Source organism: Jejuia pallidilutea, from assembly GCF_002973595.1.
In the GTDB taxonomy this organism is placed as follows: Bacteria; Bacteroidota; Bacteroidia; order Flavobacteriales; family Flavobacteriaceae; genus Jejuia; species Jejuia pallidilutea.
Window position 1 is genome coordinate 57672 of sequence record NZ_PVEO01000006.1, and the last position, 115343, is coordinate 173014.

111 protein-coding genes (2 of these 111 cut by a window edge) are annotated in these 115343 nt (G+C 33.6%); 69 read left to right on the top strand and 42 right to left on the bottom strand.

All coding sequences use genetic code 11. The annotated features are described in order from the left end of the window. The 11 genes from CLV33_RS10960 to hisIE all read left to right on the top strand — a co-directional run. Nucleotides 1–335 carry the 3' portion of a hypothetical protein gene (locus CLV33_RS10960; protein ID WP_105473948.1) on the top strand. It extends 1696 nt beyond the left edge of the window, so 335 of the gene's 2031 nt are visible here — the last part of the coding sequence; the start codon falls outside the window, past its left edge; the stop codon is at nucleotides 333–335. A 10-nt stretch (nucleotides 336–345) separates the two neighbouring features. Further along, on the top strand, nucleotides 346–1161 hold the full coding sequence (locus CLV33_RS10965; protein ID WP_042243494.1) for a prohibitin family protein: 816 nt from the start codon (nucleotides 346–348) through the stop codon (nucleotides 1159–1161). A gap of 357 nt (nucleotides 1162–1518) precedes the next feature. Beyond that, complete coding sequence (gene hisG / locus CLV33_RS10970; RefSeq protein ID WP_045372556.1) at nucleotides 1519–2376, top strand: ATP phosphoribosyltransferase; 858 nt, start codon at nucleotides 1519–1521, stop codon at nucleotides 2374–2376. Between the two features lie 62 nt (nucleotides 2377–2438). Next, on the top strand, nucleotides 2439–3722 hold the full coding sequence (hisD, locus tag CLV33_RS10975; RefSeq protein ID WP_105473949.1) for a histidinol dehydrogenase: 1284 nt from the start codon (nucleotides 2439–2441) through the stop codon (nucleotides 3720–3722). Between the two features lie 54 nt (nucleotides 3723–3776). Continuing rightward, entirely contained in the window at nucleotides 3777–4811 is a 1035-nt protein-coding gene (gene hisC / locus CLV33_RS10980; protein ID WP_105473950.1) for a histidinol-phosphate transaminase, read from the top strand. Further along, entirely contained in the window at nucleotides 4811–5950 is a 1140-nt protein-coding gene (gene hisB, locus CLV33_RS10985; RefSeq protein WP_105473951.1) for a bifunctional histidinol-phosphatase/imidazoleglycerol-phosphate dehydratase HisB, read from the top strand. The genes hisC and hisB overlap by 1 nt, the downstream gene beginning before the upstream one ends. Next, nucleotides 5950–6531 (top strand): imidazole glycerol phosphate synthase subunit HisH, encoded by a 582-nt coding sequence (gene hisH, locus CLV33_RS10990; protein ID WP_105473952.1) that lies wholly within the window; start codon nucleotides 5950–5952, stop codon nucleotides 6529–6531. Before hisB ends, hisH begins: the two co-directional genes overlap by 1 nt. Before the next feature lie 88 nt (nucleotides 6532–6619). Then, nucleotides 6620–6853 carry a GIY-YIG nuclease family protein gene (locus tag CLV33_RS10995; protein WP_244906428.1) on the top strand — a complete coding sequence of 78 codons (234 nt, stop codon included), beginning with the start codon at nucleotides 6620–6622 and terminating at the stop codon, nucleotides 6851–6853. Nucleotides 6854–6894: 41 nt separating this feature from the next. After that, on the top strand, nucleotides 6895–7629 hold the full coding sequence (gene hisA / locus CLV33_RS11000; RefSeq protein ID WP_105473954.1) for a 1-(5-phosphoribosyl)-5-[(5-phosphoribosylamino)methylideneamino]imidazole-4-carboxamide isomerase: 735 nt from the start codon (nucleotides 6895–6897) through the stop codon (nucleotides 7627–7629). Continuing rightward, nucleotides 7629–8384, top strand: a complete 756-nt coding sequence (hisF, locus tag CLV33_RS11005) for an imidazole glycerol phosphate synthase subunit HisF (RefSeq protein WP_105473955.1) — start codon at nucleotides 7629–7631, stop codon at nucleotides 8382–8384. Before hisA ends, hisF begins: the two co-directional genes overlap by 1 nt. A gap of 66 nt (nucleotides 8385–8450) precedes the next feature. Further along, complete coding sequence (gene hisIE, locus CLV33_RS11010; protein ID WP_105473956.1) at nucleotides 8451–9044, top strand: bifunctional phosphoribosyl-AMP cyclohydrolase/phosphoribosyl-ATP diphosphatase HisIE; 594 nt, start codon at nucleotides 8451–8453, stop codon at nucleotides 9042–9044. An 83-nt stretch (nucleotides 9045–9127) separates the two neighbouring features. Here hisIE and CLV33_RS11015 read toward each other — a convergent pair whose 3' ends face one another. Continuing rightward, nucleotides 9128–9547, bottom strand: coding sequence for a hypothetical protein (locus CLV33_RS11015; protein WP_105473957.1), 420 nt, complete (start codon nucleotides 9545–9547; stop codon nucleotides 9128–9130). A 98-nt stretch (nucleotides 9548–9645) separates the two neighbouring features. Here CLV33_RS11015 and CLV33_RS11020 point away from each other — a divergent pair, with 98 nt between their 5' ends. The 5 genes from CLV33_RS11020 (at nucleotide 9646) to CLV33_RS11040 (ending at nucleotide 13637) form a co-directional block, all read left to right on the top strand. Further along, nucleotides 9646–10425, top strand: a complete 780-nt coding sequence (locus CLV33_RS11020) for a tRNA pseudouridine synthase A (protein WP_105473958.1) — start codon at nucleotides 9646–9648, stop codon at nucleotides 10423–10425. Between the two features lie 157 nt (nucleotides 10426–10582). Further along, a complete protein-coding gene (locus CLV33_RS11025; protein WP_042243521.1) occupies nucleotides 10583–11089 on the top strand; it encodes a Dps family protein in 507 nt (168 codons plus the stop codon). 53 nt (nucleotides 11090–11142) lie between these two features. Next, complete coding sequence (locus tag CLV33_RS11030; protein ID WP_105473959.1) at nucleotides 11143–12045, top strand: mechanosensitive ion channel family protein; 903 nt, start codon at nucleotides 11143–11145, stop codon at nucleotides 12043–12045. A gap of 259 nt (nucleotides 12046–12304) precedes the next feature. Continuing rightward, nucleotides 12305–12865 carry a hypothetical protein gene (locus CLV33_RS11035; protein ID WP_105473960.1) on the top strand — a complete coding sequence of 187 codons (561 nt, stop codon included), beginning with the start codon at nucleotides 12305–12307 and terminating at the stop codon, nucleotides 12863–12865. Between the two features lie 88 nt (nucleotides 12866–12953). Continuing rightward, a complete protein-coding gene (locus CLV33_RS11040; RefSeq protein WP_105473961.1) occupies nucleotides 12954–13637 on the top strand; it encodes a DUF2461 domain-containing protein in 684 nt (227 codons plus the stop codon). Here the strand turns inward: CLV33_RS11040 and CLV33_RS11045 are convergent. Further along, nucleotides 13634–14050 (bottom strand): glyoxalase, encoded by a 417-nt coding sequence (locus tag CLV33_RS11045; protein WP_105473962.1) that lies wholly within the window; start codon nucleotides 14048–14050, stop codon nucleotides 13634–13636. The two genes, CLV33_RS11040 and CLV33_RS11045, sit on opposite strands and share 4 nt — an antisense overlap. 116 nt (nucleotides 14051–14166) lie before the next feature. Here CLV33_RS11045 and CLV33_RS11050 point away from each other — a divergent pair, with 116 nt between their 5' ends. From CLV33_RS11050 to leuB, 6 genes are all read left to right on the top strand, one after another. Beyond that, the gene (locus tag CLV33_RS11050; RefSeq protein WP_105473963.1) at nucleotides 14167–15063 is read left to right on the top strand and encodes a DUF72 domain-containing protein; all 897 of its coding nucleotides are present in this window, start codon (nucleotides 14167–14169) and stop codon (nucleotides 15061–15063) included. 16 nt (nucleotides 15064–15079) lie between these two features. Continuing rightward, a complete protein-coding gene (locus CLV33_RS11055; RefSeq protein WP_042243546.1) occupies nucleotides 15080–15463 on the top strand; it encodes an acyl-CoA thioesterase in 384 nt (127 codons plus the stop codon). A 179-nt stretch (nucleotides 15464–15642) separates the two neighbouring features. Further along, the gene (gene leuC, locus CLV33_RS11060; RefSeq protein WP_042243549.1) at nucleotides 15643–17049 is read left to right on the top strand and encodes a 3-isopropylmalate dehydratase large subunit; all 1407 of its coding nucleotides are present in this window, start codon (nucleotides 15643–15645) and stop codon (nucleotides 17047–17049) included. A gap of 89 nt (nucleotides 17050–17138) precedes the next feature. Beyond that, the gene (gene leuD, locus CLV33_RS11065; protein ID WP_105473964.1) at nucleotides 17139–17738 is read left to right on the top strand and encodes a 3-isopropylmalate dehydratase small subunit; all 600 of its coding nucleotides are present in this window, start codon (nucleotides 17139–17141) and stop codon (nucleotides 17736–17738) included. Between the two features lie 92 nt (nucleotides 17739–17830). Next, on the top strand, nucleotides 17831–19351 hold the full coding sequence (locus CLV33_RS11070) for an alpha-isopropylmalate synthase regulatory domain-containing protein (RefSeq protein ID WP_105473965.1): 1521 nt from the start codon (nucleotides 17831–17833) through the stop codon (nucleotides 19349–19351). Nucleotides 19352–19368: 17 nt separating this feature from the next. Then, a complete protein-coding gene (gene leuB, locus CLV33_RS11075) occupies nucleotides 19369–20424 on the top strand; it encodes a 3-isopropylmalate dehydrogenase (protein ID WP_045372569.1) in 1056 nt (351 codons plus the stop codon). A gap of 59 nt (nucleotides 20425–20483) precedes the next feature. Here leuB and CLV33_RS11080 read toward each other — a convergent pair whose 3' ends face one another. The 8 genes from CLV33_RS11080 to thrA form a co-directional block, all read right to left on the bottom strand. After that, nucleotides 20484–21770 carry a mechanosensitive ion channel family protein gene (locus CLV33_RS11080; RefSeq protein WP_042243557.1) on the bottom strand — a complete coding sequence of 429 codons (1287 nt, stop codon included), beginning with the start codon at nucleotides 21768–21770 and terminating at the stop codon, nucleotides 20484–20486. Further along, a complete protein-coding gene (locus CLV33_RS11085) occupies nucleotides 21767–22057 on the bottom strand; it encodes a DUF3817 domain-containing protein (protein ID WP_105473966.1) in 291 nt (96 codons plus the stop codon). Before CLV33_RS11085 ends, CLV33_RS11080 begins: the two co-directional genes overlap by 4 nt. Before the next feature lie 63 nt (nucleotides 22058–22120). Next, nucleotides 22121–22738 (bottom strand): YqaA family protein, encoded by a 618-nt coding sequence (locus tag CLV33_RS11090; RefSeq protein ID WP_105473967.1) that lies wholly within the window; start codon nucleotides 22736–22738, stop codon nucleotides 22121–22123. A 115-nt stretch (nucleotides 22739–22853) separates the two neighbouring features. Further along, nucleotides 22854–23828 carry a hypothetical protein gene (locus CLV33_RS11095; RefSeq protein ID WP_105473968.1) on the bottom strand — a complete coding sequence of 325 codons (975 nt, stop codon included), beginning with the start codon at nucleotides 23826–23828 and terminating at the stop codon, nucleotides 22854–22856. A 203-nt stretch (nucleotides 23829–24031) separates the two neighbouring features. Further along, nucleotides 24032–24883, bottom strand: coding sequence for a glycerophosphodiester phosphodiesterase (locus tag CLV33_RS11100; RefSeq protein WP_105473969.1), 852 nt, complete (start codon nucleotides 24881–24883; stop codon nucleotides 24032–24034). Between the two features lie 60 nt (nucleotides 24884–24943). Beyond that, complete coding sequence (gene thrC, locus CLV33_RS11105; protein WP_045372571.1) at nucleotides 24944–26236, bottom strand: threonine synthase; 1293 nt, start codon at nucleotides 26234–26236, stop codon at nucleotides 24944–24946. Nucleotides 26237–26280: 44 nt separating this feature from the next. Further along, a complete protein-coding gene (locus CLV33_RS11110; protein ID WP_105474089.1) occupies nucleotides 26281–27204 on the bottom strand; it encodes a homoserine kinase in 924 nt (307 codons plus the stop codon). A 66-nt stretch (nucleotides 27205–27270) separates the two neighbouring features. Further along, nucleotides 27271–29715 (bottom strand): bifunctional aspartate kinase/homoserine dehydrogenase I, encoded by a 2445-nt coding sequence (thrA, locus tag CLV33_RS11115; RefSeq protein WP_105473970.1) that lies wholly within the window; start codon nucleotides 29713–29715, stop codon nucleotides 27271–27273. 342 nt (nucleotides 29716–30057) lie between these two features. Here thrA and CLV33_RS11120 point away from each other — a divergent pair, with 342 nt between their 5' ends. Then, the gene (locus tag CLV33_RS11120) at nucleotides 30058–31617 is read left to right on the top strand and encodes an NAD(P)H-hydrate dehydratase (RefSeq protein WP_105473971.1); all 1560 of its coding nucleotides are present in this window, start codon (nucleotides 30058–30060) and stop codon (nucleotides 31615–31617) included. 183 nt (nucleotides 31618–31800) lie between these two features. Here CLV33_RS11120 and CLV33_RS11125 read toward each other — a convergent pair whose 3' ends face one another. The 6 genes from CLV33_RS11125 to CLV33_RS11150 form a co-directional block, all read right to left on the bottom strand. Beyond that, a complete protein-coding gene (locus CLV33_RS11125) occupies nucleotides 31801–33177 on the bottom strand; it encodes a TlpA family protein disulfide reductase (RefSeq protein ID WP_105473972.1) in 1377 nt (458 codons plus the stop codon). Between the two features lie 85 nt (nucleotides 33178–33262). Then, nucleotides 33263–34120, bottom strand: coding sequence for a substrate-binding domain-containing protein (locus tag CLV33_RS11130; RefSeq protein WP_105473973.1), 858 nt, complete (start codon nucleotides 34118–34120; stop codon nucleotides 33263–33265). Then, a complete protein-coding gene (locus CLV33_RS11135; protein WP_105473974.1) occupies nucleotides 34121–34984 on the bottom strand; it encodes a nucleoside phosphorylase in 864 nt (287 codons plus the stop codon). Next, nucleotides 34974–35918: a DUF1835 domain-containing protein gene (locus CLV33_RS11140; protein ID WP_105473975.1), complete on the bottom strand. Its 945-nt coding sequence runs from the start codon at nucleotides 35916–35918 to the stop codon at nucleotides 34974–34976. Before CLV33_RS11140 ends, CLV33_RS11135 begins: the two co-directional genes overlap by 11 nt. 3 nt (nucleotides 35919–35921) lie before the next feature. Beyond that, nucleotides 35922–36251 (bottom strand): translation initiation factor, encoded by a 330-nt coding sequence (locus CLV33_RS11145; RefSeq protein ID WP_105473976.1) that lies wholly within the window; start codon nucleotides 36249–36251, stop codon nucleotides 35922–35924. Between the two features lie 68 nt (nucleotides 36252–36319). Further along, the gene (locus CLV33_RS11150) at nucleotides 36320–37270 is read right to left on the bottom strand and encodes an isopenicillin N synthase family dioxygenase (RefSeq protein WP_105473977.1); all 951 of its coding nucleotides are present in this window, start codon (nucleotides 37268–37270) and stop codon (nucleotides 36320–36322) included. A 144-nt stretch (nucleotides 37271–37414) separates the two neighbouring features. Here CLV33_RS11150 and CLV33_RS11155 point away from each other — a divergent pair, with 144 nt between their 5' ends. Together CLV33_RS11155 and CLV33_RS11160 are read left to right on the top strand one after the other, a co-directional pair. Then, on the top strand, nucleotides 37415–39403 hold the full coding sequence (locus tag CLV33_RS11155) for an alpha-ketoacid dehydrogenase subunit alpha/beta (protein ID WP_105474090.1): 1989 nt from the start codon (nucleotides 37415–37417) through the stop codon (nucleotides 39401–39403). A 37-nt stretch (nucleotides 39404–39440) separates the two neighbouring features. Next, nucleotides 39441–39845: a 3D domain-containing protein gene (locus CLV33_RS11160; RefSeq protein ID WP_170064010.1), complete on the top strand. Its 405-nt coding sequence runs from the start codon at nucleotides 39441–39443 to the stop codon at nucleotides 39843–39845. Here CLV33_RS11160 and CLV33_RS11165 read toward each other — a convergent pair whose 3' ends face one another. Both CLV33_RS11165 and CLV33_RS17785 read right to left on the bottom strand, forming a co-directional pair. Continuing rightward, nucleotides 39846–40403: an ExbD/TolR family protein gene (locus tag CLV33_RS11165; protein ID WP_105473978.1), complete on the bottom strand. Its 558-nt coding sequence runs from the start codon at nucleotides 40401–40403 to the stop codon at nucleotides 39846–39848. 75 nt (nucleotides 40404–40478) lie between these two features. Further along, nucleotides 40479–40610, bottom strand: coding sequence for a hypothetical protein (locus tag CLV33_RS17785; RefSeq protein ID WP_262489617.1), 132 nt, complete (start codon nucleotides 40608–40610; stop codon nucleotides 40479–40481). A gap of 527 nt (nucleotides 40611–41137) precedes the next feature. On the opposite strand from CLV33_RS17785, the gene CLV33_RS11170 reads away from it, so the two are divergent. Then, complete coding sequence (locus CLV33_RS11170) at nucleotides 41138–41812, top strand: hypothetical protein (protein ID WP_045372578.1); 675 nt, start codon at nucleotides 41138–41140, stop codon at nucleotides 41810–41812. A 1-nt stretch (nucleotide 41813) separates the two neighbouring features. Here the strand turns inward: CLV33_RS11170 and mgrA are convergent, their stop codons facing one another. Both mgrA and CLV33_RS11180 read right to left on the bottom strand, forming a co-directional pair. Further along, nucleotides 41814–42827 (bottom strand): L-glyceraldehyde 3-phosphate reductase, encoded by a 1014-nt coding sequence (gene mgrA, locus CLV33_RS11175; RefSeq protein WP_105473979.1) that lies wholly within the window; start codon nucleotides 42825–42827, stop codon nucleotides 41814–41816. A gap of 97 nt (nucleotides 42828–42924) precedes the next feature. Continuing rightward, nucleotides 42925–45231 carry a S9 family peptidase gene (locus CLV33_RS11180; protein ID WP_105473980.1) on the bottom strand — a complete coding sequence of 769 codons (2307 nt, stop codon included), beginning with the start codon at nucleotides 45229–45231 and terminating at the stop codon, nucleotides 42925–42927. 219 nt (nucleotides 45232–45450) lie between these two features. Between CLV33_RS11180 and CLV33_RS11185 the strand changes: the two genes are divergently transcribed. The 6 genes from CLV33_RS11185 (at nucleotide 45451) to CLV33_RS11210 (ending at nucleotide 55274) form a co-directional block, all read left to right on the top strand. Beyond that, the gene (locus CLV33_RS11185; protein ID WP_211297560.1) at nucleotides 45451–47004 is read left to right on the top strand and encodes a DEAD/DEAH box helicase; all 1554 of its coding nucleotides are present in this window, start codon (nucleotides 45451–45453) and stop codon (nucleotides 47002–47004) included. Nucleotides 47005–47042: 38 nt separating this feature from the next. Next, on the top strand, nucleotides 47043–47879 hold the full coding sequence (locus CLV33_RS11190) for a DMT family transporter (protein WP_262489590.1): 837 nt from the start codon (nucleotides 47043–47045) through the stop codon (nucleotides 47877–47879). A 28-nt stretch (nucleotides 47880–47907) separates the two neighbouring features. Further along, nucleotides 47908–48960, top strand: coding sequence for a glycosyltransferase family 9 protein (locus CLV33_RS11195; RefSeq protein WP_105473981.1), 1053 nt, complete (start codon nucleotides 47908–47910; stop codon nucleotides 48958–48960). 14 nt (nucleotides 48961–48974) lie between these two features. After that, a complete protein-coding gene (locus CLV33_RS11200) occupies nucleotides 48975–50276 on the top strand; it encodes an MFS transporter (RefSeq protein ID WP_105473982.1) in 1302 nt (433 codons plus the stop codon). Nucleotides 50277–50416: 140 nt separating this feature from the next. After that, nucleotides 50417–54616: a T9SS type B sorting domain-containing protein gene (locus tag CLV33_RS11205; RefSeq protein WP_105473983.1), complete on the top strand. Its 4200-nt coding sequence runs from the start codon at nucleotides 50417–50419 to the stop codon at nucleotides 54614–54616. 97 nt (nucleotides 54617–54713) lie between these two features. After that, nucleotides 54714–55274 carry a DUF4251 domain-containing protein gene (locus CLV33_RS11210; RefSeq protein ID WP_105473984.1) on the top strand — a complete coding sequence of 187 codons (561 nt, stop codon included), beginning with the start codon at nucleotides 54714–54716 and terminating at the stop codon, nucleotides 55272–55274. Here CLV33_RS11210 and CLV33_RS11215 read toward each other — a convergent pair. Genes CLV33_RS11215 through CLV33_RS11225 form a run of 3 tightly spaced genes read right to left on the bottom strand, consistent with a single transcriptional unit; the run spans nucleotide 55271 to nucleotide 56910 of the window. After that, complete coding sequence (locus CLV33_RS11215) at nucleotides 55271–55642, bottom strand: hypothetical protein (RefSeq protein WP_146109735.1); 372 nt, start codon at nucleotides 55640–55642, stop codon at nucleotides 55271–55273. The two genes, CLV33_RS11210 and CLV33_RS11215, sit on opposite strands and share 4 nt — an antisense overlap. Before the next feature lie 7 nt (nucleotides 55643–55649). Next, on the bottom strand, nucleotides 55650–55952 hold the full coding sequence (gene trxA, locus CLV33_RS11220; RefSeq protein WP_105473986.1) for a thioredoxin: 303 nt from the start codon (nucleotides 55950–55952) through the stop codon (nucleotides 55650–55652). A gap of 37 nt (nucleotides 55953–55989) precedes the next feature. Continuing rightward, a complete protein-coding gene (locus CLV33_RS11225; RefSeq protein WP_105473987.1) occupies nucleotides 55990–56910 on the bottom strand; it encodes a DnaJ C-terminal domain-containing protein in 921 nt (306 codons plus the stop codon). 323 nt (nucleotides 56911–57233) lie between these two features. On the opposite strand from CLV33_RS11225, the gene CLV33_RS11230 reads away from it, so the two are divergent. After that, nucleotides 57234–57710, top strand: a complete 477-nt coding sequence (locus CLV33_RS11230) for an Hsp20/alpha crystallin family protein (protein ID WP_042247152.1) — start codon at nucleotides 57234–57236, stop codon at nucleotides 57708–57710. Nucleotides 57711–57774: 64 nt separating this feature from the next. On the opposite strand, the gene CLV33_RS11235 is transcribed toward CLV33_RS11230, so the two are convergent. Next, entirely contained in the window at nucleotides 57775–58062 is a 288-nt protein-coding gene (locus CLV33_RS11235) for a hypothetical protein (RefSeq protein WP_105473988.1), read from the bottom strand. Nucleotides 58063–58072: 10 nt separating this feature from the next. Continuing rightward, nucleotides 58073–58225 carry a YqaE/Pmp3 family membrane protein gene (locus tag CLV33_RS11240; RefSeq protein ID WP_042247149.1) on the bottom strand — a complete coding sequence of 51 codons (153 nt, stop codon included), beginning with the start codon at nucleotides 58223–58225 and terminating at the stop codon, nucleotides 58073–58075. Nucleotides 58226–58404: 179 nt separating this feature from the next. On the opposite strand from CLV33_RS11240, the gene CLV33_RS11245 reads away from it, so the two are divergent. The 7 genes from CLV33_RS11245 (at nucleotide 58405) to CLV33_RS11275 (ending at nucleotide 67106) form a co-directional block, all read left to right on the top strand. Then, nucleotides 58405–59421 (top strand): ligase-associated DNA damage response exonuclease, encoded by a 1017-nt coding sequence (locus tag CLV33_RS11245; protein WP_105473989.1) that lies wholly within the window; start codon nucleotides 58405–58407, stop codon nucleotides 59419–59421. Further along, the gene (locus CLV33_RS11250) at nucleotides 59418–61007 is read left to right on the top strand and encodes an ATP-dependent DNA ligase (protein WP_105473990.1); all 1590 of its coding nucleotides are present in this window, start codon (nucleotides 59418–59420) and stop codon (nucleotides 61005–61007) included. The genes CLV33_RS11245 and CLV33_RS11250 overlap by 4 nt, the downstream gene beginning before the upstream one ends. Then, nucleotides 61007–63460 (top strand): ligase-associated DNA damage response DEXH box helicase, encoded by a 2454-nt coding sequence (locus tag CLV33_RS11255; RefSeq protein ID WP_105473991.1) that lies wholly within the window; start codon nucleotides 61007–61009, stop codon nucleotides 63458–63460. Before CLV33_RS11250 ends, CLV33_RS11255 begins: the two co-directional genes overlap by 1 nt. After that, entirely contained in the window at nucleotides 63460–64110 is a 651-nt protein-coding gene (gene pdeM, locus CLV33_RS11260; protein WP_105473992.1) for a ligase-associated DNA damage response endonuclease PdeM, read from the top strand. The genes CLV33_RS11255 and pdeM overlap by 1 nt, the downstream gene beginning before the upstream one ends. Before the next feature lie 92 nt (nucleotides 64111–64202). After that, nucleotides 64203–64568, top strand: coding sequence for a hypothetical protein (locus CLV33_RS11265; protein ID WP_105473993.1), 366 nt, complete (start codon nucleotides 64203–64205; stop codon nucleotides 64566–64568). Nucleotides 64569–64733: 165 nt separating this feature from the next. Further along, a complete protein-coding gene (locus tag CLV33_RS11270; RefSeq protein WP_105473994.1) occupies nucleotides 64734–65339 on the top strand; it encodes a dioxygenase family protein in 606 nt (201 codons plus the stop codon). 312 nt (nucleotides 65340–65651) lie between these two features. Next, nucleotides 65652–67106, top strand: coding sequence for a DUF3360 family protein (locus CLV33_RS11275; protein WP_105473995.1), 1455 nt, complete (start codon nucleotides 65652–65654; stop codon nucleotides 67104–67106). A 147-nt stretch (nucleotides 67107–67253) separates the two neighbouring features. Here CLV33_RS11275 and CLV33_RS11280 read toward each other — a convergent pair whose 3' ends face one another. The 4 genes from CLV33_RS11280 to CLV33_RS11295 form a co-directional block, all read right to left on the bottom strand. Next, nucleotides 67254–68654 (bottom strand): NAD-dependent succinate-semialdehyde dehydrogenase, encoded by a 1401-nt coding sequence (locus CLV33_RS11280; protein ID WP_105473996.1) that lies wholly within the window; start codon nucleotides 68652–68654, stop codon nucleotides 67254–67256. Between the two features lie 48 nt (nucleotides 68655–68702). After that, a complete protein-coding gene (locus tag CLV33_RS11285) occupies nucleotides 68703–69443 on the bottom strand; it encodes an SDR family oxidoreductase (protein ID WP_105473997.1) in 741 nt (246 codons plus the stop codon). A 427-nt stretch (nucleotides 69444–69870) separates the two neighbouring features. After that, nucleotides 69871–70542, bottom strand: coding sequence for a LytR/AlgR family response regulator transcription factor (locus CLV33_RS11290; RefSeq protein WP_105473998.1), 672 nt, complete (start codon nucleotides 70540–70542; stop codon nucleotides 69871–69873). Then, the gene (locus CLV33_RS11295) at nucleotides 70539–71573 is read right to left on the bottom strand and encodes a sensor histidine kinase (protein ID WP_105473999.1); all 1035 of its coding nucleotides are present in this window, start codon (nucleotides 71571–71573) and stop codon (nucleotides 70539–70541) included. The genes CLV33_RS11290 and CLV33_RS11295 overlap by 4 nt, the downstream gene beginning before the upstream one ends. Before the next feature lie 190 nt (nucleotides 71574–71763). On the opposite strand from CLV33_RS11295, the gene CLV33_RS11300 reads away from it, so the two are divergent. From CLV33_RS11300 to CLV33_RS11325, 6 genes are all read left to right on the top strand, one after another. Then, entirely contained in the window at nucleotides 71764–72048 is a 285-nt protein-coding gene (locus CLV33_RS11300) for an EF-hand domain-containing protein (protein ID WP_105474000.1), read from the top strand. A gap of 210 nt (nucleotides 72049–72258) precedes the next feature. Beyond that, on the top strand, nucleotides 72259–72474 hold the full coding sequence (locus CLV33_RS11305; protein WP_105474001.1) for a 4Fe-4S dicluster domain-containing protein: 216 nt from the start codon (nucleotides 72259–72261) through the stop codon (nucleotides 72472–72474). Nucleotides 72475–72488: 14 nt separating this feature from the next. Then, nucleotides 72489–73130 (top strand): ferric reductase-like transmembrane domain-containing protein, encoded by a 642-nt coding sequence (locus CLV33_RS11310; protein WP_105474002.1) that lies wholly within the window; start codon nucleotides 72489–72491, stop codon nucleotides 73128–73130. Beyond that, nucleotides 73114–74922 (top strand): FAD-dependent oxidoreductase, encoded by a 1809-nt coding sequence (locus CLV33_RS11315; RefSeq protein WP_105474003.1) that lies wholly within the window; start codon nucleotides 73114–73116, stop codon nucleotides 74920–74922. The genes CLV33_RS11310 and CLV33_RS11315 overlap by 17 nt, the downstream gene beginning before the upstream one ends. Nucleotides 74923–75020: 98 nt before the next feature. Further along, entirely contained in the window at nucleotides 75021–75335 is a 315-nt protein-coding gene (locus CLV33_RS11320; RefSeq protein WP_105474004.1) for an EF-hand domain-containing protein, read from the top strand. Between the two features lie 30 nt (nucleotides 75336–75365). Beyond that, entirely contained in the window at nucleotides 75366–76811 is a 1446-nt protein-coding gene (locus tag CLV33_RS11325; protein WP_105474005.1) for a CotH kinase family protein, read from the top strand. A gap of 119 nt (nucleotides 76812–76930) precedes the next feature. Here the strand turns inward: CLV33_RS11325 and CLV33_RS11330 are convergent, their stop codons facing one another. Further along, on the bottom strand, nucleotides 76931–77674 hold the full coding sequence (locus tag CLV33_RS11330) for an arylesterase (RefSeq protein ID WP_105474006.1): 744 nt from the start codon (nucleotides 77672–77674) through the stop codon (nucleotides 76931–76933). Nucleotides 77675–77700: 26 nt separating this feature from the next. On the opposite strand from CLV33_RS11330, the gene CLV33_RS11335 reads away from it, so the two are divergent. The 4 genes from CLV33_RS11335 to CLV33_RS11350 all read left to right on the top strand — a co-directional run bounded on the left by CLV33_RS11335 (nucleotide 77701) and on the right by CLV33_RS11350 (nucleotide 82868). After that, nucleotides 77701–78387, top strand: coding sequence for an ABC transporter ATP-binding protein (locus CLV33_RS11335; protein ID WP_105474007.1), 687 nt, complete (start codon nucleotides 77701–77703; stop codon nucleotides 78385–78387). 50 nt (nucleotides 78388–78437) lie between these two features. Further along, a complete protein-coding gene (locus tag CLV33_RS11340; RefSeq protein ID WP_105474008.1) occupies nucleotides 78438–80936 on the top strand; it encodes an ABC transporter permease in 2499 nt (832 codons plus the stop codon). A 51-nt stretch (nucleotides 80937–80987) separates the two neighbouring features. Next, the gene (locus tag CLV33_RS11345) at nucleotides 80988–81146 is read left to right on the top strand and encodes an adenylosuccinate synthetase (protein WP_105474009.1); all 159 of its coding nucleotides are present in this window, start codon (nucleotides 80988–80990) and stop codon (nucleotides 81144–81146) included. 435 nt (nucleotides 81147–81581) lie between these two features. Next, the gene (locus tag CLV33_RS11350) at nucleotides 81582–82868 is read left to right on the top strand and encodes a sensor histidine kinase (RefSeq protein WP_105474010.1); all 1287 of its coding nucleotides are present in this window, start codon (nucleotides 81582–81584) and stop codon (nucleotides 82866–82868) included. A 189-nt stretch (nucleotides 82869–83057) separates the two neighbouring features. On the opposite strand, the gene CLV33_RS11355 is transcribed toward CLV33_RS11350, so the two are convergent. Then, entirely contained in the window at nucleotides 83058–83630 is a 573-nt protein-coding gene (locus CLV33_RS11355; RefSeq protein WP_105474011.1) for an outer membrane beta-barrel protein, read from the bottom strand. 635 nt (nucleotides 83631–84265) lie between these two features. Here CLV33_RS11355 and CLV33_RS11360 point away from each other — a divergent pair. The 13 genes from CLV33_RS11360 to CLV33_RS11420 all read left to right on the top strand — a co-directional run bounded on the left by CLV33_RS11360 (nucleotide 84266) and on the right by CLV33_RS11420 (nucleotide 97937). Then, entirely contained in the window at nucleotides 84266–85597 is a 1332-nt protein-coding gene (locus tag CLV33_RS11360; RefSeq protein WP_105474012.1) for a TolC family protein, read from the top strand. Between the two features lie 11 nt (nucleotides 85598–85608). After that, nucleotides 85609–86817 carry an efflux RND transporter periplasmic adaptor subunit gene (locus CLV33_RS11365; protein WP_105474013.1) on the top strand — a complete coding sequence of 403 codons (1209 nt, stop codon included), beginning with the start codon at nucleotides 85609–85611 and terminating at the stop codon, nucleotides 86815–86817. A gap of 6 nt (nucleotides 86818–86823) precedes the next feature. Beyond that, nucleotides 86824–87567 carry an ABC transporter ATP-binding protein gene (locus CLV33_RS11370; protein ID WP_105474014.1) on the top strand — a complete coding sequence of 248 codons (744 nt, stop codon included), beginning with the start codon at nucleotides 86824–86826 and terminating at the stop codon, nucleotides 87565–87567. Nucleotides 87568–87569: 2 nt separating this feature from the next. Next, nucleotides 87570–88790, top strand: a complete 1221-nt coding sequence (locus tag CLV33_RS11375) for an ABC transporter permease (RefSeq protein ID WP_105474015.1) — start codon at nucleotides 87570–87572, stop codon at nucleotides 88788–88790. A 6-nt stretch (nucleotides 88791–88796) separates the two neighbouring features. After that, nucleotides 88797–89831: a sensor histidine kinase gene (locus CLV33_RS11380; protein WP_105474016.1), complete on the top strand. Its 1035-nt coding sequence runs from the start codon at nucleotides 88797–88799 to the stop codon at nucleotides 89829–89831. Nucleotides 89832–89834: 3 nt separating this feature from the next. Further along, complete coding sequence (locus CLV33_RS11385; RefSeq protein WP_211297561.1) at nucleotides 89835–90563, top strand: LytR/AlgR family response regulator transcription factor; 729 nt, start codon at nucleotides 89835–89837, stop codon at nucleotides 90561–90563. 167 nt (nucleotides 90564–90730) lie between these two features. Continuing rightward, nucleotides 90731–91336, top strand: coding sequence for a DUF6515 family protein (locus tag CLV33_RS11390; RefSeq protein ID WP_105474017.1), 606 nt, complete (start codon nucleotides 90731–90733; stop codon nucleotides 91334–91336). 468 nt (nucleotides 91337–91804) lie between these two features. Continuing rightward, nucleotides 91805–93253 (top strand): hypothetical protein, encoded by a 1449-nt coding sequence (locus tag CLV33_RS11395; RefSeq protein ID WP_105474018.1) that lies wholly within the window; start codon nucleotides 91805–91807, stop codon nucleotides 93251–93253. 1006 nt (nucleotides 93254–94259) lie between these two features. Then, nucleotides 94260–94616 (top strand): DUF2237 family protein, encoded by a 357-nt coding sequence (locus tag CLV33_RS11400; RefSeq protein ID WP_105474019.1) that lies wholly within the window; start codon nucleotides 94260–94262, stop codon nucleotides 94614–94616. A gap of 100 nt (nucleotides 94617–94716) precedes the next feature. Then, the gene (gcvT, locus tag CLV33_RS11405; RefSeq protein WP_105474020.1) at nucleotides 94717–95799 is read left to right on the top strand and encodes a glycine cleavage system aminomethyltransferase GcvT; all 1083 of its coding nucleotides are present in this window, start codon (nucleotides 94717–94719) and stop codon (nucleotides 95797–95799) included. Between the two features lie 22 nt (nucleotides 95800–95821). After that, nucleotides 95822–96652, top strand: coding sequence for a sugar nucleotide-binding protein (locus tag CLV33_RS11410; RefSeq protein ID WP_105474021.1), 831 nt, complete (start codon nucleotides 95822–95824; stop codon nucleotides 96650–96652). A gap of 116 nt (nucleotides 96653–96768) precedes the next feature. After that, nucleotides 96769–97059, top strand: coding sequence for a 4a-hydroxytetrahydrobiopterin dehydratase (locus CLV33_RS11415; RefSeq protein ID WP_105474022.1), 291 nt, complete (start codon nucleotides 96769–96771; stop codon nucleotides 97057–97059). A 131-nt stretch (nucleotides 97060–97190) separates the two neighbouring features. Next, entirely contained in the window at nucleotides 97191–97937 is a 747-nt protein-coding gene (locus tag CLV33_RS11420) for a YebC/PmpR family DNA-binding transcriptional regulator (protein WP_105474023.1), read from the top strand. 62 nt (nucleotides 97938–97999) lie between these two features. On the opposite strand, the gene CLV33_RS11425 is transcribed toward CLV33_RS11420, so the two are convergent. The 10 genes from CLV33_RS11425 to holA all read right to left on the bottom strand — a co-directional run bounded on the left by CLV33_RS11425 (nucleotide 98000) and on the right by holA (nucleotide 107557). Continuing rightward, a complete protein-coding gene (locus CLV33_RS11425) occupies nucleotides 98000–99073 on the bottom strand; it encodes an AMP-binding protein (protein WP_105474024.1) in 1074 nt (357 codons plus the stop codon). 9 nt (nucleotides 99074–99082) lie between these two features. After that, the gene (locus CLV33_RS11430) at nucleotides 99083–100018 is read right to left on the bottom strand and encodes a CPBP family intramembrane glutamic endopeptidase (RefSeq protein WP_105474025.1); all 936 of its coding nucleotides are present in this window, start codon (nucleotides 100016–100018) and stop codon (nucleotides 99083–99085) included. Further along, nucleotides 100018–101052, bottom strand: coding sequence for an o-succinylbenzoate synthase (locus CLV33_RS11435; RefSeq protein ID WP_211297562.1), 1035 nt, complete (start codon nucleotides 101050–101052; stop codon nucleotides 100018–100020). The genes CLV33_RS11430 and CLV33_RS11435 overlap by 1 nt, the downstream gene beginning before the upstream one ends. 93 nt (nucleotides 101053–101145) lie before the next feature. Beyond that, nucleotides 101146–101907 carry a carbonic anhydrase family protein gene (locus CLV33_RS11440; RefSeq protein ID WP_105474026.1) on the bottom strand — a complete coding sequence of 254 codons (762 nt, stop codon included), beginning with the start codon at nucleotides 101905–101907 and terminating at the stop codon, nucleotides 101146–101148. A 25-nt stretch (nucleotides 101908–101932) separates the two neighbouring features. After that, nucleotides 101933–102622, bottom strand: coding sequence for a DUF2490 domain-containing protein (locus CLV33_RS11445; RefSeq protein WP_244906424.1), 690 nt, complete (start codon nucleotides 102620–102622; stop codon nucleotides 101933–101935). A gap of 336 nt (nucleotides 102623–102958) precedes the next feature. Continuing rightward, the gene (locus CLV33_RS11450) at nucleotides 102959–103636 is read right to left on the bottom strand and encodes a metal-dependent hydrolase (RefSeq protein WP_105474027.1); all 678 of its coding nucleotides are present in this window, start codon (nucleotides 103634–103636) and stop codon (nucleotides 102959–102961) included. A gap of 65 nt (nucleotides 103637–103701) precedes the next feature. Then, complete coding sequence (menA, locus tag CLV33_RS11455) at nucleotides 103702–104616, bottom strand: 1,4-dihydroxy-2-naphthoate octaprenyltransferase (protein WP_244906425.1); 915 nt, start codon at nucleotides 104614–104616, stop codon at nucleotides 103702–103704. Beyond that, complete coding sequence (locus CLV33_RS11460; protein WP_042246320.1) at nucleotides 104604–105443, bottom strand: 1,4-dihydroxy-2-naphthoyl-CoA synthase; 840 nt, start codon at nucleotides 105441–105443, stop codon at nucleotides 104604–104606. Before CLV33_RS11460 ends, menA begins: the two co-directional genes overlap by 13 nt. Before the next feature lie 444 nt (nucleotides 105444–105887). Continuing rightward, nucleotides 105888–106553, bottom strand: coding sequence for a uracil-DNA glycosylase (locus CLV33_RS11465; protein ID WP_105474029.1), 666 nt, complete (start codon nucleotides 106551–106553; stop codon nucleotides 105888–105890). Further along, nucleotides 106553–107557: a DNA polymerase III subunit delta gene (gene holA, locus CLV33_RS11470; protein WP_105474030.1), complete on the bottom strand. Its 1005-nt coding sequence runs from the start codon at nucleotides 107555–107557 to the stop codon at nucleotides 106553–106555. Before holA ends, CLV33_RS11465 begins: the two co-directional genes overlap by 1 nt. Before the next feature lie 92 nt (nucleotides 107558–107649). On the opposite strand from holA, the gene CLV33_RS11475 reads away from it, so the two are divergent. The 5 genes from CLV33_RS11475 to CLV33_RS11495 all read left to right on the top strand — a co-directional run bounded on the left by CLV33_RS11475 (nucleotide 107650) and on the right by CLV33_RS11495 (nucleotide 113869). Next, the gene (locus tag CLV33_RS11475) at nucleotides 107650–108096 is read left to right on the top strand and encodes a type I restriction enzyme HsdR N-terminal domain-containing protein (protein WP_105474096.1); all 447 of its coding nucleotides are present in this window, start codon (nucleotides 107650–107652) and stop codon (nucleotides 108094–108096) included. After that, on the top strand, nucleotides 108093–109082 hold the full coding sequence (locus CLV33_RS11480) for a glycosyltransferase family 2 protein (RefSeq protein WP_105474031.1): 990 nt from the start codon (nucleotides 108093–108095) through the stop codon (nucleotides 109080–109082). The genes CLV33_RS11475 and CLV33_RS11480 overlap by 4 nt, the downstream gene beginning before the upstream one ends. A 109-nt stretch (nucleotides 109083–109191) precedes the next feature. Then, nucleotides 109192–110031: an OmpA/MotB family protein gene (locus CLV33_RS11485; protein WP_105474032.1), complete on the top strand. Its 840-nt coding sequence runs from the start codon at nucleotides 109192–109194 to the stop codon at nucleotides 110029–110031. Nucleotides 110032–110702: 671 nt separating this feature from the next. Then, complete coding sequence (locus tag CLV33_RS11490) at nucleotides 110703–111737, top strand: right-handed parallel beta-helix repeat-containing protein (protein WP_105474033.1); 1035 nt, start codon at nucleotides 110703–110705, stop codon at nucleotides 111735–111737. A 2-nt stretch (nucleotides 111738–111739) separates the two neighbouring features. Continuing rightward, the gene (locus CLV33_RS11495) at nucleotides 111740–113869 is read left to right on the top strand and encodes a PKD domain-containing protein (protein ID WP_105474034.1); all 2130 of its coding nucleotides are present in this window, start codon (nucleotides 111740–111742) and stop codon (nucleotides 113867–113869) included. Between the two features lie 355 nt (nucleotides 113870–114224). On the opposite strand, the gene CLV33_RS11500 is transcribed toward CLV33_RS11495, so the two are convergent. Further along, nucleotides 114225–114845, bottom strand: coding sequence for an L-threonylcarbamoyladenylate synthase (locus CLV33_RS11500; RefSeq protein ID WP_105474035.1), 621 nt, complete (start codon nucleotides 114843–114845; stop codon nucleotides 114225–114227). A 202-nt stretch (nucleotides 114846–115047) separates the two neighbouring features. Between CLV33_RS11500 and CLV33_RS11505 the strand changes: the two genes are divergently transcribed. Further along, on the top strand, nucleotides 115048–115343 hold the start of the coding sequence (locus tag CLV33_RS11505) for an alpha/beta hydrolase (protein WP_244906426.1). Its footprint extends 586 nt past the window's final position; only the first 296 of its 882 coding nucleotides appear in the window; the start codon lies at nucleotides 115048–115050; its stop codon lies beyond the right edge, outside the window.

The window sequence follows — 115343 nt, forward strand, 5'->3', positions numbered from 1 at the left end:
ATGCATCAAAGTATAGTTTTACGGTACGTTCAAAAGGTGAGAACTTATCAAAGTCTGGCAGTTTTGAAGTTTTGGAGTATAACATTGAAGAACAATTTTTAAATGCCGATGTAGCAAAACTAAAACAGTTGGCGGCCAATACTAGCGGCAAAAGCTATTTTGTAAATAATGTTGATGAACTAATTTCTGAATTAGTGAATAACGAACATTACAAACCCATACAAAAAAGCAATAAAAATACCGTACCTTTGATAGACTGGAAATACCTATTGGTATTTTTAATTTTAACCTTATCTGCCGAATGGTTTTTAAGGAAATATAACGGATTAATTTAAAAAAAGAAACATGGAAAGATTACCAAAAATAGCATTCCCAATAATAGTGGTTGTTATTATTTTATTTGTATTACTAGCAAAATCTGCAATAACCATAGGCTCTGGTGAGGCAGGTGTACTGTATAAAACTTTTGATGGAGGTGTAGTTACAGATGAACCGCCATTAGGGGAAGGCTTTCATATTATTGCACCTTGGAACAAAGTGTATATTTACGAAGTGCGTCAACAAGAATTGTTCGAGAAAATGCGAGTATTATCATCAAATGGTTTAGAAATTCAAATAGACGGTTCGGCTTGGTATCAACCTGTATATGACGATTTAGGGAAACTACATCAAACCCTAGGCGAAAATTATTTGCAACGTGTAATACAACCGGCTATTCGTAGTGCCGCAAGAAGCGTTGTGGGGCGCTATACGCCAGAACAATTGTACTCTACCAAACGAGATGCTATTCAAGATGAGATTTTTGTTGAAACTAAAAAGATTTTAGAAAAGCAATTTGTACAGCTAAATGAAGTTTTAGTGCGAGATGTTACATTGCCACCAACCATTAAGGAAGCTATTGAGCGCAAGTTAAAGCAAGAACAAGAGTCTTTGGAATACGAGTTTAGGTTAGTTACCGCTACTAAAGAAGCAGAAAAAGTTAGGATTGAGGCACAAGGAAAAGCAGATGCCAACAGAATTTTAAGTGCATCATTAACCGATAAAATTTTGCAGGATAAAGGTATTGATGCTACTATGAAATTATCCGAATCGCCTAACAGTAAAGTTATAGTTATTGGCTCAGGCGATAGTGGGCTGCCCATTATACTAGGCAATCAATAAGTTGTATTTTTCAACTTTATATCTTGTATGGTGAATTTTAAATAAAAAATTATAGCCTTATTTAAGGAATAATTAATTGTTCTAAAATTTATTAAGATAATTTGGTGTTTTAACTATAAATTCTTGATATTTGTATCAAATTAAGAAAATGACTTTTACTCAAACACATCATCATTTTTACATTTGCTCTCAAGCGAAGTAAAAATGTATTGAGTAAAATCAACATATATTTAAACCCGTTTGAGACTAATCAAGCGGGTTTTTCATTTCAAATTGTAGTGATTACAATTTGGAATAGTCCCCACGAAGGTGGGGATCTCATCATAAAAGCTAAAACTTAATAGTAAACTATTAAAAATGAGTAAATTAAGAATTGCAGTGCAAAAATCGGGGCGTCTAAACGAAGACTCCATGAAAATTTTAAAGGATATTGGGATTTCTATAGATAATGGCAAAGACCAATTGAAAGCTTCAGCAAAAGGATTTCCTGTAGAAGTTTTCTATTTACGAAATGGCGATATACCTCAATATTTAAAAGATGGTGTAGTAGATGCGGCCATTATTGGCGAGAATGTATTAATAGAAAAAGGAGAAGGCATTGATGTGGTAGAAAAATTAGGTTTTTCTACATGTCGCGTATGTATCGCAGTCCCTAAAACAGATAGTTATAAAAGTATTAAAGATTTAGAAGGTAAGCGTATTGCAACATCGTATCCTAATACTGTTAAAATGTATTTAGATAAAAATGGTGTAAACGCAAACCTTCATATTATTAATGGCTCGGTTGAAATTGCACCAAATATTGGGTTGGCAGACGCTATTTGCGATATCGTTTCCAGCGGAAGTACGTTATTTAAAAATAATTTAAAAGAGGTAGATACTATTTTAAAATCAGAAGCGGTTTTAGCTGTATCACCTAAATTAAACGCTGAAAAACAAGCTATATTAGAAACTATTCAGTTTAGAATCAAGTCGGTTTTAAAAGGAAGAAGTTCTAGATATGTATTGCTTAATGCACCTAACGATAAAGTACAAGATATTATAAATGTATTACCTGGAATGAAGAGTCCAACGGTATTGCCACTAGCACAAGAAGGTTGGAGTTCAGTACATTCTGTGATTAGTAAAAATGAATTTTGGGATGTTATAGACGATTTAAAAGCTAAAGGCGCACAAGGCATATTAGTATGCCCAATTGAGAAAATGGTGCTTTAGACCAATTTTTAGCATTCTGCAATGGTTGGAATTGCACTAATTTTGATAAATAAAAATTACAAATGAAAATTATAGTTAATCCAAATAGAAGTGAGTGGCGCAATATATTAAAACGTCCTACACAAACTGTTGGAGATATAGAGGCTACCGTTAATAAAATTTTTGAGGAAGTAGCTCAAAATGGTGATATAGCTATAAAAAACTACACCCAAAAGTTTGATGGAGTAGTTTTAGAGTCTAACCTTGTAACACGAGATGAAATAGAGCATGCTGTAAAGCAAGTGCCAGAAAATCTTAAAAACGCCATAAAGCAAGCTAAGACGAATATAGAGACGTTTCACAATGTACAAAAAACATTAAAAATTGAAATAGAAACTACCAAAGGTGTACACTGTTGGCAAGAAAAACGGCCAATTCAAAAAGTAGGGTTGTACATTCCAGGTGGTACAGCACCTTTGTTTTCTACCGTATTAATGTTAGCAATACCAGCACAAATTGCAGGCTGTAAAGAGATTGTATTATGTTCGCCACCAAATAAAAAAGGCGAATTAGCTCCAGAAATTTTGTTTGCTGCACATTTGTGTGGCGTCACCAAAATTATTAAAGCAGGTGGAATTCAGGCCATAGCGGGTTTAACATTTGGTACAGAAACCATACCGCAAGTTTATAAAATTTTTGGCCCAGGCAACCAGTTTGTAACGGTTGCAAAACAAATTGCTACAAAACATGGTGTTGCCATAGATATGCCTGCAGGCCCTAGTGAGTTATTGGTAGTTGCAGACAAAACAGCGAATGCGGCTTATGTAGCTTCCGATTTGTTAAGTCAAGCCGAACATGGTGTTGATAGCCAAGTAATTCTGGTATCAACCTCAATGGATGTAATACATTCGGTTTCAGATGAAGTTCAACAGCAATTAGAAGTACTGCCAAGAAAAGCAATTGCACAAAAAGCCATAGCAAATTCTAAACTTATTTTTGTTGAAACCGACGATTTGGCTTTAGAATTAATTGATGAATACGGACCGGAACATTACATTATTTGTTGTGAGAATGAAGATTTGTACGTAAATAATATTAATAACGCAGGTTCTGTTTTTATTGGCGATTATACACCAGAAAGCGCCGGAGATTATGCATCAGGCACTAATCATACCTTACCAACAAACGGATTTAGTAAAGCCTATTCGGGAGTAAATTTAGATAGCTTTATGAAGAGTATGACGTTTCAAAAAATATCAAAAGAAGGTATTTTAAACATAGGTGAGACCATTGAATTAATGGCAGAAGCTGAAGGCTTACAGGCACATAAAAATGCTGTAAGTATTAGGTTAAAAGATTTAAAATAATAGAATTAGAGAACTTTAAAGGTTTTATAAAACCTTTGGGGTTTAGGTAAAAAAATGAATATTAAAGATTTAATACGATCTAACGTAAAAGCATTAAAACCTTATTCGTCAGCAAGAGATGAATTTCAGGGTGATACTAATAATATGGTGTTTTTAGACGCCAATGAAAATCCGTTTGAGAATGGTGTAAACCGTTATCCAGATCCGAAACAGCGTAGTGTTAAGGCATTACTTTCTCTAAAAAAGGGTATTCCAGAAGATAATATCCTTCTTGGCAATGGCAGTGACGAAGTTTTAGATTTAATATTTAGAGTGTTTTGCGAACCCAATATTGATAACATTATTACACTACCTCCAACCTATGGTATGTATGGTGTGTTGGCAAATATTAATGCTATTGAAAACAGAAAAATACCATTAACTAAAGCATTTCAACCCAATATTGAAGCCATTACAAGAGCGAAATGTTACAGAACAAAGATTATTTTTATTTGTTCACCAAATAATCCAACAGGTAATAGCTTTGCTAAAGGTAAAATAGAATATTTATTGAAAAATTTTGATGGTATTGTAGTGGTTGATGAAGCTTACATCGATTTTTCAAAATCAGAAAGTTGGACTAGCAGGTTATCTGAGTTTCCAAATTTAATCGTAACCCAAACCCTATCTAAAGCCTACGGAATGGCTGGGATTCGTCTAGGGATTTGTTATGCTTCCAAGCAAATAATTTCAGTTTTAAATCGTATAAAACCACCGTATAATGTTAATGCGTTAACGCAGCAAAAAGCGATTTCGCAACTAGAACAAGACGATGTTATACAAAAACAAGTAGAGCAAATTTTAAAGCAACGAGATATTCTAATTGAGAAATTATCTGAAATTGATTATGTCTCAAAAATATACCCATCCGATGCAAATTTTGTGTTAGCAGAAGTAGATGATGCTACAAAACGTTACAATCAGCTCATAGAAAAAGGCATTGTAATACGTAATAGAACCACACAGCCTGGTTGTGAAAATTGTTTGCGCTTAACGATTGGGACACCAGATGAAAATGAAATTTTAATACATACTTTAAAATCAATCTAATGAAAAAAGTATTATTCATAGATAGAGACGGCACTTTGGTTTTAGAACCGCCAGTAGATTATCAATTAGATAGTTTAGAAAAGTTGGAGTTCTATCCAAAAGTATTTCAATATATGGCTAAAATTGCCAGTGAATTAGATTATGAACTGGTTATGGTAACTAACCAAGACGGTTTGGGTACAGATGCGTTTCCAGAAGACAGCTTTTGGCCAGCACAAAACAAAATTATTGATGCGTTTAAAAAAGAAGGTGTAGCGTTTGCCGCAGTTCATATCGATAAAACCTTTCCTCATGAAAATGCACCTACGCGGAAACCAAGAACAGGATTATTAACCCAATATTTTGATACAAATAAGTACGATTTACAACATTCTTTTGTATTAGGAGACAGAATTACCGATATGGAATTAGCCAAAAACTTGGGCGCAAAAGGTATTTATTTAGCTGAAAATCCCGAGTTAGGAGCAGATGAAATTGAAACATCTAAACAGGAAATTTTAGACTGTATTGCCTTGACAAGTACCGACTGGAAAGAAATTTACGAGTTTTTAAAGCTTAAAGATCGCGTTGAAGAAATAACACGTAATACTAATGAAACTCAGATATATATAAAATTAAACCTTGACGGGTCTGGTAAGAATGATATTGATACTGGCTTGTCGTTTTTCGATCATATGTTAGACCAAATTGGTCGCCACGGTGCGATGGATTTAACCATTAAAGTAAATGGCGATTTAGAAGTTGATGAACACCACACCATTGAAGATACCATGATTGCTTTAGGTGAATTATTCAATAAAGCCTTAGGAAATAAATTAGGTATAGAACGCTATGGTTTCTGTTTACCCATGGACGATTGTTTAGCGCAAGTTGCAGTAGATTTTGGCGGAAGAAATTGGTTAGAATGGGACGCGGAATTTAAGCGCGAAAAAATAGGTGATATGCCAACCGAAATGTTTTACCACCTGTTTAAATCGTTTACAGACGGCGCTAAATGTAATTTAAACATAAAAGCAGAGGGTGTCAACGAGCATCATAAAATAGAAGGAATTTTTAAAGCCTTTGCTAAAGCTATGAAAATGGCTGTAAAACGAGATGCAAATAAAATGTTTTTACCAAGCACAAAAGGAATGCTATAATGAAACTAGTAATAATAGATTACGGCGCTGGAAATATAAAAAGTATTCAGTTTGCGTTTAACCGATTAGGATACGAGGCTGTATTGTCTAAAAATCCTGAAGAGATAGAAGCTGCCGATAAGGTTATTTTCCCGGGTGTGGGAGAAGCAAGTTCAGCAATGAAAATGCTAAAAGAAAGTGGTTTAGACGAATTGATACCTAAGCTTAAGCAGCCGGTTTTAGGTATTTGCTTGGGCATGCAGTTAATGTGTTTGCACACTGAAGAAGGTAATACTAAAGGATTGGGTATTTTTCAAACCAAAGTAAAACGCTTTTCTAATAACGTAAAAGTACCACAAATGGGTTGGAACGTGATTAAAGATTTGAAGTCCGATTTATTTAAAGGCATCAAAGAAAACGAATACATGTATTTGGTACACAGTTACTATTCAGAGCATTGTAATGAAACCATAGCAGCTACGGATTATGAAATTAATTACGCCTCGGCATTGCAACATGAAAACTTTTATGGCACGCAGTTTCACCCAGAAAAAAGTGGTGCTAAAGGTTCAAAAATTCTAGAGAATTTTTTGAACCTTTAGCATTCTGAACTTGTTTCAGAAACTGTTTGTTTAAATCTAATTTTAATTGAATTATTACTGTTACATATTATCAAATAAAAACCGAACAGTGTTGTACATAGGTTTTACAAGTAATATAAAAGAAAGAATTAAAGCCCATCAATCGGGAAGGGGTGCCTTTTTTACAAAAAAATATAATGTTTTTGATTTGATATATTATGAAATTTATGATGATAGTAAATTAGCAAGAAAACGAGAAAGGCAATTAAAAAATTGGAATAAAGAATGGAAATGGAATTTGATAAAGACATCGAATCCTGATTTAATAAAATTAGAAATATAAAGACCCTGAAATAAATTCAGGGTTTATTAACAAGTTAATAAATGAGAATAATACCAGCCATAGACATTATAGAAGGCAAGTGCGTTCGCTTAACCAAAGGCGATTATGGCACTAAAAAAGTATACAGCGAAAGTCCGTTAGAAATAGCAAAAACTTTTGAAGGTTCAGGCATTGAATATTTGCATTTAGTAGATTTAGACGGTGCCAAAGCCCAACATATTGTAAATTATAAAGTGCTAGAGCAAATTGCTTCTAAAACAAAGTTGAAAATTGATTTTGGTGGTGGTTTAAAAACCAATGAAGATTTACACATTGCTTTTAATTCTGGTGCACGACAAATTACCGGAGGAAGCATTGCTGTAAAAGATCCTAAAACCTTTGAAGGTTGGGTGTCTAAATATGGTGGTAACAAAATTATTTTGGGTGCCGATAGCGATGATGGAAAAGTATCTATTAGCGGTTGGATGGAGCAAAGTGAAGAAGATGTTATTCCATTTATTAAGGCTTATCAAAAAAAAGGCATTCAGTATGTAATTTGTACCGACATATCTAAAGATGGCATGCTAGAAGGCCCTTCGTTCGATTTATATAAAAAAATTATTGCAAGTTGCACTAATAGTAGCAGCGACCAATCTATAAAATTAATAGCATCTGGTGGTATTTCGCATATAGATGAGTTGCCTAAATTAATAGAAATTGGTTGCGAAGGTGTTATTATTGGTAAGGCCATTTACGAAGATAGAATTACATTAAAGCAATTAGAAAAATTTGTATAATGCTTACAAAACGAATCATTCCCTGTTTAGATATTAAAAATGGACGTACCGTAAAAGGTGTAAATTTTGTGGATTTACGAGATGCGGGCGATCCTGTAGAATTAGCTAAACAATATGCCGATTATGGTGCAGACGAACTGGTGTTTTTAGATATTTCGGCGACTTTAGAAGCGCGAGCAACAACCTTAGAAATGGTGTTACACGTTGCCGAACAGGTTAATATTCCGTTTACAGTAGGAGGAGGTATTTCATCAGTAGAACATGTAGATACCTTACTAAAAAACGGCGCCGATAAAGTGTCTATTAATTCGTCGGCGGTTAAACGGCCTGAGTTAGTGAACGAATTAGCCGAAAAATTCGGAAGTCAGTGTGTGGTTGTCGCCATTGATGCTAAAGAGGTTGATGGTAATTGGAAAGTACATTTAGCAGGAGGCACCATTCCAACCGAAATCGATTTGTTTGAATGGGCAAAAGAAGTGGAAGAACGTGGTGCTGGTGAAATATTATTTACTTCCATGAATCATGATGGCACCAAAAACGGGTTTGCAAACAAAGCCTTAGCACAATTATCTGATATGTTAAATATTCCTATTATTGCTTCGGGAGGTGCTGGTAACGTACAACATTTTATCGATACCTTTACTATAGGGAAATCAGACGCAGCCTTAGCGGCAAGTGTATTTCACTTTAATGAAATACCAATTCCAGAATTAAAAAAAGTGTTAAAAGAACATCATATTGAAGTACGACTTTAATCAATTTACTAAAATGTTCAGACAGAATTCAGTCGAAGTTCCATTTTAGTTTATAACAAGTAGATCATGATAATAAAATACGATTCAAACGGTTTAGTACCTGCCATCATTCAAGACGCTACCACTAAAACAGTGCTGATGTTGGGATATATGAATGAGGAAGCTTATAAAAAAACCTTAGAAACCAAACTGGTTACTTTTTTCAGCAGAAGTAAACAACGCTTATGGACTAAAGGTGAAGAAAGTGGTAATTATTTAAATTTAGTTAATATTAAAAACGACTGCGATAATGATACTTTATTGATTAAAGTAAATCCTGTTGGCCCCACATGCCATAAAGGAACTGACAACTGTTGGGGAGAAGACAATACTTCATCTTACGGATTCTTTTCAACGTTAGAAGATGTTATTGCAGAACGTGTAGCCAATAAAGACACTGCCAAATCTTATGTTGCGAGTTTGTTTTCAAAAGGCATAAATAAAGTAGCGCAAAAAGTAGGAGAGGAAGCTGTTGAAACTGTTATTGAAGCTATGGATAATAACGATGAGTTATTTTTGTATGAATCGGCAGATTTATTGTTTCACTACCTCATGTTGTTACAGGCCAAAGGCTTTACGTTAAAAGATATAGAAAACGAATTGAAAGGAAGACATAAATAAATCCTTGCAATGGCAATAAATAACTCGTTTAGGAGGCTTTCATTTGTTTAAGAGATTCCTAAACGAGTTTAATTTTTATACTATTAGGATAACCAGCCGTTTGCTTCAGATTTTCTTGCAAACCACACAAAGAAAAATGCAAACACAATTATCATTATGGTCATTCCCACACTTGAAGCATACCCATTTATAAGAATATAACCCATTTGTACAATTACAGCAATTAAAGACAACATCCATAATTTTACAGACCAAGATTTTCTAAGTAACAATCCAAGAGATGCTAAAGCTCCAGCAAAAACAGCAATTGCAAATGCTGCTGTGACCCAAGAAGGCATGTTAGCAGCAATTTCTAGTTGTTCTTCGCTATACATAGCTCTGTAACTTTCGGTATCATATGCTTGCTGTAAATAAGCATTTACGCCCATGCCATTCCAAATTAAGGCAATAATACTTACAATCCAAAACCAAATTGGGGGCTTAATAGTTGAAGAATTCGACATAATTTCTAGTTGTTATAGTTAGTAAAACATAATACAATGTATAAATTTTTTGTCACAATTTGTAAATAAACTAATTTCCACCGCGGAATAAAATCCTTATGAAAAAGTATTTCTACGTTATAAACATTCAGTATTTAGGCTATCGTTTTCATGGTTGGCAAAAGCAACCCGATGTAAAAACATTGCATTTAATGGTAGATAGAACCTTAAACTTTATCTTAGAAGGTAAGTATTTTAAAAGCTTAATTTCTGGAAGAACAGATGCGATGGTTTCAGCGGAAAACACAGCCTTCGAGTTGTTTTTAAAAGAACCTTTAGAAGATAATAACGTATTTCTAGAGCTGTTTAATTATAATTTACCTCAAGATATCAGAGCCTTAAGTTTGCGGGAGGTAGATAAGGATTTTAATATTATAAATCATTCTAAGGTAAAAGAATATTTATATCTGTTTACATATGGTGAAAAATGTCATCCCTTTTGTGCTCCAATAATGACAACGATTTTAGATGACTTAGATATAGACCTTATGAAACAAGGTGCTAAACTGTTTGAAGGCGAAAACTATCTATGGTCGTATTGCTATAAACCAACTGAAAACGGGGTTTATACCAGAGAAATTTTAACCTGCGAATTGGTGGAAAACACCTTATATTCTGCTAATTATTTCCCAGAACAATCCTATATACTTCGCGTAAAAGGCAAAGGTTTTATGCGTAACCAAATTCGTTTAATGATGGGAACATTAATCGATTTGGGAAAAGGCAACTTAACGCTTCAAGACATTAAAAATAGCCTTGTTCCAAACAGTAAAATTAAAATGAATTACATAGCTCCAGCATCTGGTTTAATTCTTAAAAACATCGATTTTATTGATTAGATCTCTGTTTTATTCTCTAAATTTTTTTAACACTTTCCGCTTTTTTTAACATAATTTAAGTTAAATAAATCTTAATGCAGTTAAACCTTGTTAAATGGCTTGACATTTTCTGTTATACCTATAGTTTATATAGTGTAATCTTAAAAAAACACAAATTATGAGCTATTTAAATATGAATGACGAAGAATTAATACCTGTGGTAGTGGAATTAAATATTTTACTAGCCGATTATCATGTGTATTATCAGAAATTAAGAAGTAAACATTGGAATATTATCGGAAAAAATTTCTTTGACCTACACGAAAAGTTTGAAGAATTATACAACGATGCCAAATTAAAAATAGATGAAATTGCAGAACGTATTTTAACACTGCGGTATCATCCGATGAGTAAGTTGGAAGACTATTTAAAAACGGCTTCAATAACCGAAGAGGCACCATTACAAACTGATAGTGATATGGTTGAAGATACCCTGAACGATCATAAAATAATGTTAGCCCAAATGACAAAAATTATTGAAAAAGCCGAAGAAGTATCTGATGAAGGCACTATAGACTTAATTGGAGCTTACATTAGAGAGCTAGAAAAATTTAGCTGGATGCTAAATGCATGGGGCAAGAAAACTACAGAAAATTTAAAAGAAGATGTTGTTGATGCGAACTAGTTGATAATCAATTTTTACAAAAAAATTAAGTATTAATCTTAAAAACTAAAAAAATGGAAAGTACCATCACAACAGCATTTAACGATCTTATTGATAAATTACAAGGTTGGTTAAGTGCCATAATACAAAACATACCAAATTTAATTCTGGCCATAATAGTAATGGCAGCTGCCTTCTTTATGGCGAGATATATTAGAAAATTTGTTTTAAAATTGGTTAAAAAACGTGTGCCACAAGAATCTGTTGCCAACATTATAGCTAAAATATCTGCAGTAGTAATAGTAGTGGCAGGATTGTTTTTAGCGTTAGGCATTTTAAATTTAAGTAAAATGTTAACATCGTTACTTGCAGGAGCCGGAGTTGCTGGTTTAGCAATTGGTTTAGCGCTACAAGGCACATTGTCTAACACATTTGCAGGAATTGTAATTTCATTTAGAAAACGTATACAAATAGGCAATTGGGTAGAAACCAATGGCTATTCAGGTGAAGTTATAGATGTAAACCTTAAAGAATTTGTTTTAAAGGAAGCAGATAATAACATTGTAGTAATACCTAATAAAATGATTCTAGAAAATCCTTTAAAAAATTACTCGTTAACAACTAGAATGCGTGTATTTTTAGAATGCGGCGTAGGGTATGAGTCTGATTTAGAGGAAGTAGAAAAACTCACAAAAGAAGTAATAGCAAAAACCTTCGATCAAGTAGAACGTCCTGATGATGTAGAGTTCTATTTTACCGAGTTTGGTGATAGTTCAATTAATTACTTATGTAGATTTTGGATTGATGCAGAAAGTATGTTAGAAAAATTAAAATCTAAAACCAAGGCAATTATTGAAATTAAAAAAGCCTATGATAAGGCAGGAATCAATATTCCATTCCCTATTAGAACGCTTCAGTTCGATAACGAACTTAATTTTGACGAATCTGTTCTAAGTAATGGTTACTCAAATAACTAGGTGTAATCTATAATTTTCATAACAACACACATTAATTGTATATGCACTAATGGCATATACAATTATGTATTATATTATTGTGAGTAACTAAAATTTAACAACTTAAATATTGAGGATATTAAGAGAGAAGCAAATGAAAATTCAGAAACGCTATAAGACGATGTAAAAGATGAGATTATAAAGAAGTAAAAGAAGAAGCGAAAACAAACAAATACATGTTGTAAAGAAGCTTTAAGTATAACACTAAAAAAACAATACTATGAAACATACAATATATGCATTGGTATTACTAATTTTTGGTACTACCTATGCCCAAAAAAAACCTACAGAAGTAAAAAAAGAAACAGAAGTTAAAACCGTTACGTATAAAAATGGAAAAGATACAAAGGAAGGCAAAGTTAAGGTAATATCTAAGGAAACAGCTAATGTAAGGTTAGATGCTAACGATGCCAATAAAGTTAACCAAGACAGGATGCCTGCAACCAAAAAGGTAGAAACCACTGTTATGGTTGACAAAGACTCTGATAAAGCATACGATATTATAACTAAGGATAGTTATTTTGTTAATATGAGCAACAATTATAAATTCAGCCCAAACAATTCAGGGTTCGACATTACGCACATAAGTGAGAATCATGAATTTGTATCGGTTGGAAAAGCTTGGAATTCTTATAACCCAGGCACTTATATTATAAGCGGTAAAGAATATGATGGCATTGGATACTTTGATAAAGACGGCAATTTTATTATTGAATATTACGATGAAAGTTCAAACAGCATTAAATCTGTTACCTTCAACGAAAAGATTGAAAGAATGTAAAAAACTCTTAATCTTAGATTAATAGCAAATGTCCCGATTCAATTCGGGACTTTTTGTATTTTAGAACTCCATTAATTAGAAATAAACTATGAGCGTAACCATACCAAAATCAGCCTTTACATTTTTTAAAAAATTAGAAAAAAACAACAATCGCGATTGGTTTAACGAAAACAAACCAGAATTTAAAGCCATTGAAGGCGAGGTGAAATTGTTTTACAATGCGCTTTTTCAAAGTTTAAATAAACATGACGATATAGATAAACTTAAAATTTTTAGAATATACCGCGATGTAAGATTTTCTAAAAATAAGCTGCCCTATAAACCCCATTTTGGCGGGTCTTTTCACAGGGCAAAACCAAGACTAAGAGGTGGTTACTATGTGCATATACAACCTAATAACGAAAGTTTTATAGCAACTGGATTTTGGGAGCCTGCCAAAGAAGATTTGCTAAGAATTAGAAAAGAATTTGAAATGGATGATTCTGAAATAAGGGATATTCTAGCAAACAAAGCATTCAATTCCGTTTGGGGCGACACCTTTGTAGGCGACGAAGTTAAAACCGCTCCAAAAGGTTTTAATAAGGAGCATAAGGCCATAGACCTTATTAAGAAAAAGCAGTATATATTCATAAAGAAATATACCGATACCGAAGTACTAGCCGATAATTTTTTACAAGAAGTAGATAATGCCTTTAAAACAGTACGCCCGTTTTTTGATTATATGAGCGATGTGTTAACAACAGATTTGAATGGTGTGTCTTTAGTAGATTAAACCGCTGCTAAAAACTCAGGTTTTTCAAACAATTGTATATTACTTATTAAGCGTTGTTTTACTATATTCATCATACGCTTGTTTAAAGCCGAAGAGTTTTTAATATAAATTTCATATTCCTCAACAGTAAAAAGCCCAATAACCATACCTTTCATGGAGTTTCGCAACTTCATATCTTTTTGAATGGCATTTTCAATGTAATCTATTCGCTTGTCTATCGATAAATCGTAAAACACAGATTTATGTTTTTTTATATAGTTTTTAAAAACGGCAATAAGTAAATTATTTTGAAACTTGATAATTGGGCGCAACACTAAATTCTGAAAACGTTCATCTGCACTCATGTTATCATGAACTATACTGTTTGGAATTTCGGGGCGAATGTTTTTAATACTAAATTGTCTAGAGTCCATTTTCGTAGATTTTTAATAAAAATATATAAATATGTAGGCTTATTATGTTTAGCTAGTTTATAATTGTTAACGGGTTTATTAACATTGAAGTTTTTATCTTTATAAAAAATTAAATAATGAAATTTGGAAGCGTTGATACACCAGAATTAATAGATTTTACTTTACCTAAAGATCACCCAGACACAAAACGAGTACTTAAAAGTGCAAAAAAAGACTCCAAAATTTCTAAACCAGATATTTATGTAGGCTGTGCGAAATGGAATAGAGCAGACTTAAAAGGGTTTTATCCACGAGGTACCAAAGACGAATTAGCATATTATTCCTCTCAATTTAACTCCATTGAGCTAAATGCAACGTTCTACAGAATTTTTCCTGCTGAACAATTTGCAACATGGTACAATAAAACACCTAAAGGCTTTAAATTCTTTCCTAAGTTAAATCAAGAAATTAGTCATTGGAAACGGCTAAACGGCACTAACGAAGTTGTAGAAAATTATCTTTATAATGCTTCTAATTTAAAAGAAAAATTGGGCACAATATTTTTGCAAATGCACAATAATTTTACTCCTAAAGATTTTAATAGGGTTGTGGAGTTTGTAGAGCATTGGCCAAAGCACATGCCGCTAGCTGTAGAGTTTAGACATACCGATTGGTATAACGATAAGGCCATTGCAGAAAATTTATACCAACTTTTAGAAGCCAATAACATATCTAATGTTATTGTAGACACAGCAGGACGACGCGATTTAATGCATATGCGGTTAACCAATGCCACTGCATTTATACGTTACGTTGGTGCTAATCACCAATCTGACTATACACGTTTAGACGATTGGGTAGAGCGTTTAAAACACTGGAAAGATATGGGGATTAAAGAAATAGATTTTTTCATTCATCAAAATATTGAAAAAGAATCACCTTTACTATCAGCATATTTTATAGAAAAAATAAACAGTGTGTTAGGATGTAACTTAACCATACCAAACGAGGCACAACAAAACACATTATTTTAAACATATATTATAAATTATGAGATTTCACACAAGAAAATGGATTAAACCCGAAGACTTAAATGCTAATGGCACTTTATTTGGCGGTAGGCTCTTAGAATGGATTGATGAAGAGGCAGCCTTGTACAGCGTTGTGCAATTAGAAAACCAAAAAGTAGTTACAAAATATATTAGTGAAATAGATTTTAAATCTTCTGCGAAACAAGGCGATGTTATAGAAATTGGTATAGATGCGATAAAATTTGGTAAAGCTTCGCTAACCTTGTGCTGCGAGGTTAGAAATATGCGAACTAGGGAAACCATTATTACTATTTCTAACATTGTTATGGTAAATATAGGGCCCGATGGTAAAGTTCTACCCCATGGAAAAACTAAAGTGGAATATGTAAAAGATAGATTATAAGGATTAAGTCTCAAGTGTCTTTAAAAATTATAATCAATTTTTTGATTTCATTGCATAAAATGCAATTAATACTGTGTCCATTGTGTTTTTTATAAAAATAAAATAACAAAGTGCTATAAAGTTTCGATTAACTGTAATAAAATTTAACTTTGTAACCCTTTATTAAATTTGAATTATTTATGAGCAAGACATTGTTTGACAAAGTATGGGATTCGCATGTAGTGCGTAAAATTAAAGACGGACCAGATGTATTCTTTATCGATCGTCATTTTATACATGAAGTTACTAGTCCAGTAGCATTCGTTGGGTTAAAACAACGAGGTATTGGCGTAATGTATCCAGAGCGTACATTTGCTACCGCAGACCACAATACACCAACTTGGAACCAGCATTTACCAGTTGCAGATCCATTATCTGCAAACCAACTAGAGGCTTTAGCTAATAATGCTGCCGAATATGGTATTTCGCATTGGGGCTTGGGCCACAGAAACAATGGTATTGTTCATATTGTTGGACCAGAAAACGGAATTACATTACCAGGATCTACTATTGTTTGTGGCGATTCGCATACCTCTACACATGGTGCATTTGGTGCTATAGCTTTTGGTATCGGTACTTCTGAAGTAGAAATGGTATTGTCTACGCAATGTATTATGCAACCTAAGCCTAAGAAAATGCGTATAAACGTAAATGGAGAATTAGGCTTTGGTGTTACACCTAAAGATGTAGCACTATATATTATTTCACAACAAACTACGTCTGGTGCCACAGGTTATTTTGTAGAGTATGCTGGCGATGTATTCGAGAATATGTCTATGGAAGGCCGTATGACTGTTTGTAATCTATCTATAGAGATGGGTGCTCGTGGTGGTATGATTGCTCCAGATGAAAAAACTTTTGAATATATAAAAGGTAGAAAGCATACACCTAAAGGTGCAGATTGGGATAAGGCCATGGTATATTGGCAAACCCTAAAAACCGATGACGATGCAGAGTTTGATGTAGAGTTTAATTACAATGCTGCAGATATTGAGCCAATGATAACTTATGGTACCAATCCAGGAATGGGAATGGGAGTAACGAAATCTATCCCCTTGGCTGAAGATGTTCAAGGTGGCGTGGCTACATACAAAAAATCATTGGGCTACATGAAGTTTAATGAAGGCGATAACATGATAGGTAAGCAGGTGGATTATGTATTCCTTGGATCGTGCACTAACGGACGTATAGAAGATTTTAGAGCATTTTGCTCTATAGTTGAAGGCCGTAAAAAAGCAGATAACATTACCGCTTGGTTAGTGCCTGGGTCTCATAAAGTTGTAGATCAAATTAAAGAAGAAGGATTAGACAAAATACTAGAAGCTGCTGGATTTGTATTAAGAGAACCTGGTTGTTCTGCATGTTTGGCTATGAATGATGATAAAGTGCCTGCCGGAAAATTAGCCGTATCTACATCTAACCGTAATTTTGAAGGACGCCAAGGCCCAGGGTCTAGAACATTACTCGCTTCTCCTTTAGTTGCTGCTGCAACTGCAGTTACGGGCGTAGTAACCGATCCTAGAACAATTATGGAAGTAACAGTGTAAATAGCTATTGGCTTTTGGCCATTAAAAAAAATATAAATAATATAAAGTCTGCCAAAAGCAAAATGCTAAAGGCAAAAAGAAAATAAAATATGGCTTACGATAAATTTGAAGTATTAACAAGTACCGCATATCCTTTACCAATAGAGAATGTGGATACAGACCAAATTATACCTGCACGTTTCTTAAAAGCTACAAAGCGTGAAGGATTTGGAGATAATTTTTTCCGTGATTGGAGATATGATTCTGAAGGAAATCCTATTGCAGATTTTCCTTTAAACGATTCAAAATACGAAGGTTCTAAAATTTTAGTAGGAGGCAAGAATTTTGGTTCTGGTTCTTCTAGAGAGCATGCTGCATGGGCGGTTTACGATTTTGGATTACGCTGTGTAATATCTTCCTTTTTTGCAGATATATTTAGAAATAACTGTTTAAATATTGGTGTATTGCCTGTACAAGTTTCAGCAGAATTTGCTCAAAAATTATTTGATGCTATAGAAGCAGATCCTAAAACAGAAATTAAGGTAGATTTACCCAACCAAACCGTAACATTAATGGCTACCGGAGAATCTGAAACCTTTGATATTAACGACTACAAAAAGGGCAATATGCTAAATGGTTTTGATGATATTGATTATCTTCAAAACATGAAAGAAGAAGTGAGAGCATTTGCAGAAACACGACCTTTCTAGAAGTATAGTGGTGAAACAAAAAAATTAAATCAACATCTAAAAAGCATTTCATTTAATTATGAAATGCTTTTTGTGAATTTATTAAACTCTCGATGCCTAAAAGAAGAATAGAAATAATGGATACAACGTTACGCGATGGAGAACAAACCTCTACCGTATCGTTTTCTGCTTCAGAAAAATTAACTATTGCGAAACTTTTACTAGAAGAATTAAAAGTAGACCGCATAGAGGTTGCATCGGCTAGAGTATCTGAAGGGGAGTTTCAAGCAGTAAAAGATATTACAGATTGGGCTGCTGAAAATGGGTATTTAGAACAAGTAGAAGTCTTAACCTTTGTAGACAATGGAGTTTCATTACAATGGATGGAAGAAGCAGGAGCAAAGGTTCAAAACCTACTAACTAAAGGTTCATTAAACCATTTAACTCATCAGCTTAAAAAAACACCTAATCAACATTTTAGCGAAGTAAAAGAAGTAGTTGATTTGGCCTCAGAAAAAGGAATTGTAACCAATGTTTATTTAGAAGATTGGAGCAATGGCATGCGTAATTCTAAAGCTTATGTTTTTGAATTTTTAGAGTTTTTAAAATCTCAAAATATTGCTAGAATTATGTTGCCCGATACTTTGGGGGTATTAACTCCGCAAGAATCCTTCAATTTTATAAAAGAAATAAAAGACAAATATCCAGACTTACATTTCGATTTTCATGCCCATAACGATTACGATTTAGGCGTATCAAACGCTATGGAAAGCCTAAAAGCTGGAGCCGATGGTTTACACTTAACCGTAAATGGCATGGGAGAACGTGCTGGAAACGCTCCAATGAGCAGTACCATTGCGGTTATTAACGATTTTATGCCCGACATAAAAATGGGCGTAAACGAAAAAGTACTGTATACGGTAAGCAAGTTGGTTGAAAATTTCTCTGGTGTAATGATTCCTGCCAATAAACCTATTGTAGGTGCCAATGTGTTTACCCAAACTGCTGGTATTCACGCAGATGGAGACAACAAGAAAAATCTCTATTTTAGCGATTTAATGCCAGAGCGCTTTGGAAGAACACGCCAATATGCATTGGGAAAAGCTTCTGGAAAAGCAAACATTCAAAAGAATTTACAACAATTAGGGCTACAGCTTAACGACGAGGATTTAAAGAAGGTTACGCAACGTATCATAGAGTTAGGCGATAAAAAGCAAGTAGTAACTAAAGAGGATTTACCTTATATTATTTCAGATGTTTTAGACAGAACTTACGAAGAAAAAGTAACGGTTAACTCCTATGTTTTAACACATTCAAAAGGTTTAAAACCTTCTACAACTGTATCTATAACCATAGAAGGTGAAACGTTTGAAGCTAATTCTCAAGGAGATGGACAGTTTGATGCATTTATGAATGCAACAAGAAACGTATTTAAAAAGAAGAAAATTGTACTACCTCAATTAATAGATTACGCTGTTAGAATCCCTCCAGGAAGTAACTCTGACGCGTTGTGTGAAACTATAATTACGTGGAAAAACGAAAGTAAAGAGTTTAAAACACGTGGCCTAGACTCAGACCAAACGGTGTCTGCTATTAAAGCCACAGAAAAAATGTTAAATATTATTATTAATTAAGCATATAAACCAAACAAATGAAATTAAACATAGCGCTTTTAGCGGGAGATGGTATTGGACCAGAAGTTATAGAGCAAGCAGTAAAAGTTAGTGATGCGGTTGCTAAAAAATTTGGACATGAGATTAATTGGAAACCAGCCTTAACGGGTGCTGCGGCAATTGACGCTGTTGGGGAACCTTATCCAGACGAAACACACGAAATTTGTAAAAATTCTGATGCGGTATTATTTGGCGCCATTGGTCACCCAAAGTTTGATAATGATCCATCTGCCAAAGTTCGTCCAGAACAAGGTTTGTTAAAAATGCGTAAGGCTTTAGGTTTATTTGCCAATGTACGACCAACGTTTACATTTCCCTCGTTATTAGATAAATCACCATTAAAAAAAGAGCGTATAGAAGGTACAGATTTGGTATTTTTAAGAGAGCTTACAGGCGGTATTTACTTTGGTGAAAAAGGGAGAAGAGATGAAGGTGAAACTGCTTATGATAATTGTGTGTACACAAGGGCAGAAGTACAGCGTTTGGCTAAAAAAGGTTTTGAACTAGCAATGACACGTTCTAAAAAACTATGTTGTGTGGATAAAGCTAACGTTTTAGAAACTTCTAGACTGTGGCGTGAAACCGTACAAGCTATGGAAAAAGATTATCCAGAGGTTGAAGTTAGTTACGAATTTGTTGATGCTGTAGCAATGCGTTTGGTACAATGGCCAAATAGCTATGATGTATTAATTACCGAAAACCTTTTTGGAGATATTTTAACAGATGAAGCTTCTGTAATTTCAGGGTCTATGGGATTAATGCCTTCTGCGTCTTTGGGGTCGGATATTGGTTTGTTTGAGCCAATACACGGGTCTTACCCACAAGCTACTGGTAAAAACATCGCAAACCCTATGGCAACAGTATTATCTGCGGCCATGATGTTTGAAAACTTTGGTTTACAGGAAGAAGGAAAAGCTATCAGATCGGTTGTAAACGAAGCTTTAAACAAAGGTGTTGTTACCGAAGATTTAGCAGATGGCGGAAAAGCCTATGGCACTAAAGAAGTTGGTGACTGGTTAGCCGCTAATATTTAGAACATTAAACTATTTTTTAATAGAAGGCCTCACAGGTATAAAAACCTGTGGGGCTTTTTTTAATTTTTAAGATTGAGTGATGAAGGTAACTCAAAAATTTCTAAGCCAAAATAAGGAACAGCAGCCAGAACATGGTCAAAAATATCAGCCATTATATATTCGTAATTTACCCAGCGTTTGTCGCTGCTAAATGCATAAATTTCTATAGGCAAACCCTGAGCAGTTGGTGCAAGTTGTCGTACCATTATGGTCATATCTTTATTTATGGCAGAATGGTTTTCAATGTATGTTTGAATATATTTTCTAAATACCCCAATATTAGTAAGGTTTCTACCGTTTAAAAGCAGCTCTTTATTAATATTGTTGTTTTTATTATAGGCTTCAACATCTTTTTGTTTGTCTTCTAAATAAGGCTTTATAAGTTGTATATGTTTAAGTTTCTCTATATCGGAAGCGGTTAAACATTTTATACTATCTTGTTTAATATTTACCGCACGTTTAATGCGTCTTCCACCAGAATTTGTCATGCCTCTCCAGTTCTTAAATGAATCTGAAATTAAGGCATATGTTGGTATAGTGGTTATGGTTTTATCAAAGTTTTGAACCTTTACCGTGGCAAGGTTAATTTCTATCACGTCACCATCGGCACCATATTTTTCAAATGTAATCCAGTCGCCTATGCGTACCATATCGTTTATAGATACTTGAATACTGGCTACAAAACCTAAAATAGTATCTTTAAACACTAATATGATAACTGCAGAAATAGCCCCCATTCCAGTTAAAAACTTTAAGAAGGGTATGTCTGTAATAATAGCAATGGCGGACATTATACCTGCTAACCACGCAAAAATCATAAAAACCTGTATGTAGCTATCAATAGGTTTATCCTTTAGTCTTGGTAAGGTTTTTAAGAAATCTTTGATTGTATGCAGTACGCTTCTAACTATCCAAAGAGTTAGTATTATGGCAAATACTTTTAAGCCTTTTTCAATGATGATTTCAAAATTATAAAAATCGGCAAAAACATCAGGAACAAACTCTAACGCTATTAGGAGCGGAATAATATGCGCTATATTTCTAGGAACTTTATTGGAAATTAAAAGATCATCAAAATTAGTTTTGGAGCGCTTTGCAAATTGTGAAAACGCACCAATAAGTATTTTTCTAATAACAATATCAACTATAAATATTATAAGTAGTAAACCAATTAATAGTATTAACATGTTTAGGTATTCCGCAGCTTGTTCAGAAAGTCCATAATCTGTTAATTTATTAAACACCCAATGTTTAAGCGTTACAGCTTTTTCAGTAGTGGTGTTATTAATATTTTCGGTTTGAATCATTTAACTGTTTTTAAATATTTTTTATCGATATAAAATGTTCCGAATGGTACAATTGCAGCTATAAGTACTATTGCAAATTCTTTATTTGTCCAGTTAAGGTCGTTTTTTATTAAAAAAGCAATTGCTACATAAGCTACAAATAACAAACCATGTGGCATGCCTAAAAGTTTTACGTATTGTGGGTCGTTTGCTAAATATTTAATAGGTGTAGCTATAAATAGCAAAAGTATATATGATACGCCTTCTAGTAAGGCTACAACTCTAAAGGTATTTAAAAAAGAAAACATAGGCTTGTATTTTCTGCAAAAGTAGAACAGAACAACTACAAAATACTACGATTTAAGATTTTTTTATAAGGTGTTAAAGATGATAAGTCCGTAAATTACAAAACGAACTAAACGAAGTAGACCAAATAAGGCAACAATTTTAAAAGGAAACTTAATTATACCAGCTGCTATACAAGAAATTGAAAACGGCAGCGGTAATAATGCACCAACAACTATTAAAAACCCTCCCCATTTTCTAGAGTTTTTTAATTGTTTTTGCATTTTTACTTCTAGATAATTATGAACTGAAGGTATTTTAGTAATCATTTGCCCCATAACATAAGCTAGCAAACCGCCTGCATATGATAATACGGCTAGAATACTTAAATATCCCCAAGGATTAGGCATTTTTCCAGACCAAGCAATAAAAATTTCTGGTGGAATTAAGCCTAAAAGAGTTTCTGAAACAAAAAAGAAACTAAGCACACCATAAGAGGGTAGTAGTTCTGTAAGTTTTATTAACGCAGCATTAATATCAAAAAAATGATTTATGGTATAAATTGCAATTATAGCACCAATAATGTAGGGTAGCGCATTTTTTACGGCTTGCCATACAAAACTATAAAAGCCTGTATAGCTATAATATTGATGAAGTAATTTTAAGCGAGATTTACTGCTTTTTGTTTTAGATTTCGGTTTCATGTTAATAACTCAAGGCGTGCAAATATAGCAGTGAATAGTAAAATCAAAAAATAAATAATGTTAATTAGTGATTTTTTAACTAAAATTATAACACCTTATTTCGCAGTGAGATATTCTACTTTTTATATGAACCATTAGCAAATTGCGCAACCAACTTTCTGTCTGCAGTTCTACAAGTTGATGGAAAATCATGAAAATAGAGACATTCTGGTAATCCTTCAACAAAAGTTATTCTTACTGTACCAGTACTTTCGCCACTCCAGCCAGTGTAGCGGTATCTTGCGGTCATTTCCATTGGTCTGTTTTGTTCGTCTTTTTTAGTTATGGTAGCATTGGTAATACTTCCACGTCTATATTGGTTCATAGCCCATTTTTTTGAATGCTCATAAACCAAATCTTCTGCTAATTTCGAAAAATTTTGGTTGTTAATAGAAATAGATACTTTTCTTGCTTCCTCACCATTTACTAATATGGGCTGTTTATTGGTGGCAAACCTGCGTAAATTTTCTTCAAAGCGCATTAAGCCATCACTTTTACAACCATTTAATTTTATTAACGTAGCCATATCAGATTTTATGGCTTTTGCTTTGTCTACCAAACTTAATGCTTCTCCAACAGGATTTTTTTGAGACATCATTTTATACATATTACGAAACGCATCAACAGATTGTGATTTTTCAATAACTTCTTGTGCATTACGCATTTCGGGTTTAGCATAAAGCCCTCTGCCAACGTCTACCCATTCTACACAGGTTCTACTAATTTCCCAACCATAACCATCTTTAGTAACTCTTTCTCTTACACATTCTGCTCGCATAAGCTCTACTTTGTTTGCAGGCAAGCTATTAGCACAATTTATGGCATATGCATCAATATATTCGTTAAGAAGTAAAACAAATGTAGTTTCATCCCTATCAAAAGGAATATTGATAAAATCGCCTTTAAAAATTTTTGTAACTAGTGTTTCATAATACAATCCTTTAGCTGAAAATACAGGGGTATTTTGGCTAGCTACCGATAATGTAGCCCAACAGTAAATAAAGAAACTTAGAAGAAGGCTTTGTTTTTTGCTATGCGTGAGGGATGCCATAAAAAAAATATTTTATTTTCTGTAGAAAAAGTCTATCAAATAAATATACAATAAACTAATTTATAGACCATTACTTTTTTTAGGTAATTTTTAAATTACCACGTTATTTATCGTATTAAATTTTTTTAAATAGATGGATAAAGGTACTATTATGTTATGTTAAAATAGTTTTTGTGGAAATTATAGAGTGTATCAGTATAAAGTTATTTATGTAATAATTCTGGGTTGTTTGTAATAATGCCATCTACACCAAGGCCAATAAGTGCCTCAGCTGTTTTTGGGTTGTTAACCGTCCAAACATTTACTTTTTTTCCGTGAGATTTTAAATGTTTTATTACAGCTTTGTTTGCAAACGCATAATTAATACTGTACTCTTTAATGTAATTATACTTCTCTAAATCCAACCTGTCAATTGTGTTAGAAACTATAAAAGGAGTGAATTTTAATTTACCGACAAACAATTTATGAATTGCTATATTAGGGTTTAGCTCGTGTATTGTCATTAAAACGTTATCATCAAAAGAATGAATAAATATCCAATCTTCAGCATTATACTTTTTTATAAGTTTTAGTATATGCTTTTCTATATTCGGGTAAAAATCATGTCCTTTTTTAATTTCAATTATAAGTTCGCATTTACCGTTAATTAATTGAATAATGGTTTCTAATTTCGGAATTTCTTCACCTGTAAACGCTTTTGAGAACCAACTGCCTGCATCTAGTTTAGAAAGTTCTCTATAAGTTTTTTCCTTTATTAATCCCTCACCATCAGTAGTTCTATTTAGCGTAATATCATGCATTAAAACAACCGTACTATCTTTAGTTTGCTGTACATCTACTTCTATACGATGGGGTTTAAGTTTTAAAGCTTTAACTATGGCTGCCTTGGTATTTTCTGGCGCTAAACTAGAAGCGCCTCTGTGCGCTATTATTTTGTATTCAGGATTAGGGTTTGTATTAGGAATGTTCTTAAAAAAAATTGGAGAAAGTGATAAAGCAATATAGATGATACAGGTGGATGCTATGATAATTATTATGTAACATATTTTTTTCACTTAATTCCTAGCTTTAAAATGAAAAGTAAATTTAGCATAAAATCCTACAATACAGATAATCTACTCTAACAAAAACGCTTTTAAATCTTCATAAGTTGAAATAACAGTTGATTTCTTTTCTTTCCCCATAACAGATTGTATTTGTTTTGGTAAAGGTTGTTTTTTATCTATAACGTCTTCTACTACATCTAAAAATTTAGTAGGATGTGCTGTTTCTAAAAAAACACAATGTGCATTCGGGTTTTCCTTTAAATAAGATTTACAACCTAAGTATCCCACAGCACCATGAGGATCTGCAACATAGTTATATTGATTGTAGATTTCTAACATAGCTTCTTTCGTTTCTTCGTCTGTAAAACTATAAGAAGATAAATTTTCTTTTAAAACTTCAAATTGATTTTTATAAATCTCTTGTATGCGAATAAAATTACTCGGTGCACCAACATCCATGGCATTACTTATGGTTTGTATGGATGGTTTTGGCTCGTATAATTGTGAAATTAAATAGCGTGTTACTACGTTATTTACATTGTTTGATGCAATAAAATGGTGTATTGGTAAACCTAATTGTTGTGCCATCATACCTGCGCAAACGTTACCAAAATTACCACTAGGTACAGAAAAAACAATGTTATTATATGTTTTATGTAATTGCTTGTATGCAAACATAAAATAGAATAACTGTGGCAACCAACGTGCTACATTTATGGAGTTTGCAGACGTTAACTGCATTTGGCTTGTAAGTGCGTTATCTAAAAATGCCGTTTTTACCATGGCTTGACAATCGTCAAAAGTACCATTAACTTCAAGCGCCTTAATGTTTTGTCCTAGGGTTGTTAATTGTTTTTCTTGAATATCGCTTACTTTTCCGCTAGGGTATAGGATTACAACATTAACACCTTTTACACCCAAAAAACCGTTAGCCACAGCGCCACCCGTATCTCCTGAAGTTGCTACTAATACGGTAACCTCTTTGTTATTATCTTGGTTAAAATACCCTAAACAACGTGCCATAAACCGTGCGCCTACATCTTTAAAAGCCATAGTAGGCCCATGGAATAATTCTAACGTAGATATATTTTCGTTTAGTTTAACAACGGGAAATTCAAAAGATAATGTTTCCTCAACAATGGTTTTTAAAACCTCTTCAGGAATTTCTGGTAAAATAAATTGTTTTATGGCCTCGTATGCTATTTCAGAATACGATTTATCATCAATAGTATCAAAAAAAACTTTTGGTAGTGGTGATATGCTTTCAGGAAAATATAAACCTTTATCGGGTGCCAAACCTTTTATAACAGCATTTTTAAATGTTGATTTAGGTGCTTGTTTGTTGAGTGAGTAGTAGTTCATTGTCCAGTAATACCTGAGCCTACAGATATTTATTTTTTAATTTGTTAAGAGATAATTTTAACCCCTTCAGTATTTATTTTACTAACATGAATATCATAATCAATTACTAAATCCATGTATACATTTTCTAAACTTGCTTTTACATTATTAGCTACATCCAACCCTTTACTTAATGAAAAAATAGAGGGACCAGAACCTGAAATACCACAGCCTAAAGCACCAGCATCTAAAGCAGCGCTTTTTGCTTCTGTAAATAGTGGTATTAATTTGCTTCTGTATGGTTCTACTATAACATCTTTTAATGCGCTTTGTATTAAAGCGTAATCGCTAGTATGCAAAGCGTGTACAAAACTCCCAAGGTTGGCCCATTGCGTAATAGCATCACTTAAGTCAATTTGCTTAGGTAATAATCCTCTAGATTCAGAGGTTTTTATTTCAATTTGTGGATGAATAATGGTAGCATACAAATCCTTTGGTGTAGGTAGTTCTAGAACTTTTAGTGGCGACACACTTTTTACAAGTGTAAAACCACCAAAAAGGGCAGGTGCTAGGTTATCGGCATGTTCACACTTACTTGCTAAGGCTTCTCCTTTAATAGCAAATTCGGTTAACTGTGTTTTATTGTATGGTCTTCCTATTAACTCATTCATACCAAACACGCTGCCTACAGCACTTGCGGCGCTACTACCTATACCGCTTCCAGGTTTTATATTTTTATAAATTTCTATTTCAAAACCATAATCAACATTAATGGCATCGTACATAGCTAATGCCGAAACTCCGGCTACATTTGCCTTGGTCTCCAAAGGCAAGTCGAAACCTTCAATTTTAGTTATAAATATTCCTTTTTTATCTATTTTACGAATTACCATTTCGTCTCCAACGGTATCCAAACAAAAGCCCATAACATCAAAACCACAAGATACGTTGGCTACGGTTGCTGGTGAAAATATTCTAATTTCGTTCATTTTTTCTATTAAATAATGTTCTGCGGCACTAGTACAGGATATAGAACTTTCTTTGTATAATTCCATTTAATTATTGCCTAGTCTTATAATATCTGCAAACAAGCCAGAGGCTGTAACATCGGCACCAGCACCAGCGCCTTTAATAATCATAGGTTGTTGCGAATAACGTTCTGTATAAAACATAACAATATTATCGCTACCTTCTAAATTATAAAAAGGATGCCCTTTTGGGATTTCCTGTAAGCTTACACTAGCTTTTCCGTTATCAAATTTAGCAACATATTTTAATTGACAATCTTTAGCTTTCGCAGAAGCAAATAAACTTTGGTAATGCGCTTCATCGTCTATTAATGTTTGGTAAAAGTCGTCTACAGAATTACTTTCCAAACCGGCTTTTGATAAAAATGGTATATTTTCTATATCTTCTAAATCCATAGTTACGCCACTTTCTCTTGCCAAAATTAAAATTTTACGTGCCACATCAACACCACTTAAATCTATTCTTGGGTCTGGTTCTGTGTAACCTTCTGCTGCAGCTTGTTTAACTACATCGTAAAATTTTGTGGTGTCGTTAAAATTATTGAATACAAAATTTAAACTTCCAGATAATACGGCCTGTATAGAGGTTACCTTATCTCCAGAGGCTATTAAATTGCTCAAGGTATCAATAATTGGTAAACCCGCGCCAACATTAGTTTCAAACAAAAAAGGTGCATTGTATTTAAGCGACAAACGTTTTAATTCTTTGTAATTACTAAAAGTACTAGAACAGGCAATTTTATTACATGCTACAACAGCAATACTTTCGCGTAAATATTTTTCATACAACCCAGCTACGTCCTTATTGGCTGTAACATCTACAAAAATACTGTTACGTAAATTTAGTGATTTAGCGTTTTCAAAAAAGCCCTCTAAAGATGCTTTTTCACCGTTAGACAAGTCTTCTTTCCAGTTTTTTAAGCTAATACCACCGCCATTAAACATCATGGTTCTGGAATTAGATAATCCTACAACACGTAAATTTATTTTAAGATTATCTTTAAGGTATTTTTTTTGTTGCTTAATTTGTTCAACCAAACGTTCCCCAACATTACCAACGCCTGTAATAAAAACATTTAATTGTTTAGTAATACTTTCAAAAAATACTTCGTGCAATGTATTTAAGGCCTTTTTAACATCGGTTTCCTCAATAACAATAGAAATATTTTTCTCTGAAGCACCTTGCGCAATCGCTCTTATATTAATATTATTTTTACCTAGGGAAGAGAACATTTTACCACTTATTCCTTGGTGGTTTTTCATGTTGTCTCCAACTAAGGCTACGATTGATAAATTTGTTTCAACCTGTATAGGATCTATTTTATGAAGTGCAATTTCGTTTTCAAAAGTAATATCTATAGCGGTTTTAGCAATTTCGACATCTTTTGCTTCAATACCTAAACAAATAGAATGTTCAGATGATGCTTGGGTAATTAAAATTACATTAATTTTTTCGTTAGAAAGCGTTTCGAATAAACGTTTAGAAAACCCGGGAATACCAACCATTCCACTACCTTGTAAGGTTAGCAGCGCAATGTTTGAAATATTACTAATACCCTTTACAGGATTATTTGAGGCTACAAACTCATTAGAAATAATGGTGCCAACAGCCTCTGGTTCCATGGTGTTTTTAATATGTATGGGGATGTTTAAATCTAAAACGGGCTGCACTGTTGGCGGATACAATACTTTTGCGCCAAAGTGCGATAATTCCATTGCTTCTTGATAAGATATGGTTTCTATAGGGCGTGCTTGTTTTACCAGTTTAGGGTTTGTGGTAAACATGCCACTAACGTCTGTCCAAATTTCTAACTGCTCTACATGTAATGCCGCAGCAACAATTGCCGCTGTAAAATCTGAACCACCACGACCTAAAGTAGTTTGTTCTCCAAATGTAGATCGCGCAATAAAACCAGGAAGAATGGTAATGTTTTCTTTAGCAGAACTAAAATAATCTTTAATATTAGCATTGGTAACACTATAATCAACCTCTGCTTTTGTAAAGTTGGCATTAGTAACCACTAATTCCTGAGCGTTTTTTCTATAAGCAGACAAACCTCTATTTTTCATTGTCTCAGCAATAATAAACGACGAAAGCAACTCACCAAAAGTCACTAATTTGTCAGAGGTTTTTGGAGATATTTCATTAATTAAAAATATACCGTTTAATAAACTCTCAAGTTCATTAAGCTTTTCTTCAGCATAATTTAAAATTGAAGAACTATTGTCTGGATTTAATTCTTTAATAATGCTAAAGTGCACATCTTTAATAATCTGGAACGTAGCTTTAAAAGCGTTATCCTTACTTTGTGCCTGCATACCCGCTAGCAGTAATTTATCGGTAATTCCTCCAACTGCAGAAACCACACAAACTACTTTACTCTCTTTTGCATAAGCATCTAATATGCTAATGACTTTATTTATATTTTTTGATGAACCAACCGAAGTGCCACCGAATTTTAAAACCTTCATTATATAATGAATTGAAATTTAAACTTAAAACTTGAAAAAATGTAATTATAAAAATTACACGAAACCTTTGAATAATATATAACTAGTAACCCCAAGGGGTTGTTGTATTTGTAGTTGTAGCTAAAATAGAAGTTGTGTTTGAAGAATTAAAAAACACTGTAAGATGTATATTTTGGCTTAAATGAATCATTTCTCGTTATATAAAACATTTCAAAAGTATTACTTTTAACCTAATAAAAAAACAAAACCTATTTTTTTACAATATTCTTACAATCGATAAATTTTCGTTTAAAAAAAACGACTATTCTCGATGAGAATTGAAAAATCAATAATCTAGATTTTATGAAGATATTTTCTAAAGCACAAATATACTTAGGCGATAAACTTACTGCAGAACGACAAAATATTACATCAACAGAATTAATGGAACGCGCAGGCACCCAAATTTTTAACTGGATGCATGCCCGTATGCAAGGTGCACAGGTACCTGTGCATGTATTTTGCGGCATTGGAAATAACGGTGGCGATGGCTTAGTTTTAGCAAGACATTTAGTAACCCATGGCTATAATGTAAACACTTATGTAGTTAACTGTAGCGATAAACGTTCCAAGGATTTTTTAGTGAACTACGATAGAATTAAAAACGTAACTAAAAAATGGCCTACTTTATTAAAATGTGCTGATGATTTTCCTGAAATTAACGCTAATGATATTATTGTAGATGCTGTTTTTGGTATAGGTTTAAATAGACCTATTGAGGATTGGGTAAAACAACTATTCCTACATTTTAGAGCAACCAAGGCATTTACCTTATCGATTGATATTCCTTCTGGTTTGTATCCAGATAAGGCAGTTGAAGACAAGGAAGCTGTAGTTTATGCAGGTTTTACTTTAAGTTTTGCATCCCCTAAACTCGTTTTCTTTTTGCCCGAAACTGCAAAATATACAGTACAATGGGAAGTTTTAGATATTGGTTTAGATCCTGAATATCTCTATACCACCGAAACCGAAGCGCAACTTATTGGAAAACATGAGGTTTTGCCCAATTACATAGCAAGAGATAAGTTTTCGCACAAAGGGGAATTTGGTCATGCACTGGTTATTGGCGGTAGCTATGGCAAAATTGGCGCCGTAACTTTGGCAAGTAGGGCATCCTTATCGGCAGGTGCAGGTTTAGTCTCTGCTTATGTGCCAAAATGTGGTTATATGCCTTTACAGGCGTCATTCCCTGAGGCAATGGTTATTACAGATAAAGATGAAGCAATACTAACGGCTATAGATTTTGAAATAGAACCAACCGTTATAGGATTTGGGGTAGGAGTAGGCACCAATATAAAAACCATAGCCGCTTTTGAAGCCTTTTTAAAAACCAACAAGCAACCGTTAGTAATTGATGCCGATGGTTTAAATATACTTTCTAAAAAGAAATCATTATTAAAGCTACTGCCAGAACATTGCATTTTAACACCTCACCCTAAAGAGTTAGAGCGATTAATAGGCGCGTGGACAGACGATTTTGACAAACTAAATAAAGCAAAAGCTTTATCTAAAAAGTACAAGCTTATTTTAGTTTTAAAAGGCGCTAATACCATTACTATATTTAATGAAAAACTTTTTATAAACACCACTGGCAACCCTGGTTTGGCAACTGCCGGTACAGGCGATGTGCTTACAGGAATTATTACTGGTTTAGTGGCCCAAGGTTATCATCCATCAGTAGCTGCTATTTTTGGTGTGTATTTACATGGAAAGTCTGCTGATATTGCTGTTGAAGATTTTGGATACCAAAGTTTACTTGCTAGTCATATAATAGACTATTTAGGTGAAGCCTTTATAGATTTGTTTAAGCAACCTGAGCAAACGCCTCAGCCACAAGAAGCAAAAGAAGAAACGAAAAAATAGTTGAATAAAGTTTTTTTAGATTACTTGATTTGTTGCGTTCTCGTAATGCTATTATGGATTTTTCATTCAGAAATTTAATAAAAACAACTACAATAATAAAACGTCATTGTTCTCCCGAAGTATCGGATTTTGCAATGACGTTTTTGGTCTTACTTTTTTTAATACTGTTGTTACACGAAAGAATTAGATATTTAATTCTTCAAATAAATCTCTTAAAGCTGGATCTGAAGGCCTTGGTGCATTAGAACTTACAATATTGCCATTAGGATCTATTAAAATAAATCTTGGAATACCTTGTATTTCGTAATCTTTTACAAACTTAGAGTTCCAATCGTTATCAGCAAATAGTTGAACACCTCCAAGTTCTTTTTCGTTTACCATAGTTTTCCAAGTTTCAAAGTCTTTTTCCTTGTCAATAGAAACACTAACAAATTGAATGTTTTTATTATGGTAATCTGCTTCAACCTTTTTTAAGGCAGGAATTTCCCTAATACACGGCCCGCACCAAGTAGCCCATACATCAATATAAGTATATTTACCTTTTAAATCGTCTAAGGATGTTGTGCCGCCAGCATGATTTCTGTAGTCTACAAATTTGGGTGATGGTTTCCCTTTGGATAATCCGGTAAGCTTATCGTATTTTTCTTTTACTATTGCGTTGTTTTTGTCATTATTCGAGTTATCTGAGTACAACTTATAAAATGCCTCTACATCTTTAGAATAACTCATGCTAGTGTTAGCAAATACAAACAATACATCATTCTTTATTTTCTCGTTTTCAATATTGCTAATGGTTTTAATAAAGGCAATATCGTTAGCTATACCTTCTTTTTTTGCCAATGCTTCTGCCTGTTTTCTGTAATGGCTGGTAAGAAGTAGTTTGTAGTTTTCCGAGAAAAAATAATCTTTTTCATTTTGATAATCAATGCCATCCAATTCTTTTAAAAAACTATCAGACACTTTAAAATCATCATTTTTGGTTACATATTTATGATAAGGTTCATATTCATTTAACCTAGCAAGATAGTTGTAATTTAAGTCTCGTTTTTCTAAAACCTTAAAGTCCTCTGGAATGTCTTTAAAGGTTTCTAGTAAACTGTCGCTAGAAGCTTTAATGGCTTTGTATTTTGCTTTAAAGTCGGCTTCATTTAATTTATAAACCTCAAAACGATTACCTATTAATGCCTTTTCATTTTTGTTCTTTTCTAATAGGTAGGTATTAACTTGGGCGCCTTCACCAGAAAAGGTTATTGTGTTTTCAAAGTCTTTAACATCATAAGTTACATTTAAATTATAACCTGGTTCTAAATAAATAAATACAGGATTTTTGCCATCAAAAATTACATAAGAACTTTTATCTGTGCTTAAGGTATCTGTAAAACTACCATCGGCAGACACTTTTAGGGGTTCACTAAAGGTCCTATCAAAACTATTAATGGTAACTACACCATTTTTGTTTGTAATTTTTCCTGAAACAATTGCATAATCTAAAGGTTTTCCTTCGTTTTTACCACAAGCTAAAAGAGTTAGAAAGATTAAGGGGGTAAGAATTTTTTTCATTGGTTTATTTTAAGTTTTTACGAAAATAAATATTTGTTGCTGTTCTAAGAAATTAATTAACACTAGTTTAAAGCATTGAGGTCATTTATTGTACATCATGAACTAAATCGCGGTAATTAACAATTTTAGGAATAATATCTAAGGCTTTTAATTCCTTTTGAACACTCATAATGGTTTGTTCGTCTATATTGCTTTGAGACCATTCTGTTATGGCTAGCCATTCTTGAACATCCTCTATTTGTTGCTCATAACGATTGGCTATCATTCTATCAATACTTGGAATATTTTTAAACTCTTGAGTGGTAGTATTTATAATGTTTAAAATTGTTTTAAGCTCCTCTGTATTATTTTCAATAAACTCATTGCGCACAGCAATTACAAAACATGGCCAAGGTGATGGGCAATCATCAATACGTCTAAATATACCATTGTCTACCAATGGTTTCGTTGTGTATTTTTCCCAAAGAAAATAATCGGCATTCCCATTAGTTAATCCTTCTACAGCGCCATTTAAATTTTGTATCACTTCAAAATCTAAATCTTTTTCTAAATTCCAATTATTATTTTGAGCGTTAATATATGCCATTAAATGAGAGCCAGAGCCATATCTACTTATAGCTGCCTTAGTACCTTTTAAATCTTCTATGGTTTTGTAATTAGAATTATGCGCTACATGAATTCCCCAAATAAGTGGTGTTTGCACGTAAGTTTGCACAATTTTACTGGAATTTCCAGCAATAATATCTTTAATAATACCTTCGGTTAAAATAACAGCAATATCTATGTCGCCATTGCGAAGTGCCTTATTCATTGCGCCAGTGCCACCATAGTAATCGTGCCATCTAAGATTAATATTTTGGTCTTTATATTCGCCGTTTTTAAGTGTTAAATACCAAGCCAGATTAAAGTGTTCTGGTACACCGCCAATATTTACTTTTTTCATTTAAATTCTATCTAAAGTATATGTAATCAAATCTTCTACTGCTTTACGTGGGTTTTTGCTAAACGTACCATTAGCCCTGTTTGCTATAATGGCATTTAGCGATATTGCATTATGGCCTAACAGATGCGATAAACCATAAATTGCAGAAGTTTCCATTTCTAGGTTTGTAATTTTTACACCCTTAAAATTAAAACTATCCATTTTTTTATTTAATGCCGCATCTTCTAATTGCAACCTAAGAACACGCCCTTGCGGACCGTAAAATCCATTTGCAGTAGCAGTGATCCCTTTTGATGTAACATCACTTTCAAACTTAGATAATAACGACTTAAAACCTTTTACTATAATAGGTCTTGCCTTATTGGAATTCCAATTGGTATGCGCGATAAAAGCATCTTCCATTTCTAGATTAGAGATGGTCTCTGTTTGATAGGAGTGCAGCAGCCCGTTTATGTCTAAACCATATTCGCTTACAACAATTGAATCTATTGGGATATTGGGTTGTAAACCACCAGAGGTACCAATTCTTATAATATTTAAACTTGTGAGGTGTTGCTTAATGGTTCTTGTTTCAAAATCTATATTTGCAAGGGCATCTAGCTCATTTATAACAATATCTATATTATCAGTGCCAATTCCTGTGGAAATTACAGATATTCTTTTGCCATTTAAGGTGCCAGTATGGGTTTTAAATTCTCGTTTTTGTATTTTAAAGTCTACAGTATCAAAATGCCGACTTACCAAATCAACACGATTTTGATCGCCCACAACAATTATAGTATCTGCAATGTGTTCTGGTTTTAGGTTGAGATGATACACACTACCATCTGGATTTAAAATAAGTTCGGATGCTTTAATTGACATGTAATGGGGACTTTATAAGTTTATTTTCTATTTTACTAAACTGAAATGCTACTTTTTTAACACCACCAAATACCATATTATCTTTGTAATCTTTTGAAGCGTTATATTGACCAAGCAATACTTCATGCCCTTTTCTATTGAGCTCTACATGGTCTGTATTTACAGAATAAAAAGGCGATAAATTGTCTATAATACGCTGTAGCTGTATGTCGCCATAGCCATAAAAACCTTGGTAGTTTAGGGCGTAACCTAATAAATGGTGTTTAGATTTAATAGTATTTTCTTTAATGAGTTTTAAAATATTGGTTTCTAACACATTTAGGCCAGTAATTACATCTGGAAAACGTTCTAGATGTGCTTTTAAGCAATTGCTCATATACTCAAATGAAGAAGATTTTACAATATATGGTTTGAACAGATTATGATCTACACCACAATAGATTTGCCAGAGTGTTACAGCGAGTTCTAAATCTTCTGCGGTTAACTTGGTTTTGTTTTTGTAGTGCTTCATGAGTTGTCCAGAACTGAGTTCAGACAAACCTTTAAGTTCTTTATAGCCTTGAACCCTTCCACTACATACTAAATAGGTGGGAAGGTTTATTTTTTTCTGTTGCAATAAATTTAGTACGGCAAGCATGTTAATATGGCAAAACAAATCGTATTCAAACCAAAGTACAACTTCGGTATAACGTTCGTTGGCATTATCTAGCTGTTTCAATGCAAAGTCTACTTTTGCTAAATCTAAATCAACATTATAAAACTCTCCTAGAAATGCTCTTCTTGCTTTTATGAGTTCATCTGAATGTACTAAAAACTGTGTAGGACCTTCACAAAGCATTTCCTGCCAAGTAACTATTTCGCCTTCAATTTGCAGCTCTTTTAAATAGGCTGTTAAGCTACCGCCATTACTTATATGTAAAATTTGTTTACTCATAAATTATCCGCCAACGCGCTTTACATTAAACCCTTTATCTTTTAGTATTTGCATAATTTTATCTCTGTAATCGCCTTGAATAATTATTTTATCATCTTTAAAACTCCCACCAACACTCAACTGTGTTTTTATCTCTTTAGCTAGAGCTTTAAAATCTTCGGTAGCACCGGTGTAACCTTCAAGAATAGTAGTTGGTTTTCCTTTTCGTTTTTCGTATTTGCAAATAATAGGATCGTCTTGCATCCAAATATCAGAAGCTTTAGAAGTTTCCTTTGGGGTGTCTTCTGGTTTATGGTCGGGAAATAGGTTTTTTAATTGGTCTTGTAAATCCATGTGTTAAGTCTTCAGTTTGCAGTCTTAAGTTTGCAGTATTTAACTGCCTACAGAAGACTGAGGGTTGCCTACTTTTTAATCAGTCCTAGTTCAATTAAACGTTCGGTTAAAAATTCTCCAGCAGTAATATCCTCAAATTGTTTTGGGTTATTTTCATCTACACAATTGTTTAACACATCAAGTTTCATATCGCTTACAGGGTGCATGAAAAATGGAATGGAGTACCGAGATGTGCCCCAAAGTTCTTTTGGTGGGTTTACCACACGGTGTATTGTAGATTTTAGTTTGTTATTGGTGTGTCTTGATAACATATCCCCAACATTTATCATAAGTTCATCGGGTTCAGCAATGGCGTCTAGCCATTCCCCTTTATGGTTTTGCACTTGTAAACCACGGCCTTGGGCGCCCATTAGCAGTGTAATTAAGTTAATATCGCCATGTGCTGCGGCTCTAACAGCCTCCTTGGGTTCTTCCTTAATTGGCGGATAGTGAATAGGTCTTAAAATAGAATTTCCGTTATGTATATACTTATCGAAGTAGGTTTCTTCTAAACCTAAATGTAGTGCTAGTGCTCTTAATACATATTTAGCAGTTTTCTCTAGCATTTTATAGGCTTCTTTTCCAACGGCATTAAAGTTTGGTAATTCCTCTACATTAACATTATCTGGGTAACCATATTTTTTTTTCTCATTCTCATCCACATATTGCCCAAAATGCCAAAACTCCTTTAAATCGCCTTCTTTCTTCCCTTTGGCACTTTCTTTTCCAAAAGAAACATAACCTCTTTGTCCTGCAATTTCAGGAATTTCATATTTCTGTTTAGTGGCCACGGGCAAATCAAAAAAGTTTTTCACCTCATTATAAAGATTTTCAACCAAGTCATCGTCTAAAAAATGGCCTTTAAGCGCTACAAATCCTATATCTTCATATGCTTTTCCTATAGCATCTACAAATTTTTGTTTTCTGTTAGGATCTTCTGAAATAAAATCGTGTAAATCTACACTAGGTATATTATTCATAAGTTAAAATGTATGGTAATGACAACAAATGTACAAAACATTCAATTCAATAATTATTGAAACATATGCAATTTTTGCATTAATAAAATCAAATTAAAGTATATTTGATAGTAAAATAAGTGCTTCTTTATGAAAACCTCAAAAATGCAGCCTTACATAAAATATTATGCCAATGGATTATCAACTGATATTTTAAGGCAACTTTACGCAAACATGTTAAAACCTCGGCTGATTGAGGAGAAAATGCTGGTATTGTTACGCCAAGGCAAAATTAGCAAATGGTTTTCTGGAATAGGGCAGGAAGCCATTGCTGTGGGTGTTACCATGGCGTTGCACCCCGAAGAATATATATTGCCAATGCACCGAAATTTGGGAGTGTTTACCACTAGAAATGTACCGTTGTACAAATTGTTTTCGCAATGGCAAGGAAAAGCATCTGGGTTTACAAAAGGTAGGGACCGTTCGTTTCATTTTGGTACGCAGTACTATAAGATTGTAGGAATGATTTCGCATTTAGGGCCACAGTTAGGCGTTGCCGATGGTATTGCTTTGGCTTCAAAATTAAAATCTAAAAAACATGTAACCGCAGTATTTACAGGTGAAGGTGGTACAAGCGAAGGCGACTTTCATGAAGCGTTAAACGTTGCATCTGTATGGCAGTTACCTGTTTTGTTTTGCATAGAAAATAACGGATATGGTTTGTCTACACCAACCTCTGAGCAATACAATTGTGAAAATCTAGCAGATAGAGGTGTGGGCTATGGTATGGAATCTCATAGTATTGATGGTAATAATATTATTGAAGTCTACACCAAGGTTACTGCAATTGCCAATAGTATTCGCAAACATCCACGTCCTGTATTAATAGAGTTTAAAACATTTAGAATACGTGGGCATGAAGAAGCAAGCGGCACCAAATACGTACCACAGGATTTAATGGACGCTTGGGCTAAGAAAGATCCTCTAGAAAATTTTCAAAGTTATTTAAAAGAAGAAAATGTAATTGATGAGGCGTTTGAAGTAGAAATAAAAACAAGGATAGTTCATGAAATTAATGAACATCTAGAAGTTGCATTTAATGAAGAAGCTATAGACGCAAATTTAATTGATGAATTAAATGACGTATTTAAACCATTTGAATACAAGCATATTACATGTAAATCAAATTCAAAAAATATACGATTTGTAGATGCTATTTCTGAAGGTTTAAAACAAAGTATGGCGCGTTATAATGATTTGATTATTATGGGGCAAGATATAGCAGATTATGGCGGTGTATTTAAAATTACTGAAGGTTTTGTAAAAGCTTTTGGTAAAGACCGCGTTCGTAATACGCCTATTTGTGAATCTGCTATCGTAGAAACCGCCATGGGCTTATCTATTGCAGGAATTAAAAGTGTTGTAGAAATGCAATTTGCAGATTTTGTATCTTCTGGCTTCAACCCTATAGTTAATTATTTGGCGAAGTCTCACTACAGGTGGGGACAAGCAGCCGATATAGTGATACGGATGCCATGTGGCGGAGGCGTTGGTGCAGGTCCTTTTCATTCACAAACCAACGAAGCTTGGTTTACTAAAACCCCGGGGTTGAAGGTGGTATATCCGGCATTTCCTTACGATGCAAAAGGGTTATTAAATACAGCTATTACCGATCCAAATCCAGTATTGTTTTTTGAACATAAAGGCTTGTACAGAAACGTGCGCCAACATGTACCAATAGATTATTTTACGTTGCCTTTTGGAAAGGCTAGCCTAATAAGAACCGGACAAGATATTACAGTTATTAGCTATGGCGCAGGTGTTCATTGGGTTTTAGAGTGTTTAGAAAAGTATCCTAAAGTATCAGCAGATATTATAGATTTACGCACACTACAGCCATTAGATACCCAAACCATATTTAATTCAGTAAAGAAAACAGGTAAAGCGATTATTTTACAAGAAGATTCATTATTTGGCGGTATAGCTAGTGATATTTCGGCATTGATTATGGAGGAATGTTTTAAATATTTAGATGCGCCAGTAAAACGTGTGGCGAGTATAGAAACACCAATTCCGTTTGCTAAAACCTTGGAAGACCAATATTTACCTAAAGAACGGTTTGAAACTGAATTACTAAAACTTTTAGAATATTAAGATATTGTTTATCTTTAAACAACTTAACGCTACAGTTTTGAAACGTTTACTTGTCATCATCATTTTAATAATATTTTCTTGTAAAACAACTACAGAAAACAAAGAAGATGCTTATAATTGGCACTCTAGAATGGTAACTGCATCTGCTTATAATTCCTTAGAATATCAAACGGATAGTGACCCTAATATTACTGCTTTTGGAGATAGTTTACAACCAGGACTTAAATACATTGCGGTATCTAGAGATTTATTGGCTTTGGGCTTAACACACAATACCCCCGTAATCATAGAAGGATTAGAGGGTATATATTTGGTGAAAGATAAAATGCACTCGCGTTGGAAAAACCGAATAGATGTTTACATGGGCGAGGACGTAAAACGCGCTAAAAAATGGGGCAAAAAACGTGTTTGTATAGACTATGGTATTCCAATAGACGACTGATTATCTTGTCTCTGCTTCAGAGAGAATAAACGGATAAGCGTTTTTTAACCTCAATATTTCTTGCTCAGTTAATTTATCTATTGGTTTTTTCAAAACAGATTCGCTGTAGGTTTTTCTTAATTCAAAATAGGCTTTGGTAAGTTCGTCTTGCACTTCAATAAATTGATTGTAATTTGTGCTTCTGTCCGACTGTAATGAAATTACAGCTTTTGTGGGGTTGTCTGAAGATGTATTAGTTTTACTCCCATTACAATAGGCACAACTACCGTCGCCATTGTTATCAATAAAATTTTTGGCTAATGCTTTTACTTCAGAAACAGAAACAACAGCATCGTCTACCATAATTTCATTGTTAGCGTTTATTGCAATTTTTAAAATATTTCTATCTGGAATAGGAATATTACAATCCTGTCCGGGAGGACACTCTTTTGGAAGTTTACGATAAATCCCTTGGTCTTTTGGTATTACCGCTGTTACTAGAAAAAAGATTAATAATAAAAATGCGATGTCTGCCATAGACCCCGCATTTACTTCTGGGTGTGCTTTTGCTCGTCTCATGATTTTAATGTTTTAGAATTATTGTTAATGCATTGTTAAAATACAAAAACAATACCAAAAACCAGGAGCGTATCATTAGCGCATATTATGATGTAGTCGAGTCCAAAATGTTTGATGACTTGGGAAACTTAAGATGCGCTTGTTGGCAAATAAATTTTCTTCGGTAATACCTTTAAGGTGTTTTGGTGTTTTGATGATTGATTTCATTTGAGATAGATTGATGATTGATGAAAGTTTTTTAAGAGACGTTATATTCTATAACGTCTCTTGCTGTTCCATGTATTGGTTTTTGTACCGTTTAATGTTTCAGTTACTTGATTTGTGTTTAAAGTTCTCATGATTTTTTTTTTGATTGATGAAATAAATTGTTAGGAATAAAAGATACAATTATCTGTAACGTCTCTTTTTATTCCATAAGTTAGATTTAGTACTGTTTAAAGTTTCGGTTACTTGGTTACTGTTTAAAGTTCTCATAATTGTTGTTTTTTAATTGATTATACTAAATAGACGACCCATGTTATTTTTTGTTACAGTACTATGTATAACAAAGTAATAAATTAACAATTTTTAACGTTTTGAAAGTAAATTTTTAAAGCAGAGTAGAAGCGTTTATAGTATTTAGGTATAATTATTGTTAAATAGTTATAAAATATGGACTTATAGTTATGTTTTTTAGGATAAAGAAATATCTTTGAAACACATTTCTATAGGTTTAACCCATAGTTAGAGTATACATGAAATTACTATTAACATCGTTTTTATTTTTAGTTTTCAGCATTGGTTTAAGTGCGCAGATTGATTCTAAAAAGAAATCTGGCACTATTATTCCTGCTATTGAAGCGCCTAAGGATTCTACCGAGAGTAAAAAAATTGCACCAGAAAAACTTGAAAAAAACAATCAGTTTGATGGTGTAACTAAACCTAATGTTATTGGAAAGTTAGAATTGCCAAAAAAAGAATTCTCTATGTTTCCTCAAGAGGAATTTGGTAACCCTGGTGAATTATATACTAAAAAACTAGAAAAAATAGAAAAAACCTTGCTTCCAGAAGGCCATGGTGAAAATGCCGGTTTAAAAGAGGATGCATATTGGGGCGATTACAATACCACATCTAAATCCGTACGTATACTTTATAGAGACTATTCTGCTATAGATGGCGATTTACTGCGTGTTTATGTAAATGGCGATGTTATACAACCAAGAGTTTATTTAACCCAAGGTTTTAGCGGGTTTAAACTCGACTTAAAAAATGGTTTAAATGAAATAGTATTTCAGGCTATTAATACCGGATCTTCGGGACCAAACACCGCTGAATACCGTATTGTAGATGATAATAACAAATCTATCTCCAGTAAAGTTTGGGCATTAGCAACTGGGGTTAAAGTTACTGTTATTGTAAATAAATTGTAGTTTACTGTACAATCCCATCAATTAATTTTAATTCTTCATCCGTAAAACTCAAATTATCTAAAGCTTTTACGTTTTCCTGTAATTGACTAGAGGAACTTGCACCAATTAAAACCGAAGCTACTTGAGGATGTCTTAAAATCCAAGCAATGGCCATTTGCGATAGTTTTTGGTCTCGTTTTTGGGCAACCTCATTTAAACTTTTAATTTTTTTGATGTTACTTTCAACAGTTTCTTTATCTAAATACGTTAAATTTTTTGCTGCTCTAGAATCTTTTGGGATACCATTCAAATATCTATCGGTTAACATGCCTTGTGCTAAAGGCGAAAACGTAATACATCCAATACCGTTATCTTCTAAAGTATCTAAAAGTCCGTTTTCAATCCAACGATCAAACATAGAATAGCGTGCTTGGTGCAATATAAAAGGTGTGTTGGAAGCTTTTAAAAGTTGGGCAGCTCTTTTTGTTTCTTCTGGCTGGTAATTGGAAATGGCTACGTATAAGGCTTTTCCTTGACGCACAATATCGGTTAAGGCACCCATGGTTTCTTCTAGAGGTGTATTAGGATCTGGTCTGTGGTGGTAAAATACATCAACATAATCTAACCCCATACGTTTTAAACTTTGGTCTAAACTAGCCATTAAATATTTGCGAGATCCCCAATTACCGTAAGGCCCAGGCCACATATCAAAACCTGCTTTACTAGCTATAAATAATTCGTCACGGTACGATTTAAAATCTTGCTTTAAAATGGTTCCAAAATTTTCTTCAGCTGAACCATAAGGTGGGCCATAATTATTGGCCAAATCAAAATGTGTAATACCTAAATTGAATGCACAACGTAATACTTCCCTAGCATTTTGAATGTTATCTACAAAGCCAAAATTATGCCAAAGCCCTAAAGAAATAGCGGGTAATAATACACCACTTTTTCCTGTTCTTTTATATGTCATGATATTATAACGTTTGGGAGACGCTAAGTATTCAATGGTTTGGGATTTATCGTTTATTTGCATGTCTATTTAGTTTATATACAACAAAGGTAGCAGATAATTACACATTAAAAAAGCCATTTGATAGTTCAAATGGCTTTAGTTTTACATGTGCTATAAATTAATCTTTTATAGGCTGTTTAATTTCTGGCTTTAGGTGTTTCGCATAAAAGCCCATCATAGCTTCGTATAAAGCTATTCTGTTTTCTTCTTTAGCAAAACCATGGCCTTCATCGTATTTAACCATATATGGTACGTCTACGCCTTTAGCTCTTAATGCAGATACTATTTGATCTGATTCGTTAATATTTACTCTTGGATCGTTAGCACCTTGTACTACAAATAATGGTTTTTTAATTTTATCAATATGGTTTACAGGTGATACTTCTTCCATAATTGCTTTTTCTTCTGGTATATCAGAATCATACCAAATTTCTTTCACTATTTTTAAATAAGGCTTCCAATATTCTGGCATACTATCCATAAAAGTGAATAGGTTAGACACACCTACATAATCTACACCACAGGCATATAAGTCTGGTGTTTTGGTTAAGCCTCTTAATACGGCATATCCGCCATGGCTTCCGCCATAAATAGCAGCATTGTCTTTATCTACCCAACCTTGGTCTATTGCGTATTGCAGGCCATCTTCAACATCATCCATAGCTTTTCTTCCAATTTGCTTAAAACCCGATTCTAAAAATTCTCTGCCATAACCACCAGAAATTCTAAAATTAACTTGTAATGTGGCATAACCGCGACTAGCAAATAACTGTGCCTCTGGGTTAAAGCCCCAAGAATCCCGAATACCCTGTGGACCACCATGAACGTTAACAATAACTGGTACTTTTTCGCCTTTTAGAGCTGCTTCTGGTAATGTAATATACCCATGAATGGTTTTTCCATCTCTACTAGTAAACGTAATTGGGCGCATTTCTGCCATATCTTTTTCAACTAAATTTGGCATAAGGTTATAAAGCAGTTTAAACTCCTCGGTTTTTGCATCATACGAATAGTAAGTGCCATATAATTTATCACTTTGAATAAAAACCAAATACTTACTTTCATCATCGGTAACATCAGGGATAGAGTAGTTATAACCAGGGAATTTACTGGTAATTTTTTTGTGTAACTTTTTATAGTATTTGCTTACAGGTACAATTACCTGTTTTTCACCTTCGTAATAAAAATAGTCTAACTCATAACCTCTTTTTCTGGATAATCCTAAACCTGAAACGTCGTAGTTTTCATTAGAAAATAACTTTTCAATAACCTTATCTTCCTTTAAATCGAATAAATAAACTTGCGCTTTATCGCTATCTAAATTAGAAATTACATAAGCATCATGAGGATAGTCTGTGGCATAGTTAAAAGAAGAAATACTAAAATTATCTTTCCAGCTTAATTCTTTTTTTAATTTGTAATTCTCGCCATCTTCAGCATAATACATATCTATATTTACACCGTCACGAAGTTTAGCAAAACCTCTTAGGTTACCGTCTTTATCAAACTCGTAACCATTTATTGGGTTTGCGGCGTCATCATTTTTATATAGTTGCTTTAGCTCTCCAGTAACGATATTTATTTTGTATGGCTCGAATATTTGAGGATTATTTTTGTTCATAGAAATAATCATATGGTTTTTGTCTTCTTTCAAACCATTTAAAATATTCACTTTTACACCATCAAAAGGTGTTAATTCTTTTTGGTTCGAACCATCAATATCAACAGCAAATAAATGGTAATCTTCATTTCCACCTTTATCCATTACATAAATTAACCTATTATCGTTTGCCCAACCATAACCGCGTATTAATTCTTCTTTTTCTTCAACAACACGCGTTACTTCGTCTGTTTCCGTGTTTTTAACATATACATGGCTTTTGGAGTTTTCATCTTTTTCCCTGTATGATAAATACGTGCCGTTTGGTGAAAACTGAAACGATCTTGCTTTTGGTCTTGCAAAATAATCGGCAACAGAGTATTTGTAGTTTTGCGGATTCCAATTAGCCAATTCTGCCAAAGCCTCATCAGAGGTTGGCAAATCTGTATTACCGGGAAGGGTTTTTACTGTTTTAGATAAAGACAAGGGAAATTCCATACCACCTTGATGAAATGTTCCATCTAAAGTGTTGTCTTTTAAAGTTGCTACAAACTTTATACCCGCTTGGTTGAATTTAATTGTAACGGTATTGTCTACAAATGTGGTTACATCCATAGGAATACCAGTGGCACCCTGCGACGGACTGTCCATTGTAGAAGAGTAAGCATCTTCTTCTTTTGTAATATCAAAAATTAAAGGCATTTCCATACCTTGAACCGATAATGTTCCTTTCCAGGAACCTTCAATATCCTGAGCATTTACTTGTGTAATCATGCTCAAAAATAACAATAAAGCACTACTAAGTTTTAAAATAGAGTTTTTCATTTTTAACAATAAGATTTTAATTTATTAACCAATAACTATTTGTAATATGCGTATTAGAACTAAATCTAGTGCTTTTGTTACATCTTTTTTTATTTTTTTTACTTTTTTTAGTATTTCGCTGTCTATTTATTATCAACATTGTTATGAATAACTTTAGGCAAAAACCTCTTTAATAAACCCAATAAAGGTGTTACTTTTGCATTTTACCAAAATACACGTATGTCAATTTCGAAAACCGAACTGCAAGAAAGAAAAACCGGAAAAGAGTTATACAGCTATCAAAAAGGGGCCATAGATAAAATTTTCACTGCTTTTGAAGAGTCTCCTGCAGATTATCATTTATTATACCAATTACCAACGGGTGGAGGAAAAACAGTAATATTTTCTGAAATTGTTAGGCAATACCTAAAAACCAAAAAGAAAAAGGTTTTGGTAATGACGCACCGTATAGAATTGTGTAAGCAAACCTCTAATATGCTCACCGAATTTGGAGTTGTAAACAAGGTAATTGATAGTAAGGCAGATTTGAGCGACCAAGGTGATTACAGTTGCTTTGTAGCAATGGTTGAAACCTTAAATAATAGGTTGAACGATGACAAATTAGATATTTCTGATATTGGTCTAGTAATTATAGATGAGGCTCATTACAACTCGTTTACCAAACTATTTAAATTCTTTAGTCAATCTTTTATTCTTGGCGTTACTGCTACACCATTAAGTTCTAGTATGGAATTGCCAATGACGGATAATTACGACGAACTTATCGTTGGTGAATCTATAGAATCTTTAATTAAAAGAGGGTTTTTAGCACGTGCTGAAATGTTTAGTTATAACGTGGGGCTAACTAGCCTTGTGGTAGGAGCTAATGGCGATTATACCGTAAAATCGTCTGAAGATTTATATACCGATGATAATATGTTAACCAAGCTTTTACGCGCTTACGAAGAGCGCTCTAAAGGCAAGAAAACATTAATTTTTAATAACGGTATAAATACCTCGTTGCATGTTTATGATACGTTTAGAAGAGCAGGCTATCCTATAGCGCACTTAGACAATACAAACACTAAGAAGGAGCGTGCCATGATACTAAAATGGTTTAAAAAAACACCAGATGCCATTTTAACTTCGGTTAGTATCTTAACCACTGGTTTTGATGAGCCAACGGTAGAAAGTATTATTTTAAACCGTGCTACAAAATCGCTAACCTTATACTACCAAATGATTGGAAGAGGCTCTCGTGTGCTGGAAAATAAAGACACTTTTAGTGTTATAGATTTAGGAAATAACTTCCATAGATTTGGACCTTGGGGCGATAATCTCGATTGGCAACGTATTTTTAAATCGCCTAACTATTATTTAGATTCCCTATTAAGTGATGAAGAGTTAGAAAGCAATTTTAGGTATGAAATGCCCGATGATTTACGCAAGGAATTTGATAATTCTAAAGAGGTGTATTTCGATATTCAAAAAACTTATGTAGATGCTATAAGGGCTGGAGAATCTACAAAAGTTGTTTTGGAACGATCTATAGCACAACATGCCAAAATTTGCATTGAAAATAGTGAAGATGTTTACGATGCTTTGGCTTTGGCTAAGAAATTAGGTGATGATATAGACTTTAGGATAAAACGATACACTAAATGCATTAGCAAAAGCACCTTTAATTTTGTAGAGTGGCTACGTGGTGATTATCGTAAAAAATTGAATTCTTATTTAAGGGCTAATTTTGATGAAGTTTTTGAAGAAATTCATGGTTTTGCGCCCAAAGAATAATTTACCCCAACACTATTTAATTTTACACATAAGAATTCTTGGATCTTAAAAAAGCGATAACGTTTATGATTATTAGTACCATGTCATTCGCTTGTATGAATGGTATTGTAAAACATTTGGTAAACATGAACGCCTTTCAAATTGTGTTTTTTAGGTCGTTTAGCTGTTTGTTTTTCACTTTTACATTTCTTCTTAAAAATAATATACCAATACTAGGAAAAAAAAGAGGCTTATTGGTGTTAAGAGGTATTGTAGGTGTTACTTCCATGGCTTTATTTTTTATGTCTACCAAATATTTACCCATAGGTACCGCAGTTTCATTACGCTACATGGCGCCAATTTTTGCAGCAGTTTTTGCTGTTTTGTTGCTAAAGGAAAGTATAAAACCAATACAGTGGTTCTTTTTTGCTATTGCGTTTTCTGGTGTACTCGTATTAAAAGGTTTAGATACTTCACTTAGTGCTTACGGCTTATTCTTAATTTTTATTTCCGCAATTTTTAGCGGTTTAGTATACATTGTTATTAGCAAAATAGGGAAGGACGAACATCCTGTTGTTATTGTTAATTATTTTATGGTTATTGCCACTATTGTAGGAGGTGTTTTGGCTATTAATAATTGGGTAATGCCAATAGGTAAAGAATGGTTTTTGGTATTTGGCCTGGGGTGTTTTGGTTATTTTGGACAGGTGTATATGACGAAGGCTTTCCAAATAGTAAAAACAAACCAAATTGCGCCCTTTAAATATTTAGAAGTCATATTTACATTGTTACTAGGTGTAGCTCTTTTTAGCGAAGTGTACTCATTTTGGAGTTTACTGGGAATTGCTTTAATAATTACAGGACTTGTGCTAAATGTTACCTATAAATCTAAATAATGATTAGTAATGCTTAAATAAAATAATAATGAGTTTTAAAGGTTGGATTAATCAGAAAAGACGTAAGATTATGCACGCCATTACTAAAAAAGTTGGCAGTTCTTACGTAGAACCTACGCTAGAGGTTGGGAAAAATATTAACATAAAAAATATTTTGGTTATAAGACCAAATCACAGACTAGGCAATCAGCTCTTAACCACGCCTTTGGTTCAAGAAATAGAAAACACATTCCCAAATTGTAGTATAGATTTATTTGCAAAAGGCGGTGTAGCTTATGCCGTTTTCGAAAATTACAGTTCAATAAACAAAATATATCAATTACCCAGAAAACCCTTTAACAATCTATTTAAATATGTAATGTGTTGGGTGTCCATAAAACGTAAACCATACGATATGGTAATTAATGGCGATAAAGATTCTTCTTCAGGTAGATTACTTACTAATTTAGCAAAAGCACCTTTAAAGGTGTTTGGAGATGTTCATGAGGACATCCAAAAGACGTATGATGACTATTTGCATATTTCTAAATATCCCATTTATAATTTACGTTTGTATTTATCTAAATTAGGCTATCCCGCAAACAATAATCCGCTGCCGGTTTTAAATTTAAAACTAACCGAAACAGAAATTTCAAACGGAAAAAACATATTGGATGAATTAGTTAAAAACAATAAACCAACTATTTGTATTTATACCAATGCTACCGGAAATAAATGTTATTCTGAAGCTTGGTGGGAATCATTTTACGTAAAATTAAAAAACGAGTTTAGTAATTCGTACAATATCATTGAAATGTTGCCCATCGAAAATATTTCAAAAATAAACTTTAAGGCACCTCATTTTTATAGCAAGGACATTCGAGAAATGGGAGGTATAATAGCAAATACTTCCATCTTTATAGCTGCCGATAATGGTGTAATGCATTTGGCTAGTGCTGCTTTAACACCAACTTTAGGTTTGTTTTCTAGAGATAACCAAGCTATTTACGGACCTTATGGCAATGGTAGTTTACCACTTTATACTAAGGTGAAATCGCAAGACAATTGTATTGATGAAGTGCGTAACATTCTAATAAAATAACCCTCAACAATTCTGTGAAAAACCCCAATAGATTTTCGCTTATTAACCCAAAAAAGATTCCGTTTTTCTATGGGTATATGGTTCTTGTTTTTGGGAGTATAGGCGTTTTAGCAAGCATACCAGGACAAACAGTTGGGGTTTCTGTTTTTACCGATCCTGTTAAAGATGCACTAGGTTTATCAAGAAACCAATTTAGTAATGCCTACATGTTTGGTACCTTGTTAAGCGCCTTTTTTGTTGCTAGGGCAGGCGTATTGTTCGATAGATTTGGAGCAAGATATGTCGCATTTTTTTCTGCTTTTTGTTTGGGGATATCGCTTTTATTGTGTTCAAAATCAGTTTTTATAAGCAACGCCATTAAAGAGCTATTAGTTACACATAGTTGGATTGTGCCTTTTGTAGTTATTACCTTATTGTTTTTCGCTATTCGCTTTTTTGGCCAAGGCGTATTAACCATGTCCTCTCGAAATATGATTATGATGTGGTTTGATAAAAACAGGGGCAAAATAAATGCCATAAGCAGTATAACGGTATCCTTGGGCTTTTCTAGTGCACCTATTTTTATTAATTATTTAATTGATGGTTATGGATGGGAAAAATCATGGCAAATACTAGCGTTGTGTCTATTTGTTTTTAGCGTTTTGGTTATTCAGTTTTATAGAAATAATCCTGAAGATTTTGGTCTACAACCCGATGGTGGCGTAACAAATACAACTACAAAAAAAGAAACAAAAGTTGAAAAACATTTTACTTTAAAAGAAGCAAAACAAACCCGTGCATTTTGGATGATTGGTTTAACACTGGCATTTAACAGCTTTTTTGTAACAGGATTTACGTTTCATGTCATTTCAATTTTTGGCAGTCAAGATTATACCAAATCCCAAGCAATTGCTGTGTTTTTGCCAATATCTGTAATAGCTATTATCACCTCTACAATTTGTAATGTTTTAAGCGATTATATTAACCATAAAGTATATTTGTATACAATGCTTATTGCTGGTATTTTAGCTTCAATAGGGCTATTGTTTTTGGGATATAATTTTGGGGTTTATCTACTTATATTTGGTTTGGGTGTGTTTGGGGGGCTGTTTGCAGTTGTTAATGCGGTAACATGGCCGCGTTACTTTGGAAGAAGACATTTAGGTGCCATTACAGGCAAAGTAATGAGTTTTTTGGTAATAGCTAGCGCCATAGCCCCTAGCTTGTTTAGTTATTGCTTTACGGTATTGGGCTCTTATTCCAACATCAGTTACCTTACTGGGGCGTTTCTACTGTTTTTAATTATTGCCTCAGCCAAAGTTAAAAACCCTCAATAATCACTTTAAAAACAATATTGCATTGCTAAATTATGTCTCGTTTATGGTTTTATGTATTAACATTTGTTAATACATGAGATTTATTTGGCTATTTTAAAACATCTTTCGTAATATTGAATGTCCCAACTTATTAAAATAGAATGAAGTTAATTTACACTTTAGTAGTTTCGCTGTTTAGTATGTACTGTATTTTCGCGCAAACTACTCCAATTCCAGATTCTAATTTTGAACAAGAACTTATAGACCAAGGTATAGACAGTAATGGGCTAAACGGTAACATATTAAATGTTGATGCCCAAGCTATAACCGCACTAACACTTGGAAGAACAGACATTGCTGATATTACAGGCATTAATGCTTTTGTAAATATTACAACTTTAGATTTAGGAACCAACCCTGTGGTAAACGTATCTCCAACAAACTTAATACAATTGGTAAGTTTCAGGTCTGATGATAATTCGGGGCTTTTAAATGTAGATTTCAGTCAAAACTCTCTACTAGAAACTGTGTTTATCCATGGCCCTTTTCCTGGAACACCTCCACCAATAACCACTATAGATTTATCGCAAAACCTAAATTTGGTATCGTTTACAGGAGATTTTTTAGATAATGTAAACACTATTATTTTTCCAGTTACAAGTACACTAACCAATATTGATGTGCGTTATTTATCCGATCCTACTTTCGATCTTTCACTTTTAAGCGGGTTAGAAGACTTGCGCATAGGCGGTTGGCGCGGAAATGTTAACATTACCTTACCCAATGTGCATACAAGCCTAAGGCGTTTAAGGATAAGTAGTATCGATATTCCTACTATAGATATTTCAAACTATATAAATTTAGAAAATATTTATTTTTGGGGTACTTATGTAGAAAACCTATTGTTACCAACATCTACAACCCTTACCGATATTTTTATTATTCTTCACGACATACAAAATCCTCTAGATTTTTCGGTACTACCAAATCTTGAGGATTTATCCATTACGTCTAACAGAACTACACCATTAGTGGTAGATGTTACCCAAAATTCAGTTTTAAGGGACATAGATTTATCTCGTAACGATATGAACGCTCTTGATGTTACACAAAACTCAATTTTAAGAGAGTTAAGGGTAGACAATAATAACCTTACTGTTTTAGATGTTACTCAAAACCCTTTGTTGTATAGGTTAGATGCTAGCTACAACCAATTACCATCAATAGATTTAACGCAAAATACAGTATTAGAATATCTTAACCTTAGCAATAATGTAATTCCAACATTAGATGTTACTCAAAATGTAGCATTAAGATCTATTAACATAAGTTTTAATTTGTTTACTGGTTCAGGTTTAGACCTTACGCAAAACTTGGACTTATCGTCGCTAGACATTTCACACAATCAGATAGCGTCATTAAATATTACACAAAATGCAGATTTAACATCCTTTAATTTGTCTTTTAATATTTTTCCTGGGAATGATATACTAAACCAATTTGCAACATTAACCGCTAATAGAGGAAGGTTATTAGGGCGTTTAATAGCGAATAACAATTTATTATCTGGACCTATTCCAGATTTTTATGGGTTGTACGATCCCACTATACAAACAAGACGATTTGAATTGTTTATCAATGAAAACAGATTCCATTTTGGCGATTTCGAAAGTCAACATTTAGGTTTGGTAAATTTAACAACAACCATGTCTATTGGACCATCACCAGACGTTGTTATAAGAAATTATTGGTATGCACCACAGGACAAAGTTAATAACATAGAGAATTTTAATAGAAATGCAGGCGACAATATAACGCTAACCACAACAGTTAGGGGCGCTCAAAACCATTATGTTTGGTTTAAGGATGGTATTGCAATTCCTGGGGCTCCAGACTCGCCAAACCTAATACTTACGGATATTAGTAGTTGTGATGCAGGTGTTTACCATTGTGAAATTAGAAGTGATTTAGTACCTTTTGAAAATGGAAATCCTCCAGGTACAGACGGTAAAAATTTGTTATTATTACGAAACGATATTACCCTTAATGTTAATAGTCCAGCCGAAAGTTGTGTGTCGTTAACCTCACCAACTAACGGTAGTACAGGAGTTGCATTGAACGAGGTGCTTACGTGGACTGAAAATCTTGGGGCTTGTGGATATTACCTCAATGTAGGCACAACCCCCGGCGGTACCGATATTTTAAACAACGTACAGGTTGATAATACCAATAGTTATACTTTTGGCAGTAACTTACCCCCAAACCAACAGGTATACGTAACCATAACACCTTACTTTGCCAGTGGAAATGTATTAAATTGTACTGAAGAAGTATTTACTACAGGAACAAACATTAACCCCATAACTTGTACAACATTAAATACGCCAATAGACGGCGCAAGTAACGTAGCTGTTGATACTAATATTTCTTGGAATGCTATTTCAGGAGCAACAGGATATAACTTAACATTAGCTACAACTTCGGGAGGTATTGATATTTTAGATAATGTAGATGTTGGAAATATTACAACATATAATCCTCCATTAAATTTTCCTCAAGGCACAACTATATACGTTACGGTAACACCTTACGATGGCTCTGGAAATGCAACTGGGTGTACAGAAGAACGTTTTACAGTAGAAAGTTTATTACCTAATTGTACAACACTTTCATTACCTGTAAATGGTGCTACGGGGATATCCATAAGTTCGGATGTTTCATGGAATGCGGTAACGAACGCCACAGGATATTTTATTTCCATGGGAACAACCTCAGGCGGAACAGATATAGTTAATAACCAAGATGTGGGCAACACAAGTACTTATAATCCAGTAAGCGATTTTCCTGATGATACCGATATTTTCGTAACCATTACGCCATACAACACCGCTGGAAGTGCCCTAGGATGTTCAGAAGAAAGTTTTAGGACCGAAACTGTAATTCCCAATTGCACAACACTTTCCTCTCCTTTAGATGGTGCAACAAATGTCTCTATAACATCTGGGATTTCATGGAACGCTGTAACGAACGCCACAGGATATTTTATTTCCATAGGAACAACCTCAGGCGGAACAGATATAGTTAATAACCAAGATGTGGGCAACACAACTACTTATAATACAGGAAGCGATTTTCCTGATGATACCGATATTTTCGTAACCATTACGCCATACAACACCGCTGGAAGTGCCCTAGGATGTTCAGAAGAAAGTTTTAGGACCGAAACTGTAACTCCTAATTGTACAACACTTTCATTACCTGTAAATGGTGCTACGGGGATATCCATAAGTTCGGATGTTTCATGGAATGCGGTAACCAACGCCACAGGATATTTTATTTCCATAGGAACAACCTCAGGCGGAACAGATATAGTTAATAACCAAGATGTGGGCAATGCAACTACTTATAATCCAGTAAGCGATTTTCCCGATGATACCGAAATTTTCGTAACCATTACGACATACAACACCGCTGGAAGTACCCTAGGATGTTCAGAAGAAAGTTTTAGAACGCAAGTTCTTATTCCCATTTGTACTAGATTAACGAACCCTATAAACGGCGCAACAAATATAGCTTTAGATGCTGGTATATCATGGAACACCATTGCAAATGCTACAGGTTATTATGTTTCTATAGGCACATTCTCTGGGGGCACAGATATTGCTAACATGCTAGATGTTGGAAATGTTACTTCCTTCAATCCTACACTAAATTTTCCAGATGAATCGGATATATTCGTAACTGTTATACCTTATAATTCTGCAGGCAATGCTACATCTTGCCAAGAAGAACGGTTTACTACGCAAGCTATTATACCAGTTTGTACTGTACTTACTTTACCTCTTACTGGAGCTCAAGACGTTCCTGTAGATACAAATATTACTTGGGGTTTTATAAATAATGCCGATGGTTACAGAATAACCATAGGGACATCTTCAGGGAGTTTTGATATTGAAAATAATTTAGATGTAGGTAGGCTCAATAGCTATACTCCAACCAATAATTTTCCAGATAACGCCACCATATACATAAAAATAATACCTTATAACAGTGCAGGTGAAGCCTTAAATTGTGATGAATTTAGTTTTACAACAGAAAATAGGGTAGTAGTGATACCAAGATTTTTTACACCAAATAATGATGGATTTAACGATATTTGGCGAGTAAGTGATCCTAGAAAAGAAATAAAACGTATTTTTATTTACGATAGGTATGGAAAATTACTTAAAACCCTAGCAGATGCCTCAGTAGGGTGGGATGGTTATATATCAGGTAAATTATTGCCTACAAGCGATTATTGGTGTGTTATTGAGTTTTACGACAAAGCGCCTATGCGAAAGCATTTTACATTAAAGCGTTAGTTAAGTTTGGTGTTTGATTGCTGATTATTTTTTAACGATTTTTTATTAAGCTTTTGTAATCTATTTTGTAATTTAACACTTATTTAAAATTAAAAAAATGAAGCGATTTTGTTTGTCTATCCTTGTTTTTACAATGTTTTTTGTGGCTTGTAAATCTTCAAAAGATACCATAACACCAGAACAGCTTGCAACGTTTAATAAACTTGTTGCATCTCGAGAATTTACTATAGATTCAGATTGGGCTTATCCGCAAGTAACAAATGCCATGTCTCAAGTATTAAATTCGCAATTATTAGCACCAGGAAATAACGCTAGCGCTATTAATTTAATTGGAAACGCTAATTTTTTAACCATAAAAGGCGATAGTGTTATGTCGTATTTGCCATATTTTGGAGAGCGACAAATGCAAATAGCTTATGGGGGTACAGATGGAGCAATTCAGTTTAATGGATTAATACAGGATTATGAGGTGAAAAACGGTAAGAACGATAGTAAAGTTATAACGTTTAAAGCTAAAAGTAATACCGAAAACTTTGATGTTGCAATTACGCTTTTCCCAAACCTAAAAACCCAGATGATGTTAAGGGGTGCCTCTAGATTCTTTATTCAATACTCAGGAGAAGTTCAACCCATTGAGAAAAATAAAAAAGATTCCTAGAATTTAGATATATCATGCTGGTTAAAAAAATATTCAGCCATTGAAAGCTGTAAATTAGCAACATATGCGTTATTAGGGTTTAAATTTATTAAAACCAAAGCATACCCAAGCTTAGACAATTTACAGTCCTTAAGCAATTGTCCGTTGTTATTAGAATAAAATTGTTTAAAATGCTTCCTAGCATCTATATCTAGCTTTCGCGTAACTATTAATGCCTTTCTAATGGCGAACGTTATATCGTTAGGAGATAATCCTTTTTTTAATAGATCGCTTGCTAAATAGGGCATATTTATTAAATGAACAGCATCTATAAAGTTATCAATGGTGTTGGGTTTTCTAATAAACGTATTGTACAAAATCATTTTCATAACGCTATTAATTTAAATGTTGTTGAATAATAGATTTAAGTTGTGCCTTACTTTGCACACCCGATTGTCTCCATAGCAATTTTCCTTTGTGGTATAAGGCCAATGTAGGTACACCTCTTACATTGTAGGCATTAGCAATATGTTGGTTTTTGTCAATATCAATTTTTATAATCCTTACTAAATCACCCATTTCTTCAGATAATTCCTGTATAACAGGCGTTTGGGCTTTACATGGGCCACACCACTCAGCAAAAAAATCTATTAAAACTGGTGTATTGCTATTTATTATTTTATTAAAATTTCCTTTCATCTGTTTGTTTTTTGAGTTTTTTTAATTGTTAATATGCTTATGCACCATATCTAATGGTTTTAAGTTTTTTAAATAATGTTATTTCTTCTTCGGTAAGATTTTTTGGCATATCTACACTCACTTTAACTAATAAATCACCAAATCTATTAGAGTTGTAAATAGGCATGCCTTTACCTTTTAATCGTAAAATTTTACCCGATGTTGTTCCTTTAGGAATATTTACATTCAATTTTCCTTCTAAGGTGTTTACTATGGTTTTTCCTCCTAAAATGGCTTCGTATAAATTTACGTGGATCTCGGTTTCTAAATCATCACCAATTCTTTTAAAGTTTGGATGTTTTTCAAGCTTAAGCTTAATAAAAAGATCGCCTCTGTTTTTCCCAGTAGCATCTGGTCTACCTTTATTCTTAATCTTTAAAACTTGTCCGTCGTAAGCACCTGGTTTTATGGTAAGCCGCATTTTTTCGTTACCTAGTTGAAATGTGCGTTTACCACCAGCGTAAGCTTCGTAAAGTGTTATGGGAAGTTCTGCTTCAATATCAGAGCCTGTTTGTGGTCTTGCATAGCCTTGATTAAAAGCGTTGGAATGTCCTCCAAAGAACATCTCAAAAAAACTTGAAAAATCTCCAGCATTACCTTGTCCTCCAAAAAAGTCAGATGCATCGGTATATTTATAGTTGCCCTGTTTGTTGGTATTTGCATAGTTTTTCCAATCGTCTCCAATATGCTCATAATCTTGCCAGTTTTCACCTAAAGTGTCATATTTCTCACGTTTTTTTGGGTCGCTCAATACTTCATTTGCTTCATTAATTTCTTTAAATTTTGCCTCAGCGGTAGCATCATCTGGGTTTTTATCAGGATGGTATTTTGCGGCTAACTTTCTATATGCTTTTTTTATATCCTTAGCGTTAGCATTTTTATCAATCCCCAATATGTCATAATAATCTTTGTATGTCATGATATTAAACTTCTGTTTTCAATACTGTTAGGGCAAAATAAGTACCAAATTGCTTAAACAAATAAAATAGTTTTTTATAAGCCTTTCTTAGTGTTTTTAAGGTATCCTAAAGTTTTAAAACTGACTACGTGTCATTGTTTCATTGTATAAAAACTGACATAATGACATTTTATTGGCGTTATATTAACATCATTTTAAATAAAAGGGACCTTTTTTATACATTTTAGGTGTTGGCATTTCGTTTGCATAACCATTAGAGAAAAAGGAGTTTGTACTTCTTTAATTAATAATAAAATTAAAGTTTAACTTAAAAAAATAACACTATGAGTACCTTAATGAATGTTCCAAAAGACGGACAAGCAAGTAAAAATTCAAATGTATCACACAGAGGGTGGTCTAATTGGATAGACGATTTATTTAATACAGATCCATTTCCTTCTGTATTCACAACCAATTTTAATACCGGTATGTCTTTACCAAAAGTAAATATCAAGGAAACTAAAGATGACTACTTTGTTGAAATGGCAGTACCTGGTATGAAAAAAGACGATTTTAACATCGACTTAGACAATAAAGTATTATCAATTTCAACAGAGCATAAGGAAGAAACTGAAAATACCCAAGAAAACTATACACGTAGGGAGTTTGGCTATTCATCATTTAAAAGAACGTTTACTTTACCAGAATCTGTAGACGATAATAAGATTAAAGCGACTTATACGGATGGTATTTTAACAATACAGCTTCCAAAGCGTGAAGAGGCTAAAGAAAAACCAGCAAGAACTATTAAAATTTCATAGTAATAGCTAGGTTTAATATGAAGAAAGAGGCTTAATCTAGAAGCCTCTTTTTTTTGTATTAATTTTATTCCTTAAGCTGAGATGTATTAGGTTCTAAATTATCATTATCATCGCTTCCCAAGCTAAAATGTTTATTTTCCTCATCTTTTAATTTGTTTTTAGCTTTATTGGTAGATGCTCTCCCGGGAATATCTAAATCTTCAGCTGCAAAATCAACGTCGCCTTCCCTTTGTTTTAAAAGTGCATCGTCGCCTTGGTCGTTTCTTAAATTACCAGAAGCATCACCTAAAGCATTTTTATCGTCCTTAGTAATTTCAGAATTATAGGTGTTTTTATTGTTTTTTTTGCTCATAATTATAGTTTTAACTGTTTACATAAAATGCATGTATAACACCGGGCAACCACCCAATAAGTGTTAGTATGATGCTAATTAAAAATTTGCCACCAACACCATGTTGCAGTACAACAGCTACTGGAGGCAGAAAAATATTAAGTAATATTGTTATTAAAGACATTGCTATTTATTTTTGGTTTCTCTCAAAGTTAGGAGTATTCCAGTTTAACTTTTTGCTTAAAGCATTAAAAAGTTAATTCAAATACTGTTTGCCTTCAAAAAAGCCATTACATAAAAAAATGCGCTGTTTCAGTTAATAAATAGTATCCTTATTTGTATTTTTATTAAAAATTGCATTTTTTGAAATTAATCCGTTTTACAAAAAAAGGGCTTTACTGTATCCCTGGAAAATTTTATTTAGACCCTTGGCAACCTGTAGATTATGCAGTAATATCGCATGGGCATGCAGACCACGCACGCTGGGGCATGAAACGCTATTTATGCCACCATCATACAAAACCAATTTTACAACATCGCATTAATGCCAACATAAACATTCAAAGTTTAGGGTATAACGAAACCATTAGCATTAATGGCGTAAACCTAAGTTTTCATCCTGCAGGACATATTATTGGTTCAGCACAAATAAGACTTGAATACAAGGGGTTTGTACTTGTTTTTACTGGAGACTATAAAACAACTTCAGATAATTTAACTTCTCCATTTCAACCCATAAAATGCCACGAGTTTATTACAGAAAGCACTTTTGGTTTGCCCATATACAAATGGTTGCCAGATACTGTTTTAAAACAGCAAATGCACGATTGGATTGCTACTAACAAATCTAATAATAGAACTAGCGTATTTTTTGGGTATTCCTTAGGAAAAGCACAACGCATTATGAAAATGTTGGAAGGTGTTGACGATATTTACGTGCACAATGCTATTTATGCATTGAATGAAGCAATTAATAGTACAGACATTACGCTACCAAGAACCAATTTAATTACTGCAGATTTTAATAAGAAAGCTATACAGAATAAAATAGTGATTTTACCTCCAGCACTTTTAGGCTCTAAGATGTTAAAACGTATTCCTAATGCCGCTACAGCTGTATGTTCTGGATGGATGCAAATACGGGGCAATAGACGTTGGCGTGCTGTAGATGCAGGTTTTCCTGTAAGCGATCATGCCGATTGGAACGGGCTTTTAAGCGCGGTAAAGGCAACGGAAGCCGAAAAAGTTTATGTAACGCACGGATCTCAAGCTACGTTTTCTAAATATTTGAATGAAATTGGTATTCTTGCTGAAGAGGTTATAACAGAATACGGGGAAGAACAAATGGAAGATGTTGAAACCAAAGTAGCTGCAACATGAAAGACTTCGTAAACCTAATTAACGCCATTGAAATAACAAACAAAACCAACGCAAAAATTCAAGCTTTGGTAGATTATTTTACAAAAGCTACAGATAAAGATAAATTATGGCTTATAGCTATATTTACTGGGAAACGCCCGCCGCGCCCCGTAAAAACTTCACTTTTAAAACTATGGTGCATGGAAATTATAAAATTGCCAGAGTGGTTATTTCTAGAAAGCTACAGTACTGTTGGCGATTTGGGGGAAACCTTGGCCTTATTGCTTCCAGAACCAAAGCACCATATTAATAAAACCTTAGATGCTTGGATGCAGGATATTATAGCTTTAAAAGCCAAAACCGATGAGGAAAAAAAAGCGTATGTACTTAATGCTTGGTCTGGTCTTAACATTCAAGAGCGTTTTGTTTTTAACAAACTTATAGGTGGAAGTTTTAGAATAGGTGTGTCTAAAAAAACATTGGTAAATGCATTGGCAAAACTATCAGGAATTGATGCCAATCAATTAATGCACAGTATAATTGGGAATTGGGACATCCAAACCATTTCTTTTCAAGATCTTGTAAATGGCGAACATATAAATTATGATAATTCCAAACCTTATCCGTTTTGTTTAGCTTATGCGCTAGAAACCAACATTAATGCATTGGGCTACCCTAACGAATGGCAAATAGAATACAAATGGGATGGTATTCGTGGACAAGTATTAAAGCGCAATGGCGAAATTTATATTTGGTCTCGGGGTGAAGAATTGGTTACTGGTCAATTCCCAGAAATAGAAACGGCTATGCGCCAGTTTAAGAACGACTTTGTAATAGATGGAGAAATACTTGCATTAAAAGATAGCAATGTGCTTTTATTCAATGATTTACAGAAACGTTTAAACAGAAAAAATATTTCGAAAAAGTTACTAGAAGAAGTGCCTATCGGCTTTTATGTATATGACATTTTAGAGCTGAATTCTAAAGACATAAGAGACGTAGCGCTAGAAAAAAGACGCCTTTTTTTGGAACAATTATTTGCTAGTACAGATATACCTAACCACATTAAATTATCCCAAATTATTCATTTTGAAACATGGGATGCCCTTCATAGTATTCGTAAAAATGCAAGAACAATAAATTCTGAAGGGCTAATGCTTAAACAAAAAGCCTCACCCTACCATGTTGGTAGAAAAAAAGGTGATTGGTGGAAATGGAAAGTAGACCCGCTAACCATTGACGTGGTGATGATTTATGCACAAAAGGGCAGTGGTAGGCGAAGTTCTAAATATACCGATTATACCTTTGCCGTAAAAAAAGACGATGGTTTAGTTACGGTAGCTAAAGCCTATTCTGGTTTAACAGATAAAGAAATCACAGAAATTTCTAGATGGGTAAATAAAAATGCTATTGAGAAATTTGGACCTGTACGTACTGTAAAACCAGAGTTGGTTTTTGAAATTGCTTTTGAAGGAATAGCACTCAGCAATCGTCATAAATCTGGAGTTGCTTTGCGTTTCCCAAGAATTAAGCGCTGGCGTAGAGATAAATCCATTAAAGATATAGATACTATACAATCTGTTAAAAGTTTAATATACGCGCAATAATGGCAAAGTTTGAAGAAAGCGACGGCTACCAAATTATACAAAAATATTTTGCCGACAAAACACAAAGCCCTTTTAAGTTTCAATTTAAAACTTGGAAAAAATATGAAGCAGGTTTTAGTGGCGTTGTTGTTGCTCCTACGGGGTTTGGCAAAACATTTTCGGTGTTTTTAGGTGTTTTAATAGATTATTTAAACCATCCTGAACGCTATAAAAAAGGCTTAAAATTACTGTGGATTAGTCCGTTACGATCTCTTGCTAAAGATCTTGCCAAAGCCATGAAAATAGCAATAAACGATATTGGTTTAGATTGGGAGGTGCAAGTTAGAAATGGCGACACACCAACAAACATAAGACGCCAACAAGAACGCTTAATGCCCGATGTATTGCTTACCACACCAGAAACCATGCATTTATTGTTTTCACAAAAGAAAAACTCTAGATGGTTTGGTAGTTTACAATGTGTAGTTGTAGACGAATGGCATGAACTTTTAGGAAACAAAAGGGGCGTGCTTACAGAATTGGTAATTTCTAGATTAGTAATGTTGTCTCCAACAATAAGAATATGGGGCATTACTGCTACCATTGGAAATTTAAAGGAAGCCATGGCGGTGTTGATTCCCTATGGCGAAAAAAAGACAGTAATGATAACCGCCAACGAGAAGAAAAAAATAAAGGTGACTTCTATATTGCCAAACGAAGTAGAATTATTGCCATGGGCAGGACATTTAGGCAAGTCCTTGAGCTCTAAAATCGTACCCATTATCTACGAAAATAATACAACCTTAATCTTTACAAATACACGCGGACAAAGTGAACTGTGGTACCAAATTATTTTGGAAGAGGCCCCAGAATTAGCAGGACAATTGGCAATTCATCATGGCTCCATAGATTTAAAACTAAGACATTGGATTGAAGATAACATCGCAGAAGGAAACCTAAAGGCCGTTATTTGTACATCTTCTTTAGATTTGGGCGTAGATTTTAAACCTGTAGATTGTATTATACAAATCGGGTCAGCAAAGGGTGTAGCTAGATTTATGCAACGCGCTGGCAGAAGCGGGCATTCCCCTTACGAAGTTTCAAAAATATACTGTGTACCCACGCATTCTTTAGAGCTTATTGAAGTTGCCGCATTAAAAGAAGCACTTAAAAACGAGCAAGTAGAAGATAGGCACCCTTTAGTATTATGCTACGATATTATGGTGCAATTTTTAGTTACACTTGCCGTAGGCGAGGGCTTTACTGCAAAAAATGTTTTTAAAATTTTAAAACAAACCCACGCGTTCTCATTCCTTACAGAAGAGGAATTTAATTGGGGGCTGCGATTTGTAACGCAGGGAGGTACTACATTAAAGGCCTACGAGGAGTTTCATAAAGTAGAAAAAAATAGCAACGGTATATATGTAACCAAAAGCAGGCGCATAAGCATGCTACATAGAATGAATATAGGTGTTATAGTAAGCGATGCTATGCTTATGGTAAAGTACATGTCTGGAGGATATATTGGTATGATTGAGGAGTTTTTTATTTCAAAATTAAAACCAAAATCTAGTTTTGTATTAGCAGGTCGTGTTTTAGAATTAGTTAAGATAAAAGACATGACTGTTTTTGTTAAACGCAGTACATCAAAAAAAGCCATAACACCAAGTTGGATGGGAGGCACACTACCATTAACATCACATTTAAGTCATTTTTTAAGAATAAAACTAGCCGATGCCCTGTCGCCCAAAATACGGGAGCGAGAACTTAAATTTTTACATCCGTTAATTTCCAGACAATCATCTCACTCTCATATTCCAAAAGCCGATGAGTTTTTGGTAGAACTCATAGACACCAAAGAAGGGCATCACTTATTTATGTATCCTTTTGAAGGCCGGTTGGTACACGAGGTAATTTCAGCGTTAATAGCGCATCGTTTAAGTAAAATTAAACCCTTAACTTATACTATAGCAATGAACGATTACGGATTTGAGTTGTTGAGCGACCAACCTTTTCCTTTAGATGAGAGCAATATAAATAGTATACTTTCAAAAGAAAATTTAATGGATGATGTTGCGGCTAGCATTAACGCTTCTGAAATGGCATCACGAAAGTTTAGGGATATTGCGGTAATTGCAGGACTTGTAGTGCAGTCTAGACCAGGAAGTAGACAAAATAACAAGAGTTTACAATCATCCTCTGGATTGATATTTAGGGTTTTAGAAGATAACGAACCAAACAATTTGTTGCTTAGGCAAGCCTACACAGAAGTTTTTAATCAACAATTGGAAGAGGTACGCTTACAGGCAGCTTTTAAACGTATTTCAAAAAGTAAGATTATTTTAAAACGCGCCAAGGCCTTTACGCCTTTAAGTTTCCCTATAAAAGCCGATAGCTTGCGTAACAGCATGAGTTACGAAAGTTTAGAAAAACGTATTCAACGCATTCAAAAACAAACATTAAAGATTGGGTAATGGCTATAGTAACCAAACGTATTGAGTGTAAAGGCGAAACCTTGCTACTAACCAACCAACGTGCAGTATTTTGGCCCCAAAACGATATGCTAATACTATCTGATTTGCATATTGGAAAAACAGCTCATTTTAGAAAAAGTGGTGTTCCTATTTCTTCAAATGTACTTCAAAAGGATTTAGAAAGACTTAAAACCATTATTGCATATTTTAAACCTAAAACCATATTAATTACTGGCGATTTATTTCACGCAGAATTCAATACCGATGTTATGGTTTTTAAAACATGGATGCAGCAATTTAAACATATAAACTTAATTTTAGTAAAAGGAAATCACGATAAACATGCATTTGAATTATATGAATCCTTAAATATTGAAATACTACCGCATAGTTTAAAGAAAGGCCCTTTTGTGTTTACCCATAATATTAAAACTTTAGTTGATGGGGAATTTTATATTTCTGGCCATACGCATCCTGGAGTGCTTATAAAGGGAAAAGGCAAACAACGTATTAAACTACCGTGTTACCAAGTAACACATCAGCAGTTAATTCTTCCCGCATTTAGCTTATTTACAGGTTTAAATACTAATATCCCACCAAATTTGTGCGCAAACTATGCTTTCACAGACCTTAGTATTTTTAAGGTTTAAATAGATGTTAAAGTCGTAAAAATAGTGTTAAGTAATCTTAAAATGCTTGGTGTTTTTTTATGCAATGGTTATATTATTTAAAACAGAACATTATGAAAAAGCTTATTACTTTAATATTTCTATGCGCTATATCGTTTAGCTACGCGCAATATCCAGATACTACTTATGAAGACAAAGAAGAGCGAGAGCATGCTAAAAAAATTGTAGCCGCTTATGATAAGGAACTAGGGCTTGATGGTGCCCAATATCCTATTTTTTTAGATAAGGTAGAAGATTACATTGTATTGAGAAAAAAAGCAAAAGCTACCTTGAAAGGGCAAGAAGAACTTGATGCCTTAACAGAACTCATGGTTAAAGAAACCTTAGAAATGCAAGATCTTTTAACGCGACCTCAGTACATTTTATATAAAAAAATAAGACAAGAGATTCAGCCCATAAAAATGGTAAACCCTAATTAATCGCTAAAAGCTACACTTTGTCGAGTAGCGCTCCATTCAACGACATATTTTGCAGTTTATATTCCTGCCCGTTCAATGGGCATGCGAATTTTGCAGTTTTTCGATTTTCTGTGTTACAACTTAACTAGTTAATTAGTTTTGAGGAGATTAAATAATTAATGCCCCATGAAACAATTAATTACACTTGCATTTATAACTGGTATATTTACCTTTTACAATACATTAAATGCTCAGGAATTAGCAAATAATTACAAAAAGCGTCATGCTATTTTTGATTATACTGAAAAACAATTAAATAATGTTGATACAATTCCTGGTTTTGAAAACAAAGCTGAAAAGTTAATGATTACTGGAACCATATTTGAAAGCGACGGTGTTACTCCTGCAAAAAATGTGGTGCTATATATTTGTCAGGCAGATGAAGATGGCGATTATCACTCCAAAAAAATAAACGGTAAGCGAAGTGTAAAGCATCAAGGATGGATTAAAACAGATGCTAATGGCAGTTACACATTTTACACCTTTGTACCAGGAACACATTGGGGTACTAAGGACTTAAAACAAATACACGGCTATATTAAAGAGCCAAATGCCTCGACAGAATACGCTATCAACCATTTTGTGTTTGATGATGACCCTTTTTTAAAGAAATCCTGTCGCAAAAAAATAGCCAAAAGAGGTATAAACAATATTTTAAAATTAGAGAATAAAGACGGTTTGTTGATTGGTAAACGCAATATTATTTTACAATCTAGCCCTCAAACATATTAGTGTTTATTATGTAAACTGTAATCCCCGAGCATCATTGTTTTGCATTGGGGATTTTTTTTAAGCATGATTCACATGCCTCTTTAGTATTGTTAATTGTGGTTATTTAATTATACAATTTTTTAATTTTTAAATGAAAACTGAAAAAGTTTTCAAAGAAGTAAACAAAGTTTTTAAACATAAAAATCCTACATTTTAGCCATCTACATAAGGGTTAATCATCTTAAATTTACTGACAAACCTCATGTTTAACCATTTATTATGAATTTATATTAGCAGCTTTAAAACCAACTTAACGCATTGATATAAAACATAATGGAGAAAGGTGAGCAGAATTCTTATAAAGAAAACCGAAAAAAATCTAGTGAATTTGAGAAAAGGGAAGACTACCTAGAACACGAGCTGTTAATCATGAAATTTCGTAGATGGAAAGTGCATCTGCCTTTCAGGGACTTTCATATAGAATTTGAAGATTTAGTACCAGCTTTAGCCGCTACAATTGGAAAAGTAGTTATGGTAACTGCAATGGTGGCTGCATTTGCAGCACAGTTTGGGCTATCACCAGAATTTATCGCAGAGAATGTGAGATACGAATTATTGATTGCTGGTGGAATTTTTGTAATTATTTTTTCTGCTATTTTAAATCCTCGCGCTAATTTGGCTGGCACCCATGGCCCAATGATTCCGTTAATACCAATTATTGCAGCAGCAGGAGGCCATCCGCTTGCTTTAGGTATTTTAATTGGCGTTTTCGGACTAGCACTAAGTATTACTAAAGGCGGTTCTAAACTAATGGCATTAACCGGTGTAGGAGTGCGTGGAGGTTTACTCATTTATCTTGGTGGCGTAGGGCTTATTTCGCAAATTGATAAATTTGAGGCTTGGGCATCTGGTGTAAATGCTAGCACCGTATCTTTTGTAATTATTGGTATAACCATTCTTACGTATGCGTATTTAGCAAGAATTAAAAAAAGATGGTTAGCCATACCGTTATGTTCACTTATTGCTGGTGTAATAGCTTATGCTATGGGAGTTAATTTCGAATTTACTACGGCACCAGGACTACCACACATGAATCCATTATGGTGGTGGGGTGAAGACACTGGTTGGCTATTGGGATGGCCAGATGTTGGTAATTTTATTGCAGTAATTCCTTTTGCAATTTTAGCTGTAGCCATGTGGTCTCCAGATTATTTAGGTCACCGTGTTTTTCAGGAGCTTAACTACCCTAAAAAGGCAAAACATGTTTTAATGGATGTAGATGATACTATGACGGTTGCATCAATTCGCCAAATGGTTGGTGCAGTACTTGGTGGAGGTAATATTGCCTCTTCTTGGGGAACCTATATGATTCCCGCTGCTATTGCGAAACGCCCAATTCCTGGGGGTGCTATACTTACCGCTTTACTATGTGTATTAGCTGCCGTTTTTGGTTATCCTATGGATTTAGCCATGTGGGAACCCGTACTTAGAGTTGCCTTAATTGTAGGTGTATTTTTGCCATTATTGGAGGCTGGTATGCAAATGGTGAAAGAACACAACGATTCTTTAAGTGCTGGAACCTGTATTTTTGCTTGTGCTTTTGTAAATCCAGTATTTGGTTGGGCACTAACAATGTTACTCGATAATTTAGGATTGATTGGTGACCGTAAAAGGGCTGAAAAGCTATCTCTAAAAGAACGCCTAATTATTCCAGGGGTTATGTTTTTAGTATGTGCGGTGTCTTTAGCACTAGTAGGACAGCTACCCGGGATTCCTGGAATATTTTAGCTAATAGCAATTTAACCATTACCTATTTAAAAACCACATTCTGCTATACATGTATTAGTTAAAAAACAATACTATGTATGCAGAATGTAAGTTGAGGGAATGGATTAAAAATTTCAAGTTGCATATAGTTATACAGTTTGAAAAATATTATTCACCATTGCTTATTAAAATAGATTTGATATTTACAAACTCCTTCATCCCAAATCCTCCGTGTTCGCGTCCAAAACCAGAATCTTTAACACCGCCAAATGGCATATTGGGTGCTGCTAAACCAAAAGAATTAATAAATACCATACCCGTATCAAAATGCTTCTCAGCTAATGTAACGGCACGTTTTTCATCTTTAGAAAATATACCACCACCAAGACCAAACCTACTATCATTTGCTATTCGCATAGCATCTTCATCGTCTTTGGCTTTAATTAAAGAAGCTACGGGCCCAAATAGTTCATCGTCATATGCTGGCTGTCCTGGATTTACATTTTCTAAGACTGTGGCAGGGTAATAAAACCCTTTTTTATCAACCATTGCTCCACCGCATAATACACTAGCCCCATTGCTAACACTTTTAGTTACCTGCTTATGTAGTTTATCTCTTAAATCTGCTCTTGCCATAGGGCCTAAGTCTGTTGTTTCATCTTTAGGATTGCCAAGTTTTAATTCGGACATAGCCTTAACAAAAGCCTGTTTAAATTCATCATATACAGCCTCTACAGCAATAAACCGTTTTGCAGCTATACAAGTTTCTCCATTATTATAAATACGGCCCTTAACAGATTTTTCAACCGCTGTTTTAATATCTGCATCATGTAAAACAAGATATGCATCATTACTTCCTAATTCCAGAACAGACTTTTTTAGTTGCGCCCCTGCTTTTTCACCTATAGCTTTTCCTGCATTTGGACTTCCAGTTAGTGTTACACCTCTCACCAAATTGTGTTTAATTATAGCATCAGATTGATCGTGATTAATAACAAGTACAGAAAACAAACCATCTGGTAGACCTGCAGTTTTAAATATAGATTCTAGCAATTTTCCTGTACCTGTAACATTTGAGGCGTGTTTTAATAGTACACTATTACCTGCCATAAGGTTTGCAATAGTGTACCTAATAACTTGGTATGCAGGATAATTCCATGGTTGAATACCATAAATCACACCTATAGGGGCATAGGTAATGATGCCCTTACCACCATCTGATAATTTACGTTCTTCGTTTTTTAGTACTTCAGCGGCATGTTTAGCACAGTAATTACAAATGGCTGTACATAAATCTATTTCTTGGTGACTTTGCTTTAAGAGTTTCCCCATTTCATCAGTCATCAATTCCGCTAAATCAGATTTGTAATTTTGAAGTTCTTCTCCAATAGATTTAATTATTTTTCCCCGTGTTTCAAAAGAGGCTAAGCGCCAATTTAAAAAGGCTTTGTGAGATTTTTGAATGGTATTTTCCACTTTGTTGTCTGCCATGTATTCATAAGTAGACAAAGTTTCTTCTGTAGTGGGATTAATGGTTTTAAAGGTATTTTCTTTTGTTTTCGTTTCCATATTTTTTTTTCTTCTAACTTCTAACTTCTAACTTCTAACTTCTAACTGTTATTTCTGTTCACTAGGTACAATAAACACATCATTAATATTCACATGTTTTGGTTGTGTTAACGCGTAATAAATAGCATTTGCAATATCTTCAGATTCAAGTGTTTTCATTTCTTGCATTCCGCTTATCTTTTCCTTTATATCTTCATCGGTAATGGTGCTTGTAAGATTTGTGGCTACTGCACCGGGCTCTATAGAGGTAACATTAATACCATATTTGGGTGCTAGTTCCTGTCGTAAACCTTCAGAAAACATTTTTACAGCCGATTTTGTGGCACAATACACTGCGCCACCAGGAAAATAAGCATGTGCAGCCATAGACGAAATATTAATAATATCGCCTCCTTCATTGTTAATTAGCTCTGGCAATACGGCAGAAACACCGTTTAATACACCTTTAATATTTACATCTACCATTTTATCCCACTCATCTGTTTTTAATTTCTCAACGAAAGATAAAGGCATTAAACCAGCGTTATTTATTAGTCCGTCAACCTTACCATAAGCCTTAACTGTATCAGAAACAGCGTTTTTAAAATCATCGCTTTTAGTAACATCACCAGAAACTGCTATTGCTTTACCGCCATTATTGGTAATGGTATCTCTTAGTTTCTCTAACTTATCCTTGCTTCTTGCCATAAGCACAACCGAGGCTCCGTGTTTAGATAGTTTTTTTGCTGTTGCTTCTCCAATACCGCTAGATGCACCGGTAATTATAATTACTCTGTCTTCTAAATTCATATACTTTTTTTTCGTTTTAATTCTTTTAAAGATAGTTGGTGTTGCAAGCTTAGTTTAGCTTTATCGTAGAATATGTTAGCTCTTATACGAAATGGGCAATTAATGTATAAAACTCTAATGCTAGCTACCTTAGTTTAGTTTTATGATCTTAATTAAAATAATAAGAAGATATTCCTTCAAACAAATGAAACAACAAAAAATGACGTTGGAGTACCTTATGTTTTATGAATTAGTAATAGCCTACAAAAAGGCTCTCAACACAAATTCCACTTATTATAGATGTAAATCTAGTTTTATTTCTCAATTTTTTAAAAATCAATAAATAAGAGTATTACGTACCTTTAAATAAACAAATTGTTTAAGTTAAAACAATTTATAACTTTTAAGCTAAAATGATTATAGTTGATTGGGTAAAATAATTTGACTTTTAAAACAGCTTTTTTTTAACTGTTTCGTAATAACTATCGCTAACAGGAATTTGTACATTTGTAACCCATAAGTCTCTGCCTTTTAATGCGGTAACTTTATCTTTGTTTATAATGTAAGAACGATGTACTCTTAAAAATAAAGAAGGAGGTAATTTTTTTTCGAGCGACTTTAAGGTTTGGTGGCTCATAATTTTTTTCTCCTTGGTGTAAAAAACTACATATTCGTTATCGCTTTCTACATAAAGAATATCGGTGTACTTTAGTTTGTGTAAATCGTAACCCGATTTTACTGTAATGGCATTTTCAACAACAGTATCTTCTTTTTTAAATTTGTTTACCGCTTGTAAAAAACGTTCAAAAGTAATAGGTTTTAGCAGGTAATCTAGCGCGTTTAAATCGTATCCTTCTAAAGCGTATTCAGAATACGCTGTTGTGAAAATAACCTTTGTTTTCGAGTCTATTAATTTAGCAAAATCGGTACCTTTTAACTCGGGCATTTGTATATCTAGAAAAATAATATCTATATCATTTTCTTTTAAAATTGGTACTGCGCTCAAAGGGTTTTCAAAATCGTCTATAACTTCTAAAAAATCTATTTTATCGATATAAGATTTAAGGAGTGTTCTTGCTAACTCCTCATCATCAATTACAATGCATTTTACTTTGTTCATACTAAATTTAAATGGAGCGTTACTTTAAATGTTGTTTCATTATTATTTACTTCTAATTGATGCTTTTCTGGATACAAGATAGACAATCTTTTCTTTACATTTTCAAGTCCAATGCCGCCAACTTTATCTTTGGTAATTACTTTTTTCGGTTTACTATTTTCAACTTCAAAATCGAGTGTTTTTTCATCTGTATTGATCTTAATGTTTATAAAGGCATTGTTAATATCATCAATATTACTGTGTTTTAAAGCGTTTTCTATAAATGGTATAAGCAACATAGGTGCAATGGTCGCAGAATTATTTGTAATGTTATAGTTAGAAGAAATGGGGTAGGTTTTACTACTTTTTAAAGCAAACAGTTTTAGGTAATTTTCTATATATTCAATCTCTTTTTTTAGTGGTACGGTTTCTTGGTCGCATTCATACAAAACATAGCGTAACATATCTGATAAATGAATAATACTTTTTTGTGTTTTACCAGAATCTATCCCCGCCAGGGTGTATATATTGTTTAAGGAGTTAAATAGAAAATGTGGATTTATTTGCGATTTTAAAAGCTTTAATTCATTCTGTAAATTAATGTTTTGAGCCTTAATGGTTTCTTTTTCTTTTTGTTTTAAATAATTATAAACCTCTACAGACAAAGCCAAAACATAGGTAATAGCCAAAATTAAAGTATGCAATAAATAATGCGTTGGCGGTTTTTTCATTTCTGGTCGCGGTGGTGGCCCCATTTCGGGTCTTCCTATAGGTTGAGCCTCCTCAAGTGGCATATGAAAAAGTAGAGATAGAATCCATACTGAAATACCAATTAACACCATTGAAAAAACTGCAAAGTGCACATGTTTTTTTTTAAACAATAAATTAGGCGCCGCATAATAAATAAGCACACTAAGAAGCATAATTTGAAACAATAGCACAACAAAATTCTCATGTAGTATCTCGATATTGGCATCTTGGTTTAACCAAATAATTGTACCAATAAAAAGCCAAAGCGCAGCTTGAATAGTAAGTCTTGTAATTCTTTTCATGCTGCAAAGTAAAGCAAAAATAAATCTATCAATCACTTATAAACTGGCAAAATACTACTGTAAACATGGTGTTTATGGCATAGAAATAAAGTTTTACTGAAAAGTTTTAGCGTTTCACAGAAAACCTAACTTTTAACACCATCTATATCTCATCTTTGTATCAAAATAATACCCTTTAAATAGATTTAAAATGAAACCAAAATCAATACTAGTTGTAGTTATCGCCAGTACATTATTTACATTCACAGCCAATGCACAACAGTCTAGAGACCAAGATCAACGTAAAGAACCACCATCGGTAGATGAAATTTTTGAACACATGGATGAAAACGAAGATGGAAAACTTTCTAAGGAAGAAGTAAAAGGACCATTAAAGGAGATGTTTACCAAAATAGATACTAATGAAGATGGATATTTATCTAAGAAAGAAGTAGAAGAAGCGCCAAAACCTGAAGGTAGAAGACCAAGGCAATAAAAACATATAAACTTAGTTTTTTTTCATCAAATTTTGATGGATTAATAGCGAAAGGCTTCGTGAGAAATTGCGAAGCTTTTTTAGTTTATAAATTTAAATTCTACCTAAAAATACCCATACACTTAAAAGTTGCTCCCATTCACAGAATACTCTCATTTGACATATTATTTTAATCGAATTTTATACTCTAAACGCTTAATATCTAACAAAATGCCAATAAAAAGTATAAATGGTTGTATCGGTTGCGAAGAGTGCATAAAAAGTTGTCCAACTGATGTTTTAAGGTTAAATCCCGATTCTAAAAAAGCAGAAATTTTATATCCAGAAGACTGCCAAATTTGTCATTTATGCAGAATGTATTGTCCTGTTGATGCTATAGTAATAACACCCGATAAATCTATTCCTGTAATCGTGTCTTGGGGTTAATAAAACAGAGGTTTATGAAAACACAAAACTACATAATAAAATTATCGGTGCTTATCTTCTCATTTTTAATAGTGCCCTTGTTATTGTATTTCACTGGAAATTTTCAAAGACGATCCACTTTAATGGAAACCTTATCTATAACAACAATTCTAGGGTTTTCATTATTACTATCTCAATTTTTTACTTCAAGATTAAATATAGGATTGGTAAAAAAAATAAGAATGGTAAATGTACTCGCTATTCATAGGTTTATAGGCTACTTTTTTATCGCTGTAATACTATTACATCCATTTTTCATTATTGTTCCAAAGTTTTTCGATAATGGTGTATCGCCAAGTGATGCCTTTGTAAAATTAATTACAACATTTAGTACTACGGGCATTATCCTAGGCATAATAGGGTATACTCTTATGTTACTTCTGATGGTAACGGCTTATTTCAGGTTTAAAATGCATCTAAACTATAAAACATGGAGGCGTTTACATGGGTATTCAGCCTTACTTTTTGTAATAGCAGCTACGTGGCATGTTATCGATATGGGCCGACATAGCAACACGTTATTTTCAACGTATTATGTGTTAATGGTGGTAATTGGTGTGTTTTATTTATTAAAAACCTATGTAACTAATACAGGTAAACATGAAAACAAAACATAGAAAAATCTCAAGAAGAAAATTTATAACCTTAACAGGAGGAGCAGCTGGTTTTGCTGCCATGGGAGGATTTGCAATGCAAGTAGATTGGGCTTTAAACAATCCTGAAATTAATGCAGAAACTCTTGAAAACAATAGAATTACTACTGATGTTTTAGTGGTAGGCAGCGGTATGGCAGGTTTGTTTGCTGCTGTAAAGGCTCATGATGCTGGGGCTCAAGTTTTAATGGTTTCAAAAGGACGTTTAGGTTCTTCGGGGCAAACACCATTTGCCAAAGGTATTTTTGCTTATGATAAAGATAACGAAGCGTTAAGTATTGATGAATTTGTGGCGAAAGTATCGCGTTCTGCTCTTGGTACAAATAACAAGGCGTATACCAGACAATTGGCAGAACATTCCTTAGCAAGAGTTAACGAATTGAGGGAATGGGGCTTTTTTGAATCTTCATTATATAATAAAAGTTTTAGCAAACCTATAGAAGAACGCAATATTCCTGTTCACGAACGTGTTACGATTACGCATTTAGTAAAAGAAGATGATAGGATAATAGGTGTTGCTGGTTTTAGTATAGACGAACAAAAGGTGTTGTTTTATGAAGCTAAAAGTGTGATTTTATGTACCGGAGCAGGAGGTTTTAAACCCAACGGATTCCCCATTTGCGATTTAACTCACGACGGTACTGTAATGGCGTATAATATTGGTGCAAAAGTTACTGGTAAAGAATGGAATGATGGTCATCCTGCAAAATCAGAAAATCCCGCAGCGTGTTATGATGGTTGGGGCGATATGTTTGAACAAAAACCAAGTACAACACGCATTGAAATTCGTCACGATTTAGGTGTAGACATGAATTATATGGCGTATATAAATGGTGGTGCAGCACAAATGGGACCTCCGGGGAGAGGCAATCAAAGTAATGGAGTTTCTGGAGGACCCTATAGACCTGAAGAGTTTACGAGTCAAGGAGGTCCTGGTGGTCATTCACAAGATGGAGAAGAAATACAAGGACCGCCTCCTGGTGATAGTGATAGAAAACGTCCCCTTAGAAAAGAAGGAAAAGTTGCACCACCAGGAATGGGAGGTAGTGTAGTGGGAGGATCTACGGCTGGAATGTCTATACACAAAGCAGAAGGTTTAGTACCTATAAATGATAAATGTGAATCTACAATTCCAGGCTTATATGCTGCTGGAGATGCTTTAGGCTCGTATATGGCTGGCGGAATTTATACGCAAATTGGTTCGTCGTTATCAGGATCGGCGGTACAAGGTGCTATTGCTGGAGAAACTGCTGCCAATTATAGTAAAACTGTAAAAAGCAAAAATATCTCTACTAAAAAACTAAAAAGTATTGAAGAAGACATTTTAGCGCCCTTAAAACGAGAGGCTGGTTACAGTCCTGCATGGGTAACCCAAACGTTACAGAGTATTATGATACCCAACTTTGTATTGTACATAAAAAAGGAAAATTTAATGAAAGCTGCCTTGGCATATGTAGAAGAACTTCGCGATCATCATGTACCTCATTTAAGGGCATCTAATTTACACGAATTGCGTTTAGCTCATGAAACGAAAAACATGGTAATAAGTGCCGAAATGAAGTTACGAGCCTCCTTAATGCGAACCGAAAGTAGATGTAGTCACTTCAGATTAGATTACCCTGAAGTGGATAACGAAAACTGGCAAGCGTGGATTAACATTTTTAAGGGCGAAGACGGAAGCATGACATTAGAAAAACAACCTTTTAACACGTGGGCATCTACGACTAAAAGTAGCGAAATTGAAGCTAATAGCTAGTTAACTGAAAACTTAAGCCCATTCACAGAAAACCAAAATTTGGTGTAGTTCTATTACAGATATTTGTAGAGTAAATAGTAAATAACACCATTGAAATTATGATATCGAATACAATAAAAATAGCAATCACAGTAGTATCTATAGCGGTCTTTGTTTCATGTAAATCTTCTGAAACAGAAAATAAAAATGCGAATACACAAAGAGGTCAGGGTGAGCGTCCTTCTGTAGCGCAATTAATTACAGAAATGGATGAAAATAAGGATGGAAAGTTATCAGAATCTGAAGTAAAAGGACCTTTGCAAAACGATTTTTATAAAATAGACACAAACGATGATGGTTTTCTTTCAAAAGAAGAACTAGAAAATGCACCTGAACCAGAACGAAAAGGCAGACCTCAAGGTGGCGCTAGATAATAACTTTATAAATAATTTAAACGAATTGAGATGAAACAAATATTCAAACTTAAAGCAACAACATTAGTTTTAGCTATGTTTTTTATACTGTCGGTTTTTAATGCCTGCAATAGCGACGACACAAACGATGTAATTATCGAGGAAGAAGAAAAGGAAGAAGAAGTAGTTATTGACGATACAGATTTTGAAGCAACAGATTGGACTACCGAAACTCACAGTAAGGATACAGACCCCAACTACGAAGAAGTTTTTGAAGATGAAGCCGTAAAACGAATTGATATAGTTATAACTGAAAACCGTTGGCAAACCATGTTGGATGATATGACGGCAACTTACGGAACGTTTGGGTCTGGCTCTGGAGGTCCCGGTGGTGGTTTAACCGAAACTGATGAAGATCCGGTTTTTGTGCCTGCAGAAGTGTTTTATAATGGTATAGAGTGGTACAGAGTTGGTGTTAGGTTTAAAGGAAATTCAAGTTTACAATCTACATGGCAAAGTGGCAATTTAAAACTATCGTTTAAGTTAGATTTTGACGAGTTTGAAGACGATTACCCACAAATAGACAATCAGCGTTTTTACGGATTTAAAAAGCTTCACCTTAAAAACAATTATAATGATGAGTCTATGTTAAGGGAAAAAGTGGCTGGCGATGTATTTAGAAATGCTGGTTTAGCAGCTTCACGTACGGCATTTTACACAGTGTATGTTGATTATGGAAATGGTCCTACTTATTTTGGAGTTTACACTATGGTTGAAGATGTAGAAGATACGCTTTTAGATGATTATTTTGGAGACAACGATGGTAACCTTTATAAGCCCGATGGTGATGCGGCAAGTTTTGCCTATGGTACTTTTGATGAAGATGAATATGTTAAAAAAACCAATGAAGATGATGCTGATTTTACTGATGTTGAAAATCTTTTAACTATTTTACATGATACCTCAAGGACAACAGACCCTGAAACATGGAGAGCAAACCTTGAAGCTGTTTTTGATACAGATGTATTCCTTAAATATTTAGCAACCAACACGGTGATTCAAAATTGGGATACCTACGGTAGAATGACGCATAATTATTACCTGTACAATAATCCAAATACGAATAAATTAACGTGGATTCCTTGGGATAATAATGAAGCTTTACAAACAGGAAACATGGGCGGTTCATTACCTTTAGATTTTTCAGGATTAAGTAGTAATAGCTGGCCTCTAATAGGGTATTTGTATGCCGATGATGTTTATAAAGCACAATATGATGGCTATGTTCAAGACATAGCAAACGATGCTTTTAGCGTGGGTAATATTCAAACACAATATGCTGCATATTCTGCCTTAATAGAGCCGTATGCAACAACTGAAAAGAGTGGTTATACATTTTTAGAAAGTAGTTCAGATTTCCTTAATGCAGTTAATATACTTAACTCGCATGTTACGCAAAGGGCAACAGCAGTGAGTAATTATTTAAATAATAATTAAAATTTAGTTTTCAAGATTGTTAGTTAGTTTAGTTAATTAGTTTAGTTTTTTAAAGACTCCGCAAAACAGTGCGGGGTCTTTACTTTTTTGTATAAAGTGGCCATATAATAAATTTTATATTATAGTAATGGTTGCAACGTTTCCCAAACTGTACTGGCAATAATTTTATGACCTTCAACAGTAGGATGTATACCATCATTTTGATTAAGTTCTGGTATGCCTCCAACATCTTTAAGTATAAATGGAATAAACGCTACATCATTTTTCTGTGCTAATTCTGCATACATGTTTCTAAATTCAGAAGTATAGCTATTTCCCATATTTGGAGGTAATTCCATACCAGCTAATATTATTCTTGTGTTCGCATCTTTTTGCTTTACCGCATCAATAATTGCTTGTAAATTAGCATGTGTTTCAGATATTGGTACACCACGTAATCCGTCGTTAGCCCCAAGTTCTAAAAGAAAAATATCAATATTTTGATTCAAAATCCAATCTATACGACTTCTACCGCCTGCGGTAGTCTCTCCACTTACTCCAGAGTTTACAACCGTGTAATTTAAATCTAGTGAGTCTATTGTTTCTTGTATTACTGCTGGATATGCATCGTTAGTGCTATCTAAACCATATCCTGCAGTGATACTATCACCAAAAAATAAGATGGTTTTAGAGTTTGCTGTAATTACGGTTTCGCTTTCGGTTTCAACAGTTTCATTAGCATCTTCTGTAGTTTTAGTGTTAGAAGCGTTTTTACAGGACACAAAAACCAAGCAAAGCGAAATAAAATAACAAAACTTTAAGATTTTCTGGAAGTTAGAAACGTGTACATGTAAAAGCAATTGATTATTTTGAGCAGCATTCATAAGCTATGAAATAAAATTAGAATTCAATGTCAAAGATATTAAAGATAAACGGTCTCGAGAAAACATATGTTAGTGGCGCTAAACAATTAACAGTATTGCAACATATTTCTTTTGATGTTATAAAAGGGCAAACTTTCGCTATTGTTGGCCCTTCGGGAAGTGGAAAAACCACCCTTTTAGGGTTATGCGCAGGATTAGACACGCCAAATTCGGGCAATGTAGAGTTGTGTGGTTACAATCTCAATACATTAAACGAAGACCAACGCGCCCAATTACGGAATAGGGAAGTGGGATTTATTTTCCAAAACTTTCAGTTACTGCCCACACTTACTGCTTTAGAAAATGTTAGTGTGCCCTTGGAGTTACAAGGTGCAAAACATGCAGCCAAAAGAGGCATGGAACTTCTAGATCAGGTTGGGCTTGCAGATAGGTTTCATCACTATCCTTCGCAACTTTCAGGTGGCGAACAACAACGTGTGGCACTAGCTAGAGCTTTTTCTAATACACCTTCTATTTTATTTGCAGACGAACCTACAGGCAATCTTGATGAAGAAACTGGTGAAAAGGTTATTAAACTATTATTCGATTTGAATAAAGCCTCAAATACCACATTGGTAATTGTAACGCACGACTTAGACTTGGCCAATCGCACCCAACAGATTTTACGCCTTAAAGGCGGAAAAATTATTGCCAACCAACCTACTACCGTATAGTGAAAAAGTCTCTAGCAACATCTCAACTTAATTTGCCTTGGCTTTTTAAAATGGCATGGCGCGATGCCAAAGCAAGTCGCGTACGTTTGCTATTATTTATGGCCTCCATCATTTTAGGAATTGCTGCCGTAGTTTCAATACAATTGTTTCGTGATAATTTGAAGGATAACATTCAGCGACAGTCTAAATCTTTAATGGGTGCCGATTATTTAATAGACATCAACGAAACGCCCAACGAACGTGCACAATTTATCATAGATTCCTTAAATCCTGTGGCTACCGAGGTTAATTTTGTGTCTATGATAGCCTTTCCTAAAAATGGGGGCAGCAAATTAGTGCGTGTACGTGGTCTTAAAGGTATGTTTCCTATTTATGGAGAAATGAAAACCCAACCACAAATGGCGGCTGCTAGCTATCAAAATAATGGCGGTGCACTGGTTGACGCTACACTAATGTTGCAGTACAATGTAACACCGGGCGATTCTATTAAAGTTGGCGTAATCACTTTGCCCATTGTAGGGGCATTAAATAGTTTACCAGGAAGCTCAGCCATTATGTCTTCTGTTGCACCGCCTGTAGTTATTCCTTACAATCTTGTTGATAAAACAGAACTACTTCAATTTGGAAGCCGAAAAGAATACCAATATTATTATAAAGCTACAGCAGAAACAGATTTAGATGAACTAGATAAGGTTTTAGACCCTATGTTGGATGCCGAAAATGCCGATTTAGACACACATACCAGCACCAGCAGACGATTAGGACGCCGTTACGAAAATATGGGCAAATTCCTTAATCTTGTAGCATTCATCGCTTTACTTTTAGGCTGTGTAGGTATTGCAAGTTCTGTACATATTTACATTAGGGAAAAGCTAAAACATATAGCTGTTTTAAAATGTTTGGGTGCTTCTCGTCAGCAAAGTTTTTTTATTTATCTCATTCAAATAGCAAGTATAGGCATTATTGGTGGCGTTATTGGCGCCATTATTGGTATAGGTATTCAAGCCGCTTTTCCTTATCTGTTAAAAGGGTTTTTACCATTCGATATTACTGTTACCATTACCACACAACCCCTTATTATGGGTGTTGTACTCGGGTTTATAATTGCTATTCTTTTTGCCTTACTGTCGTTACTCAATACATGGTTTGTTTCGCCCTTGGAAGCCTTACGTGTTAGCGACCCTAACGGATTAAAAAAACCTAAATTAGCTAGATTCATAGTGTTTGTAACCATTCTGCTGTTTCTATTTTTATTCTCTTATTGGCTACTTAAAAATGTAACATACGCTGTTGGTTTTGTTACTGGTATGCTTATTACATTTGCTATTTTGGCTGGTATTGCAAGTTTAACCATGAAATTGATAAAAACATGGTTTCCAAAATCATGGGGTTACACTACACGCCAAAGCCTTTTAAATCTTTTTAGACCAAATAACCAAACCTTGGTGCTCATTGTAGCAATTGGTTTAGGTACGTTTTTAATTAGCACCTTATATTTTACAAAGGATATTTTATTATCTAAAACCGCTATTGGTAACACTGCACAATCTGCAAATATTATCCTGTTGGATGTACAACCAGAACAAGAAGCTGCCATTACCGAAACTATTGCTAATAATGATTTGGAGGTTATAGATAATATTCCTTTGGTAACCATGCGTATTCACAGTGTAAAAGGCATGTTGGCCAAAGAGGCACAAGAAGATAGCACCGTTACTATCAGGCGATGGGTGTATAATCATGAGTTTAGAACTACCTATCGCGATAGTTTAATTTCCTCGGAAGAATTACTGGAAGGCTCCTGGACGCCTAATGTAATACCTGGTGAGGTTATACCAATTTCAATCTCTGATAATGTGGCCGAAGATGCTAACGTTACCATTGGTGATACTATTGTTTTTAATGTACAAGGGGTGCTAATGGAAACCGTTGTTGGTAGTATACGCTTGGTAGATTGGGGACAATTACAGCCTAATTTTTCCATAGTGTTCCCCAACGGTGTTTTAGAAAACGCACCACAATTTAACGTACTAACTACACATGCACCAAGCGAATCTAGTTCGGCACAATTACAGCGCAATATGGTGACTAAATTTCCTAATGTTACCGTCATAGATTTAAGACAAGTATATACGCTTGTAGAAGATATTCTAAACAAAGTATCGTGGATTATTAATTTTATGGCATTCTTTAGTATACTCACAGGAATAATAGTTTTAATTGGTTCTGTACGTACTAGTAAACATCAGCGCATTAAAGAAAGTGTTTTACTAAGAACCTTAGGTGCTAAAAACAAACAAATATTAAAAATTACCGCTTTAGAATATTTGTTACTTGGTACTGTAGGCAGCTTAGTAGGAATTTTGTTAGCTTTAATAAGCGCTTTATTATTGGCATTCTTTATATTTAAAGAGCCATTTACACCATCAGTAATTCCGTTTCTGGTGTTTTTGCCTTTCATTTCACTTCTAGTATTGGGTATTGGTTTAAGTAATATTCAAAGTGTTCTAAAAAGTTCGCCTCTAGAAGTGTTGCGGCGTGAAGCTTAAATCTCCATACTAATTTCGTAACTTAAAAACCCAATATAAAAAAAAGATTTCATGTTACAGCTACCACAAGGTACTCGAAACCCAGACGACAATAGCCCCATTGATTTAAACAGTGTTTTTGATGTGTTTGTTTATATTATTTTGCCACTATTAATTATCGTTTTTTATATACTTTGGAGACGATGGAAGAAGGGTAGGGACAAGCATTAATAATGTAAAATAGCTTATAGGTTTTTATATTGTAACTGCTATAATTGTTTAATACTATTAGCCACTCGTTTAAATTCCATTGCACAAAAATACCAGTATTCATTAAAGGAACTAAAGTTTAAATATGGTAAAAACATTTAAAACATCTATTTAATTTCCCAGCTCTTTTACTTTAAAACATTTTATTACTAAACTTTTTAGATATTTGGTATTTTGTATTCTTTGTGTTGAAAAAGAGCCGTTTACACCATTTGTAATTCCGTTTTTGGTGTTTTTGCCTTTCATTTCACTTCTGGTATTGGGTATTTTACTTAATATCCAAGGTGTTTTAAGAAGTTCGCCTTTAGAAGTGTTGCGGCGTAATGCTTAATTATTTAAGTTTACAAAAAAAAACCGTCCTATAGTATTTAGCTAGAGACGTTATATTCTTTACATATGGCAAACCATATAAACCCAATAGAAAGGGATAGTATTATAGACAGACAACTTAGATTTCAAAAGTTGTTAATGAGTATTTCTACCACCTATATAAACGCTGATTTATCGGATATAGACCAACTTATTGAACGATCTTTAAAACAAATTGGCGAATTTGTGGAATCTGACCGTAGTTATATTTTTTCGTATGATTTTAACAAAGGTACTACCACCAATACATACGAATGGTGTGCCGATGGAATTACACCAGAAATTGATAACCTAAAGGATGTTCCCATAGATTTTATTCCGCAATGGCTTGAAGCTCATCGCAACGGTGAACCTTTTTATGTAGAAGATGTAAGTGCACTACCAAAGGATGGAGAATTTGGTTTGCGGGCAATTTTAGAGCCCCAAGGCGTTAAAAGTTTAATTGCTATTCCAAAAATTAAGAACAACGAGCTCATTGGTTTTGTAGGTTTCGATTCTGTACATAAAATAAATACTTACAATGAACACGAAAAAGATATTTTGTTTGTTTATGCCAATATGTTAGTAAATATTATTCAACGTAAAGAAACTGAAGAACATATAAAACGGCAAGACGCAAAAAGGGAAGAGCTCTTACAGCATTTATCCAATCATAACAAAGCGCTGAATGAGTATGCACATGTAGTGTCGCACGATTTAAAAGCGCCACTTATAAATATTCATACATTAATAAGTTGGTTTATAGATGATAATAAAGCTAAGATAGACCCCGCGCAACTACAACCATTAAAACAAGCACTGTTTAATGTTGAAAAAATGGACTTACTTATTAAGGGCATTTTAAATTATTCTACCATAGACCGTATGGATGTGGAGGATTCCTTAATAAATTTAAACGTAATAATTGATGAGCTTTTGGAAACCTTGCTAATTCCAGAGCATATAGATATTACAATTCAAGATAATTTGCCACAGGTATTAGGAAATACATGGCGCTTTAAGCAAGTATTTCAAAACCTTATTCAGAATGCAGTGGCCTATTGCGATAAAGAACAGAGTAAGGTAGAAGTTAGTTACATAGACAAAGGCACTGTTTATGAATTTTGCGTAAGAGACAATGGTGTTGGTATAAATGCCAACTATTTCAACAAGATTTTTAAAATCTTTACCAAGTTGGAAAGTACAGGGACATCATCTGGTATTGGTTTATCTATTGTTAAAAAAATAGTGAATTTCTACAAAGGTGATATTTGGGTAGAAAGTAAAGAAGGTGAGGGTAGTGCATTTTATTTTACACTCTTAAAACCGGAGTAAATTGAATCTCTTTTCTATGAATACTTCTAATAAAAGCATGAGCAAACTTTTACATTGCAATCTAAAAAATACTGAAACTAAAAAAACCAAAACATTTCAATAGCTTTGATTTGAAATATTTTGGTTTAAATTAAAGTAAGCAATAACTAAATACTTTTTTTGAGTTCTATAACTGTCAAAAAAAATAATTTAAAATGTTTTGGCAATTCCTATACCTATTGCAATATAATTAACATCAATATTAGTTTTTGTTCCTTCAATATTTAAATTTCTTGATAAAGCGCGATATCCTATTTGAGGTCTAAGATTCCAATTAGAACCCAAATGATAATTCAGTCCCGCTCCAACTTCCCAACCAAGACCATGTCCGGAATCATCAATAATGTTTCCATCATTATCTTCTACTTCAATATGATTATAAATGGCACCTGCTCTGAAGAGATAGGATAAGGACTGTGACGATGCAATTGGGTGTATAAATTGAAGTCCAAATGTATAACCCGTTTCATCAAAATCAATATCAGAATCTTTGATGTTAAAATTATTATAACCCCAACCAACATAAGCACCTAAATGTTCCATAAATCGATAATTAACAGCAATTTCAAAACCAAAGCCAGTTTTAATATTTGAATCAACAAAATCTTTTGTTGGAAAATCAATATTTGGTCTAAATTCTGCTGACCATTTATTTTGACTAAACGAAGAAATTGTGTAAAAAGCTAAGCTTAATACTACAATTATAAATTTTAATTTTTTCATGATTAATGAATATTTATAAGTTGTAATATAAAATTAATTAATAAGCCTTTTTTGTGAAATGATAATTATCAGATATAAAGCTTCGTTAAGCTATATGATTAAATTTCCAAAACTTTATAAGTAGTAATTAATTTTTAAAGAAGTAACCCAGATTTTAGGATATAATTTTAGCAAAACTATTATCGATATAAAAAAGATTAGTACTTAATCAAAGGCACTATACCATAAATTAGTGTAACATATACCGTTTAGAGTTTATCCTAATCTTGCACGTGATAACTTTTCTTTGTAATAGCGAAGTTTAAAACTGTAGCATTTTTCTAACTTTTATTTTTTTAAACTTTCTATACACGGTAAATGACATGAAGTATACAAGATGCATGAACTTTTCTAAAACACTATTAACCTTGTGAATAAATACGCTTTTACGAAACCACGATAGGAGATGTAGTGGAATGTGCGCGTGAAAAACAAAACTGATTACAGCTAAAATTAAAGTAATTCCTGATGTAATACTTAAATCTCATCGATAAAAAAAGGCTTTCTGTATAATCAATACTCCTAAACGTCTATTACAGTTTAATAGCATAGAATATAGGCACACCTTTGTTGTGTTAAATGTAAACACAAAAAAAATGAAAATATACCTAATCCTTGCAAGTTTTATCTTCGTGCAGTTTTCTATAGCTCAAGAGGTTTCAACTGCTACTTCACCAAACATATGGTCTTTAGAGGATTGTATTAATTATGCATTGGAAAATAACATCGTAGTAAAAGATGCTGCTTTAAATCGAAATATAGCCGAAGTAGATTACAGTAAAGCAAAATCATCAAGACTGCCAGATTTATATGGTTCAGCATCTCAAACATTTTCTAATGGTAACACTATCGACCCCATTACAAGCGATTTTGTTACCGACCAAATCTATAGCACCAATGCAAGTCTTAATAGTTCTATGACATTGTTTCAAGGAAACCAAATCAATAACCAAATTGAGCAAAATAAATTACTTCTACATCAAAGTGCATTTTTAGAAGAAGAAACCAAGAATGACATTATTGTAAACATTTTAGAAAATTATTTACAAATTCTATTCGCTAAAGAAGGTATTACAATTGCTAAAAGCAATCTCATAGCATCAGAAAAAGAACTAGAAACAGCAAAGGCAAGGTTAGATGCCGGTTCTATTGCTTTGAGCGATTATACCGAAGCACAAAGTCAGGCAGCAACAAATAAATATGCAGTCATCACAGCGAAAAATACCTACCAACAATACATCATAACATTAAAACAACTTTTAGAGTTAGATCCAACTCAAAATATCGAAATTCAAACGCTCAGTAACGACACTGATTATGTATATCTAGAGCTCGATAGATTGAATATTTACAACAAAGCCCTGGGTATATTGCCAGAAGTAAGTGCCAGTAAAATTGGAGTTGAAATAAGTGAAAAAGAATTAAATATCGCAAAAGGCGACTATTTACCAACACTATCCTTAACGGGGAGTATTGGTTCTGGTTATACAAGTATTAATGACAATACGTTTTCAAATCAGTTCGATGTTAATTTTAATCAAAGAATTGGCCTATCATTAAGTATTCCCATTTTTAATAGAAAACAAACAAAAGCAGCAGTAAAGACTGCTACTATAAATATTGAAAAAGCGGAAATACAAAAGCAATCCACAGAAAAGGAAGTGTATAAAAAAGTAGAAACAGCCTATCAAAATGCGGTATCGGCACAAGAACAAGTTATTGCTACGAAAGCTTCCAAAATCGCCGCAGAAGAAAGCTATAAACTAGCGCAGAAAAAATACGAATTGGGTGATTTAAGTACTACCGATTTGGTGATTAGCCAAAATACCTACACCAACGCACAAGAAAACTATTTACAAGCCAAATACTTAAATATTTTATACCATCAATTATTACAATTTTATCAAGGAAACGATATCAAACTTTAATCATCATAATCATGAAAAACAAAAAGAAAATCATAATAGGTGGCATTATACTAGTTGTACTAGCCATTGTAGCATACAGTTTTATTAACGGTGGTGATACTGTAGTTATCGAAGCAAAAACGGTGGTTGCCAAAAAAACAAATGTAACTACAATGGTCACCGCAACAGGAACTATTGAACCTATTAATCAAGTAGATGTTGGTACTCAAGTTTCTGGCGTTGTAGAGAAAATTTATGTTGATTATAACAGTGAAGTAAAAGAAGGACAATTGATTGCAGAATTGGATAAAACTAATCTTCGTGCTGCAAAAATACAAGCACAGGCAGCTTATGATAATGCTTTAAGTCAAAGAAATTACATGAAGACGATTTACGACAGACAAAAAACATTGTTCGATAATCAAGTGATTAGTAAATCAGATTTTGATGATGCCTCATACAACTACGAAACAGCAAAAGGCACGGTAGTACAGCGATATTCAGACCTAGAACAAGCCAAAACCAATTTAGGTTATGCTAATATTTATTCGCCAATTGATGGTGTTGTTTTATCGAGAGACATTGACGAAGGACAAACCGTTGCTGCCAGCTATAGCACACCAACATTGTTCACCATTGCTCAAGATTTAAAAGAAATGCAAGTTGAAGCAGATGTAGATGAAGCCGATATAGGCAACGTAACAGAAGGCCAACGTGTAGAATTTACTGTAGACGCTTACATGGGAGAAACGTTTTATGGAGTAGTAACTCAAGTACGTTTAGACCCTACAATAACCTCAAATGTAGTGACTTACACCGTAGTTATTAAAGCAGAAAATGAACATTTAAAATTAAAGCCAGGTCTTACAGCAACCATTTCAATTTACACATTAAAATTGAATGATGTCTTAACTGCAGAAGCTAAAGCCATCAATTTTAGTCCAGATGCTGAAACATTAGCAACTTATAATACGCATCATGATTTACCTGAAACTACTGCTAATATAACAACAGCAGAAAATGTATTATGGGTATTAGGAAATGACAGAAGCATTACACCAAAAACCGTAACCTTAGGGGCAAGTGATGGTGTTAATGTTCAGGTGCTGAGTGGTATTTCAGAAGGCGAGCAATTGGTTTACAGTTTAAAAGGAATATCTAAAGCAGAAGCAGGTCCTCCGGCAGGATCAAACGAAAGTCCTTTTATGCCAAAACCACCGGGAGCCAACAAAAAGAAGTAAATAGCCATGAGTAAAGAAATTATAAAAATAGAAGACTTAAAGCGCGAGTTTACCATGGGTAGCGAAACGGTACATGCGTTAAGAGGCATTTCGTTTGATATCAAAGAAGGCGAGTTTGTCACCATTATGGGATCGAGTGGTTCTGGGAAAAGTACGCTCTTGAATATTTTAGGATGTTTGGATCAGCCTACATCAGGAACTTATGAAATTGATGGTGTAAAAGTAAAGGATCTCAGCAGAAATGAATTGGCTACTATTAGAAACGAAAAAATAGGCTTTATTTTTCAATCCTACAACTTGTTAGCAAGAACTTCGGCTTTAGAAAACGTAGAACTTCCTTTGCAGTACAACAGTAAAGTGTCTACTGAAGAACGTAGAAAAAGAGCCATTAAAGCTTTGGAAATGGTTGGCTTGGGAGACCGAATGGATCATACACCCTCACAACTATCAGGAGGACAACAACAACGGGTTGCCATTGCAAGGTCGTTAGTAAATAATCCAGTTATGATTTTGGCCGATGAAGCCACAGGAAACTTAGATACAAGAACGTCGTACGAAATTATGTCATTGTTTCAAGAGTTAAATAAACAAGGTATAACCATCACTTTTGTAACGCACGAACCTGATATTGCAACCTTTAGCAGTAGAACTATTGTGTTGAAAGATGGTAATATTATTCAAGATTATAAAAACAACAAGGTACAATCTGCAGCAAACGAGTTAGCAAAATTACCTCAAGAAGATCATTAATTATGAGACTATTAAATTTACTTAAAATCGCCTATAAAGCCATTGTTCTGAATAAAACCAGAACCTTGTTAACCATGTTAGGAATCATCATTGGTGTAGCTTCTGTAATTGCCATGTTGGCGATAGGTGAAGGCTCTAAAGAAAGTATCCGCGCTACCATTTCAAGTATGGGTTCTAACATGATAACCATTAGACCTGGAACTGATGATAGAGGTCCAGCAAGAGGAAGTGGTGGCGACGTGCAAACACTTATTCTAGAGGATTATCAGTTGATCAAAGAAAAAGCGACATTATTAAGCAATATTACACCTGTTGTTAATGGTGGTGGGCAAGTCATTAACGGTTCCAACAACTGGCCATCTTCCATTTATGGTGTTAATCCAGAGTATTTAGACATAAAAGCAGTTGGTTTACAAAGCGGAAGTATGTTTACGGATGCCGAAGTAAAATCCGCTTCAAAAGTGGCCTTAATTGGGCAAACGGTTGTAGAGAACGTATTTCCCGATGGTCAAGATCCTGTGGGACAAATGATTCGATTTAATAATATTCCGTTTAAAGTGATTGGAGTTCTGGAAGAAAAAGGTGAAAATACTTTTGGTCAAGATCAAGATGATGTGGTGATAGCACCTTTTACCACTGTTCAAAAACGTATTTTGGCTATCGATTATTTAAATCAAATCATGGCTTCGGCAATTAGTGAAGATGACGCCCCTGAAGCTGTTGAGCAAGTCACTGAAATTTTACGTTCACAACACAAAATAATGGAAACTGAAGATGATGATTTTACGGTACGTTCTATGGAAGAATTAATTTCTACCTTTAGTTCTACCAGTGAAATGCTAACAGTTTTATTAGTAGCCGTAGCAGGTATATCCTTATTAATTGGAGGAATTGGCATCATGAATATTATGTATGTTTCTGTAAAAGAACGTACTAAAGAAATTGGTTTGCGAATGGCAGTAGGAGGTAAGGGATCCGATATTTTAATGCAGTTTTTAATCGAGGCCATTTTAATTAGTATTACTGGCGGACTTTTAGGTGTAATACTAGGGCTTGGAGCGACTGTTTTTATAGAAAATTTCTTAAATTGGCCTACAAGCGTTGCGCTATACTCTATAGTTATATCGTTTGCTGTTTGTGCTGTAACAGGAATCTTTTTTGGATGGTATCCTGCAAGAAAGGCATCAGCTTTAGATCCAATAACAGCATTGCGTTACGAATAATATATTATGTATAAAAACAAAAAAATAAACGTCTTTTCACACATTCTTGTATGGTTAGTACTATTCAGCATGCCTTATGTGTTGTCTTATGGACAGTCGCAAGAGATTGATAGAATCATAGCACATTTTTGGATTCCTATTGCTTTTTATGCCATAATATTCTATATCAATTATTTTATACTTATTGATCGTTTTCTGTTTCCTAAAAAAATGGTGCTTTTCATCATTGTTAATTTAGCAATGATAGCATTATTTATTACACTAAAAGAGCAAATTGAGAATTCGTTCTTCAGTGATTTAATTAGAAGGCCTTCTCAAAATGATGGTAATAGTCCACCTTTTAAAATGTTCGTTTACGTTCAAATGATATCCTATATGGCACCTTTGTTATTTTCTATCGCAATTAAAACAACACAGCGTTGGGTAAATACCGAAGCTGAACGTAAAGAAGCTACTAACTTTAAATTACAATCAGAGTTACAGCATTTGCATTACCAATTGCAACCGCATTTCTTTTTTAATTCGTTAAATAATATTTATGCTATGGTAGATGTTTCGCCGGAGCAAGCTAAAACATCTATTCACAGCTTAAGTAAACTCATGCGCTATATGCTATATGAAACCAATGTAGAATTGGTGCCACTTTCAAAGGAAATCGATTTTATGAAAAAGTATATCGAATTAATGAAGTTGCGTGTTTCAGAAAAAACCGTGGTGAATTATAGCTTTCCAACTAAAGAAACAGGGATGGAAATTGCGCCATTATTATTCATTTCTTTAATTGAAAATGCCTTTAAACATGGCGTTTCGGCAAGTAAAGCGAGTGAGATTAATATACATATGACTTGCCAAAATGATACTGTTGTATTTACTATTGAAAACGATAATTTTCCAAAGAAAACCGACGATAAAAGCGGTTCAGGTATTGGGTTGAAAAACTTAGAGAAACGTTTGAAATTGTTGTATACCGATAAACACGACTTTAAAACATCACTTAAAGACGAGCGTTTTTCAGTACATTTAAAAATAGAAACTACTTAAATTATGAGCAATATAAAAATTTCGTGTGTTATTGTGGATGATGAGCCTATGGCGCTTAATTTAGTAGAAAGCTATGTAGAAAAAACGCCATTTTTAGAGTTAAAACAAAAGTGTAGTAGTGCTATTGAAGCTATGGAATTTATAAAAACGCATCCTGTAGATTTGTTGTTTTTAGATATACAGATGCCAGATTTAACAGGTATTGATTTTTCCAAAATGCTCCCAAAAGAAACCCGTGTTATTTTTACAACTGCTTTTGATCAATATGCTTTGGAAGGTTTTAAAGTAGAAGCTTTAGATTACTTGCTAAAACCCTTTGATTATGCCGAATTTTTAGCTGCAGCAAACAAAGCCAGTACCTGGTTTGAATTGGTAAAAGGGAAGCGTCAGAGTATTCTTTCAGAAGAAAAAGAATTTCTTTTTGTAAAATCTGAATACAAACAATTGCGTATCAAATTAGCAGATGTGCTGTATTTTGAAAGCTTAAAAGACTACATAAAAATTTGGTTAAAAGACAATCCGAAACCGATTCTAACTTTGATGAGTTTAAAATCTTTAGAAGAAGAGCTTCCAGAAACCCAATTTATGCGAGTACATCGTTCATTTATTATATCGCTAAAAAATGTTGAAACCATTGAGCGTAGTCAAATCATTATCAACAAACAACGCATCACGGTTTCTGAACAGTACAAATCTAAATTTTTAGAGTTTATCAATAATAATTCACTATAAATTTTATTTTCAAAATTAGACTTCTATAAAATCATATTATTGGTAGAGACAATGTATGTAACCGTATATTACTATTTTTTATAATTCTAATCCAACATACCTTTATACTATTAAAAGATAATTGACAAGTATAGAAAACGTTGAACCCTTAATAAAATTTAGAAATTATGAAAACATTTATAAAAATATACTTTATAATACTATTGTTTATGGTGGCACTTACCACACAAGTTTCAGCACAAACAAAACGAAACACAAACACAAGAACCGCAACAACAAAAACCTTGGCAAACAGAACGACTAAAAATAACAATACGAGTAAAAGAGTTTCAAGTACTAAAGTAACCTACAAAAAACCAACTCGGAAAGTAACTTCGGTAAGGTCACTTCCTAAAAAAACAGTTGTAAAACACAATAACCAAAATTATTATTACGCAAATAATAGATATTACACGCAATCAAGAGGACGTTACATTGCTATTGCACCAAAAGTTGGATTTAGAATAAACGTATTGCCTTCAAACTATAGAAGCATACACTTTAATAATCACAATTATTTCAATGCAGACGGCATATTTTATATTCAAATAAATAACCAATACGAGGTGGTGGATCCAGAAGTTGGTACAATAGTCTATGAACTACCAGACGATTACGAAAAAGTAATCATAGACGGGCAAACATATTATGAATATGCAAACATCTTATACGAAAAAGTGCAGGTCGACGGTATAAGAGCGTATGAAGTAGTTGGTATTATTGATATGGAATAAAAAAGTTGAATTAGTTTGATTGGTTGATTAGTAGTTGGTAAGCGGGTAATTATTTTATAATTGCTCGTTTTTTTTGCTGTAATGATTATAAATGTCTAAAACGCTTAGCTATAATAGAAATTACTATAAATGTGCTATAATATTCTTGCGTTATAGCTTGTCCCGAATTTATTTTGGGATAACTTGAGCTTTGGATAAAGTCTAAAGTTGTTACTAAAAATTCCTTTAAAAAATTTATTCTCAAAAGTTTCTTCTACAATGTTAATGAAATCAAGTTTACGAGATTCATGAACGCCTCTAAAACAATAATAACCTTGTGAATACACACTTTTTATGCGACGACGTAGGAGGGAAGGGGAATGTGTGTGGAATGTGATGAACTGTAATGATTTTCGTTAAATACCCAATATTGGGTATAGGAAGTTTATTATATTTCTTATATTTTGCAAAATACTTAAAACTAGACAAATGAAAAAAACAATCCTATACATACTATTTGCTTTTTATATTTTTAGTTTAAATCAAAGTTGTGAAAAAGAACAACAATCTGATAATGAAATTGGTAATAAAGATGTTTTTACATTAATGACTAATGGAAGCGACCCTTTGTTATTGAATGTTAAAAAGAATGATGGTTCATCAATAAATGTTTATTGTGACCGAGGAAGTGATGGCATTCCAACAAATGTTACTCAGTTTACATTTGGAGAAAGTGCAGATAGCGAGAATATTTTTCAGTTGGACAATAAGTCAAGAATATCATATATGCAAGCGGATAATGGTGTTCAATTTTATTTAGATTGGCAGGGTGAGACTACTTTCAATTTAACTGTTATCAGTACAGATGGAGAAACAACTATAAACACTGAAGTTGACTTAAATGATAATACAGGTAAATCTAGCTTTAATTCATCTAAAAACAGAAATCAAATCAACTACTCAAATGGTAACGGTATGAATTCTGTAAAATTAAGTATATATGAATGTGATGAAGTGTCTAAAAGCATTTATCATAAACCTAAAATAATCATTAAAGAATCAGCAGGTGGAGATAATAGAAGTGATTTTTTAAGGACCTATTATCCTAAACAAAAGGAATTAGGAGTCGCTATTTATGAGGTTGATGTACCAAATGATACGGCTCCATCTGTAAACCTAAGTGAATTATGCAAAGCAGTCAACGATATATTATCTCCTCTTTGTACAGTTCAGGGGTTTTCTAATGCAGCACTTCTCACAACAATAAGTAATTCGCTTTCTGTTGTAATAGCTGCATCTGGAATTGGAGTAGTTCCAGCTGCAATTCTTTCGACTGCTACAAATAGTTTATATGGTGCTTTGTCTACATATTGTGGAACTCTTGGGTTTTCTGCAGGAGATTCTGCTAGTATAGCGGATAAAATATGTGGAGCAGAAAAGTTAAATTTTTCAATTTATGAAGATTTGGTTATTTATGCTAGTATTAACTCTTTACCGTCAAATATTTTGAGTAATATAACTACCAATCCTGGACAAGGGCCATATGAAGATTTGGTTATAGATTTGGGAGATGATGGCTGTATTGATATTCTTAGCTATAACCAATATAGCTATGATTGTAGCAATGGAAATTATTCCCCTTTAGGTCCTTATCCAATTATTTTTTTAGATGACTTCACATGTGGCTTTTCTGATTATCAAGGTTGCTCTTCGACAGGGACTTATTCCTTTGACGGAACAAATTTATCATATACTATAGTTTTTAATTGTGATGAGACGTCTGCCGGTGGTGAACGAACTACACAAACTGAAAATTTTACCGGAGTATTAAATTCAGATGGTAGCTTTTATGGAGACTTGAATATAAAACAGAACTATCCAGATAGGCCACAGTATGTCGAAACCGATTGCAAAGGAACAATAAGTATACGTAATTAAAAGCTTTTTATGAAAATGGTTGCTTTGAAAACTTTAATACGAGTTTCTAATTAAGACATGAGTATCGAAATTTCAAAGTAAGGATTTGACCTCATAAAATTTTGGTAAAACAATAGGAGAGAGGAACGTAATATTTTAGGGGTTTAGTTACTGTTATTATTTGTTTTACAGCATTTTAAAGCGTTTTCTACAGAAATCTTGGTTAGTTACAATGTTTCCTAAAATATAGTGTAACGAGCCGTAATTGTTTCCATAATTATATGCAGTCTTGTTTTTTTTGTTTCTTTTTTTATCAAGAAAAAAAGATATAACCAAAACTTAAGAAGTTAGAATCTTCAATTTCTATTTTACATACTATTTGAAAGAATTGATTGAGTATCAATTTTTCAAATACATCTACATAATTCCTATTTGACATAATAAATAGCAAAGGTTAATTTCTTGAAAACTTAAATATAAAGCAAGTGTACAGAAATTTTAAGCAAGGGATTGAGCAAAGGAAAATTTTGTACTGTTGCGAAAGAAAACTTTTTACAACGAAAATTTCAATTACTGACGAATTATAAATACTAAGCTAAAAGCTTTTGCTTTTTTTAGCGTTGGCAAGCGTTGGATATCCCGATGTAAAATCGTAACGCGGCTATTTTACATAACGGCAAATTATAGATACAGTTGTTTAGCATTGGCGCAAATTAACTTTTACATAAATTACTAACAATATAAAACACTTGTACAACTCATTGCAACAAATGGGCTTTTACATAATTGTCGATATAGACCTAAAGGCGCTATATCGACAATTATGTAAAAGCCCATTTGTTTAAATGTACTATAATTTATATTATGTAAAATAGAATGTTTAAGTGTATCATTCTACTTCTGTGTTCTAACTCTTTTTTTATATTTACAGGAATAGCTAAGAAATTTAAAACATAGATATATAGATCTTATAAAATTCATTAATTTTAAAATTAATAATCCAAATGCTCTAAATCACAAAAAATCTATGTCTAAAAATGTATATGGTAATCCTTTAATTTCATGTTGTACAGATCCTGTAACGGGTTATTTTAGAGACGGTCTATGCCGTACCATGCCCGAAGATACTGGAACGCATGTGGTTTGCGCCTTAATTACCAACGCTTTTTTGGTTTACACAAAATCTAAAGGCAACGATTTAAGCTCCCCTAAACCACAATTGCAATTTCCTGGTTTAAAAGCTGGTGACAAGTGGTGTTTATGCATATCGCGCTGGCTAGAAGCTGAAAAAGCTGGTGTTGCTCCCAAAATAGACTTAAAAGCAACACATATTAAAGCCTTAGATTTTGCACCTCTTGAGCTTTTAGAGGCTTATGCCATTTAATCGAGTATATCTTCTTAATCGTATTATATTTTGCTAAAACATCATCATAGTCTTTATGTATTTCGGTATTTTTGCTAATCTTAATTACAAATAAATGATAATGAAACAAACCGCCTTAACTAAAACTCACGAAGCCCTTGGCGCAAAAATGGTGCCGTTTGCAGGATACATTATGCCTGTACAATACGAAGGCGTTACCATAGAACACGATACTGTTAGAAACGCGGTTGGTGTATTTGATGTGTCGCACATGGGCGAATTTTTAATTGAAGGGCCCAATGCCCTAGCGCTTATACAAAGCGTATCTAGTAACGACGCCTCTAAGCTTACCATTGGTAAAGCGCAATACAGCTGTTTACCAAACGATACGGGCGGTATTGTAGACGATTTAATTATTTATCGCATTAAGGAAGAGACTTACCTTTTAGTGGTTAATGCCAGCAATATTGAAAAAGATTGGAATTGGATCTCGTCCAAAAACAATGTTGGCGCTACTATGAGAAATTTAAGCGACGACTATTCCCTACTCGCCATTCAAGGTCCAAAAGCCATTGAAGCAATGCAATCGTTAACCAGCGAAGATTTGTCTGCCATTACGTTTTATAATTTTGTGGTTGGAGATTTTGCTGGGATAGACCACGTTATTATTTCTGCTACGGGCTACACCGGTAGCGGTGGTTTCGAAATTTATTGCAAAAACAGCGAAGTGCAACACATTTGGAATAAGGTTTTAGAAGCTGGTGCAGCATTTGGTATAAAACCTATTGGTTTAGCGGCACGCGATACCTTACGTTTAGAAATGGGCTATTGCCTTTATGGTAATGATATAGATGATACCACCTCTCCTATTGAAGCTGGTTTGGGCTGGATTACAAAGTTTACTAAAGATTTTACCAACGCCGAAGCCTTAAAAGCTGAAAAGGAACGCGGACCAGAACGTAAACTGGTTGGTTTTGAATTGGATGACCGCGGAATTCCACGTCACGGTTACGATATTGTAGATACTAACGGTAATGTTATTGGCAACGTTACCTCTGGTACCATGGCGCCATCGTTGGGTAAAGGTATTGGCCTGGGCTACGTGCCTCCTATTTTTGCCAATGCAGGAAGCAAAATCAATATTCAAATAAGAAAAAAAGCGGTGCCAGCTACAGTTGTAAAGCTCCCATTTTACAAGGGCTAAACGGTATTTGAAGGAGAATTTAATGAAGGAGGCAAACAAACATACCATCCTAATTTTGGGCGGCAGTGGTTTTTTAGGAAACGCTATTTACAAAGAATTATGCGCGTATTTTAGAACCTTTGCAACCTACAACACATCTCATTCCCAACTGGAAAAAAACCATCATTTTTTTCAATATAATTTTGAAGAAGATGATATTTACGAAATTCTGGATATTGTAAAGCCAACCATAATTATTTCTGCGCTTCGTGGCGACTTTTCTAAGCAGGTGTTACTGCATCAACATTTAGCTGAATACGTATTTTCGCAAAAGGTAAAATTGTTGTTTTTATCATCTGCCAATGTATTTGATGCCTACAGTAAATATCCAAGTTACGAAGAGGATAAAACGCTTACTAACAGCGTTTACGGACTTTTTAAAATAAAAATTGAAAACCTATTATTACGCTTGCCAAAAACACAAGTGGCCATTTTAAGAATGCCAATGGTATTTGGTGCTCAATCGCCCAGAATAGCAGAAATACTTCAAAATATAAAGGAAAACGCACCTATTGAAGTATTTCCTAATTTAATTATGAACGTTACAACAGATTCTAAAGTAACACAGCAAATTCATTACATCATCAACAGAAACAAATATGGTGTTTTTCACCTAGGAAGTACAGATTTGGTACATCATGATGAATTTATAAAAGAAATTGTAGCATCGTTTCAATTAGAAAAAAAAGCGCTTTACAAACAAGTCTACACCACAAACGACGATAGATACTTAGCTGTATTGCCTAAGTTTAACAAATTGCCAAAGCATTTGCAATTGCACAGTCAGGATTTATTAAAAGAACTTAAAATGTAACCATATTTTTTAATCTCACCATAAAATTGGTTAATTTAGAGGTATGTGAAATATAGCGCTAGCACTAGTAAAAAATAAGCTATCGCGAATAAATTATTAAAGAAAACAATAAAACTATGAGCAAACTTACAGCACAAGAAATAGAAACAAAATTATTACGTTTTCCAGATTGGGAATATTACGATAACGCCATACATGCGGAATTTGAATTTGAAAATTTTAAGGATTGTTTTAGCGCCATGAGCAGAATTGCTTTTGAATGTGAAGCCCTAAACCATCACCCCAATTGGACTAACGTGTACAATGTACTTACCATAACTTTATCTACCCACGATGCCGATGGTGTAACAATGAAAGATTTTAATCTTGCCGAGGCTATAGAACATATTGTAGAGCCAGAGGAATAAATTGCTTTAGCCAGTATTTTACCGTTTTTCAAAAAACTGAATAAATTTGGAATTACCTGCGCTATGTTTAAATTTGTAGAATTAAAATTTTTAGATATTTAAAATAGTTATAACCTTTTTAACTTAAATCTATGGGAAGAGCTTTTGAATTTAGAAAAGCAAGAAAAATGAAACGTTGGTCTGCCATGAGTAAAGCCTTTACGCGTATAGGAAAAGATATTGTAATGGCTGTGAAGGAAGGTGGTCCAGACCCTGATAGTAATTCCCGGTTGCGCGCTGTAATACAGAATGCTAAGTCTGTAAATATGCCTAAAGACAATATTGAGCGTGCTATAAAACGTGCCAGCGATAAAAGTCAAGGCGATTATAAAGAGGTAGTTTTTGAAGGCTATGCGCCTCATGGTATTGCCATTTTGGTAGAAACCGCTACAGATAATAATACAAGAACGGTTGCCAACGTAAGGAGTTATTTTAATAAATGCGAAGGGAGTTTAGGCACTTCGGGTTCGGTAGTGTTTATGTTTGACCATACCTGTAATTTTAAAATTAAGGGTGAAGCACTAGATTTAGAAGAATTAGAGCTAGAACTTATAGATTTTGGTGTGGAGGAAATTTTTGAAGACACTGATGAAGATGCCGATGGTAACGAAATTAACAGCGTAATGATTTATGCGCCTTTTGAAAGTTTTGGTAAAATTCAATCGTATTTAGAAGACAATAATATTGAAATTCTATCCTCTGGTTTTGAACGTATTCCGCAGGTTACAAAATCGTTAACGCCAGAACAAGCCGAAGATGTTGAAAAACTATTGGAAAAACTTGAAGAAGACGATGATGTACAACATGTATATCATACTATGGAAGAAACAGCAGATTAATATATTTTAAACTCTAAATAAAAAAAATCCGAATCTTAAGTTTTTAAGATCCGGATTTTTTTTTACGCTTCTAAAATCGAAGCTATTGTTTTAGAACGATGAATTTTTCCTGAAGCGGTTTCCTTAAACTTTCTAACGAATATAATGTCTTTAGGCACTTCAAATTTCTCTAAAGTCTTGAATAGTGTTTTATCTAAAGTACGTTCCTTACCTTCTATTACCATAACAACTTTATAACCTAGGGTATCGTCTTCAATACCGTGTATAAAAAATTGCTCAGGTATTTTGTCTTGTAGCTGCTCCTCTATTTTCTCTGGGAATACTTTAACACCACCAGTATTTATAACGTTATCTATTCTACCAATCCATTCAAATTGGTTATCGGCATAAATTTCAACTAAATCGTTCGTTACAATTTTAGTTTTGGAAAGCTTTGGGGCATCAATTATCAAACAGCCTCTATCGTCTGTAGAAATACTTACGTTTGGTAAGGTTGTAAAGTACTTGTCAGAAGGGTCTCCCGTAAAATTATTAAGTTTTCTAACGGCAATGTGCGATACGGTTTCGGTCATACCATAAGTTTCATATACCTGTGGTTTCTTATCTTTAATCAGCTCCTTGATATGAGAAGATACACGCCCACCTCCTACTATTACTGTTTTAATGGATTTTAAGTATTTTGCAAAGTTTTTTAACTGCATTGGTGTAAATGCGCAAAAATCATAATCCTTTTCATAATCAATTCTCGGTAAAGCAGATGGCACAACCATATCTACTTCAAGCCCTAAAATAATGGCTCTTACCATCATCATTTTACCTGCAATAAAGTTGGAAGGCAAACAGTTTAGCACTTTTTTTCCTGGTGTTAAATCAAAAAAATCGCCAGTAGTAATGGCAGAATTCACCATGGCCTGTTTTTTTATTTTTAAGGTTTTTGGTTTTCCGGTAGAACCAGATGTTTTAACCTTTATATAATCTTTTTTATCTAACCAGTCTAATAGAAAAAGTCCTAATTGTTGCTGGTATGGATAGCCTTCTTTTACAAAACTATACGCAACTTCCATTAGGTCTTCGCGGTTATAATGAAATCCTTCTAATTTAAATCTTCTGTGTACCTTGGTGTAATCTGGAGTCATTTGTAATATTTATTCTTCTAAAATTTTATAATCTTCTTTTGGTGGTTCTACAACGGGACCGAACAATTTATCTTTCCAATTGGTCCATTTGTATGTCTTCGACATAATTAATAAAATAATTGGATAGATTATTAAAACTGGAGCGATAATTTCCATTTTCACATCAACAACTTGTTCTGCGGTATATTTAAATAGGGAATCTGTTTGTAAAGCAGACCACTCTGAGGTAATTAATATAGCAGCTAACAAATTATTTCCTAAGTGAAATCCTAAAGCCAACTCTAAGCCATCATCCATTAACGTCATAATTCCCAAAAGAAGACCAGTACCGATGTAAAACACCATAATTAATGGTCCTATTTCTGCAACTTCTGGGTTGGCGCTATGTGCTATACCAAATATAACCGAAGTAAGAATTAATGGAAACCACCTATTTCTCACCATAGTTCCTATATGTTGCATAAAATAACCTCTAAATAAATACTCTTCTAAGCCTATTTGAAAGGGAAACAACAATAAACTTATTATTAAAAGAATAATAAATTTAGTTGGTTGAAAATTCCAAACAATTTGAGATGAGTCGCTATAATAAGAAATACCAAAAAGCAATAATGTAATGCCAACAATTAATGAAAATGAAAATAGTATACGCTTAAAATCTACTTTATGCCTTGCTGTGGTTAAAGATAAAATACTTCTTTGGTGAATAAACTTTACCAAAACAAAAAGTAAGGCCAAAAGAAACGCAAAAGGTAAAAGGTTTATTAACAAATTTATATTACCTGGTAACGATTTCATCATATCGTAAGCAGCTTGCATATCCTCTTTCGATGTAAACAAAAAGAAGATAAAGTTTAAAATAAACATACCAGAAATTAATAGCGATGTTATAATAAACATCCATAATTCCCTTTTTCCCTTATATGCTTGCTGTATGTAGTCCATTATAAATTAATTTCCCAGTTTTTAGTACTATCGTAATGTAAATGCCCTTTACTAACATACAAAGGCGATTCAAAATTATTTGTAAATAAACCTCCTGTACCTAAGCCTTGTGGCATTTTACTGTTTTGCATAAACGTATATTGTGCAATGGCGTTTAAGCCTATATTACTCTCTAGTGCACTTGTTATCCACCATCCTATGTTGTTGTTTTCAGCACTTTGTATCCAAGTATCGCTACCTTTAAATCCACCAACTAAAGTGGGCTTTAAGATAATGTATTGCGGACGAATAGTTTGTAGTAATTTTAATTTATTTGTTACACTAAAAATTCCTATTAATTCCTCATCTAAAGCAATAGGAAGCGGTGTAACCTCACAGAGTTTAGCCATAGCTTCCACTTGCCCTTGTTTTATGGGTTGCTCAATAGAATGTAAATGGAATTCAGATAGTATTTTTAGTTTTTCTAGTGCTTCATGAGGCGCAAAAGCACCATTGGCATCTACGCGTAATTCTATATCTTTTGAAGTAAATTCTTTTCTAATAGATTTTAGGAGATCTATTTCAGTCTTAAAATCTATAGCTCCAATTTTCATTTTAATACAATTGAAACCAGCGTTTATTTTATCTTTTATTTGCTGTTTCATAAAGGTTTCGCTTCCCATCCATATTAAACCATTAATAGGAATTGATGCGTTACCGTTTGTGAATTCTGAAGGGAACAATTCAAAATTATTTTGACTATGAAGCGATAAAAATGCCATTTCTAAGCCAAATTGTATGCTTGGAAACTCTATAAGTTCATCAAGAAGGGGTTGCAACCCTAAATGGATATTATTACATGCCCACTGGAGTTTAGTTTCAAAGTCTAACCTATCATCAACCGATAGTCCTTTAAACATACCACACTCCCCTATCCCCTCTTTTCCTTGGGATTTAAGTGTAATAATCCACGTTTCTTTAAGATTTAGTACACCTCTAGAGGTGCCACTTGGAGTTTTGAATTTTAGTGTGTGTGTTTTGTATGTTGCATGCATAATTTTAGCAATGGCACAAAAATACATATCATAATATAAAAATGGGCAATTTTAAATTTAAAGTTGCCCATTTTAAACCACTTTTAGGCTTATTTATATAAAATCTACTTTACCAGTTTCCATATTGTAAACTGCAGCTACAATTTTTATTTTGCCCGTTTTCTCTAAATCTGCCAAAACAGGTGATGCGGTTCGAATATCATCAACAGTTTTTAGCGCATTATTTTTAATAACACTATTTGTGAAAGCGGTGTTTTTTGATGATACTTCTCCGTTTTTCTCAGTCATTTCCACTGATGGTTTTATTTCATTCAATAAATTGTTTAACGCATTCATATTCATGGAAGCTGCATCGGTATTATCAATAGCATGTTTTACCGCACCACATGCCGTATGCCCTAACACAATAATTAGCTTAGAACCCGCAACAGCAGATGCAAACTCCATAGAACCAACAATATCGCTGTTTTCTATATTTCCTGCTACTCTGGCAACAAAAATATCTCCAATTCCTAAATCGAACACATCTTCTACAGGTACCCTACTATCTACACAAGATAATACAATAGCTTTGGGGTATTGCCCAATGGCAGATTTACGACGTTGTTCTGAGTGGTCGCGTCTAGTCAAATTATTATTCACAAAATTTTCATTCCCTTTTTTTAGCCTGCCTATAATTTCATCGGCAGTCAAATTAGCCTGTTCTTCTGCGGTAAGCACACTTTTTATTGGTTTTTCTAAGCTAACCTCAGCAGTTGTTTCTGTTGTTGCTTTTTTCTTTGCTTCAGCATCTGCACACGATGTAATGGTAAATGATAATAAAGCGATACCTAAAAATTTTAAACTTGTTTTCATAGCGTTTTGTATTAAAGTGTTAATATTAAAAATTATGGTGAAAGCTAAATTGCAGCTGTCCTTTTCCCCAATTATTGGTTTTTTGATTCATCCAACCTAATTGAAACCTTTGTCCTGGTTTTAGCACATAGCCTAAACCCAAATACGTTCTGTTTCTATCAAATAATGCTACGGTGTTGTTGTTACCTATATTGGTTTGTCCGTTAACAAAAATCTCATTGTAAAAGGCAGTATAAATAGCATTTTTTTCTAGTGCCTTTTTGTTTAATGGTATGTTTAAAAATAAGTTATAGCGGTATCTTGTTCTAAAATCCTGATTTTCAACAAAGCGCTGTTCGTATCTAAAACGATGGGTTAAAAAGAAACGACCACCTAACTTTTGGGAAAATAAACCTTCTTGGTATATTCTATTTTCATTTGTTGAAGCTGTACTATCGCCAAATGTACCAGTTGTAATATTGGCATAACCTAAGGTGAACATAATACCTGAATTTTTTGGTGTATACGTAACCCCAGTTCTTACTAACAATTGCTCTAAGTCGCCCAATACATTCCAGTTTCTGTGCTGTAAATCGCCCTGAATTCCAAAGTCACTGTTTTTAAATTGGGTATTGAAGAAATACATGTACCACGAACCGGTTTTAGATTGGTCTATTTGTGCATTTCCATAGGAAACAGACCATAACACAAACAATATTAAAAGTTTTAATCTCACAACAAATAGTATTAATCTTTAAAGTAAAAGTAATACTATTAATAATGCAAAACTGGAATTACCTATTATACTTATTTATAGATAAATAGAGAATGTTGATTTATGTTAACCAACTGTTGAACAAGGTGATTTTTTTAAATAAGAAAAAAGGGGTTTACAATATTATAAGCAGATGTGTTAGAATTAAATCTTTATTACCATTGAGCGTTTTTAATTAAAATGATTTCACTTTGAAAAATGAAAAATGGATTATTCATTGTAATTTAAAATTACAATTAATTAGATGTTAGCTCATTAGTAAATATATCGACAACTAAACAATGTAGAAAACAGTAATTAGAGTTCTAAGGAACCTCCAATATCTAGCAACATCAAATCTTTATTTTTTTCGAAAAATTTTCGTTTTGCAACTTCGTGATCTATTTCAATATAACCAAATGTATCGTAGTGATAGCCTAGAACTTTATCGCACTCTACAAAATCGCTAGCTATAATTGCGTCATCAATACCCATTGTAAAGTTATCGCCAATAGGTAAAATGGCCAGATCTAATTTGGTTTGAAGCGGAATTAACTTCATATCGTAGGTTAAGGCAGTATCTCCGGCTATATATATGTTTTTGTGTTCACCTTCAATCACAAAACCTCCTGGTTGTCCGCCATAACTACCATCGGGAAAGGATGAAGTATGAATAGCGTTAACGTATTTTACGGATCCAAATTCAAAATCCCATGTGCCGCCGTGGTTCATAGGATGAGTTTCCAAACCTAAATTTTCGTAATGTGTAGCGATTTCATAATTAGAAACAACGGTAGCACCGGTACGTTTTGCTATAGCTTCTACATCTACTATATGATCTTGGTGCGCGTGTGTAACCAGAATAAAATCGCCTTTTAAAGCACTAATATCAATGTGGGCTGCTTTTGGATTTGCAGAAATAAAAGGATCTACAAGAATATTAATATCATTAATTTGTATACCTAAACTAGCGTGACCGTAAAACGTAATTTTCATTTTTATTTAGTTTTACACTAAAATAATCATTTTGTAAATAACATTAAAACTTCAATAGGTTTATCTTAAAATAGATGACCTACAGCTAATAATACAGATAGGAAAAATGTGGAAAGTGCCACTTTTTTTAACTCAGGATCTAAATCCTGTGGTGCATTATTATGTTTTACAGTTTTAATATGTTTAATTAAGGGAATATAAGCTATAAAATAAATTAAATTTAAGGGTGATGTGTAATACAATATACCCCATAAGGCAGAAACTACAATTGCTGAAATTATTAAAAATAAATGGTATGTTTTTGCTTTTGTAACGCCTAATTTTACTGCTAAGGTTATTTTTCCTGAAGCCTTATCTGAAATTATATCGCGCATGTTATTTAAGTTAAGTACCGCTACAGATAAAAGCCCTATGGTTATAGCAGGTAAAAATACAACATGGTGCACCGTTTTCGCATAAAGCACATAACACCCTATAACACTAACGAGACCAAAAAAAATAAAAACATAGGCATCTCCTAGTCCACGGTAGCCATAAGCTTTACTTCCAATAGTATATCTAATAGCGGCAATAACAGAAGCTATTCCTAAAACAAAATATAATAATGTGAGTAGAAAATGCTGTGAGCCAAAAGCTGAAAATATTAATAGAAATGAAAGTACAATACAAACTAAAATATTAAGCTTAATAGCTTCGAACATAAGATTTGGTGTAATTTTACCACTTTGTATGGCACGTTCGGGACCAATCCTTTCAGCATCATCTGTACCTTTTACACCGTCGCCATAATCGTTAGCCAAATTAGATAGGATTTGTAAACTAATAGTTGTTAAAATGGCCAGCAGAAATATTTGCAAGTTAAAACAACCATTATATGCAGCAAAACTAGATGCAACTATAATACCAGAGACCGATAGCGGTAGCGTTCGTAAACGCATTGCGGAAATCCAAATTGAAACATTTTTCATTATGGAATCCATTTTTTTTCAAAGTTAGGTTTACGTTTTTCTAAAAACGCATTACGGCCTTCCTTTGCTTCATCTGTCATATAAGCTAATCGGGTTGCTTCTCCAGCAAACACCTGTTGTCCCACCATACCATCATCTGTTAAATTCATTGCAAACTTAAGCATTTTAATAGACGTTGGAGATTTAGCCAGTATTTCTTGTGCCCATTCAAAAGCTGTACTTTCTAATTCATCATGAGGTATTACTGCATTTACCATTCCCATTTCAAAAGCTTCCTGTGCAGAATAATTTCTGCCTAAAAAGAAAATTTCCCGTGCCTTTTTCTGTCCTACCATTTTAGCTAAATAGGCTGAACCATAACCACCATCAAAACTGGTAACATCAGCATCGGTTTGTTTAAAAATGGCATGCTCTTTACTTGCAAGGGTTAAATCGCAAACAACATGCAAACTATGGCCACCACCTACAGCCCAACCTGGCACTACAGCAATAACTGCCTTTGGCATAAACCTAATTAGTCGTTGTACTTCAAGGATATTTAAACGGTGGTACCCGTCGTCACCTACATAACCTTGTTCGCCTCTAGCCTTTTGGTCTCCGCCACTACAAAAAGAATACACCCCATCTTTAGTTGAAGGCCCCTCGGCAGACAACAATACTACACCAATGCTAGTATCTTCATTAGCATCGTAAAACGCATCATAAAGTTCGCTAGTTGTTTTTGGTCTAAATGCATTTCTTACATTTGGCCTGTTGAAAGCTATTCGTGCAACACCATTACATTTTTTATAAGTTATGTCTTGATAGGTTTTGGCTGTTTCCCATTTAGGATTGTTCATACTCTAAAATTTTATTCAAAAATAAATGATATTTTAAAAAAATTGGGCTGTTCAGAAAATAATAATACGAAAACGAAAAAATAATAGATTAATAAAATGAATCTTGTTTTTTAAGGAATTAATAAAACTATAAAATAAGCAGTTATACTTATTTTTTATGTAGCTTTTATTTTATAAATTAGTAAATGTTTTATTATAAATAATTAAAATTTGCGTTTTAACGATATTATTTATACTTTTATCGAACTAAATCTAAATTGCCTATGTTGTTAACTACTACTATTATCATTGCCGCTTTGGTATGTATTAATTTTTTACTTTTAAAAATCAGCTGTAATAAAACAGCTAAACAAAGTAAAATTAATAAAAACCCTATTGTACTAAAATCACATAAAACCCTTGTTGATATTGAAGAAAATTTGGCTCCAACGGGAAGCTAAAACATTACCATCTTATAGATTTTAGATTTTTAGAAGTAAGCAAATCGTTTGTTTTACTAAAATGCTTATTACCAAACCAATAACCTCTATTGGCGCTTAATGGAGATGGGTGTCCCGATGTTAATATATCGTGTTTTGCACCTTCTATTAATTTAACTTTTTGTTTGGCATAACCACCCCAGAGTAAGAATACCACATTATTTTTTTTGGCGTTTATCGTCTTAATCACAGCATCTGTAAAGGTTTCCCATCCTTTTTTTTGATGACTACCAGCTTCGTGTGCCCTTACTGTTAACGTAGCATTCAACAATAAAACACCTTGTTTTGCCCAACGTGATAAATCTCCACTTTGTGGATAAGATACCCCCAAATCATTTTCAATCTCCTTAAAAATATTTATTAGTGACGGTGGATGCGTTACACCATCCTTAACCGAAAAACATAAGCCATTGGCTTGTCCTGGCCCATGATAGGGATCTTGCCCAATAATTACCACTTTTACATCATTAAAATGGCAATAATTAAACGCATTAAATATCTCTTGTCCAGGAGGAAAACAACGATAATTACTATATTCCTGCTTTACAAAGTCTACTAATTCTTTAAAATAAGGTTTTTTAAATTCTTCCTTTAAGTAGGGTTTCCAACTGTCGTGAATGGCAACTTCCATTAATTTAAAATTCTAACTAATAATTCTTTTAATAAATCGCCTTGAGGTACCGCATTGGCACCTACACCTTTGCTTTTAACATCAAAACTTCTTAAGGTAGACACTATGGCACTTACTTTACGCATAGGATAATTTCTTGCAGCAGCAACATATTCGTTAACAAAATAAGGGTTTATGCGTAACGCCGATGCTACACTTCGTGGTGATTTATCTTTTAAACCATGAAAATGCAAGAGTTGTGAAAAAAAGTTAAATAGTAGCGACACTGTAACAACCATTGGATTATCCTTAGGGTTTTCAGCAAAATAATTTACAATTTTATAAGCTTTTACTGCATTTTTTTCACCTATAGCCTTTCGTAGCTCAAAGTTGTTATAGTCTTTGCTAATACCAATATTTTCTTCTATAATTTCGGGAGTAATTTGGCTTTCGCTGGGTAAAATAATCTGTAGTTTTTCCAGTTCGTTATTAATTTTACTTAAATCCGTACCTAAAAACTCAACCAACATTTGCGCAGCTTTAGGTGTAATGGTATACCCTTTTGGAGACAACACCCTTCTAATCCAATCTGCTACTTGGTTTTCATATAGTTTTTTACTTTCGTAAACAACGCCATTGTTTTTAAGGGCCTTATAAAGTGCTTTTCGTTTATCAATCTTTTTGTATTTATAATTTACAACAAGAATGGTTGTGGGCTGAGGATGATCTGCATATACAGCCAATTTTTCTATTGTACGCGATAAATCTTGGGCTTCCTTAACAATAACTACTTGGTATTCTGCCATCATTGGGTAGCGTTTGGCATTACTTACAATATCGTCTATTGTAATATCCCTGCCGTATAAAACCATTTGGTTAAAACCTCGCTCCTCTTCAGATAAAACGGTGTCTTCAATAAAATCAGAAATCTTATCAATATAATAAGGCTCCTCGCCCATTAAAAAATAAATAGGCTTAAGCTTTTTTTGCTTTATATCTGTTACTAATTGTTTTACTTCGTCCAAATAAAAATGGAATTTAAAATGTAGCTATTCAATTTATCTTTAAATTTTCATTAAAACATATACTGAATAACTTTATAATGATAAATTTGTGCGTGCAAAGATTGAATTTCCCCACATATAACTTTCGATTCAAAAATAGCGAAAATAAAGTTTTAATTTTTGACATCATCCGTAAAAAATTTGTGGTTATGCAGCCAGAAGAATGGGTGCGACAAAACTGTGTGCATTTTTTAATTGAAGACAAAAAATATCCTAAATCGTTAATTAACGTTGAGAAAGAATTAAAAATTAACGATTTACGTAAACGCTACGATGTTGTTGTGTTTAAGCCAAATGGCGATATTTTAATTATTGTAGAATGTAAGGCACCAAAAATTGAGATAAATCAGCAGGTTTTTGATCAAATTGCAAGATATAACCTAACGCTAAATGCTGAGTATTTAATGGTTACCAATGGGTTACATCATTATTATTGTAAAATGGATTTTAAAAAAGAGCAATATCAATTTTTAAGGGATATTCCCCAGTACCAAAAATGAAAATAGCTGTAGTTATACTTAATTGGAACGGACAAAAGCTTTTAGAGCAGTTTTTACCTTCGGTTACAACACACTCGAAAAATGCAGATATATACGTTGTGGATAATGCCTCAACAGATACCTCTATGGCCTTCGTAAACGCTAACTACCCAGAAGTTAAAATCATTCAAAATAAAGAGAATGGAGGTTTTGCAAAAGGCTACAATGAGGCTTTAAAAAAAGTTGATGCCGATATATTTTGTTTATTGAACAGCGATGTTGAAGTTACCAAAAACTGGCTAGAACCTATAGTTGAAGCATTTAAAAATAATGCTGAAGTTGCCATAATGCAACCAAAACTATTAGATTATAAGCAAAAAGACTATTTTGAGTATGCAGGGGCTGCAGGTGGCTTTATAGATAAATTTGGCTACCCCTACTGTAGAGGTCGTATTTTTAATACCTTAGAAAAAGATGAAGGGCAATATAACGATACACATTCCATATTTTGGGCTTCTGGCGCCTGTTTATTTGTAAGAAGTTATGTGTTTAAAGAACTAAATGGTTTTGATGAATCCTTTTTCGCACACATGGAAGAAATTGATTTATGCTGGCGCGCAAAAAACTTAGGTTACAAAATAATATATACTGGCAGATCGCAAGTATATCATGTTGGTGGTGCTACGTTGGCCAACTCTAACCCTAAAAAAACATTTTTAAATTTTAGAAATAGTTTATTCGCTCTTGTAAAAAACGCTAAAGGAAATGTACTTTTCCTTGTATTTATAAGGTTAGTTTTAGATGGCGTAGCAGGAATTAAATTTTTAGTAGAGTTTAAATTTTTACACTTCTTAGCTATTCTTAAGGCACATTTTAGTTTTTACAAGCATATTTTTGGGTTAATTAAAAAACGAAAAACGATTACAAACAAAATAAAATATTATAACAAAACATCCATAGTTTGGCTCTATTTCGTAAATAAAAAAAAGTTTTATAAAAGTTTATAACGCGTTTAGTAAAAGTTTTGTTAACAGTGCTGTATTCCCCCGTTTTTTATATACTTTTGTTAAAACAAACCGGCAATTATTTAATCCGAAAAACATTAATTTTTAAATTATGAAAAAAGTAATTTTACTTAGCTTATCTACGCTATTTTTATTGAGTTCTTGTGTCTCTAAAAAAGAATTTTTAGCATTAGAAGAAAAACAAAAAGAAACCCAAGATTTATTGAATTCTGCAACTGTTAAATTAAACTCTTGTTTAGAAGAAAGAGCCTCTGCAACGGCAAAAGCTACATTGTTGGAAAGTCAGGTAGAAGATTTGAAAAAATATAACGAGAACCTACAAATATTATCAGCCAAAGGTGCTAGTAATGTTGAAAAAACATTAGAAAGCATTAAGGAAAAAGATTTAAAAATTACCCGTTTACAAGATGCCTTAACTAAAAAAGACAGTGTTACTTTAGCTTTAGTAACTAGCTTTAAACGCGAAGTAGGCATTAACGATCCTGATATTGAAGTAAATGTTGAAAAAGGCGTTGTATTCATTTCTATATCAGATAAATTATTATTTAAAAGTGGCAGCTACAACGTAACTGCTAGAGCAAAAGAAGTTTTAGCTAAAGTTGCTAAAGTTGTAAAAGCTAAACCAGACTTTGAGTGTATGGTTGAAGGACATACCGATAGCAGATCTTACCAAAGCGGCGTGTTATTAGATAACTGGGACTTAAGTGTAAAACGTGCAACCTCTGTAGTACGTGTTTTAGAAGACCTAGGCGTAAACTCTGGAAGGTTAATCGCTGCAGGACGTAGTTCTTACGTGCCTTTAGTAGACAACGATACTGCTGAAAATAGAGCAACAAACAGACGTACAAGAATTGTAGTACTTCCAAAACTAGACCAATTCTACGAATTAGTAGAAAAGGAAATGAAAAATTTAGAAGCTGGAGGTAACTAAAAAACCAGTCTTACAAAATATTAGAAAGCTCAACTTTAAAAAGTTGGGCTTTTTTTATTGGTATAAAAAGTAAGGTTGCGTATACTAAAAAAGAAGGAATGATATTTAAAAATACATAGTGCAGCCCTTCAATAAAGGGCCTTCCTAAAATGGCAAATAAAATTATATGGCATTAATAGTAAATAAATAATACCAAGAAACCTAAAACCACTTTGAAAAAAACTAAGTGGTTTTTTTTTAAAATGATTTTGGTCATTTTTTATCGGAGTCCTGTTTCCTATATTGAAACATGAATTTTTATAATTAATCCGATTAGTTATGAAATTAAAATTACTTTTCTTACTCTCAACGTTATTTTGCTTTACTACACTACTCCAAATAACTATTCTACATAAGTATTATGGGGCTGCAACTTTTAAGCATTTACAAACTCACAGATACTTACATTCTAATAGCAGAAGTATTAAAAATACAAAAGCTATAACCAATTTATTAAAAATTATAAAAAACGTCTTGCTATCCAAAGGATACAATAAGACTTTCAATTATTTAAAAATAAGCTATCACCTCTTCAAAATCCAAACTAAAAAACCTCATTATCCACATAACAACACATTAAAAAAACAGCCTTGTTTTTTTCAAGGTAATCGTCTAATTAATTCATTTATATCATGAAAACAAAACTCTCTCTTCTAATTTGCGTAATTTTAATTACCACAACAAATTACGCCCAAAAAGTTGTAGCACTTCACAGTTCTACCAATGGCGTGCAATACTTTAATGAAAATGCCGCCTTTCAAGAAGCTTATGATGCCTCTGTGGCAGGAGACACCATTTATTTACCAGGTGGCACACATACCCCACCTAATGTATTTAACAAAAAACTCACCATTTTTGGTGCAGGACACCATCCAGATGCCACAATAGCAACCTTTACTACAAAAATTTCTGGTAATGTTATCCTTGGTGAAAATGCAGATGGTTTTCATTTGGAAGGTGTTCATATTACTTCAGAATTAATAATTGGAAATACAAACGACATTTCTATTAACGATATAACTATAAAACGTTGTAGATGGACAAATCTAAGGGTTCCAGGGACTCAAGATATGAGCACCAGTAACAACAATGTTTTTGTAGAAAATATTTTTAATTCTGTATACGATTGTAGAAACTTAAGAAGCAGCTCCTTTTTTAACAATATTATTTCAAATCATGCATACTATGAAATTTGGGATTTATATTTTGTAAATAATGTATTTACACATAGCGATACATATGGTACCGTAACACCTACATTTAATGCTAATAATTGCGTATTTCAAAACAACATATTTCTACAAGAAGGCAACAATGTTGTAGTAGGTTCAGATAACACTTTTGAAAACAATATTTTCTGCAATACCATTTCTGCATTAGGAACAGACCCAACAGAAGTTAATAGTTATTATATGACACGCTCTGAAGTATTGGTAAACCAAACCGGAAATGTTTTTGAGTATACAGACAACTACCACTTACAGGCAGGTGCTGCAACAAATTTAGGTACAGATGCTACAGAAACTGGTATTTATGGTGGAGTTTACCCTTGGAAAGACTACTCTATTCCTACAAACCCACATATTAGTAGTAAATCTATTTCTGGTTCATCAGACACGAATGGGAATATTCAAATAGACATTAATGTTCATGCGCAAACCAATTAGTTATGAAAGCATTTAAATTAATTCCACATTTGTGGATATTAATAAGCCTGCTTTTTACTATCCACAACACAGCACAAAACAACATTATTGGTTATGAATATGCATTTAATGATGGTCAAGGCTTGCAATTTGTTAGTATTGCTCCTACGCCAAATTTTAATCTCGTAACCAATGTTGATGTAAGTGCACTACCGAACGATGTGAATGTAATTCATCTAAGGTTTTTAGACCAAAATGGACTTTGGAGTCCAATAATTAGTAAAGTATTTGTAAAACCTCCCGAAGCTTTTCTAACAGCAAGTACTATTGTTGGTTACGAATATGGTTTTGATGACGACAACCCGCCATCGTATGTGCCCATTTCCCCAAATAAAGATGTTAACTTGGTTACAGCTATAGATGTGAGCGCATTACCTAACGATGTTAATGTGTTTTATATCAGATTTAAAGATGATATAGGCCAATGGAGTCCAATAATTAGTAAAGTATTTGTAAAACCTCCCGAAGCTTTTCTAACAGCAAGTACTATTGTTGGTTACGAATATGGTTTTGATGACGACAATCCGCCAACGTATGTGCCCGTTTCCCCTAGTAAAGATGTTAACTTGGTTACAGCTATAGATGTGAGCGCATTACCTAACGATGTTAATGTGTTTTATATCAGATTTAAAGATGATATAGGCCAATGGAGCCCAATAATTAGTAAAATATTTGTGAAGCCTCCCGAAGCTTTTCTAACAGCGAGTACTATTGTTGGTTACGAATATGGTTTTGATGACGACAATCCGCCAACGTATGTGTCCATTTCCCCAAGTAAAGATGCTAACTTGATTACAGATATAGATGTGAGCGCATTACCTAACGATGTTAATGTGTTTTATATCAGATTTAAAGATGATATAGGCCAATGGAGCCCAATAATTAGTAAAATATTTGTAAAACCTCGTACTCCGGAAAACTTAACAAATAACGCATTGGTTTCACTTGAATACTGGTTTGATAACGATTTTTCAACTAAAAAGTTTATAGATATTGATCCTGATGCATCAAACTATGTGTTAACTGAGGTTAATTTAAACCAACTTTGGGCTGGCGAGCATACTTTGCATACGCAGTTTAAAGATGTATACAACCAATACAGCGCTGTAATGACCGATACTATTGATAAACAAGTATTGCCAATTGCATCATTTGTTACCAACTCTAACTCTATCTGTGTAGGTGAAACCATCAATTTTACCAACAATAGCATAGATTATGATACTGTTACATGGAATTTTGATGATGGTAATACCAGTAGCGATTTTAACACATCTCATACTTTTAATACTGCTGGAACTTATGAAGTAAGATTAACTGTGTCTGAATCCAATTCTGGTTTAGATAGTATTGCAACACAAAACATTCAAGTATACAGTATTCCTGTTAATACCATAACAGCATCTGGTCCATTACAAGCATGTTTTGGAAGTACGGTTACATTAACTGCTGATGATGCCAATGCCGATTATTTATGGTCTACAGGAGCAACATCGCGAAGCATTGATGTTACAGCAAATGGCACCTATAATGTTACATTAACAAGAACCAATTCCTCGGGTTGCTCGGTTGTTTCAGATGATATAGTAATAACGTTTAATTCGGAAATTGATAATTCGGTAACAGTATACGAAAATTCAGGGGATGTTCAATTAACGGCAAATCAACCAGAAGCCAGTTACCAATGGATAGACTGCTCTAATGGTAACACTAATATTGATGGTGAAACCAATAAAACCTTTACGCCAGCTAGCAATGGGGAATATGCGGTTAAAATAACAGTGAATAACTGTACTGTTACTTCAAATTGCCAAAATATAACAAGTTTGGGTGTCGATGAGGTTTCAGTTTACAACTTTGTAAAATTATACCCAAATCCTGTTAAAGATAATTTAACCCTTACAACAGAATTCCCGCTATTAATTCAAATATGCAATATAAACGGAATGGTTTTGAACACTTTAAAATTTGAAAGTGGTGTGACTAACATTGATTTAAAAATGCTAAATAACGGATTGTATTTCTTTAAAATAAAAGAAATTTCTAACACAGGAAGCCAAAGGCAGGGTGTTTTTAAGATTTTAAAACATTGAAACCATTTATAAAAGCATGAAACTTAAAAAACCGCTTTGTTGTAACAAGGTGGTTTTTTGTTGTTGACTGACTGTTACCATTTTACAAATAAAGCTTTTATATTGTTTTGCTAGGGTACAACGATAAAAACTACAAAATAAAATTGAAAACTGTTTACTGACATTAATTTTCTGTCACCAATTGCTTTAGCTATTCTGTACCTTGTGGTTACAATGTTTCATTCATAAGGTATTATTTTCGTGCCCATTAATTTCTAAACGATAAGGGGGTATTCAGGTTAAAGTGCTTTAAATCAAGCCTGCGGAGTTGATGGGTTATGGAGAATTCAGAGATAAGGTAAGCGTCCAAATAACTCTAAAAAATCTCTATACTACCCTTGCCTTCCCTAACCACAACGGGCACGTCTTCTGATAGGTCTATTACCGTAGAGGCTTCGTTATCGCCATAACCACCGTCTATTACTAAATCTACTAGGTTGTCCCATTTTTCGAGAATAAGTTCGGGATCTGTGGTATATTCTAAAATTTCATCTTCGTCTCGAATGGATGTTGAAATAATAGGATTGCCCAATTGCTTTACAATATCTAAGGCAATATTATTATTAGGCACTCTAATACCTACAGTTTTACGCTTTTTAAAAGGATTGGGTAAGGTTTTAGACCCTGGAAGAATAAATGTATATGGCCCTGGAAGTGCGCGTTTTAATATTTTAAACGTAGCTGTATCAATCTGTTTTACATAATCGCTTAGATTACTTAAATCGCTACATACAAACGAAAAATTAGATTTTTCGAGCTTAACACCCTTAATTCTTGCTACTTTTTCTAGGGCTTTAATATTAGTAATATCGCAACCTAAACCGTACACCGTATCGGTGGGATAGATAATAAGTCCGCCCTGTTTAAGCACCTTTACTACCGTGTTAATCGCTTTAGAATTGGGATTTTCTTCGTATATTCTAATAAAGTCTGCCATAATATATATCTTGTACAAGCGTTTTACAAAGTAAGTAAAAAATTTCTTGAAACTAAACATACTTAATATATCACAAAACGAGGTGTTTTACCTAATGTATTGTTGCTGTAATGTTTAAAGATTTTGCATTTATAGTTACTCTTGTATGGAAACTACAAGTTAAAATAAATGCAAAACAATGCATAAAAAAATTGGCTTTTAAATGAAGAATATAATGCACACACTAAAATTTTTATTTGTTGGTTTCCTACTATTGGTGTTTAATGCCTCCTGTTCTAACGAAACCACTAGCGATGAGGATATTACAGAAAACATATTAAATACGAGCAAAGTTTTTGAAGCTTTTGATGTTGCTTATGGCGATGCAGAGCGACAAAAATTTGATATTTATCTTCCTGCCAACAGAACATTGGCTACCAAAACCGTTATTTTGATTCACGGTGGTGGTTGGACCTCTGGCAGTAAAGCCGATATGAATGTCTTTAAGCTCTTAATTAC

Excerpts from the sequence above, each read along its gene's own strand:
- CLV33_RS10965 (WP_042243494.1), top strand. The coding sequence starts at position 346 with ATGGAAAGATTACCAAAAATAGCATTCCCAATAATAGTGGTTGTTATT.
- hisG (WP_045372556.1), top strand. The coding sequence starts at position 1,519 with ATGAGTAAATTAAGAATTGCAGTGCAAAAATCGGGGCGTCTAAACGAA.
- hisD (WP_105473949.1), top strand. The coding sequence starts at position 2,439 with ATGAAAATTATAGTTAATCCAAATAGAAGTGAGTGGCGCAATATATTA.
- hisC (WP_105473950.1), top strand. The coding sequence starts at position 3,777 with ATGAATATTAAAGATTTAATACGATCTAACGTAAAAGCATTAAAACCT.
- hisB (WP_105473951.1), top strand. The coding sequence starts at position 4,811 with ATGAAAAAAGTATTATTCATAGATAGAGACGGCACTTTGGTTTTAGAA.
- hisH (WP_105473952.1), top strand. The coding sequence starts at position 5,950 with ATGAAACTAGTAATAATAGATTACGGCGCTGGAAATATAAAAAGTATT.
- hisA (WP_105473954.1), top strand. The coding sequence starts at position 6,895 with ATGAGAATAATACCAGCCATAGACATTATAGAAGGCAAGTGCGTTCGC.
- hisF (WP_105473955.1), top strand. The coding sequence starts at position 7,629 with ATGCTTACAAAACGAATCATTCCCTGTTTAGATATTAAAAATGGACGT.
- hisIE (WP_105473956.1), top strand. The coding sequence starts at position 8,451 with ATGATAATAAAATACGATTCAAACGGTTTAGTACCTGCCATCATTCAA.
- CLV33_RS11015 (WP_105473957.1), bottom strand. The coding sequence starts at position 9,547 with ATGTCGAATTCTTCAACTATTAAGCCCCCAATTTGGTTTTGGATTGTA.
- CLV33_RS11020 (WP_105473958.1), top strand. The coding sequence starts at position 9,646 with ATGAAAAAGTATTTCTACGTTATAAACATTCAGTATTTAGGCTATCGT.
- CLV33_RS11025 (WP_042243521.1), top strand. The coding sequence starts at position 10,583 with ATGAGCTATTTAAATATGAATGACGAAGAATTAATACCTGTGGTAGTG.
- CLV33_RS11030 (WP_105473959.1), top strand. The coding sequence starts at position 11,143 with ATGGAAAGTACCATCACAACAGCATTTAACGATCTTATTGATAAATTA.
- CLV33_RS11035 (WP_105473960.1), top strand. The coding sequence starts at position 12,305 with ATGAAACATACAATATATGCATTGGTATTACTAATTTTTGGTACTACC.
- CLV33_RS11040 (WP_105473961.1), top strand. The coding sequence starts at position 12,954 with ATGAGCGTAACCATACCAAAATCAGCCTTTACATTTTTTAAAAAATTA.
- CLV33_RS11045 (WP_105473962.1), bottom strand. The coding sequence starts at position 14,050 with ATGGACTCTAGACAATTTAGTATTAAAAACATTCGCCCCGAAATTCCA.
- CLV33_RS11050 (WP_105473963.1), top strand. The coding sequence starts at position 14,167 with ATGAAATTTGGAAGCGTTGATACACCAGAATTAATAGATTTTACTTTA.
- CLV33_RS11055 (WP_042243546.1), top strand. The coding sequence starts at position 15,080 with ATGAGATTTCACACAAGAAAATGGATTAAACCCGAAGACTTAAATGCT.
- leuC (WP_042243549.1), top strand. The coding sequence starts at position 15,643 with ATGAGCAAGACATTGTTTGACAAAGTATGGGATTCGCATGTAGTGCGT.
- leuD (WP_105473964.1), top strand. The coding sequence starts at position 17,139 with ATGGCTTACGATAAATTTGAAGTATTAACAAGTACCGCATATCCTTTA.
- CLV33_RS11070 (WP_105473965.1), top strand. The coding sequence starts at position 17,831 with ATGCCTAAAAGAAGAATAGAAATAATGGATACAACGTTACGCGATGGA.
- leuB (WP_045372569.1), top strand. The coding sequence starts at position 19,369 with ATGAAATTAAACATAGCGCTTTTAGCGGGAGATGGTATTGGACCAGAA.
- CLV33_RS11080 (WP_042243557.1), bottom strand. The coding sequence starts at position 21,770 with ATGATTCAAACCGAAAATATTAATAACACCACTACTGAAAAAGCTGTA.
- CLV33_RS11085 (WP_105473966.1), bottom strand. The coding sequence starts at position 22,057 with ATGTTTTCTTTTTTAAATACCTTTAGAGTTGTAGCCTTACTAGAAGGC.
- CLV33_RS11090 (WP_105473967.1), bottom strand. The coding sequence starts at position 22,738 with ATGAAACCGAAATCTAAAACAAAAAGCAGTAAATCTCGCTTAAAATTA.
- CLV33_RS11095 (WP_105473968.1), bottom strand. The coding sequence starts at position 23,828 with ATGGCATCCCTCACGCATAGCAAAAAACAAAGCCTTCTTCTAAGTTTC.
- thrC (WP_045372571.1), bottom strand. The coding sequence starts at position 26,236 with ATGAACTACTACTCACTCAACAAACAAGCACCTAAATCAACATTTAAA.
- CLV33_RS11110 (WP_105474089.1), bottom strand. The coding sequence starts at position 27,204 with ATGAACGAAATTAGAATATTTTCACCAGCAACCGTAGCCAACGTATCT.
- thrA (WP_105473970.1), bottom strand. The coding sequence starts at position 29,715 with ATGAAGGTTTTAAAATTCGGTGGCACTTCGGTTGGTTCATCAAAAAAT.
- CLV33_RS11120 (WP_105473971.1), top strand. The coding sequence starts at position 30,058 with ATGAAGATATTTTCTAAAGCACAAATATACTTAGGCGATAAACTTACT.
- CLV33_RS11125 (WP_105473972.1), bottom strand. The coding sequence starts at position 33,177 with ATGAAAAAAATTCTTACCCCCTTAATCTTTCTAACTCTTTTAGCTTGT.
- CLV33_RS11130 (WP_105473973.1), bottom strand. The coding sequence starts at position 34,120 with ATGAAAAAAGTAAATATTGGCGGTGTACCAGAACACTTTAATCTGGCT.
- CLV33_RS11135 (WP_105473974.1), bottom strand. The coding sequence starts at position 34,984 with ATGTCAATTAAAGCATCCGAACTTATTTTAAATCCAGATGGTAGTGTG.
- CLV33_RS11140 (WP_105473975.1), bottom strand. The coding sequence starts at position 35,918 with ATGAGTAAACAAATTTTACATATAAGTAATGGCGGTAGCTTAACAGCC.
- CLV33_RS11145 (WP_105473976.1), bottom strand. The coding sequence starts at position 36,251 with ATGGATTTACAAGACCAATTAAAAAACCTATTTCCCGACCATAAACCA.
- CLV33_RS11150 (WP_105473977.1), bottom strand. The coding sequence starts at position 37,270 with ATGAATAATATACCTAGTGTAGATTTACACGATTTTATTTCAGAAGAT.
- CLV33_RS11155 (WP_105474090.1), top strand. The coding sequence starts at position 37,415 with ATGCAGCCTTACATAAAATATTATGCCAATGGATTATCAACTGATATT.
- CLV33_RS11165 (WP_105473978.1), bottom strand. The coding sequence starts at position 40,403 with ATGAGACGAGCAAAAGCACACCCAGAAGTAAATGCGGGGTCTATGGCA.
- CLV33_RS17785 (WP_262489617.1), bottom strand. The coding sequence starts at position 40,610 with ATGAAATCAATCATCAAAACACCAAAACACCTTAAAGGTATTACCGAA.
- CLV33_RS11170 (WP_045372578.1), top strand. The coding sequence starts at position 41,138 with ATGAAATTACTATTAACATCGTTTTTATTTTTAGTTTTCAGCATTGGT.
- mgrA (WP_105473979.1), bottom strand. The coding sequence starts at position 42,827 with ATGCAAATAAACGATAAATCCCAAACCATTGAATACTTAGCGTCTCCC.
- CLV33_RS11180 (WP_105473980.1), bottom strand. The coding sequence starts at position 45,231 with ATGAAAAACTCTATTTTAAAACTTAGTAGTGCTTTATTGTTATTTTTG.
- CLV33_RS11185 (WP_211297560.1), top strand. The coding sequence starts at position 45,451 with ATGTCAATTTCGAAAACCGAACTGCAAGAAAGAAAAACCGGAAAAGAG.
- CLV33_RS11195 (WP_105473981.1), top strand. The coding sequence starts at position 47,908 with ATGAGTTTTAAAGGTTGGATTAATCAGAAAAGACGTAAGATTATGCAC.
- CLV33_RS11205 (WP_105473983.1), top strand. The coding sequence starts at position 50,417 with ATGAAGTTAATTTACACTTTAGTAGTTTCGCTGTTTAGTATGTACTGT.
- CLV33_RS11210 (WP_105473984.1), top strand. The coding sequence starts at position 54,714 with ATGAAGCGATTTTGTTTGTCTATCCTTGTTTTTACAATGTTTTTTGTG.
- CLV33_RS11215 (WP_146109735.1), bottom strand. The coding sequence starts at position 55,642 with ATGAAAATGATTTTGTACAATACGTTTATTAGAAAACCCAACACCATT.
- trxA (WP_105473986.1), bottom strand. The coding sequence starts at position 55,952 with ATGAAAGGAAATTTTAATAAAATAATAAATAGCAATACACCAGTTTTA.
- CLV33_RS11225 (WP_105473987.1), bottom strand. The coding sequence starts at position 56,910 with ATGACATACAAAGATTATTATGACATATTGGGGATTGATAAAAATGCT.
- CLV33_RS11230 (WP_042247152.1), top strand. The coding sequence starts at position 57,234 with ATGAGTACCTTAATGAATGTTCCAAAAGACGGACAAGCAAGTAAAAAT.
- CLV33_RS11235 (WP_105473988.1), bottom strand. The coding sequence starts at position 58,062 with ATGAGCAAAAAAAACAATAAAAACACCTATAATTCTGAAATTACTAAG.
- CLV33_RS11240 (WP_042247149.1), bottom strand. The coding sequence starts at position 58,225 with ATGTCTTTAATAACAATATTACTTAATATTTTTCTGCCTCCAGTAGCT.
- CLV33_RS11250 (WP_105473990.1), top strand. The coding sequence starts at position 59,418 with ATGAAAGACTTCGTAAACCTAATTAACGCCATTGAAATAACAAACAAA.
- CLV33_RS11255 (WP_105473991.1), top strand. The coding sequence starts at position 61,007 with ATGGCAAAGTTTGAAGAAAGCGACGGCTACCAAATTATACAAAAATAT.
- pdeM (WP_105473992.1), top strand. The coding sequence starts at position 63,460 with ATGGCTATAGTAACCAAACGTATTGAGTGTAAAGGCGAAACCTTGCTA.
- CLV33_RS11265 (WP_105473993.1), top strand. The coding sequence starts at position 64,203 with ATGAAAAAGCTTATTACTTTAATATTTCTATGCGCTATATCGTTTAGC.
- CLV33_RS11270 (WP_105473994.1), top strand. The coding sequence starts at position 64,734 with ATGAAACAATTAATTACACTTGCATTTATAACTGGTATATTTACCTTT.
- CLV33_RS11275 (WP_105473995.1), top strand. The coding sequence starts at position 65,652 with ATGGAGAAAGGTGAGCAGAATTCTTATAAAGAAAACCGAAAAAAATCT.
- CLV33_RS11280 (WP_105473996.1), bottom strand. The coding sequence starts at position 68,654 with ATGGAAACGAAAACAAAAGAAAATACCTTTAAAACCATTAATCCCACT.
- CLV33_RS11285 (WP_105473997.1), bottom strand. The coding sequence starts at position 69,443 with ATGAATTTAGAAGACAGAGTAATTATAATTACCGGTGCATCTAGCGGT.
- CLV33_RS11290 (WP_105473998.1), bottom strand. The coding sequence starts at position 70,542 with ATGAACAAAGTAAAATGCATTGTAATTGATGATGAGGAGTTAGCAAGA.
- CLV33_RS11295 (WP_105473999.1), bottom strand. The coding sequence starts at position 71,573 with ATGAAAAGAATTACAAGACTTACTATTCAAGCTGCGCTTTGGCTTTTT.
- CLV33_RS11300 (WP_105474000.1), top strand. The coding sequence starts at position 71,764 with ATGAAACCAAAATCAATACTAGTTGTAGTTATCGCCAGTACATTATTT.
- CLV33_RS11305 (WP_105474001.1), top strand. The coding sequence starts at position 72,259 with ATGCCAATAAAAAGTATAAATGGTTGTATCGGTTGCGAAGAGTGCATA.
- CLV33_RS11310 (WP_105474002.1), top strand. The coding sequence starts at position 72,489 with ATGAAAACACAAAACTACATAATAAAATTATCGGTGCTTATCTTCTCA.
- CLV33_RS11315 (WP_105474003.1), top strand. The coding sequence starts at position 73,114 with ATGAAAACAAAACATAGAAAAATCTCAAGAAGAAAATTTATAACCTTA.
- CLV33_RS11320 (WP_105474004.1), top strand. The coding sequence starts at position 75,021 with ATGATATCGAATACAATAAAAATAGCAATCACAGTAGTATCTATAGCG.
- CLV33_RS11325 (WP_105474005.1), top strand. The coding sequence starts at position 75,366 with ATGAAACAAATATTCAAACTTAAAGCAACAACATTAGTTTTAGCTATG.
- CLV33_RS11330 (WP_105474006.1), bottom strand. The coding sequence starts at position 77,674 with ATGAATGCTGCTCAAAATAATCAATTGCTTTTACATGTACACGTTTCT.
- CLV33_RS11335 (WP_105474007.1), top strand. The coding sequence starts at position 77,701 with ATGTCAAAGATATTAAAGATAAACGGTCTCGAGAAAACATATGTTAGT.
- CLV33_RS11340 (WP_105474008.1), top strand. The coding sequence starts at position 78,438 with ATGGCATGGCGCGATGCCAAAGCAAGTCGCGTACGTTTGCTATTATTT.
- CLV33_RS11345 (WP_105474009.1), top strand. The coding sequence starts at position 80,988 with ATGTTACAGCTACCACAAGGTACTCGAAACCCAGACGACAATAGCCCC.
- CLV33_RS11350 (WP_105474010.1), top strand. The coding sequence starts at position 81,582 with ATGGCAAACCATATAAACCCAATAGAAAGGGATAGTATTATAGACAGA.
- CLV33_RS11355 (WP_105474011.1), bottom strand. The coding sequence starts at position 83,630 with ATGAAAAAATTAAAATTTATAATTGTAGTATTAAGCTTAGCTTTTTAC.
- CLV33_RS11360 (WP_105474012.1), top strand. The coding sequence starts at position 84,266 with ATGAAAATATACCTAATCCTTGCAAGTTTTATCTTCGTGCAGTTTTCT.
- CLV33_RS11365 (WP_105474013.1), top strand. The coding sequence starts at position 85,609 with ATGAAAAACAAAAAGAAAATCATAATAGGTGGCATTATACTAGTTGTA.
- CLV33_RS11370 (WP_105474014.1), top strand. The coding sequence starts at position 86,824 with ATGAGTAAAGAAATTATAAAAATAGAAGACTTAAAGCGCGAGTTTACC.
- CLV33_RS11375 (WP_105474015.1), top strand. The coding sequence starts at position 87,570 with ATGAGACTATTAAATTTACTTAAAATCGCCTATAAAGCCATTGTTCTG.
- CLV33_RS11380 (WP_105474016.1), top strand. The coding sequence starts at position 88,797 with ATGTATAAAAACAAAAAAATAAACGTCTTTTCACACATTCTTGTATGG.
- CLV33_RS11385 (WP_211297561.1), top strand. The coding sequence starts at position 89,835 with ATGAGCAATATAAAAATTTCGTGTGTTATTGTGGATGATGAGCCTATG.
- CLV33_RS11390 (WP_105474017.1), top strand. The coding sequence starts at position 90,731 with ATGAAAACATTTATAAAAATATACTTTATAATACTATTGTTTATGGTG.
- CLV33_RS11395 (WP_105474018.1), top strand. The coding sequence starts at position 91,805 with ATGAAAAAAACAATCCTATACATACTATTTGCTTTTTATATTTTTAGT.
- CLV33_RS11400 (WP_105474019.1), top strand. The coding sequence starts at position 94,260 with ATGTCTAAAAATGTATATGGTAATCCTTTAATTTCATGTTGTACAGAT.
- gcvT (WP_105474020.1), top strand. The coding sequence starts at position 94,717 with ATGAAACAAACCGCCTTAACTAAAACTCACGAAGCCCTTGGCGCAAAA.
- CLV33_RS11410 (WP_105474021.1), top strand. The coding sequence starts at position 95,822 with ATGAAGGAGGCAAACAAACATACCATCCTAATTTTGGGCGGCAGTGGT.
- CLV33_RS11415 (WP_105474022.1), top strand. The coding sequence starts at position 96,769 with ATGAGCAAACTTACAGCACAAGAAATAGAAACAAAATTATTACGTTTT.
- CLV33_RS11420 (WP_105474023.1), top strand. The coding sequence starts at position 97,191 with ATGGGAAGAGCTTTTGAATTTAGAAAAGCAAGAAAAATGAAACGTTGG.
- CLV33_RS11425 (WP_105474024.1), bottom strand. The coding sequence starts at position 99,073 with ATGACTCCAGATTACACCAAGGTACACAGAAGATTTAAATTAGAAGGA.
- CLV33_RS11430 (WP_105474025.1), bottom strand. The coding sequence starts at position 100,018 with ATGGACTACATACAGCAAGCATATAAGGGAAAAAGGGAATTATGGATG.
- CLV33_RS11435 (WP_211297562.1), bottom strand. The coding sequence starts at position 101,052 with ATGCATGCAACATACAAAACACACACACTAAAATTCAAAACTCCAAGT.
- CLV33_RS11440 (WP_105474026.1), bottom strand. The coding sequence starts at position 101,907 with ATGAAAACAAGTTTAAAATTTTTAGGTATCGCTTTATTATCATTTACC.
- CLV33_RS11450 (WP_105474027.1), bottom strand. The coding sequence starts at position 103,636 with ATGAAAATTACGTTTTACGGTCACGCTAGTTTAGGTATACAAATTAAT.
- menA (WP_244906425.1), bottom strand. The coding sequence starts at position 104,616 with ATGGATTCCATAATGAAAAATGTTTCAATTTGGATTTCCGCAATGCGT.
- CLV33_RS11460 (WP_042246320.1), bottom strand. The coding sequence starts at position 105,443 with ATGAACAATCCTAAATGGGAAACAGCCAAAACCTATCAAGACATAACT.
- CLV33_RS11465 (WP_105474029.1), bottom strand. The coding sequence starts at position 106,553 with ATGGAAGTTGCCATTCACGACAGTTGGAAACCCTACTTAAAGGAAGAA.
- CLV33_RS11480 (WP_105474031.1), top strand. The coding sequence starts at position 108,093 with ATGAAAATAGCTGTAGTTATACTTAATTGGAACGGACAAAAGCTTTTA.
- CLV33_RS11485 (WP_105474032.1), top strand. The coding sequence starts at position 109,192 with ATGAAAAAAGTAATTTTACTTAGCTTATCTACGCTATTTTTATTGAGT.
- CLV33_RS11490 (WP_105474033.1), top strand. The coding sequence starts at position 110,703 with ATGAAAACAAAACTCTCTCTTCTAATTTGCGTAATTTTAATTACCACA.
- CLV33_RS11495 (WP_105474034.1), top strand. The coding sequence starts at position 111,740 with ATGAAAGCATTTAAATTAATTCCACATTTGTGGATATTAATAAGCCTG.
- CLV33_RS11500 (WP_105474035.1), bottom strand. The coding sequence starts at position 114,845 with ATGGCAGACTTTATTAGAATATACGAAGAAAATCCCAATTCTAAAGCG.